101 protein-coding genes, 1 tRNA gene, 2 pseudogenes and 1 riboswitch (1 of these 105 only partly in view) are annotated in these 112,779 nt (G+C 71.9%); of the genes and pseudogenes, 53 read left to right on the top strand and 51 right to left on the bottom strand.

Translation table 11 applies throughout. The features are described from left to right. On the top strand, positions 1–901 hold the 3' portion of the coding sequence (locus tag AB9M23_RS16525; protein ID WP_372425668.1) for a histone deacetylase family protein. It extends 122 nt beyond the left edge of the window; 901 of the gene's 1,023 nt are visible here — the last part of the coding sequence; the start codon falls outside the window, past its left edge; the stop codon is at positions 899–901. A gap of 6 nt (positions 902–907) precedes the next feature. Here AB9M23_RS16525 and cutA read toward each other — a convergent pair whose 3' ends face one another. Then, positions 908–1,225: a divalent-cation tolerance protein CutA gene (cutA, locus tag AB9M23_RS16520; RefSeq protein ID WP_372425667.1), complete on the bottom strand. Its 318-nt coding sequence runs from the start codon at positions 1,223–1,225 to the stop codon at positions 908–910. A 56-nt stretch (positions 1,226–1,281) separates the two neighbouring features. Between cutA and AB9M23_RS16515 the strand changes: the two genes are divergently transcribed. Genes AB9M23_RS16515 through AB9M23_RS16505 form a run of 3 tightly spaced genes read left to right on the top strand, consistent with a single transcriptional unit; the run spans position 1,282 to position 3,139 of the window. Further along, positions 1,282–2,052 carry an NAD kinase gene (locus tag AB9M23_RS16515; protein WP_372425666.1) on the top strand — a complete coding sequence of 257 codons (771 nt, stop codon included), beginning with the start codon at positions 1,282–1,284 and terminating at the stop codon, positions 2,050–2,052. A 37-nt stretch (positions 2,053–2,089) separates the two neighbouring features. Next, positions 2,090–2,563 carry a response regulator gene (locus AB9M23_RS16510; protein WP_372425665.1) on the top strand — a complete coding sequence of 158 codons (474 nt, stop codon included), beginning with the start codon at positions 2,090–2,092 and terminating at the stop codon, positions 2,561–2,563. Positions 2,564–2,566: 3 nt separating this feature from the next. Continuing rightward, a complete protein-coding gene (locus AB9M23_RS16505; RefSeq protein WP_372425664.1) occupies positions 2,567–3,139 on the top strand; it encodes a hypothetical protein in 573 nt (190 codons plus the stop codon). Positions 3,140–3,189: 50 nt separating this feature from the next. On the opposite strand, the gene AB9M23_RS16500 is transcribed toward AB9M23_RS16505, so the two are convergent. Together AB9M23_RS16500 and AB9M23_RS16495 are read right to left on the bottom strand one after the other, a co-directional pair. Further along, entirely contained in the window at positions 3,190–5,280 is a 2,091-nt protein-coding gene (locus tag AB9M23_RS16500) for a LamG-like jellyroll fold domain-containing protein (RefSeq protein ID WP_372425663.1), read from the bottom strand. Next, positions 5,270–6,703, bottom strand: a complete 1,434-nt coding sequence (locus AB9M23_RS16495) for a glycoside hydrolase family 68 protein (protein ID WP_372425662.1) — start codon at positions 6,701–6,703, stop codon at positions 5,270–5,272. The genes AB9M23_RS16500 and AB9M23_RS16495 overlap by 11 nt, the downstream gene beginning before the upstream one ends. A 260-nt stretch (positions 6,704–6,963) precedes the next feature. On the opposite strand from AB9M23_RS16495, the gene AB9M23_RS16490 reads away from it, so the two are divergent. The 4 genes from AB9M23_RS16490 (at position 6,964) to AB9M23_RS16475 (ending at position 9,612) form a co-directional block, all read left to right on the top strand. Next, positions 6,964–7,641 (top strand): response regulator, encoded by a 678-nt coding sequence (locus tag AB9M23_RS16490; protein WP_372425661.1) that lies wholly within the window; start codon positions 6,964–6,966, stop codon positions 7,639–7,641. Next, positions 7,638–8,984 carry a sensor histidine kinase gene (locus AB9M23_RS16485; protein ID WP_372425660.1) on the top strand — a complete coding sequence of 449 codons (1,347 nt, stop codon included), beginning with the start codon at positions 7,638–7,640 and terminating at the stop codon, positions 8,982–8,984. The genes AB9M23_RS16490 and AB9M23_RS16485 overlap by 4 nt, the downstream gene beginning before the upstream one ends. Before the next feature lie 81 nt (positions 8,985–9,065). Further along, complete coding sequence (locus AB9M23_RS16480; RefSeq protein ID WP_372425659.1) at positions 9,066–9,203, top strand: hypothetical protein; 138 nt, start codon at positions 9,066–9,068, stop codon at positions 9,201–9,203. Between the two features lie 40 nt (positions 9,204–9,243). Then, the gene (locus tag AB9M23_RS16475) at positions 9,244–9,612 is read left to right on the top strand and encodes a NirD/YgiW/YdeI family stress tolerance protein (protein WP_372425658.1); all 369 of its coding nucleotides are present in this window, start codon (positions 9,244–9,246) and stop codon (positions 9,610–9,612) included. A 153-nt stretch (positions 9,613–9,765) separates the two neighbouring features. Here the strand turns inward: AB9M23_RS16475 and AB9M23_RS16470 are convergent, their stop codons facing one another. After that, entirely contained in the window at positions 9,766–10,698 is a 933-nt protein-coding gene (locus AB9M23_RS16470) for a ribose-phosphate pyrophosphokinase (RefSeq protein WP_372425657.1), read from the bottom strand. 306 nt (positions 10,699–11,004) lie between these two features. Between AB9M23_RS16470 and uvrC the strand changes: the two genes are divergently transcribed. The 5 genes from uvrC (at position 11,005) to AB9M23_RS16445 (ending at position 17,541) form a co-directional block, all read left to right on the top strand. Beyond that, on the top strand, positions 11,005–13,095 hold the full coding sequence (gene uvrC / locus AB9M23_RS16465) for an excinuclease ABC subunit UvrC (protein WP_372425656.1): 2,091 nt from the start codon (positions 11,005–11,007) through the stop codon (positions 13,093–13,095). A 99-nt stretch (positions 13,096–13,194) separates the two neighbouring features. Beyond that, positions 13,195–13,300, top strand: a riboswitch (TPP riboswitch). A 62-nt stretch (positions 13,301–13,362) separates the two neighbouring features. Further along, positions 13,363–14,403 (top strand): thiamine ABC transporter substrate binding subunit, encoded by a 1,041-nt coding sequence (gene thiB, locus AB9M23_RS16460; protein WP_372425655.1) that lies wholly within the window; start codon positions 13,363–13,365, stop codon positions 14,401–14,403. Then, positions 14,400–15,977, top strand: coding sequence for an ABC transporter permease family protein (locus tag AB9M23_RS16455; protein ID WP_372425654.1), 1,578 nt, complete (start codon positions 14,400–14,402; stop codon positions 15,975–15,977). Before thiB ends, AB9M23_RS16455 begins: the two co-directional genes overlap by 4 nt. After that, on the top strand, positions 15,971–16,687 hold the full coding sequence (locus tag AB9M23_RS16450) for a thiamine ABC transporter ATP-binding protein (RefSeq protein ID WP_372425653.1): 717 nt from the start codon (positions 15,971–15,973) through the stop codon (positions 16,685–16,687). Before AB9M23_RS16455 ends, AB9M23_RS16450 begins: the two co-directional genes overlap by 7 nt. Before the next feature lie 74 nt (positions 16,688–16,761). Then, the gene (locus tag AB9M23_RS16445; RefSeq protein ID WP_372425652.1) at positions 16,762–17,541 is read left to right on the top strand and encodes a TVP38/TMEM64 family protein; all 780 of its coding nucleotides are present in this window, start codon (positions 16,762–16,764) and stop codon (positions 17,539–17,541) included. Between the two features lie 299 nt (positions 17,542–17,840). On the opposite strand, the gene AB9M23_RS16440 is transcribed toward AB9M23_RS16445, so the two are convergent. Together AB9M23_RS16440 and dgcA are read right to left on the bottom strand one after the other, a co-directional pair. Continuing rightward, the gene (locus tag AB9M23_RS16440; protein ID WP_372425651.1) at positions 17,841–19,070 is read right to left on the bottom strand and encodes a phenylacetate--CoA ligase family protein; all 1,230 of its coding nucleotides are present in this window, start codon (positions 19,068–19,070) and stop codon (positions 17,841–17,843) included. Positions 19,071–19,321: 251 nt separating this feature from the next. Next, positions 19,322–20,308, bottom strand: coding sequence for an N-acetyl-D-Glu racemase DgcA (gene dgcA / locus AB9M23_RS16435; protein ID WP_372425674.1), 987 nt, complete (start codon positions 20,306–20,308; stop codon positions 19,322–19,324). Positions 20,309–20,412: 104 nt separating this feature from the next. Here dgcA and AB9M23_RS16430 point away from each other — a divergent pair, with 104 nt between their 5' ends. The 4 genes from AB9M23_RS16430 to AB9M23_RS16415 are packed head-to-tail and all read left to right on the top strand — an operon-like array spanning position 20,413 to position 25,022. Continuing rightward, complete coding sequence (locus tag AB9M23_RS16430; RefSeq protein ID WP_372425650.1) at positions 20,413–21,582, top strand: ABC transporter permease; 1,170 nt, start codon at positions 20,413–20,415, stop codon at positions 21,580–21,582. 4 nt (positions 21,583–21,586) lie between these two features. Further along, positions 21,587–22,399 (top strand): ABC transporter ATP-binding protein, encoded by an 813-nt coding sequence (locus tag AB9M23_RS16425; RefSeq protein WP_372425649.1) that lies wholly within the window; start codon positions 21,587–21,589, stop codon positions 22,397–22,399. A gap of 9 nt (positions 22,400–22,408) precedes the next feature. Continuing rightward, a complete protein-coding gene (locus AB9M23_RS16420; protein WP_372425648.1) occupies positions 22,409–24,349 on the top strand; it encodes an MlaD family protein in 1,941 nt (646 codons plus the stop codon). Positions 24,350–24,404: 55 nt separating this feature from the next. After that, positions 24,405–25,022, top strand: coding sequence for an ABC-type transport auxiliary lipoprotein family protein (locus AB9M23_RS16415; RefSeq protein ID WP_372425647.1), 618 nt, complete (start codon positions 24,405–24,407; stop codon positions 25,020–25,022). A 6-nt stretch (positions 25,023–25,028) separates the two neighbouring features. Here AB9M23_RS16415 and AB9M23_RS16410 read toward each other — a convergent pair whose 3' ends face one another. From AB9M23_RS16410 to AB9M23_RS16400, 3 genes are read right to left on the bottom strand one after another with little or no spacing between them, the layout of a single operon-like run. Then, a complete protein-coding gene (locus AB9M23_RS16410) occupies positions 25,029–26,468 on the bottom strand; it encodes an ATP-binding protein (protein ID WP_372425646.1) in 1,440 nt (479 codons plus the stop codon). Positions 26,469–26,473: 5 nt separating this feature from the next. Continuing rightward, positions 26,474–27,229, bottom strand: coding sequence for a response regulator (locus AB9M23_RS16405; protein WP_372425645.1), 756 nt, complete (start codon positions 27,227–27,229; stop codon positions 26,474–26,476). Beyond that, a complete protein-coding gene (locus AB9M23_RS16400; RefSeq protein ID WP_372425673.1) occupies positions 27,226–27,777 on the bottom strand; it encodes a MarR family winged helix-turn-helix transcriptional regulator in 552 nt (183 codons plus the stop codon). Before AB9M23_RS16400 ends, AB9M23_RS16405 begins: the two co-directional genes overlap by 4 nt. Before the next feature lie 271 nt (positions 27,778–28,048). Between AB9M23_RS16400 and AB9M23_RS16395 the strand changes: the two genes are divergently transcribed. The 3 genes from AB9M23_RS16395 to AB9M23_RS16385 all read left to right on the top strand — a co-directional run bounded on the left by AB9M23_RS16395 (position 28,049) and on the right by AB9M23_RS16385 (position 30,173). After that, positions 28,049–28,936 (top strand): branched-chain amino acid aminotransferase, encoded by an 888-nt coding sequence (locus AB9M23_RS16395; protein ID WP_372425644.1) that lies wholly within the window; start codon positions 28,049–28,051, stop codon positions 28,934–28,936. 419 nt (positions 28,937–29,355) lie between these two features. After that, positions 29,356–29,706, top strand: a complete 351-nt coding sequence (locus AB9M23_RS16390; protein ID WP_372425643.1) for a hypothetical protein — start codon at positions 29,356–29,358, stop codon at positions 29,704–29,706. Beyond that, positions 29,703–30,173 (top strand): ribonuclease toxin HepT-like protein, encoded by a 471-nt coding sequence (locus tag AB9M23_RS16385; RefSeq protein ID WP_372425642.1) that lies wholly within the window; start codon positions 29,703–29,705, stop codon positions 30,171–30,173. The genes AB9M23_RS16390 and AB9M23_RS16385 overlap by 4 nt, the downstream gene beginning before the upstream one ends. A gap of 5 nt (positions 30,174–30,178) precedes the next feature. On the opposite strand, the gene AB9M23_RS16380 is transcribed toward AB9M23_RS16385, so the two are convergent. After that, positions 30,179–30,784, bottom strand: a complete 606-nt coding sequence (locus tag AB9M23_RS16380; protein ID WP_372425641.1) for a flavin reductase family protein — start codon at positions 30,782–30,784, stop codon at positions 30,179–30,181. Between the two features lie 10 nt (positions 30,785–30,794). Next, a complete protein-coding gene (locus tag AB9M23_RS16375; protein WP_372425640.1) occupies positions 30,795–31,355 on the bottom strand; it encodes a nitroreductase family protein in 561 nt (186 codons plus the stop codon). A gap of 150 nt (positions 31,356–31,505) precedes the next feature. Here AB9M23_RS16375 and AB9M23_RS16370 point away from each other — a divergent pair, with 150 nt between their 5' ends. The 7 genes from AB9M23_RS16370 (at position 31,506) to AB9M23_RS16340 (ending at position 38,043) form a co-directional block, all read left to right on the top strand. Next, positions 31,506–32,423, top strand: a complete 918-nt coding sequence (locus tag AB9M23_RS16370) for an RgsD C-terminal domain-containing protein (protein WP_372425639.1) — start codon at positions 31,506–31,508, stop codon at positions 32,421–32,423. Positions 32,424–32,496: 73 nt separating this feature from the next. Then, entirely contained in the window at positions 32,497–33,348 is an 852-nt protein-coding gene (locus tag AB9M23_RS16365) for a rhomboid family intramembrane serine protease (protein WP_372425638.1), read from the top strand. 107 nt (positions 33,349–33,455) lie between these two features. Further along, entirely contained in the window at positions 33,456–33,884 is a 429-nt protein-coding gene (locus AB9M23_RS16360) for a CBS domain-containing protein (protein ID WP_372425637.1), read from the top strand. A gap of 232 nt (positions 33,885–34,116) precedes the next feature. Continuing rightward, positions 34,117–35,028 (top strand): RNA polymerase sigma factor RpoH, encoded by a 912-nt coding sequence (gene rpoH / locus AB9M23_RS16355; RefSeq protein WP_372425636.1) that lies wholly within the window; start codon positions 34,117–34,119, stop codon positions 35,026–35,028. Between the two features lie 110 nt (positions 35,029–35,138). Next, complete coding sequence (locus tag AB9M23_RS16350) at positions 35,139–37,019, top strand: hypothetical protein (RefSeq protein WP_372425635.1); 1,881 nt, start codon at positions 35,139–35,141, stop codon at positions 37,017–37,019. Between the two features lie 160 nt (positions 37,020–37,179). Next, the gene (locus AB9M23_RS16345; RefSeq protein ID WP_372425634.1) at positions 37,180–37,380 is read left to right on the top strand and encodes a hypothetical protein; all 201 of its coding nucleotides are present in this window, start codon (positions 37,180–37,182) and stop codon (positions 37,378–37,380) included. A 30-nt stretch (positions 37,381–37,410) separates the two neighbouring features. Beyond that, positions 37,411–38,043, top strand: a complete 633-nt coding sequence (locus tag AB9M23_RS16340; protein ID WP_372425633.1) for a class I SAM-dependent methyltransferase — start codon at positions 37,411–37,413, stop codon at positions 38,041–38,043. A 10-nt stretch (positions 38,044–38,053) separates the two neighbouring features. Here the strand turns inward: AB9M23_RS16340 and AB9M23_RS16335 are convergent, their stop codons facing one another. Further along, entirely contained in the window at positions 38,054–38,539 is a 486-nt protein-coding gene (locus AB9M23_RS16335) for a MarR family winged helix-turn-helix transcriptional regulator (protein ID WP_372425632.1), read from the bottom strand. A gap of 3 nt (positions 38,540–38,542) precedes the next feature. Further along, entirely contained in the window at positions 38,543–39,721 is a 1,179-nt protein-coding gene (locus AB9M23_RS16330) for an Acg family FMN-binding oxidoreductase (protein ID WP_372425631.1), read from the bottom strand. A 143-nt stretch (positions 39,722–39,864) separates the two neighbouring features. Between AB9M23_RS16330 and AB9M23_RS16325 the strand changes: the two genes are divergently transcribed. The 8 genes from AB9M23_RS16325 (at position 39,865) to pepN (ending at position 48,624) form a co-directional block, all read left to right on the top strand. After that, positions 39,865–41,166 carry an RluA family pseudouridine synthase gene (locus AB9M23_RS16325; RefSeq protein WP_372425630.1) on the top strand — a complete coding sequence of 434 codons (1,302 nt, stop codon included), beginning with the start codon at positions 39,865–39,867 and terminating at the stop codon, positions 41,164–41,166. Beyond that, positions 41,163–41,507, top strand: coding sequence for a hypothetical protein (locus AB9M23_RS16320; protein WP_372425629.1), 345 nt, complete (start codon positions 41,163–41,165; stop codon positions 41,505–41,507). The genes AB9M23_RS16325 and AB9M23_RS16320 overlap by 4 nt, the downstream gene beginning before the upstream one ends. Before the next feature lies 1 nt (position 41,508). After that, the gene (locus AB9M23_RS16315; RefSeq protein ID WP_372425628.1) at positions 41,509–42,177 is read left to right on the top strand and encodes an HAD-IA family hydrolase; all 669 of its coding nucleotides are present in this window, start codon (positions 41,509–41,511) and stop codon (positions 42,175–42,177) included. Between the two features lie 81 nt (positions 42,178–42,258). Then, positions 42,259–43,053 (top strand): ATP12 family chaperone protein, encoded by a 795-nt coding sequence (locus AB9M23_RS16310; RefSeq protein WP_372425627.1) that lies wholly within the window; start codon positions 42,259–42,261, stop codon positions 43,051–43,053. A 92-nt stretch (positions 43,054–43,145) separates the two neighbouring features. Next, positions 43,146–43,373, top strand: a complete 228-nt coding sequence (locus AB9M23_RS16305) for an AbrB/MazE/SpoVT family DNA-binding domain-containing protein (RefSeq protein WP_372425626.1) — start codon at positions 43,146–43,148, stop codon at positions 43,371–43,373. After that, positions 43,363–43,764, top strand: coding sequence for a PIN domain-containing protein (locus tag AB9M23_RS16300; protein WP_372425625.1), 402 nt, complete (start codon positions 43,363–43,365; stop codon positions 43,762–43,764). The genes AB9M23_RS16305 and AB9M23_RS16300 overlap by 11 nt, the downstream gene beginning before the upstream one ends. 378 nt (positions 43,765–44,142) lie before the next feature. Next, positions 44,143–45,675, top strand: coding sequence for an acyl-CoA carboxylase subunit beta (locus tag AB9M23_RS16295; RefSeq protein WP_372425624.1), 1,533 nt, complete (start codon positions 44,143–44,145; stop codon positions 45,673–45,675). Positions 45,676–45,984: 309 nt separating this feature from the next. Beyond that, the gene (gene pepN / locus AB9M23_RS16290; protein ID WP_372425623.1) at positions 45,985–48,624 is read left to right on the top strand and encodes an aminopeptidase N; all 2,640 of its coding nucleotides are present in this window, start codon (positions 45,985–45,987) and stop codon (positions 48,622–48,624) included. Between the two features lie 37 nt (positions 48,625–48,661). On the opposite strand, the gene AB9M23_RS16285 is transcribed toward pepN, so the two are convergent. From AB9M23_RS16285 to AB9M23_RS16245, 9 genes are all read right to left on the bottom strand, one after another. Beyond that, complete coding sequence (locus AB9M23_RS16285) at positions 48,662–50,347, bottom strand: PQQ-dependent sugar dehydrogenase (RefSeq protein WP_372425622.1); 1,686 nt, start codon at positions 50,345–50,347, stop codon at positions 48,662–48,664. A 165-nt stretch (positions 50,348–50,512) separates the two neighbouring features. Beyond that, a complete protein-coding gene (gene thiL / locus AB9M23_RS16280) occupies positions 50,513–51,526 on the bottom strand; it encodes a thiamine-phosphate kinase (RefSeq protein WP_372425621.1) in 1,014 nt (337 codons plus the stop codon). Between the two features lie 136 nt (positions 51,527–51,662). After that, complete coding sequence (locus tag AB9M23_RS16275; protein WP_372425620.1) at positions 51,663–52,169, bottom strand: GNAT family N-acetyltransferase; 507 nt, start codon at positions 52,167–52,169, stop codon at positions 51,663–51,665. Continuing rightward, positions 52,166–52,693: a GNAT family N-acetyltransferase gene (locus AB9M23_RS16270; RefSeq protein ID WP_372425619.1), complete on the bottom strand. Its 528-nt coding sequence runs from the start codon at positions 52,691–52,693 to the stop codon at positions 52,166–52,168. The genes AB9M23_RS16275 and AB9M23_RS16270 overlap by 4 nt, the downstream gene beginning before the upstream one ends. Next, on the bottom strand, positions 52,690–53,328 hold the full coding sequence (locus AB9M23_RS16265; RefSeq protein WP_372425618.1) for a methyltransferase family protein: 639 nt from the start codon (positions 53,326–53,328) through the stop codon (positions 52,690–52,692). The genes AB9M23_RS16270 and AB9M23_RS16265 overlap by 4 nt, the downstream gene beginning before the upstream one ends. 257 nt (positions 53,329–53,585) lie before the next feature. Next, a complete protein-coding gene (locus AB9M23_RS16260) occupies positions 53,586–54,377 on the bottom strand; it encodes an amino acid ABC transporter ATP-binding protein (protein WP_372425617.1) in 792 nt (263 codons plus the stop codon). An 18-nt stretch (positions 54,378–54,395) separates the two neighbouring features. Next, positions 54,396–55,547 carry an amino acid ABC transporter permease gene (locus tag AB9M23_RS16255; protein WP_372425616.1) on the bottom strand — a complete coding sequence of 384 codons (1,152 nt, stop codon included), beginning with the start codon at positions 55,545–55,547 and terminating at the stop codon, positions 54,396–54,398. A 10-nt stretch (positions 55,548–55,557) separates the two neighbouring features. After that, the gene (locus AB9M23_RS16250; RefSeq protein WP_372425615.1) at positions 55,558–56,757 is read right to left on the bottom strand and encodes an amino acid ABC transporter permease; all 1,200 of its coding nucleotides are present in this window, start codon (positions 56,755–56,757) and stop codon (positions 55,558–55,560) included. 154 nt (positions 56,758–56,911) lie between these two features. Then, the gene (locus AB9M23_RS16245; RefSeq protein WP_372425614.1) at positions 56,912–57,937 is read right to left on the bottom strand and encodes an amino acid ABC transporter substrate-binding protein; all 1,026 of its coding nucleotides are present in this window, start codon (positions 57,935–57,937) and stop codon (positions 56,912–56,914) included. Between the two features lie 316 nt (positions 57,938–58,253). Here AB9M23_RS16245 and metC point away from each other — a divergent pair, with 316 nt between their 5' ends. Next, positions 58,254–59,441, top strand: a complete 1,188-nt coding sequence (gene metC, locus AB9M23_RS16240) for a cystathionine beta-lyase (RefSeq protein ID WP_372425613.1) — start codon at positions 58,254–58,256, stop codon at positions 59,439–59,441. Between the two features lie 19 nt (positions 59,442–59,460). On the opposite strand, the gene AB9M23_RS16235 is transcribed toward metC, so the two are convergent. Continuing rightward, positions 59,461–60,069, bottom strand: coding sequence for a pyridoxamine 5'-phosphate oxidase family protein (locus AB9M23_RS16235; RefSeq protein WP_372425612.1), 609 nt, complete (start codon positions 60,067–60,069; stop codon positions 59,461–59,463). Between the two features lie 95 nt (positions 60,070–60,164). Beyond that, positions 60,165–61,199, bottom strand: a complete 1,035-nt coding sequence (locus tag AB9M23_RS16230) for a polysaccharide deacetylase family protein (RefSeq protein ID WP_372425611.1) — start codon at positions 61,197–61,199, stop codon at positions 60,165–60,167. Between the two features lie 92 nt (positions 61,200–61,291). Here AB9M23_RS16230 and AB9M23_RS16225 point away from each other — a divergent pair, with 92 nt between their 5' ends. Continuing rightward, complete coding sequence (locus AB9M23_RS16225) at positions 61,292–62,497, top strand: GNAT family N-acetyltransferase (protein WP_372425610.1); 1,206 nt, start codon at positions 61,292–61,294, stop codon at positions 62,495–62,497. Here AB9M23_RS16225 and AB9M23_RS16220 read toward each other — a convergent pair. Then, complete coding sequence (locus AB9M23_RS16220) at positions 62,481–64,691, bottom strand: GumC family protein (protein WP_372425609.1); 2,211 nt, start codon at positions 64,689–64,691, stop codon at positions 62,481–62,483. The genes AB9M23_RS16225 and AB9M23_RS16220 overlap by 17 nt on opposite strands. Positions 64,692–64,793: 102 nt before the next feature. Further along, positions 64,794–65,342: a flavodoxin domain-containing protein gene (locus AB9M23_RS16215; RefSeq protein ID WP_372425608.1), complete on the bottom strand. Its 549-nt coding sequence runs from the start codon at positions 65,340–65,342 to the stop codon at positions 64,794–64,796. 140 nt (positions 65,343–65,482) lie between these two features. Between AB9M23_RS16215 and AB9M23_RS16210 the strand changes: the two genes are divergently transcribed. Beyond that, complete coding sequence (locus AB9M23_RS16210) at positions 65,483–66,388, top strand: MurR/RpiR family transcriptional regulator (RefSeq protein WP_372425607.1); 906 nt, start codon at positions 65,483–65,485, stop codon at positions 66,386–66,388. A gap of 123 nt (positions 66,389–66,511) precedes the next feature. Continuing rightward, entirely contained in the window at positions 66,512–66,736 is a 225-nt protein-coding gene (locus tag AB9M23_RS16205) for a hypothetical protein (RefSeq protein WP_372425606.1), read from the top strand. Positions 66,737–66,751: 15 nt separating this feature from the next. Here the strand turns inward: AB9M23_RS16205 and AB9M23_RS16200 are convergent, their stop codons facing one another. Beyond that, positions 66,752–68,047: a lipopolysaccharide biosynthesis protein gene (locus AB9M23_RS16200; RefSeq protein WP_372425605.1), complete on the bottom strand. Its 1,296-nt coding sequence runs from the start codon at positions 68,045–68,047 to the stop codon at positions 66,752–66,754. A 172-nt stretch (positions 68,048–68,219) separates the two neighbouring features. Between AB9M23_RS16200 and AB9M23_RS16195 the strand changes: the two genes are divergently transcribed. Beyond that, positions 68,220–68,846, top strand: coding sequence for an exopolysaccharide biosynthesis protein (locus AB9M23_RS16195; protein WP_372425604.1), 627 nt, complete (start codon positions 68,220–68,222; stop codon positions 68,844–68,846). Between the two features lie 128 nt (positions 68,847–68,974). After that, positions 68,975–69,049: transfer RNA gene (locus AB9M23_RS16190), tRNA-Asn, on the top strand. Positions 69,050–69,054: 5 nt separating this feature from the next. Here AB9M23_RS16190 and AB9M23_RS16185 read toward each other — a convergent pair. Next, positions 69,055–69,283 (bottom strand): annotated as a pseudogene (locus AB9M23_RS16185) (hypothetical protein); the annotation flags it as partial. Between the two features lie 313 nt (positions 69,284–69,596). On the opposite strand from AB9M23_RS16185, the gene AB9M23_RS16180 reads away from it, so the two are divergent. The 6 genes from AB9M23_RS16180 (at position 69,597) to AB9M23_RS16155 (ending at position 78,833) form a co-directional block, all read left to right on the top strand. After that, positions 69,597–70,481: a tetratricopeptide repeat protein gene (locus AB9M23_RS16180; RefSeq protein WP_372425602.1), complete on the top strand. Its 885-nt coding sequence runs from the start codon at positions 69,597–69,599 to the stop codon at positions 70,479–70,481. A 34-nt stretch (positions 70,482–70,515) separates the two neighbouring features. Then, positions 70,516–73,848 carry a toll/interleukin-1 receptor domain-containing protein gene (locus AB9M23_RS16175; RefSeq protein ID WP_372425601.1) on the top strand — a complete coding sequence of 1,111 codons (3,333 nt, stop codon included), beginning with the start codon at positions 70,516–70,518 and terminating at the stop codon, positions 73,846–73,848. Between the two features lie 171 nt (positions 73,849–74,019). Further along, a complete protein-coding gene (locus AB9M23_RS16170) occupies positions 74,020–75,477 on the top strand; it encodes a cryptochrome/photolyase family protein (protein WP_372425600.1) in 1,458 nt (485 codons plus the stop codon). Beyond that, positions 75,474–76,826, top strand: a complete 1,353-nt coding sequence (locus tag AB9M23_RS16165) for an NAD(P)/FAD-dependent oxidoreductase (RefSeq protein WP_372425599.1) — start codon at positions 75,474–75,476, stop codon at positions 76,824–76,826. The genes AB9M23_RS16170 and AB9M23_RS16165 overlap by 4 nt, the downstream gene beginning before the upstream one ends. Further along, positions 76,823–77,572 (top strand): DUF1365 domain-containing protein, encoded by a 750-nt coding sequence (locus AB9M23_RS16160; RefSeq protein WP_372425598.1) that lies wholly within the window; start codon positions 76,823–76,825, stop codon positions 77,570–77,572. Before AB9M23_RS16165 ends, AB9M23_RS16160 begins: the two co-directional genes overlap by 4 nt. A gap of 16 nt (positions 77,573–77,588) precedes the next feature. Further along, a complete protein-coding gene (locus tag AB9M23_RS16155) occupies positions 77,589–78,833 on the top strand; it encodes a class I SAM-dependent methyltransferase (RefSeq protein WP_372425596.1) in 1,245 nt (414 codons plus the stop codon). A gap of 43 nt (positions 78,834–78,876) precedes the next feature. On the opposite strand, the gene truA is transcribed toward AB9M23_RS16155, so the two are convergent. From truA to gshB, 6 genes are all read right to left on the bottom strand, one after another. Next, entirely contained in the window at positions 78,877–79,653 is a 777-nt protein-coding gene (gene truA, locus AB9M23_RS16150) for a tRNA pseudouridine(38-40) synthase TruA (protein ID WP_372425595.1), read from the bottom strand. A 2-nt stretch (positions 79,654–79,655) separates the two neighbouring features. Continuing rightward, positions 79,656–80,600, bottom strand: coding sequence for a methionyl-tRNA formyltransferase (gene fmt, locus AB9M23_RS16145; protein WP_372425594.1), 945 nt, complete (start codon positions 80,598–80,600; stop codon positions 79,656–79,658). A gap of 4 nt (positions 80,601–80,604) precedes the next feature. After that, positions 80,605–81,165, bottom strand: coding sequence for a peptide deformylase (def, locus tag AB9M23_RS16140; RefSeq protein WP_372425593.1), 561 nt, complete (start codon positions 81,163–81,165; stop codon positions 80,605–80,607). A gap of 100 nt (positions 81,166–81,265) precedes the next feature. Next, entirely contained in the window at positions 81,266–82,504 is a 1,239-nt protein-coding gene (locus tag AB9M23_RS16135; RefSeq protein ID WP_372425592.1) for a type II toxin-antitoxin system HipA family toxin, read from the bottom strand. Then, the gene (locus tag AB9M23_RS16130; protein WP_372425591.1) at positions 82,501–82,815 is read right to left on the bottom strand and encodes a helix-turn-helix domain-containing protein; all 315 of its coding nucleotides are present in this window, start codon (positions 82,813–82,815) and stop codon (positions 82,501–82,503) included. The genes AB9M23_RS16135 and AB9M23_RS16130 overlap by 4 nt, the downstream gene beginning before the upstream one ends. Positions 82,816–83,056: 241 nt before the next feature. Beyond that, positions 83,057–84,001 (bottom strand): glutathione synthase, encoded by a 945-nt coding sequence (gshB, locus tag AB9M23_RS16125; RefSeq protein ID WP_372425590.1) that lies wholly within the window; start codon positions 83,999–84,001, stop codon positions 83,057–83,059. Positions 84,002–84,214: 213 nt separating this feature from the next. On the opposite strand from gshB, the gene AB9M23_RS16120 reads away from it, so the two are divergent. Together AB9M23_RS16120 and AB9M23_RS16115 are read left to right on the top strand one after the other, a co-directional pair. Beyond that, on the top strand, positions 84,215–84,721 hold the full coding sequence (locus tag AB9M23_RS16120) for a BA14K family protein (protein WP_372425589.1): 507 nt from the start codon (positions 84,215–84,217) through the stop codon (positions 84,719–84,721). A 127-nt stretch (positions 84,722–84,848) separates the two neighbouring features. Beyond that, positions 84,849–85,739, top strand: a complete 891-nt coding sequence (locus AB9M23_RS16115; protein WP_372425588.1) for a branched-chain amino acid aminotransferase — start codon at positions 84,849–84,851, stop codon at positions 85,737–85,739. 124 nt (positions 85,740–85,863) lie between these two features. Here AB9M23_RS16115 and AB9M23_RS16110 read toward each other — a convergent pair whose 3' ends face one another. The 3 genes from AB9M23_RS16110 to AB9M23_RS16100 form a co-directional block, all read right to left on the bottom strand. Continuing rightward, positions 85,864–86,904, bottom strand: coding sequence for a cysteine synthase A (locus AB9M23_RS16110; protein ID WP_372425587.1), 1,041 nt, complete (start codon positions 86,902–86,904; stop codon positions 85,864–85,866). Between the two features lie 127 nt (positions 86,905–87,031). After that, entirely contained in the window at positions 87,032–88,342 is a 1,311-nt protein-coding gene (locus AB9M23_RS16105) for an HWE histidine kinase domain-containing protein (RefSeq protein ID WP_372425586.1), read from the bottom strand. 163 nt (positions 88,343–88,505) lie between these two features. Continuing rightward, positions 88,506–89,876, bottom strand: a complete 1,371-nt coding sequence (locus AB9M23_RS16100) for a TadE/TadG family type IV pilus assembly protein (protein WP_372425585.1) — start codon at positions 89,874–89,876, stop codon at positions 88,506–88,508. Positions 89,877–90,146: 270 nt separating this feature from the next. Between AB9M23_RS16100 and AB9M23_RS16095 the strand changes: the two genes are divergently transcribed. After that, a complete protein-coding gene (locus AB9M23_RS16095) occupies positions 90,147–94,118 on the top strand; it encodes a sensor domain-containing protein (protein WP_372425584.1) in 3,972 nt (1,323 codons plus the stop codon). Positions 94,119–94,143: 25 nt separating this feature from the next. Here AB9M23_RS16095 and AB9M23_RS16090 read toward each other — a convergent pair whose 3' ends face one another. The 6 genes from AB9M23_RS16090 to AB9M23_RS16065 all read right to left on the bottom strand — a co-directional run bounded on the left by AB9M23_RS16090 (position 94,144) and on the right by AB9M23_RS16065 (position 101,469). Beyond that, positions 94,144–94,755, bottom strand: a complete 612-nt coding sequence (locus AB9M23_RS16090; RefSeq protein WP_372425583.1) for a hypothetical protein — start codon at positions 94,753–94,755, stop codon at positions 94,144–94,146. A 41-nt stretch (positions 94,756–94,796) separates the two neighbouring features. Beyond that, the gene (locus AB9M23_RS16085; RefSeq protein ID WP_372425582.1) at positions 94,797–95,408 is read right to left on the bottom strand and encodes a hypothetical protein; all 612 of its coding nucleotides are present in this window, start codon (positions 95,406–95,408) and stop codon (positions 94,797–94,799) included. A gap of 298 nt (positions 95,409–95,706) precedes the next feature. Beyond that, positions 95,707–97,254: an exopolyphosphatase gene (ppx, locus tag AB9M23_RS16080; protein WP_372425581.1), complete on the bottom strand. Its 1,548-nt coding sequence runs from the start codon at positions 97,252–97,254 to the stop codon at positions 95,707–95,709. Positions 97,255–97,299: 45 nt separating this feature from the next. Next, positions 97,300–99,567, bottom strand: coding sequence for an RNA degradosome polyphosphate kinase (locus AB9M23_RS16075; RefSeq protein ID WP_372425580.1), 2,268 nt, complete (start codon positions 99,565–99,567; stop codon positions 97,300–97,302). A gap of 56 nt (positions 99,568–99,623) precedes the next feature. After that, positions 99,624–100,373, bottom strand: a complete 750-nt coding sequence (locus AB9M23_RS16070; RefSeq protein ID WP_372425579.1) for an HdaA/DnaA family protein — start codon at positions 100,371–100,373, stop codon at positions 99,624–99,626. Next, positions 100,366–101,469, bottom strand: coding sequence for an AI-2E family transporter (locus AB9M23_RS16065; protein ID WP_372425578.1), 1,104 nt, complete (start codon positions 101,467–101,469; stop codon positions 100,366–100,368). Before AB9M23_RS16065 ends, AB9M23_RS16070 begins: the two co-directional genes overlap by 8 nt. A gap of 389 nt (positions 101,470–101,858) precedes the next feature. Here AB9M23_RS16065 and AB9M23_RS16060 point away from each other — a divergent pair, with 389 nt between their 5' ends. Continuing rightward, a complete protein-coding gene (locus tag AB9M23_RS16060; protein WP_372425577.1) occupies positions 101,859–102,800 on the top strand; it encodes an L-histidine N(alpha)-methyltransferase in 942 nt (313 codons plus the stop codon). Next, complete coding sequence (locus AB9M23_RS16055) at positions 102,797–104,047, top strand: MFS transporter (RefSeq protein WP_372425576.1); 1,251 nt, start codon at positions 102,797–102,799, stop codon at positions 104,045–104,047. Before AB9M23_RS16060 ends, AB9M23_RS16055 begins: the two co-directional genes overlap by 4 nt. A gap of 410 nt (positions 104,048–104,457) precedes the next feature. Here AB9M23_RS16055 and recA read toward each other — a convergent pair whose 3' ends face one another. From recA to flgB, 8 genes are all read right to left on the bottom strand, one after another. Next, positions 104,458–105,549: a recombinase RecA gene (gene recA / locus AB9M23_RS16050; protein WP_372425575.1), complete on the bottom strand. Its 1,092-nt coding sequence runs from the start codon at positions 105,547–105,549 to the stop codon at positions 104,458–104,460. 319 nt (positions 105,550–105,868) lie between these two features. Then, on the bottom strand, positions 105,869–108,400 hold the full coding sequence (cckA, locus tag AB9M23_RS16045) for a cell cycle histidine kinase CckA (RefSeq protein ID WP_372425574.1): 2,532 nt from the start codon (positions 108,398–108,400) through the stop codon (positions 105,869–105,871). 32 nt (positions 108,401–108,432) lie between these two features. Next, on the bottom strand, positions 108,433–109,500 hold the full coding sequence (gene flhB / locus AB9M23_RS16040) for a flagellar biosynthesis protein FlhB (RefSeq protein ID WP_372425573.1): 1,068 nt from the start codon (positions 109,498–109,500) through the stop codon (positions 108,433–108,435). 13 nt (positions 109,501–109,513) lie between these two features. After that, the gene (fliR, locus tag AB9M23_RS16035) at positions 109,514–110,275 is read right to left on the bottom strand and encodes a flagellar biosynthetic protein FliR (protein ID WP_372425672.1); all 762 of its coding nucleotides are present in this window, start codon (positions 110,273–110,275) and stop codon (positions 109,514–109,516) included. Positions 110,276–110,369: 94 nt separating this feature from the next. Continuing rightward, a complete protein-coding gene (locus AB9M23_RS16030; RefSeq protein WP_029029366.1) occupies positions 110,370–110,636 on the bottom strand; it encodes a flagellar biosynthetic protein FliQ in 267 nt (88 codons plus the stop codon). Between the two features lie 43 nt (positions 110,637–110,679). After that, positions 110,680–111,009, bottom strand: coding sequence for a flagellar hook-basal body complex protein FliE (gene fliE / locus AB9M23_RS16025; protein ID WP_372425572.1), 330 nt, complete (start codon positions 111,007–111,009; stop codon positions 110,680–110,682). A gap of 26 nt (positions 111,010–111,035) precedes the next feature. After that, positions 111,036–111,446 carry a flagellar basal body rod protein FlgC gene (flgC, locus tag AB9M23_RS16020; RefSeq protein ID WP_372425571.1) on the bottom strand — a complete coding sequence of 137 codons (411 nt, stop codon included), beginning with the start codon at positions 111,444–111,446 and terminating at the stop codon, positions 111,036–111,038. A 16-nt stretch (positions 111,447–111,462) separates the two neighbouring features. Then, positions 111,463–111,861 carry a flagellar basal body rod protein FlgB gene (gene flgB, locus AB9M23_RS16015; protein ID WP_372425570.1) on the bottom strand — a complete coding sequence of 133 codons (399 nt, stop codon included), beginning with the start codon at positions 111,859–111,861 and terminating at the stop codon, positions 111,463–111,465. 296 nt (positions 111,862–112,157) lie between these two features. Between flgB and AB9M23_RS16010 the strand changes: the two are divergent. After that, positions 112,158–112,779 (top strand): annotated as a pseudogene (locus AB9M23_RS16010) (hypothetical protein); the annotation flags it as partial.

Here is a 112,779-nt window from a genome sequence, read left to right as displayed (position 1 = left end):
CGCGCGCCACGACCTCTCGGCGCCCGCAGAGCACGGCGAGGCTCCGATCCTCGCGGTCCACGACGCCGGCTACATCCGCTTTCTCTCCGAAGCCTGGGATCGCCGCGCCGAGCTGCCCGGCAGCGTCGACGAGATCCTCTCCGGCCACTTCGCCCGGCCCCACATGAGCCGTCGGCCAGAGGGCCTGCTCGGGCTCGTCGGCTACTACACCGCCGACACCTCGACGCCGATTCGCGCCGGCACGTGGGATGCGGTGCGTGCCGGCGCCCAGGTCGCGGTCAGCGCCGCCGACGCGGCGCTCGCGGAGAGGCGGGCCTACGCGCTCTGCCGCCCGCCGGGCCACCACGCCTACGCCGACTCCGCCGGCGGCTTCTGCTTCCTCAACAACAGCGCCGTGGCCGCACAGCGCCTGCGCGAGACACATGCGCGCGTCGCGATCCTGGATATCGACGTCCACCACGGCAACGGGACCCAGGGCATTTTTTACACATGTGGTGATATCCTCACCGTGTCGATCCACGCCGACCCCGCGGACTACTTCCCCTATTATGCGGGCTACGCGGACGAGATCGGCGCGGGCGACGGAACGGGCTTCAACCGAAACCTGCCCCTCGCCCACGGCTCGGGAGACGCCCCCTGGCTCGCGGCGCTCGCCGAGGCGCTCGACGGCATCGCCCGCTTCGCGCCCGGCGCGCTGGTCGTTCCGCTCGGTCTCGACGCCTCGGAGGACGACCCGATCGGCGCGCTTCGCGTCACCACCGACGGCTTCGCCCGCGCCGCCGAGGCGATCGCCGCGGCGCGCCTGCCCACGGTCATCGTGCAGGAGGGGGGATACCTCTGCGAGGCGCTGCCGCGCAACCTCTCGGCCTTCCTCGACGCCTTCGACGCGGCCGCGGGCTGAGCCGCCTCAGAGCCCCGTCGCGCCCATCAGCCAGGCCGTGGTCGGCCCGTCCGCACCCACCGGGACCGCGAACACGACGGGCGTCTCGTAGGGATGGACCTCGCGGATCGTCGCGCCGACCGCCTCTTCCAGGCCGCGGCGGGTCTTCACCAGCCCGACGATCTCGGTCGCCTCCTCGATCGCGCCCTCCCAGGCGTAGACGCTGCGCATGCCCGGGATCAGGTTGACGCAGGCCGCGAGGCGGCGCTCGACGAGGGCACGCGCGACGGCGCGCGCCGCCGCCTCGTCGGGAAAGGTCGTGTAGACGAACAGCGGCTCATCCATGCTATGCCTCCTGGCGAACACCCGTGTCCCAGCCGTGCGATAGGTGCCGCATCCCGATGAGCCGTGACAAGACGATCGCCTTCGTCGCGAGCGAGCATCCCGAGGCGCAGGCCGCCGCCGAGCGGCTGCGCGCCCGCTATCGCAACGTGCCCGCGCGGGAGGCGGACGTGGTCGTCGCGCTCGGCGGCGACGGGCTGATGCTGCAGACGCTCCACCTGTTCATGGGCGTGGAGAAGCCGATCTACGGGATGAACCGCGGCTCGGTCGGGTTCCTGATGAACGACTACCGCGAGGACGCGCTGATGGAGCGCCTCGCCGCCGCCCAGCGCGCGGTGGTGCACCCGCTCCTGATGACCGCGCTCGACACGCAGGGGCGCACCCACACCGCGCGGGCGATCAACGAGGTCTCGATGCTGCGCCAGACGCACCAGGCCGCGAAGCTGATCATCGCGGTCGACGGCAAGGTGCGCATGCCCGAGCTGATCGCCGACGGCCTGCTGGTGGCGACGCCGGCGGGCTCGACCGCCTACAACTTCTCCACCGGCGGGCCGATCCTGCCGCTGAACGCCCCGCTCCTCGCGCTCACCCCGATCTCCGCCTTCCGTCCCCGGCGCTGGCGCGGGGCGCTGCTGCCGGACCACGCGCGGGTGACGATCGAGGTCAAGGAGGCGGAGCTGCGCCCCGTCGCGGCGGTCGCCGACCACACCGAGTTCCGCCGCGTCGTGCGCGTCGAGGCCTCCCTCGACCGCACGGTGGATCTCGTCATGCTGCACGATCCCGGCCACGGCCTCGACGAGCGCATCCTGCGCGAGCAGTTCGGGCCGTGAGCCGCTTCCCCGAGGCCCGAACGCCGAGAGCCCAGCGATGCGGATCGCCTTCGAGAACCTGAGCTTCGTCGTCGCCGAGGACGACCCGTTCTGGCGCCGGCTCGTCGTCGCCTGGCTCGAGGCCTGCGGCGCCCGCTCGGTACGCGACACGGCGGACGGCGCGCGGGCGCTGGCGCTGATGCGCGAGGCGCCCGCGGACGTCGTCGTCACCGACTGGGAGATGCCGGGCCTCGACGGCATCGCGCTGACGAAGGCGCTGCGCGATCGCGCGGCGAGCCCGAACGCCTTCGTGCCGATCCTGATGCTCACCGCCTACGGCGAGCGCGGGCGGGTGATGCGGGCCATGCGCGCCGGGGTGAACGGCTACCTCGTCAAGCCCGTGACGCCGCGGGCCTTCTACGAGCGCCTGCTCGCCGTCCTGGCCGACACCCGGCCCTTCGTGGCGACGCCGCACTACTTCGGGCCGGACCGCAGCCGCCCGCAGGCGCTCGTCCTGCCGCAGGAGGGGTGAGCCATGCGGATCATCCCCGCCCCGCCCAAGGCGGGCAGGCCCGCGCGGAAAACGTCGCCGAAGCCTTCGCCGAACGCCTCGGCCGAGCCGCGGCCCGGGGCGCCGCGCACGCGCCGCGAGACCGTGCCCGTCCCCACCGACCTGCGCGACCGGGCGCTCGCCTTCGACATGGGCTACGAGGAGGCGCTCGAGGCGTCCGTCGCCCGCGCCGAGGCGGCCGAGGCGCGTGTGCGCGCGCACGCGGGCGACGTCCTCGCGATGGAGGCCGCCCGCTGCGCCGGCGTCGCCGACGGCTTCGCGCCGGGAGACGCGGCCTGCCGCGCGCGCTGCCTGCGCGCCGCCCATCGCCTGCGCGGGACGGCGCTCGGCGTCGCGGCGCCGCAGGTCGCGCGCATGGCGGCGAGCCTCGCCCGGCTCCTGTCGGGCGCCGGCAACCGCACCCCCGCCGCCCTCGTCGCGGCCCACGTCGACGCCGTCCAGGCCGCGACGGACGGCAAGGCGAACGCGCATGCCGCCGAAACCCTGGCACGGGAGCTCGAGGCGGCGGTGGAGACGGTGCTCTCGCGCCTGCGCTGACGCGGCGGGCGGCTTCCCGGATCGGGCGTGGCGGAGCCGGTGCTGCCGCCTCACTGTCGACCCGAGAGCGTCAGCTCCCGGACGACCCCCTCCCCCGCGATCACGACCCGGCGCGCATCCCCGTCCTGCGGATAGACGAGGACCCCGAAGGGCCTGCCGCCGATCGTGCCGGAGACGGCGGCGCCGTCGACGACGATCGCGATCTCCACCACCTCCTCGGCCGGAATGGCGCCGGTGCGGGCGTCGTTCTGCGCCCACGGCGCGGTGGAGGCGCGGGTGCGGTCGAGCACCACGATCCCCTCGGCGGGTCGCAGGCGCAGGCGCGTGCGCTCCCCCGCCCCATCGTCCGCGCCGGGCGTGGCGAGGACGTCGATCGCAGCCTCGCCGCCGCGGGGAATCGCGAGCGTCGCGCGCAGGAGCACGGGCTCGTCGCTCGATCCGATCGTCTCGCCCTCGGCGGAGAGCGGTGCCCCCTCGATCGACGCGATCGGCTCCGGGAAGGCGTCGACGAGGGTCTCGGGGAGCGCCGCGCAGATCGCGCGGTCGTCGTCCGCGCAAGGCGAGAGCGTGTAGGGCAGCGACAGCGCGTGCACCCAGCCCGCCTCGCGCCGCGCCGGTTCCGGCCTCTGGCCGCCGTCCGGAATGACGCCGATGGCCACCGTGCGACCGGCGCCGTCGTCGGCGAGTGTCGGCGCGAGCATCGTGCCGAAGAGGCTGTAGTCGATCCCCTCCGGCCGCGCCGGCGTGAAGCGCACGCCGTCGAAATCGCCCATCCAGTAGAGCGTGCGCGCATGCGCGTCGCGGATCACGGGCGTGCCCATCAGCAGCCAGCGTCCGCCGAAGCGGCGCAGAACCGGCAGCTCCCAATATTGCCCCGGCATGGCAACGTCGCCGGTGTCGAATTCGCCGGCGAAGTCCCACGAGACGCTGTCCTGCGAGGTGAAGGCGAGGATCAGCGCGCGGCTGTCGTCGGGCAGGCCGGCCCCGACGAGGGCGAGCCAGCCGTCCGGCGTGCGGACGGGATAGGGATCGCGCATGTCCTGCCAGCCGGGCGGCGTGTCGTAGGCGATCGTGTCCTCGGTGCGCAGGAAGCCGCCGTCCGCCTGCAGCTCGGCGCGACCGAGGCCCGAGCGATGGCCGTCGACGCCGGTATAGAGGATCGCCGGGGGCTCGGTGTCGGGCACGAAGTTGCCGACCCAGACGCCGCGCCGGTCGAAGCCCGTGCTCGGGAGAAGCGCCGGCGGTCGCACCTCCCAGCGGGAGAGGTCGTCGGAGACGAGGTGCCCCCAGACGATGTGGTCCCAGAACGCCCCGTTCGGATTCGCCTGATGGTAGAGCCGCCAGACGTCGCCGTCGCGGATCAGCGCGTGCGGCTCGTTGGTCCAGCCGGCGGGCGGCATCGGGTGGACGCGCGGGCGCAGGGAGCGACCCGCGAACCAGGCGGGCGGGACGGAGACGTCCGCCGCGCGATCGGCCGGCGCGGCGCGCGGCGTCGGCGGGCCCGCCGCCCCCCGCGCCACGGCGATCTCGCCGAGAAGCCCGTTCCAGATCCCGTAGGGATGCACGTCGCGCGCGCCCGCGAACGGATCGCGACCGATCGAGACGCCCCCGGAAACCGCCTCGGGCGGGGTGCCCGGGCTCTCGGCCACGCGCTCCCCGTCGACGTAGAGCCGCGCGCCGTCGGCGTCGACGACGCCGGCGAGATGCACCCATCGGCCGAGCGGCAAGGCGTCGAAGCTCGCGGCGCGCAGGTCGCCGACCACGAATTCCGGCTGGCGCCACGGCCCCACCGCGAGCCGCAGCGCGGGTGCCCCGGGTTCCGTCGCGATCGAGACGACCGCGGCCGCCTCCACCGGCGGCGAGGCGAGCGCGACCCAGGCGGAGACGGTCAGGCCCTCGCGCGGCGCGACCGTCACCGGCGCGATGCTCTCGCCGTAGGTGGAATTGCCGTCGAAGCGCAGTGCCGCGACCGCGCCGTCGACGACGGGGACGAGCGGTCGATGGGGCGTGCGCGCGACGAGAGCGGGCCAGCCGTCCGGCGCCGCGAGCACGAGCCGCTCCCCTTCGAGCGGGAGGGCGGACGCGCCCCCCGCCGCGAGGACGGCCGCGAGAATCGCCGCCGCGACGCGCTCAGCGCGCATTGTTCGCTTCGCCGACGCTGACGATCTCGCCGTCGAAGCGCAGCCGGAACATCGGCCCCGGCGCACCGGCGAAGCTGCGCTCCTCGTTCGCGGGGTCGAGCTCGAAGCCCCAGGTCTCGTTGAGGTAGCTCATCACGTGCCCGTCCGGCAGGACGAGGAAGGAATAGACCTGCGCCGGGTCGATGCGCGGGTTCGCCGCGACGAGCCCGTGCTCGTTGATCGGCGTCCAGCGCCCCGTCAGTCGCCCGCTCTGCGAATGGAAGCCGTAGAGCCCGCGCGGGCCGTGAATGTCGGAGGCGAAGGTGAAGTCGTGGGTGGAGAAGAACAGGTAGGCCTGCCCGTCTCGGTAGACGACGTGCGGCCGCTCGAGCTGGGAGTTGACGTCCGTCGAGACGATCAGCGGCGGATCGAGCCGCCAATCGCCGTCGTCCTCGCGCGTCATCAGGCCCACGACGCCGTTGTACGGACCGGCGATGCCCGCGCCGTTCGCCGTGAACAGGACGTGCTCGCGCCCGGTGAGCGGATCGACCATGTATTCGGGGTCGCGGAAGCCGTAGACGGCGGAACTCGCGAGGTAGGTCTCCATCGTGTCGTACCAGAAACCGTCGGCCTCGCCGATGATGCGATGCTCGCCGAAGCCCGAGAAGGCGATGCCCTCGCCGCTCGCGGAGAGGGAGGCGGTCACCGAGGCGAGGCGCTGCTCGGCCAGCGGACGCCCCGCCGCCTCGTTGTGGATCGAGATCGGGCGCTCGGGATCGTCGTCGGCGAGGCTCTCCGCATCCGGACGGCCGACCGCCGTGTAGTAGAAGGTTATCTCGCGCGTGTCGGGGTCGTAGAAGGTCGAGCCCGCCCATTGCCGGGAGCCGAGCCCGTCCTCGCGCGTGAAGACGACGCCGCCCGGGCGCCATTCGCCGTCGCGGGTGTACCAGTAGCGCCAGGTCGAGAGCGTGTAGAAGTCCCGGCCCGTCTCCTCGATCTCGGCGAGCTCGGCGCTGAGCCCCACCATCACCACCCAGCCGTCGATCTCCGCGACGGCGCCGTCGGGCGTGCGCACGGGCCAGGCGTCCCACACGGTGACGCCCTCCTCGAAGGGCTCGCGATCGTGGATCATCAGGGGCAGCGTCACGGGCGTGTCCTGGTGGATCGCCTCGACGTCGGCCCGCGACCAGACGGACGCCATGTGGCCGGGAAAGCGGAAGGCGGCGGGGGTCTCGAGCCCACTCTGGTCCGGGCCCGCGTCGCTCGCCTGCGGCCGCTCCGCCCCCGCGGGCGCACTCGCCCCCTGTGCCTGCGCGAGGATCGTCCGCGTTCCGGCGGCGTCTGCGGGCGGGGATGCGATGGGCGGCGACGCCGAGGCGGCGGTCGCGGCGAGGACGATCGCCATGGCGGCGACGACGGTCGGAGGCCGGGTCGGATATCTCATGCGGTAGCTCCCTGATTGGGGGGTTGGCCGCTCTCGATCGACCGACGCGCGAGGCCACGTCGCAGGCGTATCCCGCGGGTCTCCTCGGACCGTTCCGGCGGCTAGGAAAACGGTCAACCGCGGGGCGCGAATTCCGTTCCCCACCGTATTCTCCGCCGGAGGGCGCGAGGTCGGTCAGGTTTCGGTCAGGAAGCCGCGCTATGGATTTCCGCCTCGCCGGGAGGCCGCTCCCGGCCGCCGGGCGCCGATCGGAGGACCCGATGCGCATTCTCCTCGTCGAGGACCACCCGCCTCTCGCGGAGGCCGTGGCGGACGCGCTGCGCCGCGCCGGATTCGCCGTGGACCACGCCCGCACCGCGGCGGACGCCCGTGCGCTCGCCGCCGCGGCGCCCTACGCGCTCGTCCTCCTCGACCTCGGGCTCCCGGACGGGGACGGCATCGCGCTCCTCCCCGCCCTGCGCGCCGGCGGGCGCGTGCCGGTCATCGTCCTCACCGCCCGCGATGCGCTCGGAGACCGGCTCGCGGGCCTCGACGGCGGCGCGGACGACTACGTCGTCAAGCCCGTCGAAATGCCCGAGCTCGTCGCCCGCTGCCGGGCCGTGCTGCGCCGGCCCGGCGATCGGTCCGACACCGTCCTGCGGGTCGGCCCCATCGCGCTCGACACGGTCGTGCGCAGCGTCCGGGTCGGCGGTGCACCCATCCAGCTCGGGCGCCGCGAGGCCGGCGTGCTGGAGCAGTTGATGAGGGCTCCCGGCCGCGTGGTCTCGCGTCGGACGCTCGAGGACGCGATCTACGCGCTCGACGACGACGTCACGCCCAACGCGCTCGAGGCCGCCGTCTCGCGGCTGCGCCGCGCGCTCGACGCCGCGGGCTGCCCCTTGCCGATCGTCACCGTGCGCGGCGTCGGCTGGCTGCTCGCGACGGAGATCGCGCGGTGACGGGGCCGGCGCCGCCGCTGGCGCGCATCCTCACCCGGCGCCTCGCCTGGATCGCGCTCGCCGCCCTCGCGATCAACGCGCTCGTCGTGGGCGTCTACTACGGCTCGGACCGGCAGGCGCTCGAGGAGGAGGCGATCGCGCGGGAGATGGCTCGGCTGGAGGCGGCGCTCTACGGCGCGCCGCCCCGGATCGACGCCTCGGCCCGCGAGATCTTCGTTCGGTACCCGGCGGCCTACGCGTTCGCCCTGGTCGACCGGACCGGCGCGGTTCTCGACGCCGAAAATCCCGCGCTCGTCCCGACCGAGGCCCTCGACACCGGCGCCTTCGCGGACGCCTGGGTCGCCCGCATCGCGCGCGACGGCGGCCGGACGGTCGTGGCGGCGCATGCGGTCGCCTCCGGAGATGGCCTTCGCCTCGTCCTCGTCTTGTCCGGCGACGACCCGGCGGGCCTCCTCAGGGGCGCGCTGCTCGCGGAATTCGTCCGCCACATCTGGCTGCCGATCGTCCCGGTCGTGCTCATCCTGATCGGCACGAACGCCATCCTCGTCCGCCGCGGGCTCGCGCCGGTGGCGGCTGCGGCGGCGTGGGCACGTGCCGTCCGGCCCGGATCGCCCGCGCCCCCTCCCCCACGCGAGCGGGTGCCCGCCGAGATCGCCGATCTCGTCGATGCGACGCAGCGCTCCCTCGATCGCCTCAACGCCGCGCTGGCCGCCGAGAAGCGCCGGGCCGCGGAGGCGGCGCACGCCCTGCGCACGCCGGTCGCCGTCCTCGTGGCGCGGCTCGACGCCCTGCCGCCCGGCGACACGGCGGATCGCCTGCGCGCCGATCTCTCGGCGCTCTCCCGCACCGTCCGCCAGGTCCTCGCCTCCGCCAGTGCCGACGCGCTCGCGATGGACGATGCCGCGACCGTCGATCTCGGCCCCGTCGCCGAGGCGGTGACGGCGAGCCTCGCCGCCTTCGCGCATGGGAAGGGCGTCGCGCTCACCCTGGAGCGCCCGGCCGAACCCGTCCTCGCCCCCGGCGATGCGGACGGGGTCGCGCTCGCGCTCTCGAACCTCGTCGAGAACGCCATCGTCCACGGCGGGCCGGGCGCCGTCGAGATCGTCGTCGGCCCGGGAACCGAGATCCGCGTGCGCGACCACGGCCCCGGCGTCCCGCCGGGTGCGCGCGCGAGCCTGTTCGAGCCGTTCTGGCGCGGCGAGAACGCGCCGCCGGGCGGCGCGGGTCTCGGCCTCGCCATCGTCGAGCGCCTCCAGCGCGCGCAGGGCGGGACGGTGGAGGTCGCATCCGCCGAGGGGGGCGGCGCGGCCTTCGTGCTGCGCTTTCGGTCCGCCGATCGGTGACGCCGTCAGGCTCCCGTCAGGAGAACTGCGTAGAACGGCCTCGTCGGGTCGCGCGGCGATCCACCGAACACGGAGAGAGCGATGAAGGAGATCCAGAAGATCGAAGTGCGGCGCGCGGGCGCCCGGCTCGCGGGCGACGTCGTGATCCGCGTGCCGAAGACCTGGCTCGCGGCCGGCGCGGTGGCGCTGGCCGTCCTCGTCCTCCTCGCCTTCGACTGAACCCGTCGCCGCCGCCGCCCCGCTCTCCAGGAGATCCGTCGTGAAGACCCTCGCCACCTTCGCCTTCGCCTTCGCCCTCGCCATCCCCCTCGCGGCGTCCCCGATCGCCGCCCAGCCCACCGAGGTCACGCCCACCGAGGTCACGCCCATCGCGGAGGCCCAGCGCGGCACGATGGTGACCGTGCGGGGCACGGTCGAGCGCATCACCGACGAGGACGAGTTCCGGCTCGCCGACGCGAGCGGCACGATCCGCGTCTACGTCGGACCGAACTGGGTGCCCGCGGACGTCGGCGAGGCGGTGACGGTGAGCGGTTTCGTCGACGACGGCCTCGGCCCGCGCGAGATCTACGCCCGCACCCTCACCCGCGCCGACGGGACGGTCGTCGCCTTCGAACGGCGGTACGACTGACCCCGGCGCAGGGCGCCGGCGGCGGCACGCCATCGTTCGTCCTGAGCGAACGAGACTCGCCGAACAATGGCGGGTGAAGTACGGCGTACGCTTCGCAGACTTGGCCATGGCGCGACTCTCCCGGCCGCAGCTTAGCCGCCCGGCGCCCCCGCCTCAATCGAACAGGCTCGACACCGAACTCTCGCTCGCGGTGCGGGCGATGGCCTCGCCCATCAGGGGGGCGATGGAGACGACGCGGATGTTGCGGGCGACCTTCACGGCCTCGGTCGGCTGGATGGAGTCCGTGATCACGAGTTCCTTGAGCTTGGAGTTCGCGATGCGCGACACCGCCCCGCCCGAGAGCACGCCGTGGGTGATGTAGGCGGAGACCTCGGTGGCGCCCTCGGCGAGGAGCGCGTCGGCGGCGTTGCACAGCGTGCCGCCGGAATCGATGATGTCGTCGATGAGGATGCACGAGCGCCCGCGCACCTCGCCGATGATGTTCATCACCTCGGACTCGCCCGGCCGGTCGCGGCGCTTGTCGACGATGGCGAGCGTCGTCTCGAGGCGCTTGGACAGCGCGCGGGCGCGCACCACGCCGCCGACGTCCGGCGAGACCACCATGCGCTCGCCGGCGGGCAGGCGCTCCTTGATGTCGCGGGTGATCACGGGGGCGGCGAAGAGGTTGTCGGTGGGGATGTCGAAGAAGCCCTGGATCTGCCCGGCGTGCAGATCGAGCGTCAGCACGCGGTCGGCGCCGGACTCGGTGATCAGGTTCGCGACGAGCTTGGCGGAGATCGGCGTGCGGCCGGCGGTACGCCGGTCCTGGCGGGCGTAGCCGAAATACGGGATCACCGCCGTGATGCGCTTGGCCGACGAGCGGCGGCAGGCGTCGATCAGGATCAGCAGCTCCATCAGGTGGTCGTTCGCCGGGAAGGACGTCGACTGCACGATGAACACGTCCTCGCCGCGCACGTTCTCCTGTAGCTCGACGAAGATCTCCATGTCCGCGAACCGCTTGACCAGGCAGCGCGCGAGCGGGACGTCGAGGTAGGCGGCGATCGCCTCGGCGAGCGGGCGGTTGGAGTTGCCGGCGACGAGCTTCATCGATCACGGAGCCTTCGTGCTTCGGTGGGCGCGGCGTAGCGGACTCGCGCGCGTGTCGCGAGGGGTCATATCGGGTAGGCCGCCATCGGGCAAGCAGTCGTGCCGCGCGCGTCCTCGTACGGTCGCAGCTCGACGAGTACGGGTTGCATCGAACGTCCTGCCAGGATGTTTGTCAATTCGGTGCGGCGCACAAAGTCTGGGCCGGCGCGCCGCCTCAATGAGCCCATTGCCGTTTGGACAGTCCGCTTCCGGCGCGGCATCGCCGCCCTTCCCCCTCGCACGCCGGTCGCATACATCTCGCCCACGATGATCGACGCCCCCGAATCCCCGCCGCCGACGACCGATCCCGACGCGCCGCTCCCGCCGGAAGCCGCGGACGCGCAGGGCACGCGTGCGGCCTTCGACTTCGAGGCGCCCGCCGAGCTGAAGGCCGGGATGTCCGTGATCCGGCGCTTCTGGGAGACCCTGCCCAACGCGCCGGGCGTCTACCGCATGATCGACGCCGCCGGCGAGGTGCTCTACGTCGGCAAGGCCAAGAACCTGAAGTCGCGGGTGGGCTCCTACGCGCGGGGCTACGCGCACTCGAACCGCATCGCCCGGATGATCGTCGACACGGCGGCGATGGAGTTCGTGACGACGGCGACCGAGACCGAGGCGCTGCTGCTCGAGACGAACCTGATCAAGCAGCTCAAGCCGCGCTACAACGTGCTCCTGCGGGACGACAAGTCCCTGCCCTACATCCTGCTCACCGAGGACGCCGCGCGCGCGCCGCAGCTCGTCAAGCATCGCGGGTCGAGGAACCGCAAGGGCGCCTATTTCGGGCCCTTCGCCTCGGTCTGGGCGGTCAACCGCACGATGACCGCGCTCCAGCGCGCCTTCCTGCTGCGTACCTGCACGGACAGCTACTACGACAACCGCACGCGCCCCTGCCTTCTCCACCAGATCAAGCGCTGCGCCGGCCCCTGCACGGGAGAGATCGGCAAGGAGGAGTACGCGGCCCTCGCCGGCGAGGCGCAGGCCTTCCTCGCCGGCCGCTCCAGCGCGGTGAAGGAGCGGCTCGCCGCCGACATGCAGGAGGCGGCCGAGGCGCTCGAGTTCGAGCGCGCGGCGCGCTACCGCGACCGCATAGCGGCGCTTTCCGCCATCCAGGGGTCGCAGGGGATCAACACCCAGTCGGTGGAGGAGGCGGACGTCGTCGCCATCGACGAGCAGGCCGGGGCCTATTGCGTCGAGGTGTTCTTCTTCCGCAACTGGCAGAACTGGGGCAACCGCGCCTACTTCCCCAAGGCCGACAAGGGCCTCGCGCCCCAGGAGGTGCTCGCCTCCTTCGTCTCGCTGTTCTACGCCGACAAGCCGCCGCCGCGCCTGGTGCTGCTCTCGCACGACATCGAGGAGCGCGACCTCGTCCAGAAGGCGCTGACGCTGAAGGCCGGCCACAAGGTGGAGGTGCACGCCCCCAAGCGCGGCGAGCGCCGCGCCATCGTCGAGGCGGCCCTGCGCAACGCCAAGGAGGCGCTCGGCCGGCGCCTCGCGGAGCGCTCCTCGCAGGCGAAGCTGCTCGACGTGCTCGCCCAGGCCTTCGGCCTGGCGCGCGCGCCCCGGCGGGTGGAAGTCTACGACAACTCGCACATCATGGGCACGAACGCGGTCGGTGCCATGATCGTCGCCGGCGTCGGCGGCTTCATGAAGCAGCACTACCGCACCTTCAACATCAAGTCGCAGGACCTCACCCCCGGGGACGACTTCGGCATGATGCAGGAGGTGCTCGGCCGGCGCTTCGCGCGGCTGGTGAAGGAGCATCCCGATCGCATTGTGCATGCCCGCGAGGCATCGGCGGACGAGCCGGAGGAGGCGCACGAGATCGAGGACGCGCCGATCGCGGGAGCCCCCGAGACGGAGAGCGAGGAGGAGGAGCTCGAGGCCGCGGCAGCGAACGACGAGGAGTTCCCCGCATGGCCCGACCTCGTGCTCATCGACGGCGGCGCGGGACAGGTCGCTGCCGCGCGCAAGGCGCTGGCCGAGATCGGCGTCGCCGACGTGGCCGTCGTCGGCATCGCCAAGGGCCGTGACCGTGACGCGGGGCGCGAGACCTTCTTCGTCGAGGGCAGGAACCCGTTCAAACTGCCGCCGCGCGACCCGGCGCTCTACTTCGTCCAGCGCCTGCGCGACGAGGCCCACCGCTTCGCCATCGGCACCCATCGCGCCAAGCGCAAGCGCACGATGGTGCAGAACCCGCTCGACGAGATCGCCGGCATCGGCCCCGCCCGCAAGCGCGCGCTCCTCCACCACTTCGGCACGGTGAAGGCCATCCAGCGCGCCGCGCTCGAGGACCTGATGAAGGCCCCCGGGGTCAACGCCGCGACGGCGAAGGCGGTCTACGACCACTTCCACGACTGACGGGCCGCTCCAGCCGCGTCGGGCGCCGCGGCCGGCCGCGCCGCCCGCGCGACGCCGTGCGGCCCCGCTTGCGCCGGGACGCGGGCGGGTCTACACCCGGCACGTCTCACGGGGTGCTCCGACGGAGCTGAGAGGCGCGAGTGCGCGCCAACCCGTCGAACCTGATCCGGGTCGTACCGGCGTAGGGATGAGCGACGGGCCGCGCGCTGCGGCCGCCTCCGCACATCGTCGCCCGTCCGCCCCGGCTCTCGCGAACCGGAGCCGCCGATGCACACGCCCCTACGCCCCTCGCCCGCCATGCGCCTCGCCCTCGGGCTCCCCGTCCTGGCGGCGGCCCTCGCCACGCCGCCGACGCCGGCCGCCGCGCAGGAGCGGCCGACGCTCACCGTCTACACCTACTCCTCCTTCGTCGGCCGCTACGGCCCGGGCGAGGCCATCGCCGAGCGCTTCGAGGCCGCCTGCGGCTGCGATCTCGAATGGGTCACCGCGGACGACGCGGGCTCGCTCCTCGGCCGGCTGCGGCTCGAGGGCGCCTCGACCCGGGCCGACGTCGTCCTCGGCCTCGACATGAACCTCGCCGCGCAGGCCCGCGCGCTCGACCTGTTCGCGCCCCACGGCATCGCGCCCGGCCCGCTCGACATGCCGGTCGCGTGGCAGGACGAGACCTTCCTGCCCTACGACTGGGGCCATCTCGCCTTCGTCTACGACACGACCCGCCTCGAGACCCCGCCGGAAAGCCTCGAGGCGCTCTTCACGGACCCGGAGGGCCCGAGCGTCGTCCTCCAGGACCCGCGCACCAGCGCGCCCGGCTTCGGGCTGCTGCTCTGGTCGAGCGCCGTCTTCGGCGAGGGGATGGCCGACGCCTGGGCCACGCTGACGCCACGGGTCGTGACCTTCACGACCGGATGGTCGGAGGCCTACGGGCTCTTCCTGGAGGGCGAGGCGGACATGGTGCTCTCCTACTCCACCTCGCCCGCCTACCACCGCTCGGTGGAGGACGAGACCCGCTACGAGGCCGCCCGCTTCGCGGAAGGACACTACCTCCACGTCGAGATCGCCGGCGCGACGCGCACGACCGACACGCCCGAGCTCGCCCGCGACTTCCTGCGCTTCATGCTCGACGACGGCTTCCAGAGCCTGATCCCGGAGGGCAACTGGATGTACCCGGCGCGCCTGCCGGAAGGCGGCCTGCCGGAGAGCTTCGCGGGGCTGATCGAGCCCGGCGAAGCCTTCCTGTTCGACTCCGATCGCGTCTCCGCCGAGCGCCGGGCGCTCATCGACGCCTGGCTCGAGGCGACGACGCGGTGAGGCGGGCCGCCGGGCTGCGTGCGCCGCATCCGGGCGCGCTCGTCGCGCTCGCGCTGGCGGGGCTCGCGGCGGCGGCGTTCGGCGCGTTGATCGGGGCGGCGCAGGACCGGCCGAGCGTGCTCGCGCTCGACGCCTACCTGCGCCGCATCCTCGTCTTCTCCCTCGGACAGGCCGCGCTCTCGACGGTGCTGTCGCTCGTCCTCGGCGCGGCGCTGGCACTGGCGCTGGCGCGGCGGCGCTTCCCGGGGCGGAGCCTCGCGCTGGCGGCGCTCGGGGCGGCGGCGGTGATGCCGGCGATCGTCGTCGTGTTCTCGGTCGTCGCGGTCTACGGACGCTCGGGCTGGCTCGCGGCGGGGATCGAGGCGGCGGGGCTCGCGCCGAGGCCGAACCCATTCGGCTGGCCGGGCATCCTCGTCGCCCACGTCTTCCTCAACGCCACGCTCGCCGCCCGCGTCTTCCTCGACGCGCTGTCGCGCGCACCCGCGGAGCACTGGCGGCTCGCCGCGATCCTCGGCTTCGGGCCGCGGGCGACCTTCGCGCATCTCGACTGGCCGATCCTGAAGCGCGAGGCGCCCGGCCTCGCGGGGCTCGTCTTCCTCCTGTGCTTCACCAGCTTCGCCATCGTGCTGACGCTCGGCGGCGGGCCGGGCAAGGCGACTCTCGAGGTGGCGATCTTCTCGGCGCTCAGGGTCGAGCTCGACTTCGCCCGCGCGGCGATGCTCGCCGGCCTCCAGCTGGCGATCTGCCTGTCGCTGACGCTCCTGCTGCACTGGGCGGTGACGCAGGCCCCCGTCGCGCCCACCGAGCGCCTGCCGATCGCGCGTCCGGACTGCGCTGACCCGCGCCTGCGCCTCCTCGACCTGGTCGTGCTGGCGCTCGGCGGCGCGCTCGTCCTGCCGCTGCTCGCGGCGACGCTGGAGGGCGCAGCCGCGCTGCCGCGGGTGCTCGACGGCGACCTCGCCCGCGCCGCGACGACGAGCGTGACGATCGCCCTCGTCTCCGCCGCCCTCGCCTGCGCCATGGCGATCGCGCTCGCGGGCGCGGCGCAGGCGGCACGGGAGCGCAGGCGCGGGCGGCTCGCGGCGGCATACGACGTGCTCCCGGCGCTGGTGCTGGCGATCCCGCCCTTCGCGCTGACGGCGGGGCTCTTCCTCCTGCTGCGCGGACGGGTCGGCGCCACGGAGGCCGGGTTCGTGCTGCTCCCCCTCGTCAACGCCATCGGCGCGCTGCCCTTCGCCTACCGCTTCCTCGCCCCGGCTCTCGCCACGAGCGCGGAGCGCCACGGGCGCCTCGCGGCTCTGCTCGGGCTCACGGGCCTGCGCCGCCTCGCCATCGTCGACTGGCCGGTGTTGCGCCGCCCTCTCGCCGGCGCCTTCGCCTTCGCGGCCGCCCTCTCCTTCGGCGATTTCGGCATCGTCGCGCTGTTCGGCGGGGCGGAACTGCGCACCCTGCCCTACCTCCTGTACGAGCGCCTGGGCGCCTATCGCCTCGACGAGGCGGCGGCGATCGGGCTCCTCCTCGTCGCGGCCGCCTTCGCGCTCTCCGCCTTCGCCACACGGATGGCCCGATGCTGACGATCGACGCCTGCCGCCTCGCCTGGCCGGACTTCGAGGCGGAGTATGCGCTCGAGGCCCCAGCGGGATCGATGCTCGCGATCGTCGGCCCCTCCGGCGGAGGCAAGACCACGCTGCTCAACACGATCGCCGGATTCGAGACGCCGGTCTCCGGGCGCCTCGCCTTCGACGGGCGCGACCTCCTGCCGCTTTCGCCGGCCGAGCGGCCGGTGGCGATGATGTTCCAGGACAACAACCTGTTCGCCCATCTCTCCGCCGCGCAGAACGTCGCGCTCGGCATCCGCCCGTCGCTGCGGCTCGCCGAGCCCGACCGCGCGCGGGTGGCGGAGGCGCTCGCGGCGGTCGATCTCTCGGGGCTCGAGGCGCGCCGGCCGGAGCAGCTCTCGGGCGGCCAGCGCCAGCGCGTGGCGCTGGCGCGCGCGCTCGTCTCGCGAAAGCCGCTCCTCCTGCTCGACGAGCCCTTCGGTGCCCTCGATCCAGGCCTGCGCCGCGAGATGATCGCCGTCGTCGACGCCCTGCGCCGTTCGCGCCGCATCACCGTGCTGATCACGATCCATACCCCCGAGGACGTGCTCGACCGGGCGGACTCCCTCGCCTTCGTGGCGCGCGGGCGCGTCCTCGTGCAGGATGCGCCCCGCGCCGCGCTCGATCCGGCGCGCGACCCGGCGATCGCCGCCTTCGTCGGTCACGGGGCGCCCGCGAAGTCGTGACCGGCCCGTGACCCGCCTACGCGTTACAAGCCCGGTGTCCGCGCGAAGGAGCGTCGACACCGGGAGAAGGCACCATGACCGCGATGCAGGACACCCAGGACGACATCACCGCCGGCACCGGCGCCGACCGCCCTGCGGGCAAGCCCTCCCGCGGCCCGCTTCGGCGCTTCGGGCCGCTCGTGGCGCTCGCCGCCGTGATCGGCGGCGCCTTCGCGCTGGGTCTGGACGAGTACGTCTCCTTCGAGGCCCTGCGGGCGAACTCCGAGCGGCTGCAGGCCTTCGTGGCGGACGGCTTCGTCCTCGCCGCGCTCGCCTACGTGGCGGTGTACGCGATCGTGGTGGCGGCCTCGCTGCCCGGCGGCGCGGTGCTGACGATGACCGGCGGCTTCCTGTTCGGCGTCTTCGCGGGCACCGCCTTCGCGGTCGTCGGCGCCACGATCGGCGCGACGGGCGTCTTCCTGATCGCCCGCACGGCGCTCGGCGACGCCCTGCGCGAGAAGGCGGGCGGCGCCATCGCCCGGATGGCGGAGGGTTTCCGCAAGGACGCGTTCAACTACCTGCTCTTCCTGCGGCTCGTGCCGGTCTTCCCCTTCTTCGTCGTCAACCTAGCCCCCGCCTTCCTGGGCGTGAGCCTGCGCACCTACGTCGTCGCGACGCTGATCGGCATCGTGCCCGGCGCCTTCGTCTTCGCGTCGGTGGGCGCGGGCTTCGAGAGCGTGATCGCCCAGGGCGGCGAACTCTCGGCCTCGGGCGTGCTGACGCCGGAGGTGATCACCGCCCTCGTCGGGCTAGCGGTGCTGGCGCTGATCCCGGTCGTGGTGCGGCGGTGGCGGGAGAGGAAGGCCGGCGGGTGAGGGCGGTGCGGTTCGACGCCCACCGGCCGAACGAGCGAGCCCGCCGGGAGGTCTCCCCCTCGGCGGGCTCTACGATGTCTCGCCGTGCTGAGCACCGAGGCGCTCGCGCATGAGGCCAATCGGGGTCCGAAGACCTCAGCGGGCAGCCCCGGCGAGGTGACAGCGCTGACAAAGAGACACTGGATCACCTCCTTTCGCTTGGTTTCGACGGGAACCAAGATAGGCGGCGAATCGCCGGGCGGGAAGGGGGCGCGCGGCTCTTTCCGCGCCCGAAGATCGGGCAGACGCCGCCGCTTTGGTCACCCGACCGGGCGCTCGTCGGCGATCACCTTGCCGTCGTCGGGCAGGCTGCCGGGGGCGACGAGGGCGACCTCGCCGCGCAGCTTGAGCACCGCACGCACGCTCTCCTCCAGCGCCTGCTTCAGCGCGGGCGTCGCCTGCGCCGCCTCGGCGTTGAGCGTCATCGCGTCGCTCTCGCCGGCGCGCCGCACCACGAGGCGGGCCTTGCCGACCTCCGGATGGCGCCGGGCGATCTCGGCGACCTGCTCGGGTCGCACGAACATGCCCTTGACCTTGGTCGTCTGGTCGGCGCGGCCCATCCAGCCCTTGATCCGCGAAGCCGTGCGCCCGCACGGGCTCGGCGCGAGGAGCGCGGCGGTGAGGTCGCCGAGCGCCAGGCGGATCACCGGATGGCGGGGCTCGAGCGTCGTCACCACGATCTCGCCGACCTCGCCCGGCGCGACCGGCAGGCCGTCGGGCCCGACGATCTCGAGGATCACGTCCTCGTTGACGACCATCCCCTCCCCGGCCGGCGTCTCGTAGGCGATGAAGCCGATGTCGGCGGTGGCGTAGGCCTGGCGTGCGACGACGCCGCGCGACGCGAGCTCCGCCTGCAGGGACTTCGGGAAGGCCGCGCCGGAGACGACCGCCTTCGTGATGGAGGAGGCGTCGCGACCCTTCTCGGCGGCGGCGTCGAGCAGGATCTTGAGGAAGTCCGGCGTGCCGGCATAGGCGACGGGGCGCAGGGTCTCGATCAGGTCGAGCTGCGCCTCGGTGTTGCCGGGGCCGGCGGGGATCACCGAGCAGCCGAGCGCGCGGGCGCCCGAATCCATGATGAAGCCGCCGGGCGTCAGGTGGTACGAGAAGGTGTTGAGCACGACGTCGCCCGGACGCAGCCCGATGGCGTGGAGCCCGCGGGCGGCACGCCAGGGGTCGGCACCCGCCCCTTCGGGCTCGTAGATCGGGCCGGGCGAGGTGAACAGGTGCGGCAGGCCGTGGGTGCCGTCGGGCAGGAAGCCGCCGAAGGGCGGGCTCTCCTTCTGCAGGCGCGGCAGGTCGGACTTGCGCAGCACGGGGAGCCGCGCGAGCGCCGCGCGGCCGGTCACGCCGGCGGGGTCGACGTGGCCGAGGTGCTTCTGCCAGCCCGGCGCGCGCAGCGCCGCTTCGATCACGCCGGGCAGCCGCGCGAACAGGTCGCCCTCGCGCGCGGCGGGATCGCGCGTGTCGCGCGCGTCGTAGAACTCGCTCATCGGGCGTCTCCTCGCGGTCCGTTGGTCGGTCGGCGCTCATAAGAGCCACGCCCGAGACGATCCGCAAGGCGCCGCTCCTCTTCTTCCTCCCCGGAGGGGAGGAGTCCGCGCGGAACGCGCGGGCGGTGGGGCCGTTCGATCATGCGAGCGAGCGGCATCGCCGCCCTCCCCACCCTCCGGCCTTCGGCCTCCGTCCTCCCCTGCGGGGAGGATCTGGACAAGCGGCCGTCGGAGACGTCGCAGACGCCCTCTCAGCCCCAGAGCGCGCGCTCCGGCGGGTGGACGAGCGAGCCGTCGAAGCGCAGCGCGTGCTCGCGGTCGCGCGCCAGCAGCAGGGGGCCGTCGAGGTCGACGAAGCGGGCGCGGGGCGCGAGCAGCATGGCCGGGGCCATGGCCAGCGAGGTCGCCAGCATGCAGCCGACGAAAACTCCCATGCCCCGCGCCTGCGCCGCCTCGGCGAGCGCCAGCGCCTCGGTGAGGCCGCCGGTCTTGTCGAGCTTGACGTTGACGAGGTCGTAGAGCCCGACGAGCCGCTCCAGGCTCGCCCGGTCGTGGGCGCTCTCGTCGGCGCACAGGGGCACCGGCCGGTCGATGCCGCGCAGCGCCTCGTCCTTCGAGGCGTGGAGCGGCTGCTCGACGAGGGCGAAGCCCGCGTCCGCGCACGCGGCCATCAGCGCGGGCAGCGCCTCGAGGCTCCAGCCCTCGTTGGCGTCGGCGATGAGGGTCGCGTCCGGCGCGCCGCGACGCACCGCGGCGATGCGCGCGGCGTCGCCGTCGGGCGCGCCGAGCTTGATCTTGAGGATCGGCCGCGCGGACGCCTTGGCGGCGGCCTCCTCCATCGCCTCGGGCCCGTCGAGCGAGATCGTGTAGGCCGTCGTCGCCGGACGCAGCCGGTCGACGCCCGCCGTGACGGCGGCGGGCACGCCCGAGCGCTTCGCGTCGAGGTCCCACAGCGCACAGTCGACGGCGTTGCGCGCCGCGCCGGCGGGCAGCGCGTCCTGCAGCGCCTCCCGGCTCATGCCGCCCTCGAGCGCCGCGCGGACCGACTCGATCTGCGCGACGACGCTCTCCACGCTCTCGCCGTAGCGGGCGTAGGGCACGCACTCGCCGCGACCGTTCGCCCCGCCCTCGGAGAGGGTGACGAGGACGACGACCGCCTCCGTGCGCGATCCGCGGGAGATGGTGAAACGGCCGGCGATGGGGAAGGCTTCGGCGGCGACGGTGAGGCTTCGGTACATCATGCCACAGGAATAGACCGGCCGGCCTCGACTCGGGAAGCCCGTACGCGCTATCACCCATGCACCATGCGTATTGGCGATCGACGGGTCGAGCCCACGTGTCCGTGACCGACGCGCCCCAGGCGACGGCTCCCGAGGAGGAGCGCCGGCCGGCTCCGCAGGCGGACGCCGCGACGGGCGCGCTCGCCCTCTCGGGGGACTGGACTGCGGGGTTCGGGTCCGCGCTGGAGCACGCCGCGCGCAGGCTCGTCGAGTCGGCCGAGGCCACGAGCACGGGCGGCGCGACGACCCTCGATCTATCGGGCATCACGCGCCTCGACACGGCGGGCGCGGTCGCGATCGAGCGGGCGCGCCGCGCCATCGCCGCGTCCGGCCGTGAAGCGCGCGTTCGCGGGGCGAGCGACCGGCACGAGGCGCTCCTGCGGGAGGTCTCCGGCGCCGCGCTCGAGCTTCCCGAGCGGGCGCGCACCTCGCCCTTCGTGGATTTCCTCGTCCAGGTGGGCAAGGTGATGACGGACGCGGGGCGCGACCTCGTCTCGGGCATCGTCTTCCTCGGCGAGGTGATGATGGCGCTGCTGCGCGTCGCGGCGAAGCCGTGGCGCTTCCGGGGCACGGCGCTCGTCAACCAGATCGACCTGATCGCCCTGCGCGGCCTGCCGATCATCCTGCTCATCTCCTTCGTGGTGGGCGCGATCATCGCCCAGCAGGGCATCTTCCAGCTGCGCCAGTTCGGGGCCGCGACCTTCGCCGTCGACCTCATCGGCATCCTGGTCCTGCGCGAGCTGGGCGTTCTCCTGTCGGCGATCATGGTCGCCGGCCGCTCGGGCTCGGCCTTCACCGCCGAGATCGGCGCGATGAAGATGCGCGAGGAGATCGACGCCCTGCGCGTGATGGGCCTCGACCCGATCGAGGTCCTCGTCGTGCCGCGGCTGCTCGGCCTCGTCATCGGCCTGCCGCTGCTCGCCTTCTGCGCCTCGATGTCGGCGATCCTCGGCGGCGGGCTCGTCGCGTGGGTCTACGGCGACGTCGCACCCGACGTCTTCATCGCCCGCCTGCGCGAGGCGATCAGCCTCTCGACCTTCCTGGTCGGCCTGATCAAGGCGCCGTTCATGGCGCTGATCATCGGGATCATCGCCTGCATCGAGGGACTCGCCGTCAAGGGCTCGGCGGAATCGCTCGGCCAGCACGTGACCGCGTCCGTGGTGAAGGCCATCTTCATGGTGATCGTTCTCGACGGCCTGTTCGCCATGTTCTTCGCCGCGCTGGACTTCTGAGGCCATGGACGAGCCGCGCCGCATCGACGACCTCGCCCCCCCGCCGGAAGGCCGCGAGCGCATCATCGGCGTGCGCGGGCTGGAGGTCGGCTTCGGCGACAAGACGATCTTCCGCGACCTGGACCTCGACGTCTTTCGGGGCGAGATCCTCGGCTTCGTCGGCGGCTCGGGCACCGGAAAGTCCGTGCTCACCCGCGCGATCCTCGGCCTCCTCCCCACCCGCGCCGGCTCGATCGAGATCTTCGGGCGCGACCGCGCGGGGCTCTCCGCACGCGAGCGCCAGGCGATGGAGACGCGCTGGGGCGTGCTCTTCCAGAACGGCGCGCTCTTCTCCGGGCTCACCGTCAAGCAGAACGTGCAGATGCCGATGCGCGAGCACCGGGACCTGTCGCAGGGGATGATGGACGATCTCGCCATGCTCAAGATCGAGATGGTCGGCCTCAAGCCGGACGCCGCCGACAAGTTTCCCGCGGAGCTCTCGGGGGGCATGATCAAGCGCGCGGCGCTGGCCCGGGCGCTCTCGCTCGACCCCGACATCGTCTTCCTCGACGAGCCGACCTCGGGTCTCGACCCGATCGGCGCCGCCGAATTCGACGAGCTGATCGCGACATTGCGCGACACGCTGGGACTGACCGTGTACATGGTCACCCACGACCTCGACAGCCTGTTCACGGTCTGCGACCGGATCGCGGCGCTCGCCGAGCAGCGCGTCATCGCGGAGGGGCCGATCGAGACCATGCTGGCCTCGGACCATCCGTGGCTGCGATCCTACTTCCACGGCAAGCGCGCGCGCGCGGTCGCATCCGAGAGCGCGTGAGGGACGATCATGGAAACGCGTGCCAACTACGCCATCATCGGGCTCTTCACCCTCCTCGTCGTCGCCGCGGCGTTCCTGTTCGTCTACTGGTTCGCGGTCAGCGAGAGCGCGGGGGCGCGGGCGCAGGTGCGGATCGTCTTCGAGGGCTCGGTGGCCGGTCTCTCGCGGGGCGCGCCGGTGAACTTCAACGGCATCCGGGTCGGCGAGGTGACGAACCTCGCGATCGCCCGGGACAATCCGGGCCGCGTCGTCGCCGACGTCACCGTCGACCCCTCCGTCCCGCTGCGCCGGGACACGCGCGCACGGCTGGAGTTCCAGGGACTCACGGGCATCGCGTCGGTCGCCCTGTCGGGAGGCAGCCCCGACGCGGTACCGCTGCTGCCGCACGACGAGCCCGGACCGCCCGTCATCGTCGCGGAGCCGTCCGACTTCCAGGACCTCATCGAGAGCGCCCGCAACATCGCCCGGCGCGCCTCGGACGTGTTCGATCGCTTCGACGCCCTCGTCTCGGAGAACGACGAGGCCGTCGCCGCGACGGTGCAGAACGTGGAGGCCTTCTCCCGCGCGCTGGCGGAGAACGCTCCGGCGATCGACCGCTTCCTGGAGCAGGTCGGCGAGGCGGCCGGGCGCATCGCGCCGCTGGCCGATTCCCTCGACGAGCTGTCGCGCAACGTCAACGACATCGTCGCCGCGATCGATTCCGAGAGCGTCGCGCGCTCGGTCGACAACGTGGAGACCTTCACGCAGACACTGGCCAATTCCGAGGCGCAGGTGGCGCAGGCCTTCGAGGACGCGGCCGCGCTCGTCTCGCGCCTCAACGAGACCGCCGCGAGCGTCGAGGCGACGGTGGCCGGCGTGCGTGACTTCGTCGCCGCGCTCGACGCGGAGGCGCTCGACGCGACCGTGGCCAACGTGCGCGACTTCTCGCAGACGCTGGCGGACAATCGGGAGGACGTCGCGGCCGTGATCGCCAACTCGCGCTCGCTGACGGAGACGCTGGAGGCGACCGCGCAGCGCCTCGACGGCACGGTGGGCCGCGTCGACGCCCTCGTCGCGGCGGTCGACCCGCAGACGGTCGGCGCCACGCTGGAGAACGCCCGCGCCTTCTCGCAGACCCTGGCGGACACGAGCGCGGACCTGACCGCCACCCTGGCGGACGCCCGCGAGATCGCCGCGGCGATCGACCCGGACGTCGTCCGGTCCACGCTCGGCAACGTCGAGGGCTTCTCCCGGACGCTCGCGGCCAATCGCGAGGCGGTGGAGCGGGTGATCGCCAACACCGAGAGCTTGACGCAGACGCTGGCGCAGACCTCGACGCGGCTCGACGGCGCCATCGACCGGGTGGAGACGCTCCTCGGGGCGGTGGATCCCGCCGCGGTCTCCGAGACGGTGGAGAACGCCCGCGCTTTCTCGCAGACCCTCGCCGACAACCGCGAGAACGTCACCCTCGCGCTCGAGGAGATCGGACGCATCGCGCAGGCGATCGATTCGGAGCGCATCGAGCGCGTCATCGCCAACGTCGAGAGCTTCTCGCGCACGCTCGACGAGAACTCCGACGACATCGACCTCGTCATCGCCAACGCCGTCTCGATCTCCGAGCAGCTCGAGGCCTCCGCCGGGCGCGTCGACCGCGTGCTCCAGGCGGCGGAGGACTTCCTCGGCACCGCCGCGGGCGACGAGGGCGAGGCGCTGTTCGACGAGATCCGCGACGCGGCGGCCGCGATCCGCATCCTCGCGGAGAATCTCGACGTGCGCACGCAGGCGCTCACGGACAACATCGGCAGCTTCACCGGCACCGGCATCCAGGAGGTGCGCGGGCTCGCCGAGGAGGGCCGGCGCGCGCTCCAGGACATCGGCCGAGCCGTGCGCTCCATCGAGCGCGACCCGTCGCAGGTGATCTTCGGCGGTGACGGCAGCGGGGGCGTACGCGAGTACCAGGGCCGGCGTTGACGCGGCGGCGGGGTTCGTATTCGGATGACGGTGGTTCTTCGGGGGGCGTGAGGCCATGAGCGAAACACGACACGGCGGACGAGGGCGCATCCTGGCCGCCGCGCTGGCGCTGGGGTCCGTCGCCGTCCTCGGCGGGTGCGCCTCCGCGCCCGCGCTCGTGACCTACGGGCTCGCGGCGCCGGTGGAGCGCGTGTCGGCGCCGATGCGGCTGCCGGGCCTCGTCCTCGTCGTCGAGCCCTCGGCGATCGAACTCTACTCCACCGAGCGGGTCGTCGTGCGCGAGCCCGACGGGGCGCTGTCCTACCTCCCCGGCGTGCAGTACGCCGACCAGCTCCCCGCCCTCGTCCAGACGCGCCTCGTCGAGACCTTCGAGAACGCGAGCCGGCACGGCGGCGTCGCCCGGCCGGGCGACCGCGTCACGCCCGACTGGCAGCTCAACTCCTCGATCCGCACCTTCTGGATCGACGTCGACACGCGCCAGGCCGTGGTCGAGATCGCCGTGCGCGCCGTCGCGGAGGCGAACGGGCGCGTCGGAGCCGCGCGGGTGTTCACGGCCCGCGTCCCGGTGGCGGCGATCGAGGGGCGCGCGGCGATGCAGGCCCTCGAGGCGGCGCTCGCCGAGGTCATGCTCGACATCGTGCGCTTCGCCGGCACGGGCGGGGGCAACGCCTGAGGCGCGTCAGCCGGGCAGCCGGACCACGGCGCGCAGCCCCCCCAACGGCGCGTCCTCCAGCGCGATGTCGCCGCCGTGCGCGCGGGCGATGTCGCGGGCGATGGGCAGGCCGAGCCCCGATCCGCCCTCGTCCTGGTTGCGCGCCTCGTCGAGCCGCACGAAGGGCTTGAACACTTCCTCGCGGAGCGCCTGCGGGATGCCGGGACCGTCGTCGTCCACCGTGATCGTCAGCCAGCGGCCCTCGTGCACGGCGCGCAACGCGATCGTGTCGCCGTGGCGCGCGGCGTTGGAGACGAGGTTCGTGAGCATGCGCCGGAACGCGTCCGGCCGCACGATGATGCGGGCGTCTCCCTCGATGGCGAGGGTGACCGGATGACCCTGGCGCCGCGCGTCGGAGACGACCTCCTCGAGCAATCCGGAGAGATCGACCTCCACCGCGCTCTCCCCGGCGTCGCCGCGGGCGAAGGCGAGGTAGCCCTCGAGCATGCGGGTCATCTCGTCGACGTCGCGGCGCAGGTCCTCGACGTCCGGCGCGTCCATGAGCGCGAGCGAGAGCTTGAAGCGGGTGAGGATGGTGCGCAGGTCGTGCGAGACGCCGTTGAGCATCGTCGTGCGCTGCTCGCGGGCGCGCTCGATGCGCCGCTTCATCTCGATGAAGGCGTGGCCCGCCTGGCGCACCTCGCGCGCGCCGCGGGGGCGGAAGTCGGTCTCGCGGCCCTTGCCGTAGCTCTCCGCCGCCTCCGCGAGCGTCAGGATCGGGCGGATCTGATTGCGCAGGAACAGGATGGCGATCGCCATCAGGACCAGCGACGAGCCGATCATCCACAAGAGGAAGATGTGCGAGTTCGAGGCGTAGGCCTGGCTGCGGCGCGCCACCACCCGCATGACGGCATTGTCGAGCTTGATGCGGATCTCGATGAGGTTCGAGCGCCCCAGCGTGTCGATCCAGAACGGCCGGCCGATCTGCCGGGCGATCTGCTCGGAGAGCGCGGCGTCGAGGATCGAGAAGAAGGGCTTGGGCCCCGGCGGCGGCAGGTCGACGCCCCGCTGGATCTCGACGTCGAGGCCGAGCCGCTGGGTGGCGATGCGCCGGAGCGTGCGGCCTTCCTCGTCCTGCGGGTAGGTCTCCCACACGTCGATGAGCGCCGCGATGTCGGCGGTGACGGCCGAGGAGAGGCGCATCGTCACCGTCTGCCAGTGCCGCTCCATGAAGACGTAGGCGATGATCGACTGGAGCAGCACGATCGGCACGATCACGATGATGAGCGAGCGGGCGTAGAGGCCCTTGGGCATCATGGAGCCCAGCCAGCGCGCGCCGCGCCCGTAGACGCGCCCCGAGGTACGGATCGGCGCGCCGACGGCGCCCAGCGTCCGGCGCAGGACCCCGGGCGGCGGGAGCGTCTGCCGGGGTGTCGTCTCCTTCGGGGCGGCACCGGCGCCGTCCATCGCGCTCACCGCTCCGCGACGAGCCGGTAGCCGACCCCGCGCACGGTCTGCAGGACGAGGGGGTTGGCCGGATCGACCTCGATCTTGCGGCGCAGGCGGTTGATCTGCACGTCGACGGTGCGCTCGTTGAGCGCCGCGCCGGCGCCCGAGAGGTCCTCGCGCGGGACGTTCTCGTTCACGCGCCCGCCGAGGATCGTCAGGATCTCGCGCTCGCGCTCGGTGAGCCGCACCGCCTCGTCGCCGCGCCTGAGGTCGCCGCGGTCGAGCCGGAAGACGAAGGGCCCGAAGCGGATCTCCTCGCCGGGCGCCGCCTCCCCCGCGGGGGCCGCCGGCGCGGCGCGCTTGAGGATGTTGCCGAGCCGCAGCACGAGCTCGCGCGGCTCGAAGGGCTTCGAAAGGTAGTCGTCCGCCCCGATCTCGAGGCCGGTGATGCGGTCCTGCGCGTCGGTGCGCGCGGTGAGCATGAGGATCGGCGTGTCGGAGGTCTCGCGCACGGCGCGCGCGTAGGCGAAGCCGGTCTCGCCGGGCATCATCACGTCGAGCACCAGCGCGTCGAAGACGAAGTGCTCGGATTTCGCCCGCGCCTCGGCGGCACTCGCCGCGGCGGTGACGCGAAAGCCGTTTTCGGCGAGGTACTTGGAGATGAGGTCGCGCAGCCGCCGGTCGTCGTCGACGACGAGCACGTGCGGGGCGTGGTCGGGAACCTCGATGCGGGCGTCCCCCGCGGCCGGCACGGTACCGACCCCCTGCGCGTCCGTCATGTCGCTCCTCCGGAACCGCCGTTTCCGCCAGCGTCCGGGCCGCCCTCCGGCCCGCCGACCCGGCGCGTCACGGCGGCGCGCCCGTCGGGATCGATCATGGCGATGAGGAAGTCCACCACCGCCGCGCGGCCCTCCGGCGGCGTGTCCGCGAGCGCACGGCCGACCCGGCCGGTCTGCAGCCGCGCGAGGCGCAGCGCCAGCGCGCCGCCGTCCCGCGTCGGGAAGAGCAGGCGCTGGCGGCGGTCGGTCGTCCCCGGGCGGGCCTCGACGAAGCCCTTCTCGATCAGCTCTTTCAGCACGCGGTTCAGGCTCTGCTTGGTGATCCGCAGAATCTCCAGGAGTTCGGCGATCGTGAGGCCGGGATTGCGCGAGACGAAATGCAGGACGCGGTGATGCGCCCTCCCGAAGCCGTAGTCGTCGAGGATGCGGTCGGGATCGGAGACGAAGTCCCGGTAGGCGAAGAAGAACAGCTCGATCAGGTCGTAGGCCGGCACGTCCGGATCGCCGCCGGCGGCCTCGCGGGCGTGGGCGCGCGCGGCATCGCGCACGCGCTCCGAGGCCGCGGTCTCGGAGGCCGCGGGATCTCGTGCATCGTCTGCCGTCCTGGCGGTCGCCTCGGTCACGTCGGAAAATTTCCTTCCCCGGTTATGTCAGCCTTGTTGACATATCTCAGGCGGATTGTTACTCGTCAAGCCGGAACGACGAAATGATCGATCGTTCTGGGCTCCATATGGGTAATCCCGTGTCGCTGCGGACACGGATCGCGACATGGAGCCGCCCCGCCGCGCAAAGGCCCGCATTTCAAGGAGAAGCGGTCTCATGTCCCCTCTGCCCTTCGATCAACGGGACGGCCTGATCTGGCTCGACGGCACCCTGGTGCCGTGGTCCGAGGCCAAGCTGCACGTGCTCTCTCACGGATTGCACTACGGCTCCTCCGTATTCGAGGGCGAGCGCGCCTACGGCGGCGTGATCTTCAAGTCGACCGAGCATTCGCAGCGCCTGCGTCGCTCGGCCGAGGTGCTCGACTTCGAGATTCCCTACTCGGTCGCCGAGATCGACGCGGCCAAGGAGCTCGTCCTCGCGAAGGCCGGCCTCGTCGACGCCTACCTCCGTCCCGTCGCGTGGCGCGGCTCGGAGATGATGGGCATCTCCGCGCAGGCGAACACGATCCATCTCGCCATCGCCGCCTGGGATTGGCCGAGCTACTTCAAGCCCGAGGAGCGCATGAAGGGCATCCGCCTCGACATGGCGCAGTACCGCCGGCCCGATCCGGCGACGGCGCCCTGCCACTCCAAGGCGGCGGGCCTCTACATGATCTGCACGATCTCCAAGCACGCCGCCGAGCGCAAGGGCTACGCAGACGCGCTGATGCTCGACTGGCAGGGGCGCGTGGCTGAGTGCACCGGCGCCAACGTGTTCTTCACCCGCGACGGCGCGATCCACACGCCCATCGCCGACTGCTTCCTCGACGGGATCACCCGGCGCACGGTGATCGACCTCGCCAAGCGGCGCGGCTTCGAGGTGATCGAGCGCCGGATCCTGCCCGACGAGCTCTCGACCTTCAACGAGTGCTTCATCACCGGCACGGCCGCCGAGGTGACCCCCGTCTCCGAGATCGGCCCCCACCGCTTCACGCCGGGCAACATCACGATGACGCTGATGGAAGACTACATGTCCGAGGTCCGCCCCCGCGCCAAGGCGGCGTGAGGGGAAAGTCCCGGTTCTCTCGGGCTGCCGCTCCGCCCGCGTTCGGAGCGCAGCGGCAGTCCACCGCCGAGAAGCCTCGCGCTGTCCAGCCCTGCAAGGGTTCTCCTTCCCTGTAGGGGAAGGTGTCTCGCCGCGTAGCGGCGAGACGGATGGGGCGCGCGAAGCGCGTTCGGCGCAGCCGAAATGCGACAGCGGCAGCTGAAAACGCCGTTTCCGCTTCGCGGAACGTGTCGCTGCGCGCCGCGCCCCATCCGTCACCGGCTTCGCCGACGACACCTTCCCCTACACGGAAGGAGAACCGCCGCCCCCTCGGTGCGCAAGCGCGTGCCGAGGGTGAGAGGCACGCGGATCTGCGAGCCTCCCTGCTCGAGGCGATGGCGAGCGTTCCCAATCGGGTGCCGGCACTGTATCCTCGCACCATGACCGACGCCGCCGTCCCCTCCGTCGTCCTCACCCTCCCCGAGCGCAAGGCGCGCGAGGCGGGGCGCCGGGCGGCCGCGGTCGCGGCGGTGTCTGCGCGGCTCGCCGCCTACGCCCGCGCCCATGGCGGGCGCTACCTCGTCTACGGCTCGGCCGCGCGCCGGGCCATGCGCCACGACAGCGATCTCGACGTCCTCGTCGACTTCCCCGCCGCGCTCCACGCCGAGGCCTGGCGCTTCGCCGAGGACGCCTGCGCGCGGGCGCGGCTGCCGGCCGACATCCGCCCGCTGGCCTGGTGCACCGAGCGCTTCCGCGCGCATGTCTCGGCCGATTGGGTGGAGCTCGCATGAGCGACGCGCGCTGGATCGAGATCGACGCCGACGTCGCCTCCGCCCTGACGCATTTCGGCCGTGCGGTCGAGATCTTCGAGGCGGGCGGCCTCGACGGGGACGATCTCGAGGCCTACAAGAGCCGCATGGCGCTTCTCCAGGCGATGCAGGCCGGCCATACCTCGCTGGAGGCGGCGCTGGAGCGCATCCTCGTCCTAATCGGCGAGGAGAAGCCGGTCTCGTCGGACAGCTATCACGCCGACCTCGTCAGGCGCGCCTCCACGGCGATTCCGGGCGCGCGCCCGCCGATCCTCGTCGGGCCGCTCGCCCGGGCGGTCGACGAGACGCGTCGGTTCCGGCACGTCGCGCGCAAAGCCTACGATGGCTTCGAGGTGCCACGGGCCGAGCCGGCGGTCGCGGCGGCACGCGTCGTGCGCGACGCGCTCGCGGGCGCGATCGCCGCCTTCCGCCGTGCCCTCGACGGCTGACCGCCTCAGCCGCCCGCGGGTCGCGTCAGCGAGAACCGCGTCTCGGCGGTCGCCACGAAGTAGTCGCGATAGCCGGCCCGCGCGATCGGCTTCATGGCGGCCGTGTCGAGCAGCCCGTCCACGAGGAAGCGGTCGTCGATGTGCACGCCCACCACCTGGCCGATCGCCATCGTGTAGCGCGTCCCGCCGTCGAGCGCGGTGAGGGGCACGACCTGCAGGAGCTTGCACTCGAGCGCGACGGGGCTCTCCGCCACCCGCGGCGGCGCCACGAGGCGCGAGGGCGCGGGCGTGAGGCCGGCATGGCCGAACTCGCTCTCGCCGCGCGCAAGCGGCGCGGAGGTCGCGTTCATCGCCTCGCGCAGGTCCCAGGTCGCGAGCGAGCAGACGAACTCCCCGGTCTCGCGCACGAAGGCGAGCGCGTCCTTCTCCCCGTCCGAGGAGAATGCGACCATGTGCGGCCGGTCGGAGACGGCGTTGAAGAAGGAGTAGGGCGCGAGGTTGACCCGCCCCTGCCCGTCGACCGCGCTGATCCAGCCGATCGGGCGCGGCGCGACGATCGCCTTGAACGGGTCGTGCGGGAGCGGGTGGCCGGCGGCGGTCTCGTAGAACATCGCCGCGCCCTCACAGCCGGGTGACGATGTCGGCGAGCTCCGGCCGCGGCCGGTCCGCCATCACCGTCGCCGGCGTGCCGATGTGCACGAAGCCGGCGATGCGCTCGTGCGGCGCGAGGCCGAGCACGTCGAGGACCCTCCGGTCGAAGGCGACCCACTCCGTGATCCAGGTGGCGCCGAAGCCGTGCGCCTTCGCGGCGAGCAGAAGGTTCTGGCAGGCGGCGCCGGCCGACAGGATCTGCTCCCATTCCGGGATCTTCGGGTGGGGCGCGGCGCGCGAGACCACGGCGACGCAGATCGGGGCGCGCACGAGGCGTCCGCGCTCGAAGGCCCGCTCCTCCTCGCCCGCCTCGGGCCTGTCGGCGAGGAAGGCGGCCTCGATCGTCTCGCCGATCCGCGCGCCGGCGGCGCGGTCGATCACCAGGAAGCGCCAGGGGGCGAGGCGGCCGTGATCGGGCACGCGCGCGGCGATGCGCAGCATGTCGTCGAGGGTCTCGGCGTCGGGACCGGGCTCGCCGAGCTGCTTCGTCGGGCTCGAGCGGCGGGTGCGAAGGGCGTCGAGAAGGGTCATGTCGTCCATCGTCTGTCCACAATCGATGCCGATCGGTATAAGCACTTCCGGGCACGGGCGCGAGCCGCGCGCGTGCATGGGTCCCCTCGCCCGCCGCACACGTCGTCCACCAGCCCCTTTCCGATGGCCCACCGCAGATCACGAGCCCCGATGCCGCTCCCGTGCCGGATGCCTCCGAGGCCCGCCCGTCCCGCGATCCGCGCCGGGCCGGCGGCGCTGCTCCTCCTCGCGCTCGCGGCGCTCTCGCCCGCCGCGCTCTCGCCCGCCCGGGCGCAGGGCGGCTCGTCGGAGGCGATCGACGCGCTGCCCGTCCTGCCGCAGGCGGGCGAACTCGCGCTCGCCGCCTTCCACGCCGAGACCGGCGAGCCGATCCTGGAAGGGCTGATCTGGCGCGTGTTCGAGCTGCGCGAGGGTGCACCGATCCTCGTCGCGCGCGAGGAGGCGGCGACGCCGCGGGTGTCGCTGCCGCCGGCGAACTACATGGTCCACGTCTCCTGGGGCTTCGCCTCCGCCATGCGCCAGGTGACGATGCACTGGGGCGACGTGGTCGAGCGCCTCGTCATCAGCGCGGGCGGCCTGCAGGTGCGCGGCGTCGTCGGCGACCGGCCGATCCCCGGCAACGACCTCACCTACGCCGTCTACCTGCCGATCGGGGACGACGCCGAGGGGCGGCTCGTCGTCGCGGAGGCGCGGCCCTCCGACGTCGTCCGCCTGCCCGAGGGCGCGTACCACGTCGTCTCCACCTACGGCGACGCCAACGCCTCGATGCGCGCCGACCTCTCGGTCGCGGCGGGAGAGGTGACGATCGCCACCTTGAACCACCGCGCGGCGCGGGTGACCCTCAAGCTCGTCGCCGACGAGGGCGGCGAGGCCTTCGCCGGCACCGCCTTCTCGGTGCTGACGCCCGGCGGCGACGTGGTGCGCGAGGCGATCGGCGCCTTCCCCTCGGTGGTGCTGGCGGAGGGCGACTACGTGCTGATCGCCCGCCACGAGGGGCGCGTCTTCACCCGCGAGTTCCGTGTCGAGAGCGGGCTCGACCGCGACATCGAGGTCCTGGCGGACGGGTGAGGCACCCCTCGTCCGCCCTTGCGTCGCGGGCCTCTTCGCCGCACTGAGGGACGCCCGCCCCCCCGGAGAGAGCATGCAGCCGGACCGCTTCGAGACCACCCCGCCCCCGGCCCCGCCCCCGGAAGGCCCTCCCCGCAAGCCCCCGCGCGAGCCGGCCTTCAACCTGCCGGGCGTCGTCGTCGCGTGCATCGGGCTGATCGTCGCGATCCATGCCATCGTGGGACTGATGGGGCTGGAGGGCCGCTTCGGCATCCTCGTCTATTTCGGCTTCGTGCCGGCGCTGTGGACGACGTGGCTCGACGCGGACGCCACGAGCGAGATCGCGCGGCGCATCCTGGAGGGCGACCCGATCGCCATGCAGCGCGACATGGGGTTCGCGCGCATCGTCATGCAGGAGGGCTCGGGCGGCGTCTGGACGGCGCTCACCTACGCCTTCCTGCACGGGTCGTGGATGCACGTCGGCCTGAACGCGGTCTGGCTCGCCGCCTTCGGGACGCCGATCGCGCGGCGGCTCGGCCCCGAGCGCTTCCTCTGGCTCGCGGCGCTCGCCGCGATCGCGGGGGCGCTGATGCACTGGGCGACGCACGCCTACGACGTCACGCCGATGATCGGCGCGTCCGCGGTCGTCTCGGGCATGATGGCGGCGTCCGCGCGCTTCGCGTTCACGCCGCGGGGCTTCGGCTGGCTGCCGCCGCACCTCGCCCCGCGGCTCGGGCTCGGCGAGATGCTGCGCAACCGCACCGCCATGCTGTTCATCGGCGTGTGGCTCGCGATCAACCTCGTCTTCGGCGTCGCGGCGGTGCCGCTCGGCCTCGCCGACGGCGGCGGCATCGCCTGGGAGGCGCACGTCGGCGGCTTCCTCGCGGGGCTCCTCCTGTTTCCCTGGTTCGATCCGTCGCCGCGGCCGCCGCGCGACCTCGCTTGAAAAAGCCGCCGTCGTCTTCCATCCTGGCGTGCCGTCGCCGGGCGGAGCGGCCGGGAAGAGCCGCGCGCGGCGACACGAGGCGCGACACGAGTTTCGTGGAGGAAACGATGACGGTCAGGCAGGTTCTCGCCGAGAAGGGCGAAGGCGTCGTGACGCTCTCGCCCGATTGCAGCCTCGCGGAGGCGGCGCGTCTGCTGTCGGAGAGGCGCATCGGCGCGGTCGTCGTCAGCGGCGCCGACGGGCGGGTCGACGGCATCCTCTCGGAGCGCGACATCGTGCGCGCGGTCGCGCGGGAGGGCGCCGGCGCGCTCGAGGCGCGGGTGGCGCAGTGGATGACCCGCGAGGTCGTGACCTGCGCCCGCGAGGTGGCGATCGACGACCTCATGCAGACGATGACGCAAGGAAAGTTCCGCCACGTCCCCGTCGTCGAGGAGGGCCGCCTCGTCGGCATCGTCTCGATCGGCGACGTGGTGAAGCGGCGCGTCGCCGCGATCGAGGCGGAGGCGCGGATGCTCAAGGAGTACATCGCCGGCTGACGTGCCGGGCGGGCACGGGACCCACGCCCCGCCGGGCCGCGGCCGAGCGCCGCCCCGCAATTCGCCGCGAACCGGCGAACCATTCTTCACGCGTGCGTTACCCTGTGTGGGGTCGGGTCCGCCCCGACCTTCAAAACGCTCGATTCGCGTCCTATATTCCGGTGAAGGCGCGGTCGTCCCGAGGAGGCCGCGCAGTGGTCCGCCCGTCGCGGGGACCGAAGGAGGAGAAGACATGGCCGGCGCGCTACCCGTACTCGCCAACGAAGGCGGTCTGTCCCGCTACCTGGACGAGATCCGCAAGTTCCCGATGCTCGATCCGGCCGAGGAGTTCATGCTCGCCAAGCGCTGGCGCGAGCATGGCGATTCCGAGGCCGCCCACAAGCTCGTCACCTCCCATCTGCGCCTCGTGGCGAAGATCGCCATGGGCTACCGCGGCTACGGCCTGCCGATCTCCGAGGTCGTCTCGGAGGGCAACGTCGGCCTGATGCAGGCCATCAAGCGATTCGAGCCCGACAAGGGGTTCCGTCTGGCCACCTACGCGATGTGGTGGATCAAGGCGGCGATTCAAGAATACATCCTGCGCTCGTGGTCCCTCGTGAAGATGGGCACGACCGCGAACCAGAAGAAGCTCTTCTTCAACCTGCGCAAGGCCAAGAGCCGAATCTCGGCGCTGGACGAGGGCGACCTGCGCCCCGACCAGGTCAAGGAGATCGCCACCCGGCTGGGCGTGACCGAGCAGGACGTCGTCGATATGAACCGCCGGCTCGGCGGCGACGCGTCGCTCAACGCGCCCCTGCGCGAGGAGGGCGAGGGCGAGTGGCAGGACTGGCTCGTCGACGGCGCCGCCTCGCAGGAGACGATCCTCGCCGCCGAGGAGGAGGGCCAGAACCGCCTCGCCGCGCTGCGCGAGGCGCTGGGCGTCCTCAACGAGCGCGAGCGCCGGATCTTCGAGGCGCGGCGCCTCTCCGACGACCCGATCACGCTGGAGGACCTCTCCACCGAGTTCGGCGTCTCCCGCGAGCGCGTCCGCCAGATCGAAGTGCGCGCCTTCGAGAAGGTGCAGGACGCGGTGAAGAAGAACATCGCCGCGATCGAGGCCGCGCCGGGACGGCCGCGGGAGCTGACGGACATGCGGGCGGGGTGATTGGTGCGTGAGGTAGCGTCTCCACCCCGCATCAACAAATGTTCAGGGCTGTTGCGTCGAAGGGGTGCCCACGCTAGGCTCTCGCAATCATAGGCGGGGGCGAAACACCGATGTCCGACCTCACGCTCCGGCGCGCGCTGGAGTCGCTTTTTCCTTGCGAGGAATGTGCAGCGGGCTCGAGCGCGTACTTCGCCTTTCCCAAGCGCAACGGAGAAGCCGCCGAGCCATACGTCACGCCGCCCGCCTATCCCCCGGACATCTTTGCCGCAGCAGCCTATCTGATCGAGCTTAGCGGCGCTTATCACCACATCCGCACGCGCCCGCGGGCGCGCGCCAGCGTGCGCGAGGTGGTCTTCTCCGCCGAGGATATCCAACGGTGTCGCGAGACGGCGGAGGCGATCCGCGGCTTCACGCCGCGCGAGCATTGGTCGGCGGACGATCCGACGAAGTTCGCCGCTTGGTCCTCGTCCACTGCGGTGGGGCGGCTCTACGATCTCTGGGAGACGGTATTTGCGACGCACGGCACGGCGGCGGTCTTCACGCCGAGCCCCTCTCACGGAATGCCGCCCGCGTGGTGGCATCCCACGATTCAGCTGCTGGTCATCGCGGACGAGGCATTCTGCGACGTCGGCTACGAGATGCCCGGCGGGGAGCCGAAGTCCTGGCCGGACCTCTGCTTCGGCATCCAGGCGGCGGATGCGACTGGCTATGACAACGATGGGAAGCGGCTGTGGCGCAAGCCGTTGAAATCCCTCTCGGCAGCCTCGCCGGACCTCGTCGCCGTTCTGCCCAAAGCTCGGACCGCGGCGGTCGGCTGCACGTTGCGCTCGCTCAGCAGCAATCTCGCGCTTCTCCCGGGGCGGGGCATCGCTCGCGGGAACTGGACGCCGCATGTCCTCGAGCGCACGCCTTCGGCGGACAGGCACATGAACCTGTTGCTGGTGCCCTTTCCGTTCTCCGTCGCGGCGACCGATTTCCGGCACGGCGAAGGGTTCAACGTCGACGGCAACCGTTCGGGCTATTTCGACCTACACCAAAGCTGGCTGCGCGCGGAGCGAGAGCATCCCGAAGAGCCCACCATAACCGGCCTCGTCCACGAGCTCGTCGAGCGAGCGAAGCGTGACTGCGATGAGATCCACGGCATCGTGCTCCCGGAGATGGCACTCGATCACGCTCATCAGGAAGCGCTCGCATCCCACATCAGGGAAAAGCTGCCCGGCATCGAATTCCTCGTAACGGGGCTGTCGCAGGCGCGTGGGCACGACGGAAGCCTTCGCCAGGGCAATTTCGTCGCGGTCAACCTGTTCTGCCATGCCGACGGGAGGGCGCAGCGCATCCTGACCCGTCGCGAGAAGCACCACCGGTGGCGGCTGGACGACCAGCAGGTGCGCGCGTACGGACTCGAGGGCGTGCTGAGTCCGTCCTACTCCTGGTGGGAGAACATCGACCTGCTCAGCCGCCGGGTCGACTTCGCGGTCGTTCGCCGCAAGACGGTGCTGTCGGCGATGATCTGCGAGGATCTAGCGCGCGTCGACCCGTGCCAGGAGCTGCTTCGCGCCGTGGGACCGAACATCGTGATCGCGCTCCTGATGGACGCACCGCAGTTGCGCACGCGATGGCCGGCTCGGTATGCGACCGTGCTGGCGGAGGATCCCGGCAGCTCCGTCCTGACGCTCACGTCACGCGCCTTGATGTCGCGCCAGCACCGCCTCGCGCTGCAGCCGGGTGCGGACGACAAGCGTATCGTCGCGCTGTGGCGAGACGATACCGGCGTTCCCCAGGAGATCGCATGCCCGATCCATGCACAGGCGATCCGTCTGTCGCTGTTCTCCAGTCCCGCGACCGATTCGACCCTCGACGGACGGGAGAATCGATCGGCGGTGACATGGCGCCACGCCTCTCACCAAGCGATCGCGCTCCCACCCGAGCGGCTGGCGAACTACAGCGACGTGCTCGGCATTGACGATCGTGCCCTGCGGGAGCGGACCTGATGCCGTACATGGATGCAACACAGACGGAAATGATGGCCGCGGCGGCGCACTTCGGCCGTGCCGGCGTGTTTGCATCAACGCCGCACATGTTTATATGCGAAGGCTGGGCGAACGGTTCCTCAACCAGATCCGAGGACCATACGGTCCGTAGCGAAGGCGGTTGCACATGCTGATCGTATCGGAAGATCTCGCGAAGAGCCTCGACGAGCGACGGAAGGCGATCCACGGATCCGAGGCCTTCGCGCGAGCGCGCACGATGCCGGGCTTTTCCGCGCTCGCCGAGACACGCTGGCGGCCTGACCCTTCCCCCGCCGAGCCTGCGGCGAAGGCGCCGGCACCCGCCAAGCAGAAGAGCGGCTGATCGGGCGTCGGCCCGCTCGGGACGGCAGGATTGAAGCGAAGCCGCAGCGAGCACCGAAGCCGAGAGCCGCCATGGGAGCGCGTCTATTCCGAGAAGGGCGAGGACGCGCTGAGCTGGTTCGAGCCGCGAGCGGAGACGTCCCTCGCGATCCTGGACGGAGCGGGGGTCGCGCCCGCGGCCGTCGTCGACATCGGCGCTGGCACCTCGCGCTTCGTCGAGGCGCTGCTCGAACGGAGCATCCCGGAGATCACCCTCCTCGACCTCTCCGAGACCGCGCTCGCGCGCACCCGGACGCGGCTCGGGCCCGACGCGGCGGGGGTGCGCTTCGTCGCCGCCGACGTCACCACCTGGTCGCCCGGCGGGACGTTCGACCTCTGGCACGACCGTGCCGCTTTCCATTTCCTCGTCGATCCGGACGGGCGCGCGGCCTATCTGGCGCGTCTCGCCACGGCCCTTCGGCCCGGCGGCCATGCGCTGATCGCCACCTTCGCCGCCGACGGCCCCGAGCGCTGCAGCGGACTGCCGGTTGCGCGCTACGACCCGCAGGACCTCGCCGTGACGCTCGGTCCGGGATACGCCCTACGCGAGGCGCGGCGGATCGTGCATCGCACCCCGTGGGGGAGCGAGCAGCGCTTCCAGGTCAGCTTGTTCCAGAGGGTGTGATCGGGCACTCTCAGCCCCGGTCCCGCTCCGCGTCGAGGTTCGCGCGCAGCCGCGCCAACAGCGGCATGGCGGCCTCGACGTCCTGCGCGGCGATGCCGTCGGCGATGCTCGAGAGCCGCGGCGTCAGCGCGGCGATCGCCGCCTCGCGGGCGGCACGGCCGGCGTCGGTGATGAAGACCACCTTGGCACGCGCGTCCTGCGGGTCGGGCTCGATCGTCACCAAGCCGGCACGCTCCAGGTGCTGGAGCGTGTTCGTCATCGTGCTCTTCGTCACCTGGAAGGCGCGGGCGAGGCGCAGGGGGCTCGACGGGCGGCCGAGCCGGACGAAGTGGTTCAGCACCACGAACTGGGGCAGGGTGAGATCGCCGGGCATCACCCGCTCGAACAGCCGCGAGGCGAGCTGGTCGATGATGCCGATCTCGTTGAGCAGGCGGAAGACGAGGGGATCGCCCGCCGCGCCGCGCGGCGCCTCGCGTTCGCTCCCCTCCCCCGCCATGTCTCACCCCTCCCGGATCGCCGTCTCCGCGGGCCAGCGCGGGCTCGGCGGAACCTCGGGACCATAGCCGAGCCGGCCGAGCATCTGAAGCGTCTCGCCCGGCGCGGCACCGAGCGCCGTGCGCATGCGCGCGGCGTGGTCCGCCATCTCGGGGAATTCCTGAAGCGCCTGGCTCAGCGGATGCATGCCGAGCCCGAGCCGGGCGGCCGCGAGGTTGAGACGCATCCAGTCCCGGCCCGCCGCGATCTGGTCGGCCCGCGTGTTGCCGGGCGTCGCGGTCCACAGGAAGGCGGGGGACGCCTCGATGGGCGCGAGGGAGTAGGCCGTCATCTGCTGCATGATCGGGCCCTGCACCCCCGACCGCAGCTCCGCGGTGGCGTTCGCGCGGGTGAGGATGCCCCGGGCCGCGAGATCCTCGATCATCGGCCCGGTGAGGTCGATCCCGTCCGGCGAGGCGTCGACTTCGGCCCGACCGATGCGTAGGAGGTCGATGCTCTCCTGCGCGGTGACGGCGTGCTCCATCTCGAGGCGCATGGCGGAGAGCGCGATGGCGCGGATCGCGGCCACCTCGGCGGCGCCCGTCGCGGTGGCGACGCGCCCGCCATGGGTGGCGGCGGCGGCGAGCTTCGCGAGCGCATCCGCGGGAATCGCCCGATCCATGGCGTAGGGCGCCTTGTTCGAGCGCCGGTCGAGGATGGCCGCGAACAGCGGATCGGGGGTGCCCGCGCCCGGGACGAAGCGCACCCGCGCGACCGGGCGCGCATCGAGGCGCGGCGCGGGCTCGCCCTCGGGGAAGAGCGCGACCTCCGCGCCGTGGCCCTGCTCGACCGCGGCGAGGACGAGCGTCTCGAGGAAGGCGCCGAGGCCGATCGTCACCTGCCGGTCGAACGGGTCGGTATGCGGCAGCCGGCGCTCGAGATCGCAGTAGAGCGTGAGCACGTCGTCGCCGTCGAGCGCCACGCGCCAGGGCTGGCGATTGTGCGGGCTCGGCGCCAGCACCCCCCAGGACAGCGCCCGGCGGCGCGGCTCGGTCTCGCCCGTCCCGGCGGCGAACCACGGCGCGAGGGCCGAGGGCGTTCCGGGAGGGACGGCGGCGTGGGCCAGACGGGCGCGACCGAGATCGGCGGCGAGGATCGCGGTTCCACCCAGGAGGGCGAGGAAGCGGCGGCGGTCGAGGGACATGAACGGACTCCTTTGGTTCGATGTCGAATTATCTAGTACGACGTCGAACGAAATGCAAGCCGGACGGCATCGCCGGACCGCACGCGTCGTACGCCCTCCGATCCCGTTTGCCGCCGCCGCGCCGCGGTGCTAGAGCCTCGCGCATGACGCAGACGAGATCCCCCCGCGGCGGTCCCCGCCCGACTTCGCGCAAGCTCGCCCGGCAGGACGCCGGCGCGCGCAAGGACGCGCGACCTCGGGCCGGCAAGGGCGGCGCGGGGGCCGGCAAGGCCTCGAAGCCCTCTTCCACGACCAAGACGCCCACGACCAAGACGACCACGAGCAAGACCCGCAAGCCGACGGCCGGGCCCGGCGCCGCGAAGGCGTCCGCCACCCCGCGCCCCGGCGCGCCCGCTCCCTCCGCCGCCCTCCCGCCCAAGCGCGTCCAGCGCGCCGCCGCGGCGGCGACCCTCGCGACCGGCATCCAGACGCTCGTGATCGAGCCGGACGAGCAGGACATGCGGCTCGATCGGTTCCTGTCCGCGCGCTTCCCCCAGCTCGCCTTCACCCACATCCAGCGCATCATCCGCACCGGCCAGCTGCGGGTGGACGGCAAGCGCATGAAGCCCAACGACCGGCTCGCCGCCGGCCAGAGCGTGCGCGTGCCGCCGCTCAAGATGGAGGAGCAGCGCCCGCGCTCGCCCACGCGCAACGAGAGCGACGCCGCCTTCCTGCAGTCGATCACGCTCTACGAGGACAAGGACGTCCTGGTGCTCAACAAGCCCGCCGGCCTCGCCTCGCAGGGCGGTTCGGGCACGACGCGCCACGTCGACGGGCTGCTCGAGGCGCTGCGCGACGAGAAGGGCGAGAAGCCGCGCCTCGTCCACCGCCTCGACAAGGAGACCGCCGGCTGTCTCGTCGTGGCGAAGTCGCGCTTCGCCGCGAGCGTGCTCGCCAAGAGCTTCCGCTCGCGGGTGACGCGCAAGGTCTACTGGGCCATCGTCGCCGGCGTGCCGAAGACGCGCCAGGGCCGCGTGTCGACCTACCTCGCCAAGGAGATGCTGCCCGACGGCGACAGCCGCATGCGCGTCGCCCAGCACGGGGACGACGGCGCCGAGCACGCGCTGACCTACTACGCGGTCATCGAGCAATCGGCACAGAAGCTCGCCTGGGTCTCGCTCAAGCCGGTGACCGGGCGCACGCACCAGCTGCGCGTCCACATGGCCTCCGTCGGCCATCCGATCATCGGCGACCCGAAATACTTCAACGTCGAGAACTGGGAGCTGCCCGGCGGCATCCAGAGCCGGCTCCACCTGCTGGCGCGGCGGATCGTGATCCCGCATCCGCGCACCGGCAAGCCCATCGACGTCACCGCGCCGCTGCCGCCGCACATGCAGCAGACCTTCAACCTCCTGGGCCTCGAGACGGACGCCTACGATCCGATCGTCGAGGCCCCGGAGGAGTGAGCGAGACGACCCCGAACCGGCCGGACGGGCCGAAAGGAAAGACGACGATGTTCACCCTCGAGATCGGCGGCCGCGCGGTCGCCATCACCGACGCCACCCCCGAGGCGGAAGCCCGCGAGCTGCTCGAGAGCCTCGCCGACGAGATGATCGAGCTCGAGAGCGAGGGCAAGCAGATCTGGGACGGCGAGAGCAAGCTCCACGTCCGCCCCGCCACCGAGGACGAGATCGACGCCTTCGACGAGGCCGAGATGGACGAGGAGCCCGAGGAGGACGACGAGCCGATCGTCATGTTCCTCATCCCCGTCGACGGCCTCGAGGAGGACGACGAGGACGAGGACTGACATGTCCCGCCAGCGCCTCGTCATCCTGGACGTCGACGGCACGCTCGTCGACAGCCAGGCCATCATCGTCGAGGCGCAGGCGCGCACCTTCCGCGCCCACGGGCTCGCGCCGCCCACGCGCGAGCGCTCGCTCTCGATCGTCGGACTGTCGCTGCCCGAAGCCTTCCGCGTCCTCGTCGGCGAGGAGGGGCCGTGGGCGGCGATGGCACAGACATACCGCGAGATGTTCTTCGCCCTGCGGGCGGACGCCACGCTCGAGGAGCCGCTCTATCCCGGCGTGCGCCGGACGCTCGAGGCGCTGTCGCGCCGCGAGGACCTCGCGATCGGCATCGCCACCGGCAAGAGCCGGCGCGGCGTCACCCACCTCGTCGCCCGCGAGGGCTGGGAGGGCCTGTTCGCCACGATCCAGACCGCCGACGACGCGCCCTCCAAGCCCCATCCCGGCATGATCCTCCAGGCGCTCGCGGAGACCGGCGTCGCGGCGGCGGACGCCGCCATGGTGGGCGATTCCACCTTCGACATGGAGATGGCGCGCGCCGCCGGCATCCACGCGATCGGCGTGTCTTACGGCTTCCACGGGGTTGGGGCGCTGCGCGACCGCGGCGCGCAGGTCATCGTCGACCGCTTTCCCGACATCGTGCCCACGCTCGACGGGATCTGGCGCGCGTGAGCCGCCGGCTTGCGCCGGGCGCGCAGGGGCTTATGTGAGCTGAACGTCCCGAAGGCCCTTCCCCTACCCGCGAGGAGCGGCATGCCCGACGATTTCTGGCGCGATCTCGCCCCCGAGCCCGGGGAGACGCGGCGCGACCCGCGCGAGGCGGCCCGCGCCGCGATGATGCCCGAGCTGCCGCGGCGCTTCTACGCGCGGGCGACGGCCGAGCCGTATCCCGACGGCGGCTTCGCGCTCCACCTCGACGGGCGCCCGGCCAAGACGCCGGGCAAGCGCCCTCTCGTTGCGCCCTCCCGCGGCGCGGGCGCCGCGCTCGCCGCCGAATGGCAGGCGCAGGGCGAGCGCATCGACCCGACCGCGATGCCGCTCACGCGCCTCGTCAACGTCGCCATCGACGCGGTCGGCGCGGCGATGGAGCCTGTGGCCGAGGAGATCGTGAAGTACGCCGGCTCGGACCTCGTCTGCTACCGCGCGGGCGATCCCGAGGCCCTCGTCGTGGCGCAGGCGCAGGCCTGGGACCCGGTCCTCGCCTACGCCCGCGAGCGATACGGCGCGCGCTTCGTGCTGGCGCAGGGCGTGATGTTCGTCGAGCAGCCGTGCGAGTCGCTCGCCGCCGTGGCGCGCCGCGTCTCCCGCGAGACCTCCCCCTTCGCGCTCGCGGCGCTGAGCGTGACGACGACGCTGACCGGCTCCGCCCTGATCGCGCTCGCGACGGCCGACGGCGCGCTCGCGCCGGACGACGCCTGGCGGGCGGCGCATGCGGACGAGCTCTACCAGGAGCGCGTCTGGGGCGCCGACGCCATCGCGACGGAGCGCCGGGCGGCGCGGCGGCGGGAGTTCGACGCGGCGGTGCTGCTCTATCGGGAGGCGGGGTGAGGCGGCGGTCACGGCATGCGATCCTGCTCGCTTGCGGCGGCGAATGAGCTGATATACATTCCCACATGGATATCCAAACGCTGGAGGCTGTCATGCAGGTCGCGAAGTGGGGCAATTCCCTGGCGATCCGGCTGCCTGCCGACCTCGTCCGGAAGCTCGGACTGAAGGAGGGCGACAGGGTCGAGCTTCGCGCGGACGACACGGAGCTCGTCGTGAAGCGCACGGCGCGACCCGAGGAAGTGTTGGAGTCACTCCGTCGCTTTCGCGGACGTCTGCCCGCGGACCAGCGCCTGAGCCGCGACGACGCGAATGCGCGGTGAGTTCCTCGATTCGAACATAGTGCTTTATCTGCTCGACGGCGGCCCCAAGGCGGCAATCGCCGAGCAGCTGCTCGCAGGCGGTCCGACCATCAGCGTCCAGGTCCTGAACGAGGTCCTCGTGAACTGCATCCGGAAAGCGGGGATGTCGTGGGACGAGGCGGGCACGTTCTTGAACGGTGTGAGACAGGTCTGCGGCGTAGTGGGCCTTTCCGAGCAAACCCACGACGCCGGGCGTGCGCTGGGGGTGCGCTACGGATTCTCGGTCTACGACTCGATGATCGTCGCCTCTGCGCTCATCGCGGGCTGTGACATCCTCTACTCCGAAGACATGCAGGATGGGCTGGCGGTCGAAGGTGTGCTTCGGATCGTGAACCCGTTCGTCGCCGCTTGATGCCAGGCGGACTACGAGCGGCTCCTCCTGCGCTCTAAAGACGATCAGCTTCGGGTACGCTCTCGAGCGTCCGCGCGTGCGCCTGAAAACCACGGCGAACGGGTCAGGCTGCGCCGCCGCATCCTCGATGTCGGTGACCGGCCGCCCTGCGTCCGTTCGTTCGACTTACTCCGTCTCAGAGGAAGAGACGACGGTGGATTCTTTCGCACGCGCGCCCGCGTTCGGCGGCTTAGACATTTCCGCCCCCTCCATGCATCCCGCCTCTCGCGCTAGCACGAGCCCGCCGCTCTGTCCTCCCCTCCCCCTTTCTTCCCATTCCCCCCCTCGCCCCCCGCATGCTAAGCCGCATCCACACGGCATCCGGAAGACGAGGCGTCGATGAAGGACATCCTGGAGAGGCTCGAGGACGCGCGGGCTCAGGCGCGGCTGGGCGGCGGCGAACGGCGCATCCGGGCTCAGCACGAGCGCGGCAAGCTGACCGCGCGCGAGCGCATCGCGCTGCTTCTCGACGAGGGGTCCTTCGAGGAGTTCGACATGTACGTGCAGCATCGCTGCGCGGACTTCGGCATGCAGGACAACAAGGTTCCGGGCGACGGCGTGATCACCGGATACGGCACGATCAACGGCCGCGCCGTCTTCGTCTTCTCCAAGGACTTCACCGTCTTCGGCGGGTCGCTGTCGGAGGCGCACGCCCAGAAGATGATCAAGATCCAGGACATGGCGCTCAAGATGCGCGCCCCGATCATCGGCCTGTTCGACGCCGGCGGCGCGCGCATCCAGGAGGGCGTGGCGGCGCTCGCGGGCTATGGCGAGGTGTTCGCGCGCAACGTCAAGGCGTCGGGCGTCATCCCGCAGATCTCCGTCATCATGGGGCCCTGCGCCGGCGGCGACGTCTACTCGCCGGCGATGACGGACTTCATCTTCATGGTGCGCGACACGAGCTACATGTTCGTCACCGGACCGGACGTGGTGAAGACCGTCACCAACGAGACCGTCACCTCCGAGGAGCTCGGCGGCGCCTCCGTGCACACGACGAAGTCGTCGGTGGCCGACGGCGCCTTCGACAACGACGTCGAGGCGCTCCTCCAGATCCGCCGCCTCGTCGACTTCCTGCCCGCCAACAACGTGGACGGGCCGCCGGAGTGGGAGAGCTTCGACGACGCCGAGCGCATCGAGCACTCCCTCGACACGCTGGTGCCGGACAACCCCAACAAGCCCTACGACATGAAGGAGCTGATCCTGAAGGTCGTGGACGAAGGGGATTTCTACGAGTTGCAGGAGAGCTACGCCAAGAACATCGTCACCGGCTTCGGGCGCATCGAGGGCCGCACGGTCGGCATCGTGGCGAACCAGCCGATGGTGCTCGCCGGCGTGCTCGACTCGGACGCCTCGCGCAAGGCGGCGCGCTTCGTGCGCTTCTGCGACGCCTTCTCGATCCCGCTCGTCACGTTCGTGGACGTGCCGGGCTTCCTGCCGGGGACGGCGCAGGAATACGGCGGCCTGATCAAGCACGGCGCGAAGCTGCTCTTCGCCTTCACCCAGGCCACCGTGCCGATGGTCACCGTCATCACCCGCAAGGCCTACGGCGGCGCCTACGTCGTCATGGCATCGAAGCACATCGGCGGCGACGTGAACTACGCCTGGCCCTCGGCACAGATCGCGGTGATGGGCGCCAAGGGCGCGGTGGAGATCATCTTCCGCCAGGACGCGGACGACCCCGAGAAGCTCGCGGCCCGCACCAAGGAATACGAGGACCGCTTCATGAGCCCCTTCGCGGCGGCCGAGCGCGGCTACGTCGACGAGGTGATCATGCCCCACTCGACCCGCCGACGGATCTCGCGGGCGCTGGCCATGCTCCGCTCCAAGGAGGTGGACGAGCCGTGGCGGAAGCACGACAATCTGCCGCTGTGAGGACCATCGCAGCGTGAGAAGGCTGCCGGTGGCGTCCGTGGACACGCGCGCTGCCGCGCCCGCTGAGCAATCCCTCGCGGTTCTGGGCCCCGGGCTCGGCTATCGCGACCCGCGGTGACAGAGATGTGATCCGGGATTGCGCAGCAAGTCCGGGACCAAGAACCACAGGTGCCCGTCGAGCGGCGTGCAACGCCGCGGCGCGAGACGCCTCCATCGGCGTTTCGTGGACGCGCGCGCACCCAGCTCGCAGCATTGCGATCGCCCCCCCACGAGGGCTACAACGGAGGCCTTCCAGACACGAGGCCCCCGATGCGCACCGAGACACCCCAGACCGTGAAGCTCGCAGAGTACCGACCGAGCGACTTCCTGATCCCGCGGGTCGCCCTCGACATCGCCCTCGATCCGCACGCCACGCGGGTGCGGGCCACGCTGGAGATCGAGCCGAACCCGCTCGGGCGTGCCGACGTGCCGCTCGCGCTGGACGGCGACGACCTCGTGCCCGTCGCGATCAGCCTCGACGGCGCGCCGCTCGACCCGCAGGCCTTCTCGGCGAATGCCGACGGGCTCGTGATCCACGAGCCGCCGCGCCGGCCCTTCACGCTCACGATCGAGACCCGTCTCGACCCGACCGCCAACACCAAGCTGATGGGCCTCTACCGCTCGCGCGGGGTCTACTGCACGCAGTGCGAGCCCGAGGGCTTCCGGCGGATCACCTACTTCCTCGACCGGCCGGACGTGCTCTCGGTCTACGAGACGCGCATCGAGGCGGACGCGGCGCAGGCGCCGACGCTGCTCGGCAACGGCAACCTCGTCGCGAGCGGCCCCGTCGGCGACGGCACGCGGCACTACGCCCTGTGGCGCGATCCGCACCCGAAGCCGACCTACCTGTTCGCGCTCGTCGGCGGAACGCTCGCGAAGATCGCGAAGCCCTTCACCACGATGAGCGGGCGCACGGTCGAGATCGCCGTCCACGTCGAGCCCGGCAAGGAGGGCCGCGCCGGCTACGCGCTCGACGCGCTCGAGCGCTCGATGCGCTGGGACGAGCAGGTCTTCGGCCGGGAGTACGATCTCGACGTGTTCAATATCGTCGCCGTGTCCGATTTCAACATGGGGGCGATGGAGAACAAAGGGCTGAACATCTTCAACGACAAGTACGTGCTCGCCTCCCCCGAGACCGCTACGGACACGGACTACGCCAACATCGAAGCGATCGTCGCGCACGAATACTTCCACAACTGGACCGGCAACCGCATCACCTGCCGGGACTGGTTCCAGCTCTGCCTGAAGGAGGGGCTCACGGTCTATCGCGACCAGGAGTTCTCCTCCGACATGCGCTCCCGGCCCGTCCACCGGATCGCCGAGGTCCGGGCGCTGCGCCTGCGGCAGTTCGCCGAGGACGCGGGTCCCCTCGCCCACCCGGTGCGGCCGAGCGAGTATCGCGAGATCAACAATTTCTACACGGCCACCGTCTACGAGAAGGGCGCGGAGGTCATCCGCATGCTCCGCACGCTCCTCGGCGAGGAGGCCTTCGCCGCGGGCATGGACCTCTTCTTCGCGCGCTGCGACAACACCGCCGCGACGGTGGAGGACTTCCTCGCCTGCTTCGCCGAGGCCAGCGGGCGCGACCTCGCGCATTTCGCCCTGTGGTACGCGCAGGCCGGCACGCCACGGCTCGCGGTGACCGGGCACTGGGACGAGGCGGCGAAGACCTACCGGCTCGACTTCGCCCAGTCGATCCCGGCGACGCCCGGCCAGCCGACGAAGCGCCCCGCGCTGATCCCGATCCGGCTCGGCCTCGTCGCCGAGGACGGGCGCGAGATCCCGGCGACGTCGCCGCGCCTGCGCGAGGACGGCGTCTTCGTGCTCGACGAGGCCGCCGACAGCCTCGTGCTCGAGAACGTCGCCGTGCGCCCGGTCCCGAGCGTGCTGCGAGGCTTCTCGGCGCCGGTGCGGGTCTCCCGCGATCTCTGCGAGGCGGACCTGCTCACGCTCCTGCGCCACGACCCGGACCCGTTCAATCGCTGGCAATCCGCCCAGACCGTGGCGATCCGCCTCCTCACCCGCGCGGCGGTGGACGGCACGCTCGCCGAGGAGGCGGTGCGGGCCTACGCCGACGCGCTCGCCGCCTTCCTCGACGCCGAGGGCGAGGGAGACCCGGCCTTCGCAGCCCTCGTGCTCGCCCTGCCCGGTGAGCCGGACGTCGCGCAGGACATCGGCTCGGACGTCGACCCGGACGCGATCCACGCCGCCCGCGAGCGCATGCGCGCGCTCGTCGGCACGGCCCTCGCCCCGCGGCTGACGGCGCTGCGCGAGCGGCTCGCCTCGCGCGCGCCCTACGGGCCGGACGCCGCGAGCGCCGGGCGCCGAGCGCTGCGCAACGGGGCGCTCGACCTGATCGCCGCCGCCGACCCCGCCGCCGGCATCGCCGCGGCGGCGGCGCAGTACGAGGCGGCCGACAACATGACCGATCGCCTCGCCGCGCTCGGCGTCGCCGCCCACACGCCGCCCACGCCGGAGCGCGAGGCGCTCCTCGCCGACTTCCGCGGGCGCTTCGACGGCGAGCCCCTAGTGCTCGACAAGTGGTTCGCGCTCCAGGCCACGATGGCGCAGGCCGACACGCTGGCGCGGGTCGAGGGGCTGATCGCGGATCCGGCCTTCTCGCTGTCGAATCCCAATCGCGTCGGTGCCCTCATCGGCGCCTTCGCCCTCTCGAACCCGACGCAGTTCCACCGCCCGGACGGCGCCGGCTACGCCTTCGTCGCCGACAAGGTGACGGCGCTCGACGCGACGAACCCGCAGACCGCCGCGCGCGTGCTCACCGCCTTCAACACCTGGCGCACGATGGAGCCCGGCCGTCGCGCCAAGGCCGAGGCGACGCTGCGCACGATCGCCGACCGACCGGGCCTCTCGCGGGACGTCTCCGACATCGTCGGGCGGATGCTGGGGTGAGGGACGCCGGGACGGGGCGCCGAGCGAAGGGCTCGGCTCAGCGGCTCGCGGGAAGAGCCCGCGTCTGGGCGCCCGCGACGCCGAGGGCGCGCAGCGCCTCGATGGTGCGGACGACCTCGCGCTCCGGCAGCCTGTGCCCCGGCACCATCGTGCCCGGGGCGAACGCGTCGGGATCCGACAGAAAGCGCCCGAGGCTCTCCTCGTCCCAGACACCATCGAGGCGCGACAGGGCCGCCGAGTAGCCGACGCCGTCCCCGGACGCGATCGGCGCGCCGTAGACCACGTCGAGGCGCGGCAGCCCCGCCTTCGAATGGCACACGAGGCAACGGTTCTGCACCAGCGCGCTCACGGAGGGCGGCGCGAGGCCGTCGGGCGCGTCCGGGCCGTCCGCGTCGCGCGGGAGCAGCATCCCGACGAGCCCCGAATCCGTCAGGAGGTAGATCCGGCCGTGGCCGACCTCCAGGTAGCGGATGCGCTCGCCGATCTCGATCCGCTCCGTGTACAGCACCCGCCCCTCCGTCAGCCGGATGCGCACGAGCGCGCGCCCGACGAGCGAGCCGGCCAGATAGTCGCCCTCCCATCGCGGCGTCACGCCCTCGACGACCTTGAGGTTGGAGATGCCGATCGACGGGACCCAGGCGTGGAGGGGTGCGCGAAAGCGCTCGTGGCGCCCCTGGCTGTCGTTGAAGGGCCAGGTCCGCGCGTCCACCCAGTCCGGGCCGTAGTCGACCCCGAGGGTCTCGAGCGGCCAGCCGTAGTTGGCGCCGCGCTCGACGAGGTTGAGCTCGTCGCCCCCGCGGGGGCCGTGCTCGACGGAGAGGACGTAGCCCTTCGGCGACGCGACGATGCCCTGCGGGTTTCGGTGCCCGATGGAGACCGTCTCGACCGACCAGTCCGCCGGGTCGAGGCGCAGGATCTTGCCGTAGCTCGACCGCGGATCCTGGGAATGCAGCGGCAGCTTGCCGCCCACCCCGTCGTATTCGTGGTCTCCCATCGTCAGGAGCACGCCGCCGTCGGCCTTCCGCGCCAGCCGCCCGCCCGCCTGGTGGGAGGAGAGCGCGTTGCGGGTCTCGTGCTCGAAGAACGGCAGGCAGGGATCGGACTCGAACACGACGCGCCACGCGCCGTCCGCGTGCTCCGCGTCCAGGAGGGCGGAGGGGCCCGCGGGCGCCGGGTGCGCGGCGAGCCGGCTCGTGACGCAGCGCCGATCGGGGTGGAAGTACGAGTAGGAGACGAGCAGCTCCCTGCCGCGCGGGGTCGCGACCACCTCCAGATCATTGTAGCGCAGATTGTCCTTTCGGATGCGGCTGCCGCCCGGCGTCCGGTCGGGAAGCAGGTCCCGGTTGATCGGCGGCAGGCGCAGAGCGGTCCTCTGCAGGACACCGGTTTCCGGTTCGAGCAGAAGCAGCGCTCCGTCGGCGGGCCGGGCCACGAGCACGGCGTCGTCGAAGACCGCCATGCCGCCGCCCTCCTGCGGCAGCCTCACGTCCGGATTGACCCAGACGAGGTCGAAGTTCTGCAGCGTCGTCTCCAGCCGGCGGGCGTGCACGTCGGACGCGAAGTTCCGCGGCGAGGACGGGAGGAGCGCCTCGCGCGCGCCCTGGAAGGCGTCGTAGACGGCGTGCCGCGTTTCCCTGTAGGCGCCGACGCCGAAACCGCCGACGAAGGACGCGCCGACGAGGCTGGCGAGGGAGAGAGCGACGAGCGTCCGCTTGCGCCTCATTCGGAGCTCCGCGACGGTGCGGCGCGTCTCCGCGACGAGCACCGCAGGACGAGGAGCCTACCGGCCCGTGCGGATGTGTCAATCGATCGAGACGGCTGCCACAGGGGCCCGGGCGCCGTGGCTCGACCATGTCCGAGAGGATGCCCGGCTCCGGCGGCAGCCCGCTCAGAAATGGCTGTACGAGCCGCGGGCATAGCGCGTCTCGGTGCCCGCGTCGCGGAAGACGGGGAGCGCGTCCCCGACGACGATGCTGCCGATGGCGGCGGCGCGCACGCCCGCGCGCTCGGCGGCGTCGAGGAAGGGCGCGAGCGCCGCGTCGGGGACGGTGCAGAGAATCTCGTAGTCGTCCCCGCCGGTGACGATCGTGTCGATCAGCGTCGGATCGACCGCGAGCGCGGCGCGGGCTGCGTCCGAGAGCGGCAGGAGGGCGAGGTCGACCTCGGCGCTCGCGCCGGAGACCCGGCACATCTTGGCGAGATCCCCCGCGAGGCCGTCGGACACGTCCATCGCCGCGCGGGCGTGGGCGCGCAGCGCCTCGACGACGCCCAGGCGCGGGCGCGGGTGCAGGTAGCGGTCGGTCAGGAAGACGCGCCCGTCCACGCCGAGCGCCTCCGTCCAGGCGGCGCCCGGTGCGGTGCGCAGGAGGAGGCCGAGCGCCGCGTCGCCGATCGTGCCGGTGACGACGATCCGGTCCCCCGGCCTCGCCGCGAAGCGGTGCACCATGGCCCCGCGCGGCGTCTCGCCGAAGGCGGTGACCGAGAGTGCCAGCGGACCCGGCGTCTTCACCGTGTCGCCGCCGAGGAGCGGGCAGCGATAGGCGTCCGCGGCGTCCTTCAGGCCGGCTGCGAACTGCTCGAGCCACTTCGGCGAGACGTCCCGCGGCAGCGCGGCCGAGAGCAGGAAGCCGCGCGGAAAGGCGCCCTTCGCGGCGAGATCCGAGACGTTGACGCCGAGCGCCTTGCGCCCGATCGCGCCCGGTGGATCGTCGGGGAAGAAGTGGACGCCCGCGACCAGCGTATCGACGGTGACGACGAGCTCCGTCCCCTCGGCCGGCACGATCCGCGCCGCGTCGTCCCGCAGCCCGAACGCCCCCTCCCCCGCCAGCGGGCGGAAGTAGCGCGCGATCAGGTCGTCCTCGGTGAGACGCGCGTCGTCCTCGTCGCGCGGGGGATCTGCCATGGGCGGGGAACCTCGCAGGGAAGACTCGCCGGTTCGGTCGTCGTTCGACATATGCGCGATCCCCACGCTGCCGGCAAGCGCCCTGCGCGTGCCGGGCGGCTACGCCATCGGCGCTCGCCGGAGCGTCGGCCGCGGCTCAGGCACCCGCCGTAGCGAAGGCGTCGCGGTGCGACAGCGTGCCGGCGGGCATCGCGCCCTCGAGCGCGTGCGCGAGCACGTATCGCGCCGGGACGCCGGGCATCGCGAGACCGGGATCGGCCTGGAAGCCGAAGCGGCCGTAATAGGCGGGATCCCCCACGAGGACGACGCCGCGAGCGCCGGCGGCGCGCACCCGCGCCAACCCCTCGCGCACGAGCGCCGCGCCGATCCCGCGGCCCTGGCGATCCGGCCGCACGGCGATCGGGCCGAGCGCCAGCCAGCCGACGTCGCGGCCGTCGACGCGCACCGCCGAGAAGGCGACGTGCCCGACGACGGCGCCGTCCTCCTCGGCGACGAGGGAGAGCGTCAGCGCGCCGGCGTCCCGCAGCCCGGAGACGATGGCGGCCTCCGTCCCGCTGGCGTGGGGCGCGCGCGCGAAGGCGTCCGTGGTGATCGTGCCGATCGGCTCGACGTCGGCGGAGGTCTCGGGGCGGATGGTGATCATGTGGCGTCTCCGGCCGCGGGCGCGCGCGACTTCCACAGCGTCTCGCGGGTCGCCATGTCGAGGAACCCGGCGTGGCGCGCGAGCACCGCGGCGAGGCCCGGGCCGATCCGATGCTCCGGCAGCGGGACGTAGCCGAGGCGCCGGAACCAAGGCCCGTTCCAGGGCGGCTCGCGGAAGGTGGCGAGGCTCGTCCCGCCGAGCCTCTGCGCGGACGCGCGGGCCTCCGCCTGTGCCATCAGCGCGCGGCCGACGCCGCGCCCGCCGGCCTCCGGCGCGACCGCGATGCCGACGATGTAGAGGAGGCCGTCGAGCGGCTCGAGCAGGACGTAGCCGAGGGGCGTGCCGTCGACGGCGTCCGCGACGACGGTCTCTCCGCGGTCGAAGCGCTCGGGGGCCATCGCGGGCATGCCGGCGACCCAGGCGAGGGCGCCGCCGTGAACGGCGTAGCGCCGGCGCGAGGCGTGCTCGAGGGCGACGAGGCGGGCGACGTCGCCGTCCGCCGGAGGCCGCAGGCGAATGCTCACCCGCGCACCTTCCGGCGGAACGGACCCGGCACCGCGAAGGCGGGGACGCGCCCGGCATAGTCCCGCCACGCGGCGCCGAAGCGCGCATCGAGCGCGCGATCCTCGACGTACGCCTGGACGCGCAGCACCGACAGCCCGACGAGGAGGCTCACCAGCGAGAACACGCTCGGCAGCGCCAGGAAGAAGCCGATCTGCCCGAGCGCCACGGCGACGAAGAGCGGATGGCGCATGGCCGCGAAGGGCCCGCCGGTGATCAGCCGGCGCGGCCCCTCCTCGCTCACGCCCGACATCCAGTCCTCCGACATGTAGGAGTGGGTGTAGACGACGAGCGCCAGCGAGGCGACGAGGAAGACGAGGCCGCTCGCCACGACGGCGGGGGTGTAGAGCGGATCGAATCGCCCGAGCGCCGCGTCGAGCCCGGGATAGGGCACGCGCACGACGCATACGCCCCAGATCGCCAGCCGAAAGCCGTTGAACAGGCGCCGCCCGACGCGCTGGGCCGAGCCGGGCGAGCCGCGGTGCTCGTGCGAGCGCCCGGTGCGCGCGCGCAGGGCGAAGAGCTTCGCCGTGTAGAACACCGCGATGAAGGTGAAGTAGCAGGCGAGCGCCGCCCGCCCGAAATCGAGCACGTCCACGTGAGCGACCTTTTCCCGCGACCGAGCCCCCACCGGCGAACGGCCGGTTTCGACCCGTGGTGCGTCGCGTCTGTCGCACCGGAGCCGTACGCTTCCCGCGCGCTCACGGGGGCGGCTCTGTCGGCTCGCTCTCACCGGCGCGAACCGAAGTACAACACGATCCGGGGGAATTGGGAACCCTCGCCCGTGCGACGCCGACGGCGGGCGTGCGTGCGTGCCGCCCGCCGTCGGTCCGCGAAAAGCGCGGCCGGACCGCCTCAGTGCAGGATCTGGCCGAGGAAGAGCTTCGTGCGCTCGTGCTGCGGATTGGAGAAGAAGGCCTCCGGCTCGTTCATCTCCACGATCTGGCCGTAGTCCATGAAGATCACCCGGTCCGCCACCTGGCGGGCGAAGCCCATCTCGTGGGTGACGACCATCATGGTCATGCCCTCCTCGGCGAGAGACACCATCGTGTCCAGCACCTCCTTGACCATTTCCGGGTCGAGCGCGGAGGTGGGCTCGTCGAAGAGCATGATCTGCGGGTTCATGCACAGCGAGCGGGCGATGGCCACGCGCTGCTGCTGGCCGCCGGAGAGCTGCCCGGGATACTTGTGGGCCTGCTCGGGGATCTTGACGCGGGTGAGATACTTCATCGCGATCTCTTCCGCGTCCTTCTTGGGCATCTTCTTCACCCAGATCGGCGCCAGCGTGCAGTTCTCCAGGATCGTCAGGTGCGGGAACAGGTTGAAGTGCTGGAACACCATGCCGACGTCTCGGCGGATCTCGTCGATCCGCTTGAGGTCGTTCGTCAGCTCCGTCCCGTCGACGATGATGTTCCCCTTCTGGTGCTCCTCCAGCCGATTGATGCAGCGGATCATCGTGGACTTGCCCGACCCGGACGGGCCGCAGACCACGATGCGCTCGCCGCGCATGACGCGCAGGTTGATGTCGCGCAGCACGTGGAACTCGCCGAACCACTTGTGGACGCCGATCATCTCCACGGCGACCTCGGTGCGGGAGGCCTGGCTCTGCGCCGTCTGCGGCTTCTCCAGGCTCGTCGTGTCAGCCATCGCTCGATCCCCTCTCGATCAACGTTTCTCGCTGGCCGCGAGCCGGCGCTCGACGGATTGGGAGTACCAGGACATTCCCCAGCAGCACAGGAAGTAGAAGATTCCGGCGAAGGCGTAGCCGGAATAGTTCACCGACGGCGCGGCCCAGACCGGATCGAGCCGCGAGGATTCGATCGTGCGGATCAGGTCGAAGATGCCGACGATCGACACCAGTGTCGTGTCCTTGAACAGGCCGATGAAGGTGTTGACGATTCCCGGGATGACGATGCGCAGGGCCTGGGGGAGGATGATGAAGTACATCATCTTCGGGTAGGACAGGCCGAGCGACATCGCCCCCTCGTACTGGCCCTTCGGGATCGCCTGCAGGCCGCCGCGCACCACCTCGGCCATGTAGGCGGAGGCGAAGAAGGCGACGCCGATCAGCGGCCGGACCAGGCGGTCCACGGTGATGCCCTGCGACAGGAACAACGGCAGCATGGTGTTGGCCATGAACAGCACGGTGATCAGCGGCACGCCGCGGGTGAACTCGATGACGATCACGCACACGAGCCGCACGATCGGCAGCCGGGATCGTCGCCCGAGCGCGAGCAGCACGCCCACCGGCAGCGAGATCACGATGCCCACCGCCGAGACCACGATGGTGACGAGGATGCCGCCCCAGACGCCCGTCGGCACGTTGCGCAGGCCGATCGCGGGGAAGCCCGCCAGCAGCCAGTAGGAGACGATGGGCACGACCAGGAAGAAGTAGATCGCGCCGAGCCCGCGCCGCGGCGCGTCGAGCCACAGCATCCAGACGATGCCGACGGCGAGCACGAGGAAGAACAGGTTCGGGCGCCAGCGCAGGTCGATCGGATACGAGCCGTAGAGGAAGTAGTTGATCCGGTCGATCACGAAGGCCCAGCAGGCCCCGACCTCGCGCCCGGTCGTGTCCTCGCGGCAGGCGCTGCCGTCCTCGCCGGTCCAGACCGCCTCGAAGAACAGGTAGTCGAGAATCGGCGGGATCAGCCAGAGCAGGAACCACGCCATCAACACGGTCACGACCGTGTTGATGGGCCCGGAGAACAGGTTCTCCTTCATCCACGCGACGGGTCCCGCGACGGAGCGCGGCGGTGGCAGCGCCTCCACGGAGGCGGTGCGGACGAAGCTGCGCTGAGGGGTCATGACGGTCATGGCGCCCTCCTCAGCGTTCGACCAGCGCTATGCGCTGATTGTATATGTTCATGAAGAACGATGTGACCAGCGAGATCGTCAAGTAGACGATCATCGTGATCGCGACGACCTCCACCGCCTGGCCGGTCTGGTTCAGCACCGTGCCCATGAACACCTGCACGAGATCGGGATAGCCGATCGCGACCGCGAGCGAGGAGTTCTTGGTCAGGTTGAGGTACTGGCTCGTCAGCGGCGGCACGATCACCCGCATGGCCTGCGGGATGACCACGAAGCGCATCGTCTGCCCGGGCTTGAGGCCGAGCGACGAGGCGGCTTCGGTCTGGCCGCGCGAGACCGCGAGGATGCCCGCGCGCACCACCTCGGCGATGAACGCGCCGGTGTAGATCGCGAGCCCGAGCACGAGCGCGACGAACTCGGGGAAGAGCTGCGAGCCGCCGGTGAGGTTGAAGCGACCCTGCACCGGCACGTCGAACGTGATCGGCGTGCCGCCGGTGAGCGTCAAGAGCAGCCAGGCGAGGACGGGGAAACCGACGACGAGACCGAGGGTCGTGAGCCCGATCGGGAACTGCTCGCCGGTCGCCGCCTGGCGTGCCTTCGCCCAGCGCCTCACCAGGAACGACCCGACGATGCCCACGACGAAGGCGACGAGGATGAGCACGGCGCGACCGTCGAACACGGCCGCCGGCAGCGAGAGGCCGCGGACGCTCAGATAGAAGCCCGGCGCGAGCTGGATCGCGTCGCGCGCCGCCGGCAACGACGAGAGCACCGCGTTGTACCAGAACAGCAGCTGGAGCAGGAGCGGCAGGTTGCGGATGATCTCGACGTAGGCCGAGGCGACCTTGGCGAGGATGAAGTTCTTCGACAGGCGCGCGATTCCCGCCGCGAAGCCGATGATCGTGGCGAGCACGATGCCGATGGCGGCGACGAGAAGGGTGTTGAGCAGCCCCACGATCAGGGCGTCGCCGTAGGTCGAGGCGGCGGCGGAATACTCGATGAAGGTCTGGTTGATGTCGAATCCCGCGGGCTGCTGGAGGAAGCCGAAGCCCGACGCGATGCGCGCGGCCCGCAGATTCTCGATCGCGTTGCTGACGGCCTCGTAGGCCATCCATCCGATCAGCAGGACCAGGACGCCCTGGAAGAAGAAGCCGCGGACCCTCGGATCATAGATCAACGAGGCTCGCGGCGGCGCTTGCTCGACCACGCTCGCCAACTTGTCACCCTCCACAAGCCGGCGCCCCCGCGCCGGTCGATGTCATCGCGCCGAAGGGCTCTCTCGCCCGTGGCCGTTCCCCTGGGTCGGCTCGTTCTCGGCGGATGCAAGAAGAGCGCCGCACCCCGGGAGGTGCGGCGCTCGGACGCGATCCTCAGCGGATCGGATGGCCGTACTGGAGGCCGCCGTCGGTGTAGAGCGCGTTCAGGCCGCGGCTGAGGCCGACGGGCGAGCCCTCGCCGATGTTGCGCTCGAACACTTCGCCGTAGTTGCCCACCGCGCTGATGGCGTTGAAGGCCCAATCGTTGCTCAGGCCGATCATCTCGCCGAAGTTGCCCTCGACGCCGAGGATGCGACGGATCACCGGAGCCTCCGAGGTCTCACGCAGCTCCGCCGCGTTCGCCGCGGTGATGCCGTACTCCTCGGCCTCGAGCAGGGCGTAGTGCAGCCAGCGCACGATGTCGCCCCAGTTGTTGTCGCCGTGACGGATCACCGGCCCGAGCGGCTCCTTGGAGATGATCTCCGGCAGGATGACGTGGTCGCCGGGGGTCGGCGCACGCAGGCGCTCGGCGGCGAGCGCCGAGGCGTCGGTCGTGAACGCGTCGCAGCGGCCGCTGAGATAGGCCTCGACGGCCTCGACCGACTGGGCGAACGTGACGGGCTCGTAGTCCAGGTTGTTGCGGCGGAAGAAGTCCGCAAGGTTGAGCTCCGTCGTCGTGCCCTGCTGCACGCAGACCGAGGCCCCGCCGAGCTCGAGCGCCGAGGTGACGCCCAGCGCGGCGTTCACCATGAAGCCCTGGCCGTCGTAGTAGTTGATCGTCGGGAAGTCGAGGCCGAGCGAAGTGTCACGCGACATCGTCGAGGTCGAGTTGCGGAAGAGCAGGTCGACCTCGCCCGCCTGGAGCGCGGTGAAGCGGTCCTTGGCCGAGAGCGGGATGAAGGAGACCGCGTTCGGATCGTTGAAGATCGCCGCCGCGAGCGCGCGGCAGTACTCGACGTCGAACCCGGTCCAGTTGCCCTGGGCGTCCGGCACGCCGAAACCGGTGAGGCCGGTGTTGGAGCCGCAGATCACCTCTCCGCGATCACGCACCTGCTGGAGCGTCTCCTGCGCGGCGGCCACGCCCGTGAAGGCGACGCCGGCGGCCAGGCCGAAGGCGATTGTGGTAAGCGCTTTCTTCATGCTTCTCGTTCTCCCAAGGAAGGTTCGTGCGCCGACCCGTCGAGCAAGTCAGCCCCTCTGATGGCGCGATCCGCCCTGCTGCGTTCGCAGGTCGGTGCCCCGGGCACTTCTCTGGCGCCGTCGACCTCGTGCGTCAATGCCGATGTCGACTTCGCCCGATTGCCGATCGCCCGCGGCTCGCGACACGCCCGCATCTCAGGCCAGGGTTCGAACGCGGTCAAGTGCCCATGAGCATGCGAGCGGAGCCGAAACGGGTATTTTTTCACGGCGCGCGAGATGCTAAGCAACGGTTGCCCGCGCGGTATGCAAGTCGAGGATGCAAATGACGGAAGAAGATGCACGGTCGAGCTGGAGAGACGCCACCCGGCTGGTTCACGCGGGACGCGACCCGTCCACCCAACACGGCTTCGTGAATACGCCGATCTACCGCGGCTCCACCGTGCTCTTTCCCACGATGGACGATCTCCTCAACCGGCGCGGACGCTACGTCTACGGCACGCGGGGGACGCCGACGACGGAGGCGCTGGAGACCGCGTGGACGGAGCTGTCCGGCGCCGCCGGAACGGCGCTCGCCCCCTCGGGGCTGGGCGCTATCTCGCTCGCCCTGCTCAGCCTGGTACGAGCCGGGGATCACCTGCTCGTCACCGACAACGTCTACTGGCCCACGCGCGCCTTCTGCGAGGAGATGCTCGCCGGGCTCGGCGTCGAGACGACCTACTTCGAGCCGATGATCGGCGAGGGCATCACCGCGCTGATCCGCCCGAACACGAAGGTGCTCTTCCTGGAGACGCCGGGCTCGCTGACGCTCGAGGTGCAGGACGTTCCCACGATGGCCGCCGTCGCCCGCGAGAAGGGCGTGAGCGTCGTCATCGACAACACCTGGGCGACGCCCCTCCTCTACCCGCCGCACGCCCGCGGGGCGGATCTCGCGATCGAGGCGGGCACGAAGTACCTCTCCGGCGGCTCCGACCTCCTGCTCGGCATGGTCTCGGCCAACGCCGAGCACTGGCCGCGCCTGCGCAAGACGTTCGACCTGTTCTCGAACTGCGCCGGCCCGGAGGACGTCTTCCTCGCCCTGCGCGGCATGCGCAGCATGAGCCTGAGGCTGAAGGAGGCGGAGCGCCAGGGGCTGGCGATGGCGCGATGGCTCGCCGCGCGTCCGGAGGTCCGCCGCGTGCTGCACCCGGCGATGCCGGACCATACCGGGCACGAGATCTGGAAGCGCGACTTCCACGGCGCCTCGGGCCTGTTCTCGGTCGAGCTCGAGCCGGTCTCGACGCCCGCGCTCGCGGCGATGCTCGACGGCCTGAGGCTGTTCGGCATGGGCTTCTCGTGGGCGGGTTTCGAGAGCCTCGTCATCCCCTTCGACCCGAACAAGACCCGCACCGCCACCCGCTACGCGCACGATGGCCCGCTCCTGCGCTTCTCGATCGGCCTCGAGGACGTCGCCGACCTGCAGGAGGACCTCGACGCGGGCTTCGCGCGGATGCGGGCGGCGGGGTGAACGGAGGCGGCCGTGACCCTCACGGGACGAGCCAGACCGCCTCCCCGAGCCCGTCCGCGCGCAGCGTGAAGCGCGCGCGCCGGTGGCCCGCGTGCGCGAGCCAGAGGGTCTCGATCGTGTGCACGTGCATCTCGACCGCGCGAAAATGCGCCCGCCCGGCGAGGATCTCGTCCTCGTTCTCCGGCAGGCGGAACGCGTCGGGCGCCACGATCCTGCCGCCGGGCGCGGGCCGCGTCGCGTAGCAGGCGCGGCTCGCCATCCGCGAGGCACGCCACGCCTCATCGGCGGGGCCATCGTCGGCGTGCAGCGCGGCCGTACCCTCGACGCGGATCTGGAGCTTTCCGGACGGATCGTAGCCGTGCAGCGCGATGCGGTCGTCGCGGGCGAGCTCGGCGACCTTGTCGGCACGCCCGTCCGTGTGGAAGCGCAGCCGCGCGCGTGCCGGGTCGACGGCCCGCAGCACCACCGTGCGCAGCCGCGGCCGCCCGTCGAGGCCGATCGTCGCGACCGTCGGCGCGTGGAAGGGCGAGCGGCGATCCTGCACGCCGCGCGCCAGCTGGCGCCAGGCGTGTGCGCGCATCTCGTCGAGGTCGGTCGCGAAGGCGGGCGGCTCGCGCGGGTCGCTCATCGGAGGCCTTCGGCTCTCGGGCGGGTATCGGCACGAAGGTATGGCGAATTCCCCGGAGGTCGAGCCTCCAATCCCGGGGTACCGAGGCGCTGCGATCACGCGGCGACCACGCGGCGCCCCCGGTTCCAGGCGAGCAGCGGCAGGCCCGACAGAAGGGCGCGCAGCGCACCCGCGCTCTGGTGGAGGCCGTTGACGGACACCCGCGGCAGCGCGTGCAGATGCGCGCCGTGCTCGGCGAAGAGGTGGCCGGGCCGGGTCGTCACCGCGGTCTCGAACCCGGCCTCGCGGGCCAGCGCGAACTCCCGCGCGCCGGCGGAGCCCGGGTCGCCTACCGGATAGGCCAGGTGGCGGATCTCCAGCCCCGTCGCCTCCGCGAGCGCGGCGCGGCCCTCGACGATCTCGCGGCGCGCCGTCTCGCCGTCGAGCTTGGCGAGCATCGGGTGGGTGAGCGTGTGGGCGCCGAGCGTCACGCGCGGGTCGCGGGCGAGCGCGGCGATCTCGTCGAGCGTGAGGCAGGCCGCGGCGGCGAGCGCGTCGACGTCGACGCCGGCCTCCTCGGCGAGGCGGCGCGTGGCCGCGCGCAGGGCATCCTCCGGGCCGGCGCGCAGGCGCCAGTAGAGCGTCTCGAAGGCGCGCGTCTTCTCGGCGTCTGTCGTGGCCGGCAGGTCGACCCCGTCGTGGCGCACGCGCGGCGAGCGGCGCACGGCCTCCTCCAGCTCGCGCCACCACAGGCGCCCGCGCCCGAGCGCGAAGTCGCGGGTGACGAACAGCGTCCACGGCGCGCCGCGGGCGGCCAGGATCGGGGCGGCGTGGTCGCGGTTGTCGCGATAGCCGTCGTCGAAGGTGAGCACGCAGAAGGGCCGCTCGGGCTCGGGTCCGGCGAGGCGGGCGGGGACCTCGCCGAGCGGCACGATGTCGAAGCCGAGCGCATCGAGCGTGTCGAGCACGGTCCCCAGGAACGCGGGCGTGATCTCCAGGAGACGGTTGGGCGCGAACCCCGCGGGCGGCGGCGGGCGCACGTGGTGGAAGGTCAGGATCACGCCGCGCCCGCGGGCGAAGCGCGCCCAAACGTGCGCCCGCACGAGGTCGCTGCCGTGGAGACCGGCGCTGATGATCGCCCGCTTGAGCATCGGCCGGCTCCCTTAGGTCGCGCTTAACGCCCCCTGCATACAGTCGCGACGTTATCGATCGGTGCATCGAAGGCCCGAAAGGCGAGATCCGCGTGACGTCGGCCACGAAATACGCCGCCCTCGACGGGCCGGGCGCAACGGCGAGGCGCGCCGCGGGCGCGCCCGAGGCGACGCTCGTCCTCCACGAGGGGCTGGAGGCCGCGCGCGCCGACTGGGCGCGGCTCGAGGCGAGCGGCACCGCCTCGCCCTATCAGGCCTTCGCCTGGCAGGACGCCTTCGCCCGCCACGCGCTCGCGCCGGGCGCGCGGGTGCGCGTGGCCGTCCTGCACGAGGCCGGCACGGGCCGCCCGATCTTCCTCCTGCCGCTCGCCGTCGGACGCCGCGGACCGGTGACGATCGCGACGGCGCTCGGCGGCAAGCACGCGAACTTCCATCTGCCCCTCGCCTGCCCGCGGGCGGGCCCGCCCCTCGCGTCGGACGCCCTGCACCGGCAGCTCGTCGCGATCGGACGGGGGATCGGCGCGGACGCCTTCGCCTTCGCCAACCTGCCGCGCACCTGGGCCGGCGAGCCGAACCCGCTCGCCCTGCCCGGCGCCCGGCGCGCCGCGAGCGACGCCTACTGGAGCGCCTTCGCCGACCGCGCGGCGGACGGCCCGGCGGCCCCTCTGAGCGGGGAGACCCGCAAGAAGCTGCGCAAGAAGGAGCGCGGGCTCGCGGCGCTCGGCGAGGTGAGCGTGTCGCGCGCGACGACCCGCGCGGAGGCCGACCGCACCCTCGACGCCTTCCTCGCCTTCAAGACCCGGCGCATGCGCGCGCAGGGCCTGCCCGACCCGTTCGAAGAGCCCGCGACGCGCGCCTTCCTGCGCGCGGCCTGCGATCCGGAAGTGGACGGCGGCCCGGCGATCGCGCTCTGGCGGCTCGCCGTCGGCGAGCGCATCGTCGCGACCTTCGGCGCCGCCTGCGACGGCGTGCGCGCGAGCGGCATGTTCATCGCCTTCGACGAGGCCCCCGAGATCGCCCGCGCGACACCCGGCGACCTCCTGCTGCTCGCCGTCGTCGAGGCGCTGCGCACCGAAGGCTACGAGAGCTTCGATCTCGGCGTCGGGGAGGCCCGCTACAAGGGCCATTTCTGCGACCGCACCGAGGAGATGCTGGAGCTGACGCTGCCCGTCACCCTCGCCGGCCGCGCCTGGGCGGTCCAGGCACGGCTCGCAGGGCGCCTGAAGCGCTGGGCCAAGGCCTCGCCGCGGATCATGGCAGCGCTCGCGGGAGCGCGTCGCCTCATGCGGCGCGGGTGATCTCCTCGCCCGCCGGCGCGAGCGCCACGACCACCTCCGGCGCGCCCGCGTCCTTCGCCGCCTCGTAGAGCGAGACGAGCCGCTCGTCCTCCGGCCCGGTGCGCGCGGCGATGACGACCGCGTCGGCGCGCGGCGCCAGCGCCGCGAGTGCGCCGGGCGCGTGGGCGTCGGAGAGCACGAGGAGCGTCGCGCCGTAGGTCTCGGCGAAGGCGGCGAGCGCGATCTCGAGCCCCTCCTCCTCCTCCGGCGCCAGCGGGTCGACCACGCCCGTTCCCGCACCGACGCGGTGGGGACGGCCGGCGCCGAGGCGATCGATCGCCTCGAAGAAGGACGCCTCGCCCGCCACGAGATCCGAGAAGCCGGGCCTTCCCTCCGGCGCGCCCTCCCGCGACGGCGCGCCGGGCGTCGCGGCGACCTCGACGAGGAGCGCGGGCGCCCCGGAGCCGAGCGCCTCGCCGAGCCGCTCGGCCAGCATCGCCGGGAGCGCCCCGGAGTCGAGCGCCGTCACGAGGATGCGGCGGCTGCCGTCGGCGGTGGCGACGCGCCCGAGCCTCGCGGCGAGCGCCGCGATGTCGAACCCTTCCGCGTCCGCCCGGGCGGGCACGGCGGGCCGCTCGCGACCGCCTCCCCCACCGCCGGGCGGCGGCGACGGCTCGGGCGGAGACGGCTCGGGCGGCGCCGGCTCCGCGCGCGTCGGCGCGGCCACGGACACCTCCGTGGCGGGGTCGAGCGCACGGGGCGCCGCGGCGGGCGCCGGTCGGAACACGTCGAACACGATCGCCTTCATCACCACCGCGCCCGCGACCACCGTGAGCGCGACGACGGTGAACAGGAACACGACCGGCCCCTTGCGCGGCCAGATCGGCGCCTGCGGCTCGGCGGCACGCGAGACGATGCGCGCATCCGGCAGGGCCGCCTCCTCCGAATCGCGGGCGAGTGCGTCGCGGTAGCGGGCGAGGAAGACCTCGAGCTGCTCGCGCTCCGCGCGGGCCTCGCGCTCGAGGGCGCGCAGCTGCACGCCGTTCTCGTTGGCCCGCGAGGCGACCTGCATCTGCTGGCCCAGCGCGGCGGTGAGCGTGTCGACCCGCGCGGAGGCGAGGCGGGCCTCGTTCTCGAGCGTGCGCACGATGCGCTCGGCGGCGCCACGGATCTGGCCGTCGAGATCGGCGAGCTGCGCCTGCAGCGCGAGGATGCGCGGGTGCCGGTCGAGCAGCGTGCGGCCCTCCGCGGCGATCTGCGCGCGAAGCGCCACCCGCTGCCCGATGAGGCTGCGGATCAGCTCGTCGGCGGCGACGTCGGGGATTTCGAAGGCGCGTCCGGCGTCGATCAGCTCGCGGATGAGGCTCGCGCGCGCCTGCGCGTCCGCCAGCGTCGAGCGCGCCGTGCCGAGCTGGGTCGAGAGGTCGCCGAGCTGCTGGGAGGTGAGCGTCGCGTTGTCGCCGCCGACGAGGAGCCCCGTGCCGCTGCGGAAGGCCTCCACCCGCGCCTCGGCCTCTCGCACCTGCTCGCGCAGCCGGTCGATGTTCTGCGACAGCCAGGTCGTCGCCATCCGCGCCGCGTCGATCTTCGCGGCCTCCAGCGTCTCGAGGTAGACCTCGGCGATGACGTTGGCGCCGCGTGCGGCGAACTCCGGGTCGCTCGCCTGGAACTCGACGGCGATCACCCGCGAGCGGCCGACCGAGTACACCAGCAGGCGATCGTAGTAGGTGTCGAGCACGCGATCGATCGCCGCGGCGTCGTCGTCCGCGTCTCCGCCCGCGCCGAGGCCGACGAGCGAGGCGAGGCGCGCCAGCGGGTTCATGGGCCGCATCCGCGGGTCGAACTCGGGATTGCCGACGAGGCCGAGCCGGCGCGCCGCCTCCGCGGCGACCTCCCGCGAGCGGATCACCGCCACCTGGCTCGCCACCGCCTGCTCGTCGATGATCTGGCCCGTCGGGTCGCCACCCGTCTGCTCGACGGGGCGGGTGAAGGCGTTGTCGCGGCTCTCGAGCAGGATCTGCGACTGGCCCTGGTAGAGCGGCGTCGCCACCAGCACGTAGGCGAGGCTCGCCACGAAGGCCACGAGGCCCACGCCGGCGACGAGGCGCAGGTTCGCCCTGAGCGCGAGCACGATCTCGTAGAGGTTGATCATGTCCCCGCGCGGGTCGGCCGCGGGGGCGCGGCCCTCCGCTCCCCGCGTCTCGGCGCTCGTCATCGGCATCGCTCGCACACTCCACCGCCTCCGCGCGCGCCGGTGCGCCCGTGCGCCGCGCCGCGGGATCGGCGCCGATTAGGCGATGTTAAGGTTGAGGACCGGTTAAGACGCCGCCGCGGCTCCCGGCTGCGCGACCTCGTCGACGAAGGCGTCGAGCGCGTCCCAGTCCGTGTATTCCGTGTCCGCGTGGGGATCGACGCTCTCGCCGCGCCGGTAGGCGATGAAGCGCATCGCCCAGCTCTTCAGGAAGTCGTAGCGCGTGAAGCGGAAGGCGCCGGCGGCGTGATGCAGCCGCTCGGCGCTCCAGCCGGTCTCCGAGCGGAAGGTCTCGATGCAGCGCGCGAGGCCGGCCCAGTCGCCTGGATCGTCGCCGGCCGCCGACAGCGACACGGAGACGAAGGCGCTCTCCCCGGCGTTCAGCGCCGCCGCGTGCCGGCGTGCGAAGTCGACGAGCGCCGCCTGGTAGCGCCCCTCGTGCAGCGAACCCGCGAGGATCGAGAGGTCGAAGGCCGCCGGGTCGGTGTCCGGCCCCGCCCGCGTCGCGTCGACGAGGGTCGGCGCGTGGCCGCTCGCGGAGAGCCGCGCGGCGATGCGCTCCGCGATCTTGCGCGTCTGCCCCTCGGTGGTGGCGTAGACGACGAGAACCCGCATGGCGTTGCCTCCAGGCGTTTTCGACATGAGATTGGCGTCCTAGCGGGCACCGCACATCCGGACGAACACGAAGCACGCGGACGTCGCGGCTCGACGTTTCAGCACTTGAAACGCCTGTTTCAACCGGCTAGGCCGGAGCCATGCACGACACCCCGCTCGCCGAACGCATCCTCGAGCGCTTCGATCGCCTGCCGCCGCAGCTCCAGGCCGCGGCGCGATTCGTGCTCGAGAACCCGCGCGAGGTGGCGCTGCTCTCCACCCGCGAGCAGGCCCGCCGCGCCGGCGTGTCGCCGGCGGCGCTGACCCGGCTCGCGCAGCGGCTCGATCTCGACGGCTACGATGCGCTGCGGCGCCTCCACGCGCAGGCGCTGCGCGCCGAGCCCGGCGGCTTCGCCGGCCGCGCGGAGGCGCTCGTCGCGGGGCGCGAGAGCGCCGACGACGCGACCTTCCTCGCGGGCTTCGTCGCGGCCATGGGCGAGGACGTCGGCCAGCTCGGCGCGACCCGCACGGCGGCCGCCCTGGTGCGCGCCGCGGACGCGATCGCCGGTGCGCGACGCGTCCATTTCCTCGGCCTGCGCGCGAGTTTCGCCGTCGCCTATGCGGGCGCCTACGTGATGGGGATCGCCGGCGTCCGCGCCGAGCTCGTCGACGCGCCCGGCGGCACCGGCATCGACCGGCTGCGCGACCTGGGGCCGCAGGACGCGCTCCTCGCCGTCTCGGTGCGACCCTATGCCCGGGACGTCCGCCGGGCGCTCGCCTTCGCGCGCGAGCGCGGCACGACGACGCTGGCGATCACCGACGACCCGATCTCGCCGGTGGCGCGGCTCGCGGACGTGGTGGTGCCGGTTCGCATCGATACGCCCTCCTTCTTCCACGCGATGACACCCGCCTTCGCCGCGATGGAGGGACTCGCCGCCCTCGTCGCCCGCCGGCGCGGCGGCGAGGCGCCCGCGGCGGCGCGCCGGGCGGAGGCGCATCTCGCAGCCTTCGGTGCCTACGAGCCCGCCGAGCAGGCACGGGTTGCCGAGGATCGGCGACCCCGGTAAGTCTTCGTTAACCGCCGAGCCGCTTCTTCGATGGGGCGGGCGCGTCGGCGTCGTCGTTCAAGCGCGGTTCAGGCGCGAACGGCCACGCTCACGGGCATCGTAGTTCGCGTCGGAGATCTCCCCATGTCCACTCAGCCGCTCACGGGCGACCGCGCCTCGTCCGAGCCCACCGGCCGCAGCCGCCTGGGCGCCCTCGCGCGGGGCCTCGGGCTCGCGCTCGCGCCGATGCTGCTGTTCCTGTCGATCCCGGTGGGGCTCTCCGGAGGCTTCGTGCTCGCGTGGGTGCTCCTGGTGGCGAGCCTCGTGCTGATCACGCTCGACGCGGCGCTCTTCGGCGCGCAGCGCTGACGCTGCGCGCGCCGCTCACCGCAGCGCGGCGCGCAGCACGACGGCGAGCGCGACCGCCTCGAAGACCATCGTCAGCGCGAGCGCGCTCGCCGCGCCGAGGACGCCGTAGGCGGGCGCGAGGGTGAAGGCGAGCGCCGTCGCGACCACCGCGGTCACGACGTAGACGACGGCGCAGGCGCGCTCGGCGCCGATCATGTTCAGCACCCGCTCGGCCGGCCCGACCGCCGCGAGCACCACCGCGCCCGCGGCGACGATCGCCATCGCGGGCCGGGCGGCGACGAAAGCCTCCCCGAACAGGCCGAGGACGAATTCCCCGAGCCCCACGAGCACGAGGGCGAGGGCGAGCGAGGGCACGAACGTCGCGAGGCAGGCGCGCAGGACGTAGCGCCGCAGCGCGAGCCGGTCCCCGGCCACGTGGAGCGCGCTCACCCGGTGCGCCACGGCGTTGGCGATGGCGTAAGAGACGAACTGAACGAGCGCGAGGCTCTTCACCGCGGCGAAGTAGATCCCGGTCTCCTCCGCCGGGCGCGTCAGCGCGAGCGCGAGCACGTCGACGCTGCTCGCGACGAGCGCGCCGATGTCGCCCACCACGATCGGCGAGACGATCGCGAGCCAGGTCCGCGGGTGGTATCGGGATGCGCCGGCGGGCACCGTCCGCGCCAGGCGCGGGGCGAGCACGAGCGTCTGCAGCCCGAGCGCCAGCGCCGCGGCGGCGAGCATCGCGAGCATCACGCCGCGCGCGTCGAGCCCCATGCCGAGCGCGGCTGCGGCGAGGACGAAGCCGAGCGCCAGCACCGGCCGCAGCAGGAAGGTCGGCCCGAGCGCCAGGATCGGCCAGTCGAAGGACTTCGCCACGCCTTCCTGCGCCAGCAGCGCGGCGACGAAGGGCAGCATGACGAAGGCGAGCGCCAGAACCTGGTCGTGCGCGACCGTCAGCACCACGCCCACCGAGCCGACGGCACCGCCGACGAGGATCGGCAGGACGCGCGCCGCTTGGACGAAGCCGCGCAGGGCGGCGTCGTCGCCCTCGACGCGATAGCGCGCGACGAAGCGCTGCGCCGCCGTGTCGAGGCCGAGGACGGCGACCGCCACCACGATGCCGAGTACCGTGATGGCCCCCGCCACCTCGCCGTAGGCCTCCTCTCCGACGAGCCGCGCGAGCACGATCTGCGTGAGGAAGGCGAGCGCCGCGGCGCCGACGCGGATGGCGAACGCCCACAGCGCGAAGCCGCCTCCGGCCGCGCCGATGCGCCGCCCCGCGCCGCGCGCGTTCGCCGAGAACCGCCCGATGATGCCGACCGCGCCCGTCATGGGCTCGGTCTGTAGGCCATCGCCCTTCAGATCCGGTTACCGGCGCGCGGGCGGCGATGGACAGCGCGGCCGCATGCGGCTAGGAGCGCGTGGACGCGGCCCCGCGTCCCATCCGACAGGACGGCCCCGCGCGCGCCCCACGGCGCGACCGCCGGGCGAGCGAGCGCGAAGCATGACCGACGAGACCGGAGCCCCCCACACGTCCGCGCAGCACGAGCCCGCCTCCGCGGTCCTCGCCCGGATCGGCGAGGAGGCGCCGGGCGAGCGCATCCCGCTCGGCACGCTCGTCGACGCGCTGGGCGAGCGCACCTTCGGGCTCGTCATGCTGGTGCTCGCGCTGCCCTGCGCGATCCCCTTCCTGTACGGCGTGCCGCAGATCGTCTCCGTGCCGATGGTCTTCGTCGCCGCCCAGCTGGTGATCGGCCGCCGGGCGCTGTGGCTGCCGCACGGCCTGCGCGCGCGGGCCTTCTCCAAGGCGGACTATTCCGGGATGATCGCCCGCGCGCGTCCCTGGCTCCTGCGATTCGAGCACCTCGCCCGCCCGCGGCTCACCTTCCTCGCGAGCGGCCCCTCCGAGCGCCTCGTCGGCCTCGCCATGCTCGTCGCCTCCCTCTCGATCGCCGTGCCGCTGCCGCTGACCAACACCGTGCCGGGCATCGGCGTCGCCATCATCGCGGTGGGGCTGATCGAGCGTGACGGGCTCCTGGTGCTCGCCGGCGCGGCGGTGGCGCTCGTCTGGATCGGCTTCCTCGTCTTCGCCGGCGCCACCGTCGTCGACGTGCTGCTCGGCCTGCTCTGAGTGCCCGGCGCCGCCACGCCCGCGGCCGATGTTTCGTCGGCGGCGGGGGATTTCGGGGCTTGCGTCCGCCCGGCGACGCCGATATATCCCCCACACCGACGGGCGGCCTTCCGCCCGTGCCATGGTATTCCGGCGTGGCGCAGCGGTAGCGCAGCGGACTGTTAATCCGTTGGTCGTAGGTTCGAATCCTACCGCCGGAGCCATTTTCTCAACTGTCCAGCCCTGAGAGATGGGTGACATCTCGTTCCGATGACATGGGTGACAACCTCGTGCCGAACGGGTTGTCGAGAGGCTGAAGCGTTCGCTGCTCGAGGTCGACGTAGCCGAGATCGTAGCGCATGAAGCTGACGAGCCAGATGCCGTCGTCGACCTCCTCGATCCCGATTCGCTGTGCGGCGAGCATTCAGGCAGAGCTGGCCGCATGCGGTGACGATGCTCGTCATCGGGATGCGCGCGTCTCCGGCCAAGCGACCTGCGAGGAGCGCCCGCTTCTCGCACGCCCACTGGTGCCTCTCCCGATCGATGCGGACTGGCATGCACGCCAAGCGCGGTCCGAGGCGATGAGATCGGCTCGCTTCTACGTGTGCATCGATCTCCCCCCGTTCGCGACCGGGCGTTCGACCACGTCCTCAGCCGCACCAGTCGCAACGTAGGCACGCGGGTTGACAACCAATGATAAATTGATCAGAATTTTCAACAGTTCGAATTTGTGACGCGGTGAGTTCTTCGGCCAGGGGAGCGCGCGACGAAATGCTCAAACAATCGTTGCAGATGAGTCTCGCTTTTCTCCTGCTTGCCGCATCCGCGCAGCTTTCTAGTGCGCAACTCGAACTTATAAGAGGCGAGGATCGAGCGACGAATGTCGAAGCCGCGAAGCTGATCGGCGAAGGCGACGCGTTTCAGCAGGCGGACGATCATCAGAAGGCTCAGGCGGCCTTCGACGCGGCCGTGCGTCTACGGAGAGCCTTGCTCGAGCGATACCCTGCAGTTTCCGAGTTTCAGTGGGGCCTCGCGGTCGCGATCACACGTCGCGCCATCCTTAATCTGGAGTTCGACAACAACGAGGCGGCCGACGGACAGCTGATCGAGGCGGTAGGATTGCTGCGAACCGCGCTCGACGCGTCGTCGCCGACGGATCGATTGGTGCGTGATTATCGGCAGAGCTTCGACATCGCGCGGAGCTACAGGGCTCGGATCCTCGCGCAACGCGGCGATGAAGCGGGCGCGTTCGCCCTCTACGAAGCAATTCTCGAAAGCCAGCTGGAGCTGCTGGACGCCGAACCGGAGAACGCGCGTCGGCCCGCCAATCTCGCCATCACGCTCTATCAGATGGGTGAGCTGAAGATGGCGGAGGAAGCGTTCGAGCTTTCACACACGCTGTTCTCTCGTGCGAACACATACTTCGAACTCGCGGTCGAAATGTCGGCGGCTACCGGCGACGCAGGCATGTCGACCCGAGCCGGAGCGGGTTACTTCATGGCAGGTCAGATCAGCTGGAAGCTCGGACGTGGAGACCGGGCCTGGACGGAATTCGAGCGTGCCTTGGAACACTTCACCGTGGCTCTGGCTGCGCGGCCTGAAGATCCGCTCGCGAACGACCTGCAGCAACGCACGAACGCATGGCTCGGGCGCTGATCGCCCCTGCGCCGAGAACGGGAGAGCGTATGGCATGCTCACAACGAACGCCGCTCCGGCGAAAAGCGGTCGGGCGAACGCCATCGCAGACCCAGGCGCGCGCGCCAAGCGCTACGCTGGATTCATCAGCTACAGCCAACGCGACAAGGCCATGGCGAAGCGGCTCCATCGCGCTCTCGAGCGCTTTTCGGCGCCAGCGAACGGCCGTTACGGAAAGGCGCGCCGCCTCGGACGCTTCTTCCGCGACGACGAAGAGCTGGGCGCGAGTTCCAGCCTCGGAACTGCGCTGGAAGGCGCGCTCGACGACGCCGAATGGCTGATCGTCGTATGCTCGCCGCATGCCGCGCACTCGAGATGGGTAGATGCGGAGGTTCGGCGTTTCAAATCTCGCGACGGAAAGAAGGTCTTCGCGGTGATCGTGGATGGCCAGCCGAACAGCGGTAGCGCGGAAACCGAGTGCTTCTGCCCTGCGCTGCGGTACCGGGTGGCTCCGGAAGGTTCGCTGCTCGACGAGCCGGATGAGCCCCTTGCACCCGATCTCAGAACGGACGGGCTGGCGAAACTGACGACGCGCGTCGCCTCGGGTTTGCTCGACGTCCCCTTCGACACCCTATGGCAGCGTTCGCGCCGTGCCACGAGGATGCGAACGCTTCGAAATGTCGGGCTCGCTCTGGCCGGCTCGGTCGCGGTCGGTGTCGCGATGACGCCAATCCTGCAGGCACGCCATATGGAACAGTCCGAGGCCTTGATCGCGGCATCACGAGAAGCACTGGCGAGCGGCTATCATGGATCGGCACTTCGGCTCGCCGCACACGCGGTGCGGGGCTGGCTCTTCTTCGACGCCCCTCCGGAAGCCAACAGCAACCTCCTTGCCGTCGCCGAGGCGAACCGTCTGGTGATGTCGTTCGAAGACGGCGCCGGCGCGCCGGCGCCGCCGATTTCAGAGTTGATCGTCTCTCCCGACGACCGCTTCGTGGTCGTCGTCTCTCCTGCCCGCCACAGCGCCTTCGATGGGCGCCGGTCCGACCCGACGCTGACCGTGTGGGAATTCAAGTCCGGTGCCCGGCTCGCCTCGCATCGACTGATCGATGCGACGGGGGACGCCGGAAACCGCGTAGGCGAGCCGACGATCCGGACGTTCGGTATGCTCTCCACCGGGTCGATCGCAGCGGTCGCCATGGCGAACGGCTGCATCATGACAGTGGAGCTGTCGAGCCCCGAACGCCTGGAGACGCGCTGTACCGAGCAGGCGTTCGAGGCCGCGGCGATACTGCCGCATCGTGACGAGCTGGTCTTCACGAACTCTTCGGGCAGCGGTCGCGGCTCCGTTCAAGGGGACTGGGCGCGACGATCGCTCGACCTTCCGCAGGCGCTCGATGCGTTCCAGCCCAGCGTGAGCGGATCCTTGCTGGCGTTCTCGGGTGAGGGGACGTTGGGCGTCTACGACCTCGAAGTAGACCGCATCATCGCCTTGGAGAAAGACCGCGAGCCGGTCACTGCCATGCGGATTTCCCGCGACGGGCAGCTGGCCGCGTTCGGGCTTCGAGACGGCTCCTTCGCGCTCGTCGATCTCGCAACGGGCGAGGAGATGGCGCCCATCCGTATGATGCAATCCGATATCTCAGATCCGAACGGTGAAACAGCGGCTGTCGCGCTCGCGTTCGCGCCTGGCGGCGAACGGCTCCTCGTCGGCTCAATGGATGGGCGCATCCGTGTTTGGGATCTCGAGCGCATGGTGCTCGTCGAGGTCCTGAATTCTCACGAGCCGCCGCGAAGCGTCCGCATCTCGCCCGACACGCGAGGGGGCCTCTTCGCGATCACGGCCCTCGACTTCAGCGCCGACGGCCGGCGGTTCCTGTCCGCTTCCGCCCACGGCGGCCTGCGAATCTGGTCCGCCAATACCTTGGAGCTGATTGCCGAGCTCAAGGCCCATGAAGACCGCGATCAGCATCCATTCCTGGATGACGGCGGCGCGAGCACAGCCGCATTCGACGGCTCAGGTATGTTCGCGGTCTCCGCGGGCGAGGATGGCAGGCTCTTCCTCTGGGACGCGATGTTCGAGAGCTGGCGACAGCACAGGGCCTGGCACCTCTCGCTCGACGATCACGACGCGTTGGTCCGGCATGCCGCTTTCAGCCCCGACGGAAGCGCGCTCGCCCTGCTGGACACGCGCGGAGAGCTGCGCATCTACCGCCGGAATGACCTGACATCCTTCGAATCCTTCACGTCTGCGGAGGGGATATTGGCGACGCTGGCATGGTCTCCGGACGGGCAGGTTCTGGCGCTTGGAGATACCGATGGCGAGGTCGCCCTCTTCTCGACGCGCGAGTTCGCGAAAGTCCGGGATCTGTCGTTGCCGCCCGAGCTGCATCGGGCGAGCCCGCTGGTCACGCGAATCGATGCGGCCGAGAGCGACGAACTCGCGCGCCAAATGGAAACGACGACCCTGTCGTTCGGCCACCTCGCCGATGGGCCGACCAAATCGGTCGGCTACAAGGCCGAGAGCGTCCGCTCTGTCGAATTCACCGCGACGGGCAAGCAGGTCGTCGTAGGTTACTACTCGGGAGTCGTCGCGATCTACGATGCGGCGTCGGGGGAGGTCCTGACCGACTTCGTCCCCACCACACCAGCTGCGCCCTGGTTGTTCGATGTCGCGGTCGATCCGCGAACCTCGGCCGTCGCCTGGGGGGGAGCGCTGGCCGGGGGCGTTTGGCATCCAGTGTTCGCGGAACCTCTCTACCGGCTCGAGGACGACGCATCCAACGCTTCCATCGGGACGCTTGCCCTGAGCTTCGATCCCGAGGGCCGGTACCTGGCTAGCGCTCACACCGACGCGACGGTGAGGCTTTGGGATGCGCGAACGGGGGAGTCGCTCAGGATACTTCGCGGGCATACCGGTCCGGTGTTCGAGCTGGCGTTCAGCGCCGACGGCAAGCGCCTGACGACGAGCGCACTCGATTACCATGCGCGAATTTGGGACGTCGCAACGGGACAGGAGCTTCTGGCGCTAAACCATGTGCACTTTGGCGGCGGCATCGACTTCGATCCGCGCGGCCGGTGGATCCTGAACGGAACTCACGAGGGTGAGGTTCGGCTCTGGGAGGTCGAGACGATTTCCTGGCGCGATAATGCCGAGCTGCTGGATTACGTGTGCGATGGCTTCGAGGCGGACTACGCCTTCGCCGCAGCCCAGCCGACCGCGAGAAAGGCTTCGCTCGAGACGTTCGACGAGCCGAGCGTCAACGATTTGCGGTTCTACTCCGGCACCTCGGCGACGACACTATCCGCGTGCCTGCGACTGGACCCGGTTCACCGCCTGCTGACCCGCTCGCGCGAGTGGTTGCGGGCTTGGAGGCGACCGGCGTGAGGGAGCCTGTGGCCCGTGAGGTGCGCAGTTCGCCATCAATCGGGTCGATGCAACGGCTGTTCGAACAACGGATGCAAATTGCTGCGGCCGGAAGTCGCGCGCCTCGGGCGGTTCAATCGCACGCCGAAGCTTCGTACAAGGGCGCGACGGCGACCGTCGAGGGAGGATCGTTTGGCCGGGCCTGCGCTCGTGTGGTTTCGCGAGGATTTCCGCGTCGCGGACAATCCCGCCCTGACGCACGCCGTCGAGACCGGCGCGCCGGTCCTGTGCGTCTATCTCCACGACGAGGAGAGCCCGGAGGTCCGCCCGCTCGGCGGCGCGGCGCGCTGGTTCCTGCACGGCTCGCTCGCGGCGCTGGCGCGGTCGCTCGCCGAGCGCGGGGGCGAGCTCCTGATCCTGCGCGGGGCGGCGCGCGAGGCGATCCCGCGGATCGCGCGCGAGACCGGCGCCGCCCACGTCGTCTGGAACCGGCGCTACGGCGCCGAGCGGGAGGTCGACGCCGACGTCAAGGCGACGCTCAAGGCGGCAGGCCACGGGGCGAGGAGCTGCAAGGCGCGGGTGCTCTACGAGCCGGGCGAGGTGACGACGAAGACCGGCGGGCTCTACAGGGTGTTCACGCCCTACCGCAACGCCACGCTCCTCCTCGACCCGCCCCCGCCCCCCTTGCCGGCGCCGGCGCGAATCGACGAGGGCGCATGGCCGGCCGCCCTGCGCGCCCAGGCGCTCGACCTCGCCGATCTCGGCCTCGAGCCGACGGCACCGGACTGGGCGGGCGGGCTGCGCGAGAGCTGGACGCGCGGGGAGCCGGGCGCGCAGGCGCGGCTCGCGGCCTTCCTCGACGGGCCGCTCGCCGGCTACGCCGGCACGCGCAACCGCCCGGACCTCGAGACCACCTCGATGCTCTCCGCGCACCTGCGCTTCGGCGAGATCTCGCCGCGCCAGGTCGTGCACGCCGCGCTGCACGCGCGCGACGCGGGGCGCATCCCGCCCGAGGACTACGACATGCTGCGCTCCGAGCTCGGCTGGCGGGACTTCTCCCACCAGCTCCTGTTCGCCCAGCCCGACATCGCCCGCACCAACATGATGCGCGGCTTCGACGCCTTTCCCTGGCGCACGGACGAGGCCGCGCTCGCGGCCTGGCGGCGCGGGCGCACCGGCTACCCGCTCGTCGACGCCGGCATGCGCCAGCTCTGGGCGACGGGATTCATGCACAACCGCGTGCGGATGGTCGTCGGCTCCTTCCTCGTCAAGCACCTGCTCGTCGACTGGCGCCACGGCGAGGCCTGGTTCTGGGACACGCTCTGCGACGCCGATCCCGCCAACAACGCCGCCTCCTGGCAATGGGTGGCGGGCTCGGGTGCGGACGCCGCGCCCTACTACCGGATCTTCAATCCCGTGGCGCAGGGGGAGAAGTTCGACCCCGCCGGCGACTACGTCCGGCGCTTCGTGCCCGAGCTCGCGAAGCTGCCCGCACCCGTGATTCACCGCCCCTGGGAAGCGCCGCGCAACGTGCTAGAGAAGGCCGGCGTCCGGCTCGGAGAGACCTACCCGCTCCCGATCGTGGCGCACGAGGAGGGCCGGCGCCGCGCGCTCGACGCGCTGGCGCAGATGAAGAAGACGGCGGCGTGACGCGAATTCCTGGTGACGGCAGCGGAGCGGGCGCCAAGCGCATCGCGGTGGTGGGATCTGGCATCGCCGGCAACGGCGCCGCCTGGGCGCTCTCCGTCGCCTCCGCGCACGAGGTCACGGTCTACGAGGGCGCGACACGGGCCGGCGGCCACGCGCAGACCGTCGACATCGACTACGACGGCGCGCCGATCTCGGTGGACATCGGGTTCATCGTCTACAACGAGCCGAACTATCCCAATCTCACCCGCCTGCTCGAGCGGCTGCGCGTCGAGACGCAGGTCGCCGACATGAGCTTCTCGGTCTCGCGCTTCGACGAGACCCGCGGCATCGAGCTCGCCTGGACCTCCCGCGCCGCCGCGGTGCTCGGCGGCATCCTGCCGCCGGGGGCGCGCATCCCCCTGCCCTCTCCCGTGCATCTGCGGGTCGCGCGCGATATCCTGCGCTTCAACCGGCGCGGGACGGCCGACCTCGAGGCGGGACGGCTCGAGGGCCTGACGTTGGGCGACTACCTCGCCCGCGAGCGCTACTCGCAGCGCTTCCGCGAGGACTACGTCGTCGCCATGGGCTCGGCGATCTGGTCCGTGCCGCCGGGCGACATCCTCGCCTTCCCCGCGGCGACCTTCCTCGCCTTCTTCGCCAACCACCGCCTGCTGCGGATGGACCGGCCGACCTGGCGCACGGTCAGCGGCGGAAGCCGCGCCTACGTGCGCCGCCTGACGGCCCCCTTCGCCGACCGGATGCGGCTCGGCGCGCCCGTGACGCGCGTCTCGCGCGAGCCGCAGGGCGTACGGGTCGCGACCGCCGACGGCGGCTCGACGCTCTACGACGACGTCGTGCTCGCCTGCCACGGCGACCAGGCGCTGGCGCTCCTCGCCGACCCGACGCCCGCCGAGCGCGCGATGCTCGGCGCGATCCGCTACCGCGACAACGCCGTGTGGCTCCACCGGGACGAGAGCCTGATGCCGCCCGGCCGCGCGGGCTGGGCCGCCTGGAACGTCCTGAAGCGCGACCGCGACGAGGTCTGCGTCACCTACTGGATGAACGCCCTCCAGGGGATCGACCCGGCGCGCCCGCTCTTCGTCTCGCTCAACCCGCCACGCCCGCCGCGGGAGGGCAGCGTGTTCGCGCGCACGGACTACGCGCACCCGCAGTTCGACCGGGCGGCGATCGCCGCGCAGGCCGCGCTCGCCGGCCTGCAGGGGCGCGACCGGATCTGGTTCTGCGGGGCCTGGACGAAGTACGGCTTCCACGAGGACGGCCTGCATTCGGGGCTCGCAGTCGCAGAAGCGCTCGGCGCCGCGGCGCCCTGGCGCGTGAGACCACGCGCCTTCGGGGATGCGGCGGCGTGAGCGGGGGCGACGACGGTGCCGGGGCGCCGGCCTGCCTCTACGTCGGCGACGTGATGCACGCGCGCCTGCGGCCGCGGGCGCACCGCTTCCGCTACCGCGTGCTGGCGCTGTGGATCGACCTCGACCGGCTCGACGAGGCCCGCCGGCTCTCGCCGCTGTTCTCCGTCGGGCGCGCGAACCTCGTCGCCTTCGAGCCGAACGACCACGGCGCGCGGGGCGCACGGCCGCTGGCGGAGTGGGCGCGCGCGACCTTCGCGGCGCGCGGGGTCGCGGCCGAGCGGGTGCGGCTCCTCGCCTACCCGCGCATCCTCGGCTTCGCCTTCAACCCGATCACGCTCTACTACGGCTTCTCCGGCGACGGCGGCCACGTCGGCACGATCGCGGAGGTGCGCAACACCTTCGGCGAGCGCCACGTCTACGTCCTGCCCGCCGGCGCGAGCCGGCCGCAGGCCGGGAAGGCGCTGCACGTCTCCCCGTTCCTGACCATGGACCACGTCTACCGCTTCGGCCTCGAGCCGCCGGGCGCGACGGCGCGCGTGTCGATCGTCGAGCACGACGCCGACGGGCCGGTCCTCACCGCCGTCTTCGCCGGGCGGCGGCGCGCGCTCGCCACGGCGAGCCTCGCCGCGGCGCTCGCCCGCACGCCGCTGATGACGGCGAAGGTCGTCGCCGCCATCCACTGGGAGGCGCTGCGGCTTTGGGCGAAGGGCGTGCCGGTCGTCCCGCGTCCGCGCCGCGCGCGCTGATCCCGGACGTCGCCGCATGTCTTCCCCCGAAGCTGCCTCCACCGTGCAGGTCACGCGCGAGAGCTTCGCGCGGGCGACGCGCCGGCTGCCGTTCCTGCTGCGCCGGATGCTCGCCATCGCGCTGCGAATGGAGACCGGCCGGCTGACGATCGTCGTCCCCGACGGGCGGACCCTCGCCTTCGGCGGGACGCGTCCCGGGCCGGAGGCGGCGATGGCGATCCGCGATGCCCGCCTCGCCCGGCGCGTGCTGCTCGCGGGCGAGATCGGCTTCGGGGAGGCCTATCGCGACGGCCTCTTCGACACGCCCGACCTCGGCGCGCTGCTGACGCTCCTCGCCGCGAACCGGCCCGAGCGCGGGCGCATCGTCGAGGATCCCGCGCCCCTGAGGCTGCTCAGGCGGCTGCACGAGGCGACGCGGCGCAACACCCGCGCGGGCGCGCGTCGCAACGTCGCCGAGCACTACGATCTCGGAGAGGCGTTCTACGCCGCCTGGCTCGACGCGGGCATGACCTATTCGAGCGCGATCTTCGCGACGGGTACCGAGACGCTGGAGGCGGCGCAGGCGCACAAGCACCGCCTGCTCGCGCGAGCGACGGGCATCGGCCCCGGCGACCGCGTGCTCGAGATCGGCTGCGGCTTCGGCTCCTTCGCGCTGTGGGCGGCGCGCGAGATCGGCTGCCGCGTCACGGCGCTGACGATCTCGCGCGCCCAGCACGACCGGGCGGCCCGTGCCGTCGCCGAGGCGGGGCTCGGCGAGCGCATCGACCTGCGCTTCGAGGATTATCGCGACGTGCGCGGGACCTACGACCGGATCGTCTCGATCGAGATGTTCGAGGCGGTGGGCGAGGCCTACTGGGACGCGTTCTACGAGGCGATGAAGGCACGCCTGCGCCCCGGCGGACGGGCGGGATTGCAGCTGATCACGATCCGCGACGATCGCTACGAGGCCTACCGCAGGCGGGTCGACTTCATCCGTCGGCACGTCTTCCCCGGCGGCATGCTGCCGTCCGACGCGATCGTCGCGGGACTCTCCGAGCGCCACGGCCTGCCGATCGTCGCCGACGCCTCCTACGCCGCCGACTACGCCCGCACGCTGCGGGACTGGCGCGGCCGTTTCGCGGCCGCCCGGCCACGGATCGAAGGCCTCGGATTCGACGCCCGCTTCCAGCGGCTGTGGACCTACTACCTCGCCTATTGCGAGGTGGGCTTCGCGACCCGCAACACCGACGTCCGCCAGGTCGTCCTCGAGAAGCCGCCCTGACCGCCGGCTCCCGCCCGATCGGGGCAGGTCCCGCGGCCCGACCCTAGGGGAGGGAACCGCCCGGCGGCGCATCCGCGCCCGCGGCGTAGTCGACGCCCACGAAGTAGAGCCCGTGCGGCGGGGCGAGCGCGCCGCAGCGGGTGCGGTCGCGGGCCGCGAGCGCGGCCGCGACGTCGGCGACGGACCAGCGGCCGATGCCGGCGAGCACGATCGTGCCGACCATCGAGCGGACCTGGTTGTGGAGGAAGGAGCGCGAGGCGGCGTGCACCCGCACCTCATCCCCCACCCGCTCGATCGCGAGGCGCTCGAGCGTCTTCACCGGGCTCCTCGCCTGGCACTGGCTCGCGCGGAAGGTGGTGAAGTCGTGGTGGCCGACGAGCACGTCCGCCGCCGCCTGCATCGTCGCCACGTCGATCGCCTGGCGCACATGCCAGACGCGGGTGCGGTCGAAGGTGGGCGGGGCCATGCGGTTGAGGATGCGGTACGTGTAGTGCCGCCGCACCGCCGAGAGCCGGGCGTGGAACGCCTCCGTGACGGGCGCGGCGGAGACCACCGCCACGAGGTCGTCGCGCATGTGGGCGTTCGCCGCGTCGCGGATCGTGTCGGTGCGAAACGCGCGCTCGAGATCGACGTGGACCACCTGGTGCGTGGCGTGGACGCCGGTGTCCGTGCGCCCGGCGCAGTGGAGCCGCACGGGATGCCCGCAGAAGCCGGCGATGGCGCGCTCGACCACGTCCTGCACGGAGCGGGCGTTCTCCTGGTACTGCCAGCCCGAGTAGGGCGTGCCGTCGTACTCGACCACGAGCTTGTAGCGGGGCATCCTCAGATGCCGCCGAGCCGCGCGCCGGGCTCGAGCCGCGCACCGCGCAGCCAGTCGGCGGCGCTCATCGCGGCCTTGCCCTGCCGCTGGACCGTGACGAGCCGCACCGCGCGCTCGGCGCAGGCGACGACGCCGTCCCCGTTGAGCAGGGTGCCCGGCGTGCCCTCGGCGACATCCTCGACGAGCGCCGTCTGCAGCACCTTCACGCGCTCCGGCCCGCGGCCGAGATCGGCCATGAAGAAGGCACCGGGGAAGGGCGAGAGGCCACGCACCTGGTCGTGCACCCGCCGCGCCGGCAGCGTCCAGGCGATCTCGGCGTCGCCGTTGGTGATCTTGGCGGCGTAGGTGACGCCCGCGTCGGGCTGCGGCGTGAAGGCGAGGGAGCCGCGCGAGAGGGCGGCGAGCGCGCGCGCCATCAGGTCCGCACCGAGCACCGCAAGGCGGTCGTGCAGCTCGCCGGCGGACATGTCCGGGCCGATGGCGACCTTCTCGACCATGGCGACGGGCCCGGTGTCGAGCCCCGCCTCCATGCGCATCACCGCCACGCCGGTCTCCGCGTCGCCAGCCATGATCGCCCGCTGGATCGGCGCCGCGCCGCGCCAGCGCGGCAGCAGCGAGGCGTGCAGGTTGAGGCAGCCGATGTCGGGCGCGTCGAGGATCGCCTGGGGCAGGATCATGCCGTAGGCGACGACCACCGCCACGCCCGCCCCGTGCGAGCGGAAGACCTCGGCGGCCTCCTCGGTGCGCAGCGATCTCGGCGTGAAGACCGGTATGCCGAAGCCGTCGGCCATCTTCTGGACCGGCGAGGGGCGCTCGGCCATGCCGCGGCCGGCCGGTGCGGGCGCGCGGGTGTAGCAGGCGACGACCTCGTGGCCCTGGCCGAGGATCTCGGAGAGGGTGGGCACCGCGAAGTCGGGCGTACCCATGAAGACGACGCGCAGGCTCATCGCGTCAGGCCGTCTCGGATTCGCGCTTGGCCGCCTTGGCGAACCTCTTCACCACGCGGTCGCGCTTGAGCCGGGAGAGGTGGTCGATGAACAGCTTGCCGTCGAGGTGGTCGATCTCGTGCTGGATGCAGGTGGCGAGCAGCCCGTCCGCCTCGCGCTCGACCGTCGCGCCGTCGAGATCCGTCCAGCGCACGCGGATGCGCACCGGGCGCTCGACCTCCTCGACGTAGTCGGGAATCGAGAGGCAGCCCTCCTCGTAGAGGCGCGTCTCCTCCGAGCGCCACAGGATCTCGGGGTTGACGAGGACCTGCGGGTCCGCCTCGTACTTGGGGACCTCCTCCCCCTCCTCGTCGAGTTCGGTCTCGCCTTCGATCTCGCGGCCGAGATCGACGACGACGAGGCGCTTGGGGATGCCGATCTGGATCGCCGCGAGCCCGATGCCGCGCGCGGCGTACATCGCCTCGAGCATCTCCCGCGCGAGCGCCTTCACGTCCTCGTCGACGACGGGGACGGGCTCGGAGACGAGGCGCAGGCGCGGGTCTGGCAGCTTGACGATCTTGCTCACGGGGCGGGCTCGGGCGTGCGGCTTCGCGAAGAAAGCGGGATGCGATCGAGATAAGCGCCGGATCGGCGCGGGTCAACGGCGCGGGGCCTCGGCCGCGCGTTCAGTCCCAGCGCCGGGCGGCCTCGATCCCCGCGCCGATCCGGCGCGCCAGTGCGGGCGGGACGTCGTGCTCGGCGGCGAGCCGCGGCCAGCCCGCGAGTGCCGCGTCGACCGCGTCCACGATCGCGTCGCGCCGGCGCGGCTTGAGCCCCGCAACCTCCGCCAGGCGCGCGAAGGCCGCCCGCCCCGGCCGACGCCCCTCCCCCGCGATCGACGTCGAATGCTCGCCGCCGGGTCCCGCCGAGAAGGTCACGTCATAGGCTGGGGCCAAGCGCCACGCCCCGACCGCGTCCATCAGGAAGGCGTGGTTGCGCACGTGATCGTCGCGGTTCAGCGCACGGGCGTTGAAGACCGCTCGCCGGAAGACCTCCTCCACGTCCTGCGCGCTGCGGGTGACGACCCTCGCGAGCTTGACGAGATCGAGATAGTCGATGGCGCCGTGCACCATGCCGGTATCGAGCAGCCCCGCGACGGTGGCCATGTGCAGGCGCGCGTCGCCCGCGCGATCGAAGCGATCGGCGGCGAAGAAGCACTCGCGGGCGCCGGCGAGGGCCAGCATCGGCGTCGTCCGGATCCCGGCCGCCCGCATGGCGGCACCATAGGCGATTTCCGCCTCGACCGACCCCTTCGGATCGCTCGAGCCGCGCCCCTTGACGAGGACATGACGCCACCCAGCCGCGGGCGCCCCGCGATGATCGCGAAGGCGCTCGTTCCCCTCGTCGATCAGCGCGACGAGCTTGGGCCGGGCGCCCTGGCTGCCGCCGGCGAGCGTGCGCAGGCGCGCGAGCTCCTCGACCGCGGCGGCGTCCTCGACACGGGGGATGACCTCCTCGAACCAGGTGAGATCGATCGCCTCGCGCGGCTCGGCCGCGAACTCCGGCTCGTAGGTCAGCGCCCCCATCCCGTGGCGGCCGACATGGGCGAGGCGCGCGAGATCGCCGATCTCGGCGGGATCGACGCCGCGCTCCGCCATCTCACGGTCGAGCAGGAGGCGGCCCCAGCCGTCGGGGAGGCTGTCCTCGAAGAGCCCGGGGAGGCTCGCCCGCCGGTGCGGTTCGGGGCGCAGCAGCGTGTCGTAGGCCCGCGCCCGCAGCGGCGCGACGGGGAGCGGTGCGGCGGCGAATGCCTCGTCCCACTCGAAGGCGATCGTGCGCCGCTGCGGATCGCGGCCGAGCCGTCCCATGCGCCGCGGCGGCGTGCCGCCGCCGAAGTCGAGATGGACGGCGAGCCGCTCGATCATGGCGCGCGCCGCCGAGCCGCCCGCACGCGCCGCCTCTCGGGCCTCGCCAGATCGTCGAGCCGGCGCGGCTCGGGGAGCGGGAAGAGCGCGGCGAAGCCGTCGAGGGCGTCGAGCGCCTCGGCGACCGCGAGCACCGTGGCGAGGCTCGCGGTCTCGCCGGCCTCGAAGCGCCTGAGCGTGGCGATCGGCACGCCCGATCGGGCGCTGATCTCCTCCTGCGTGAGATCGAGCGCGAGCCGCCGCGCCTTCGCGGCTGCCGTGACCCGCGCCTGCATCTCGGGTGCCGTGAGAAAGCTGTCCAGATCGATCATATCTGATTTCTTGAAACTCGAATGAGCCAACACGATATCATTTTCGATATTTAGTGACAACGCCGCTAGGCCACCCGCAACGCCGATGGCGAGCGCACTGGCAGGACCTCCCCGGAGGGGAGGAGTCCGCGCGGAGCGCGGGCGGTGGGGCCGTTCGCCCGTGCGCGCGTGCCGGCCCGCCGTCCGCCCCACCCTCCGGCCTTCGGCCGTCGTCCTCCCCTGCGGGGAGGAGTCGTCGCTTTCAGCCGCGCTTCGCCTCGATCGCGTCCCACACGTCGACCGCCACGTCCGGGCCTCCGAGCTTCCTCACGGCGCGCACGCCGGTGGGCGAGGTGACGTTGATCTCCGTGAGAAGCCCGTCGATGACGTCGATGCCCACCAGGATCAGGCCCATGCGCTTAAGGTGCGGGCGAAGCGTCTCGCAGATCTCCCGCTCCCTGTCGGTGAGCGAGGTCGCCACCGCCCCTCCCCCGCGCACCATGTTCGAGCGGATGTCGCCGGCCGCCGGCACGCGGTTGACGGCGCCGCGCGCCTCGCCGTCGACGAGGAGGATGCGCTTGTCGCCCTCGGTGATGCGGGGCAGGAACTTCTGGATCACCCAGGGCTCGCGGAAGGTGACCGAGAACAGGTCGAACAGCGACCCGAAGTTCGGGTCGTCTGGCGTCAAGCGCACGACCGCCGCGCCGCCGTGGCCGTGGAGCGGTTTCATCACCACGGCGCCGTGCTCGTGGCGGAAGTCCTCGATCTCCTCCTTGTCGCGGGAGATGAGCGTCGGCGGCATCAGGTGCGGGAACTCGGTGACGAAGATCTTCTCCGGCGCATTGCGCACATGGAACGGGTCGTTGACGACGAGCACCTTCGGGTGCACCCGCTCGAGCAGGTGCGAGGCGGTGATGTAGGCGAGGTCGAAGGGCGGGTCCTGGCGCATCAGCACCACGTCGACCGCGTCCTCGAGCGCGATGCGTCGCGGCTCGCCGAGCGTCGCGTGCGCGCCCTCGACGTCCTGCACCGAGAGATCCCGCACCCGCGCCACGACGCGCCCGTCGCGCATCGAGAGCCTGTCGGGCGTGAAGTAGACGAGCGCATGCCCGCGCCGCTGCGCCTCGAGCAGGAGGGCGAAGGTGGTGTCGCCGGCGATACGGATGTGCTCGATGGGGTCCATCTGGACGGCGACGGTGAGGGGCATGTGGGTTCGTCCTCGTCTCGGGAGGGCGGGACCATAGCGGCGGCGCGGGCGGACGGGAAGCGCGCGGGGTGCGCACCCGTCCCGGAACGCACGCACCTCGCGGAAGGTTGAAGCTGCGGGATTGGGCGCGCGGCCCATACCTGCTATCCTTCTGCTCACGACGCGCGCGGCCGGCGGGGGCGAGGGGCGCGCCGACAACGAGGCGTCACGATCATGCGAAATCTGCTCCCCACCCTCCTCGCCGCGGCCACGCTCGCGCTCGCCGGGCTCGGGCTCGCGGGCCCCGCCGCCGCCGACGGGCGCGGCCCGTACCACGCCGGCCCCGGCTACGGCGGCGGCCACCCGGGCATCTCCTTCCACGTCGAGTCCCGTCGCGCACCGGTCTACTACGACCGCCGGCGCCACTACGACGGCTACGTCTACGAGCACCGGCCGATCCGTCCGCGTACGGTGTATCGCTACCGCTACCCACGCGACACGTACCCGCCGGTCTACCGGCACGACCCGGGCGCGGCTGTGGCGGCCGGTATCATCGGGCTCGCCACGGGGGCGATCCTCGGGCAGGCCCTCGCCGCGCCCCCTCCCGTGGTGCGGGCGCCGCGGGTGCGGACCGATGCCCACGCGATCGCCTATTGCGCGCGCAAGTACCGCTCCTTCGACCCCGGCACGTTCACGTTCCTGGGATACGACGGCCGCCGGCACTACTGCCGCATTCCCTGATCGGATCACGCCGATTGACGGGTGCCATCACCACTCGTCATCGGTCCGGGGTGCTTTTCCGAATTGACGCGGGCGGCCCGACGGGGTTCGATCGGGACAGCATCACTGACCGATCCCGCACGCACGCATGATTCTGGAGGCGGCCTTGGCGACCTTCTCGCGCACCTGGACCTGGTTCGACGGCGACTGGCACGAGGGCAACCCCGGCATCATGGGGCCCCGCAGCCACGCCTCCTGGCTCGCCTCGATGGTCTTCGACGGCGCGCGCGTGTTCGAGGGCGTGGCCCCCGATCTCGCGCGCCACGCGGCGCGGGTGAACGAGTCCGCCCGCAAGATCGGGCTCAACCCGACGATGAGCGCGGACGCGATCGTCGGCCTCACCCACGACGGCGTGAAGCGCTTCGACGGGAACGTCGCACTCTACGTGAAGCCGATGTACTGGGGCGAGGGCGAGGGCGCCTCGACGATCCTGCCGGACCCCGACGACATCGGCTTCTGCCTGTGCCTGTTCGAGGCGCCGCTGCCGCCCGCCGGCGCGGGCGCACGCATCACCAGGAGCCGCTTCCGCCGCCCCTCGCTGGAGACGATGCCCACCGACGCCAAGGCCGGCTGCCTCTACCCCAACAACGCCCGGGCGCTCCGCGAGGCGCGCGAACGCGGCTTCGACAACGCGCTCGTGCTCGACATGCTCGGCAACGTCGCCGAGACCGCGACGTCGAACATCTTCATGGTGCGCGGCGGCGAGGTGCTCACCCCGGTGCCCAACGGCACGTTCCTGAACGGCATTACCCGCCAGCGGGCGATCGACCTGCTCGGTCATTCCGGCGCGATCGTGCGCGAGTGTGCGCTCACCTACGAGGACTTCCTCGGCGCCGACGAGATCTTCATGTCGGGCAACTACTCCAAGATCACGCCGGTCGTGAAGATCGACGACCGCGAGCTCCAGCCCGGCCCCGTCGCCCGGCGCGCCCGCGAGCTCTACTGGGAGTTCGCCCACGACACCGCGAAGGCGGCGTGAAGCCGGCGGCGGCGAAGCGGCCGCTCGTCCCCACGCCGCGCCCCGCAACGACCTGCGGCACCTCGGAGGCAGGCACCCGGGCCCGCACGCTGGACGACCGGCGCGGCGATCGCGGCGGTGCGGCTCAGTCTTCGACGGGCACCAACCCCGGGTCGATCGCGGTCTCGCGCTCGAGCCAGGCGGGGACCGGCAGGCCCTTGCTGCGCAGGAACGCGGGGTCGAAGAGCTTCGACTGGTAGCGGGTGCCGTAGTCGCACAGGATCGTCACGATCGTGTGGCCCGGCCCGAGGTGCTTCGCCATGCGCATCGCGCCGGCGATGTTGATGCCCGACGAGCCGCCGAGCACGAGACCCTCCTGCTCGATCAGGTCGAACACGATCGGGATCGCCTCCTCGTCGGGGATCTGGAAGGCGACGTCGACGGGCGCGCCCTCCAGGTTGGCGGTGATGCGTCCCTGGCCGATGCCCTCGGTGATCGAGGAGCCGGACGAGGCGAGCTCGCCCGTCGTGTAGTACGCGTAGAGCGCCGCGCCCATCGGGTCGGCGAGGCCGATGGCGACCGTGCGGTCGCGCTCCTTCAGCGCCATGCCGACGCCGGCGAGCGTCCCGCCGCTGCCGACCGCGCAGACGAAGGCGTCGATCTCGCCGCCGGTCTGCTCCCAGATCTCCGGGCCCGTCGTGCGGTAGTGGCCCATGCGGTTGGCGACGTTGTCGAACTGGTTGGCCCAGATCGCCCCGTTGGGCTCCTCCCGCGCCAGCCGCTCGGCGAGGCGTCCGGAGACCTTCACGTAGTTGTTCGGGTTCCTGTAGGGGACGGCGGGGACCTCGACGAGTTCGGCGCCGACGAGCCGCAGCATGTCCTTCTTCTCGCGGCTCTGCGTCTCGGGAATGACGATCACGGTACGGTAGCCGAGCGCGTTGCCGACGAGCGCGAGGCCGATGCCGGTGTTGCCGGCGGTCCCCTCCACGATCACCCCGCCCGGGCGCAGGAGGCCCTTCTCCTCGGCGTCGCGTATGATGGCGAGCGCCGCGCGATCCTTGACCGACTGGCCCGGGTTCATGAACTCGGCCTTGCCGAGTATCTCGCAGCCAGTCGCCTTCGACGGCCCCTCCAGCCGGATGAGCGGCGTGTTGCCGATGGCGTCGATGATGCCGGTCGCGATCATTCCGTCCTCGTCTCGATACCGCCCGCCGGTTCCGTCCGCGGGGCCCCGCATGCGTGTACGTTCGCGGTGATAGCGCATTTCACGGCACCGCACGAGAAACATTTCAAATCCCGCGAACGGGAGAGGTTTACGCGGGTGTCACCCCCCCGGCGAGCACCCGCTCGGCGGGCAGCTCCAGCCGGTAGGACAGGCCCTCCGGCGCCCAGCGCGTCTCGACCCGCGCGCCGAGGAAGCGCTCGGGCATGCGCTGGGTCACGGTCGTGCCGAAGCCGCTGTGGGTCGGCGGCGTCGTCGGCGGGCCGCCCTCCTCGCTCCAGGTGAGCACGATCGTCGCCCCCTCGTGCCGGCAGGCGACGCGCACGAACCCGTTCTCGTCGCTCAGCGCGCCGTGCTTGGCGGCGTTGGTCGACAGCTCGTGGACGACCATCGACAGCACCTCCGCCGCGCGGCCCTCGAGGGTGAGGCCGCAGCCGACGATCAGGTTCGGCCGGCGCCGCTCGCGGAAGGGCTCCAGCGCGCGCGCGACGATCTCGTCGATGTCGGAGGTCCGCCAGCCGGATTCGGCGAGGCGCGTCTGCGCTTCCTCCAGCGAGGCGAGGCGGCTCTCGACGGCGCGCTTGTAGGGCGCGGCGTCCGGATGGCTGCGGATCGAGAGGTTGAGGATCGTGCCCACCATGGTGAACAGGTTCTTGATGCGGTGGCGCATCTCGCCGATCACCAGCCGGTCGCGCTCCTCGCGCTGCCGATCCGCCTCGGCGCGCCGGCGCTCGGTGATGTCGCCGACGACGCCCACGACGTGCGCCGCCGCACCGCGTTGCACGAGCCGCCCGCGCAGCGCCACGACGCGCTCCGCACCGGCGCGCACGCGCACTTCCGCGTCGAGCGACCCACCGCCGGCGGCGTCGCGTAGCGCGTCGGCGAGGTGGCGCGCATCCTCCGGCACGAGCCGCGCCTCGACGTCCGCACAGGACAGCGGGCCGTCCCCCGGCAGGTCGAGCGCCTCGCGGGCGCGCCGGTCGGCGACGATCGTTCGCGTCGCCATCGCGACGTCGAAGGAGCCGAGCCGGCCCGCCTCCAGTGCGAGCGCGAAGCCGACCGCGCTCTCTTCGAGCCCGTCGCACCGGCAACCGACGTCTCCGGGAACGGGCGTCGTCTCGATGCGCCGGACCAGGCAGGCCTCGGCGTTCGCGAGCGGGCGGGCCTCGAGCCGGAAGTCGCGGCGCGCCGCGCCCTCCCCCGCCGAATACGCCCCGCTCGCCCTCGGCGCGCCCGCGTCGAGCGCGGCGCGCAGGCGTGCCACGAGGCCGGCCGTGCCGGGGCCTTCGAGGCAGGGCGCCCGGCGCCAGGCGGCGTTCGCATGGCGGATCGAGCCGTCGGCATCGACGAGCGCGGCCGGCTCGTCGGAGGCGTCCAGCAGGTCCTGCGCGCGCACGCTCATGGCGGTCAGCCGAACTCCGTCCGGTCCTGTGCGGAACGCACGTGATGCATACGAAAGGCGGCATCATTCGGACTCCGGCCGGCCCTCTTGTCAAGCGCGCTCGCCGCGCGGGAGCCATCCCGCACTTCGCTCGGGTTGTCGCGATCGCGCCGGCCGCCGCGGGTCAGCGCACGAGGCGCACGCTCCCCGCGCCGCGGCCGATGTCCTCGAGCGCGGTGGTGATGCTCGTCGACTCGTCGATGAGGAAGTAGTCCTGCGCGGAGGACGCGCAGGCCCGCGCGTACTTGCCGAAGTGGTCGTTGCCGTCGATCTGCAGCATGACGATGCGGATGCCGGCGTCCTTCATGCGCCTGCACAGGTCGACGAGATGCTCAAAGCCGTTGGGCGTGCCGTTGTTGTGGCCGTAGCTCCTCTGGAACCCGCCGTCCTCGGGGAGGACCTCCCGGTCGTAGCCTGTGGTGTGCCCGTCGGTGAAGAAAAGGACGATCTTCGCCCGCTCGCCGTAGGCGGAGGGATAGCGCTCGATCCCCCACTCGCCCTGCCAGCGCGGCGACAGCAGCCGCCAGCCCCAGGCGAGACCGACGTCGAAGCGGCCGGTGCCTTCGTTCCGCAGCGCCCGGAGCGCGGTCTCCATGGCCGCGATGTCGCGCGTCGGGGCGAGGAGCGGGTCGTCGGGACACGAGGGCGGGCTGCCGCCCCCGCCGTACGCGCGCGTTCCGATGTGCCTCGCCGGCAGGTTGTCGCGGATCGTCGCGAGGAACCCACGCCGGGAGGGCGGTGCGTCGTCGAGCGCGTCGGGGAAGGTGCGGGCGTCGCCGTCGAGATCCACGCCATCGATCCGCACCGGGCGCGGCTCGACGCAGCCCTCCCAGCTCGTATCGGGCATCGTGCCCGTGAGCCAGTCGTGCTCGCCCTGGACGCGGTCGATCACGCCCGACAGGTTGACCCGGTCGCCGGTGGGGACGAGCGAGACGAACAGATCCGCGTCGGAGTCGATGCCGCGCAGCCGCTCCAGCGTATAGCCCAGCGTGCCCGTGGCCGCCGCCCAGGAATTGCCGAAGTTCATCGAGTTGGTCACGTCGAAGACGACGGCGATCTCGGTCGGGCGCCCGGCGACGTCGCGCGCGGCGGCGGCGGTGACGTCCACCCCGCGCGCGCCGCCCAGGAACCCGGAGAAGGCGCCGTCGCGCTCGGCCCCGACGTAGACCGCGTGCATGCCGCCCGTCTCGGAATGATCGACGTCGGTGACGCGGAAGCGGCCGTCCGCGCGCAGGTTGGCCATGACGACCTCTTCGGCCAGCGCGTCGAGGTCGGCCGCGTCGTCCGCGCTCGCCGCCGCGAGCGCCGCGGCGTCTGCGGCTCGCTGGAGCGCGGAACGGTCCGCCCCGAGCTGCGAGTAGTCGACCGCGACGCCCACGATCCCGATCAGAGGCACGAGAACGAGGCCGAGCGCGACGGCGACCGCGCCGTTCGAATCCGCGGTAAAGCGCGCGCGGAGGCGCGCGATTCGGTCCGGACGAAAGATGGTGCGCATGTACGAACCCCGCTGGGAAATCTCTGGATTGCGCAACCCTGGGGAACGGACTTGAATAAATGCTGAAAAGAATCGGCGAGCGCTCTCGGGAGCACGCTCTGGCGGCGGCCGGCCGAGCGCCCGCATGGCGACTTGGTTGAAGCAACCTCCAGATTCAGGCATTCGCGCATCCTCACCTTTGTTAGTGGTGAGAACCTTTGGTTTACTGATTTTCGGCAGCATCACCGTGACACGTCGCGCATTTCGATGTCCTTCAGCGAGAGTGCTCCGGTGACCGATCCTCGACATGGCTGCGATCCCGATGCGCTGCGCCGCGCCATCGGCCGCCTCGTGCGCCTCGCGCGCACGGTGGCGCGTGCGAGCGGGGCGAGCGTGGTGGATGCCGATGGACGCGTCCTCGCCGTCGACGGAGCGACGCCCGGCACGCGGGCCGACGAGATCGCGTGCGATCCGCAGGGCGGCGGGGTGCGCCTGCGCCTCGCGATCGGCGATCTCGACCCGGCTTCGGCCGATCCCGCCCTGCGCGCACAGCTCGTCGAGATCGCCGCCTGCATCGCCGCCGTCGTGGACGAGGCCCTGGCGACGGCACGGGAGCGCGCCGGCTTCGAGGCCTGGCGCACGCGGCTGACCGCCGCGCTCGACTGCCTGCCGCACCCGTTCTGGGTGATGGACCGAGAGGGCCGCTACGAGCTCCAGAACCGCCTCGACCGGGAGGCCTTCGGCCATCTCGTCGGCCGCTCGCCGCTGGAGACCGGGCTCGACCCCGCCATGGCGCAGGAGTGGCAGGGCTGGCACCGCCACACGCTGGCGGGCGAGACCGTGCACTTCTCGATGCTGAAGTCGCGCGACGACGGCCGGCGCGTCGCCTCCGAGACGACGATGGCGCCGATCGTCGTCGACGGTGCCGTCCAGGGCCTCGTCGGCATCTGCCTCGACCAGACCGACCGGATGGAGGCCGAGCGAGCGCTGCGCGAGAGCGAGCAGCGGCTGCGCGACTTCCTGGCGACGAGCTCGGACTGGCTCTGGGAGACGGACGCCGAGCACCGCTTCAGCATGATGCGCGACGAGGGCGGCAAGTCGGGTCTCGACATGCTGCGCGTCGTCGGCATGACGCGCTGGGAGCTCGCCGGCACCACGCCCGAGGAGGACCCGTTCTGGCGCGCCCACAAGGCGGATCTCGACGCGCGCCGCCCGATCCGCCAGCTCGTCTACCGCCGCGCCCGCGCCGACGGCACGCCGGGCTACACGGAGGTGAACGGGGACCCCGTCTTCGACGAGGACGGCGGCTTCCTCGGCTATCGCGGCACGGCGCGGGAGGTGACGGAGCGCGAGAGCGCCCGCGAGCGCCTCAAGCGGCTGACGCTGATCGCCGAGCTCACCAAGAACGCGGTCATCCTCGGCCGACCCGACGGCACGATCGAATGGGTGAACCCCGCATTCGAGGCACTCACGGGCTATGCGCGCGAGGAGGCGATCGGCCGACGCGTGGCACCGCTCCTCGAATGCGATGCGACCGACCCGGCCACCTCCGCCGCGATCGGCCGGGCCATCGCGGAATGCCGGGGCATCCGCGTCCAGATCCTCAATCGCGCCAAGTCGGGACGGGAGTACTGGGTCGACGCCGACATCCAGCCGATCCGTGCGGAGGACGGCCGGCTCGAGGGATTCATCGGGATCCAGACGGACATCAGCGATGCGATCGAAAGCCGCCGTCGGCTGGAGAGCGTGATCGAGAACGTCGCCTGCGGCATCGTCATCCAGGACGAGAGCGGTGCGGTGATCGACTGCAACAAGGAGGCCGAGCGGCTGCTCGGCCTCGACGGCGACGTGATGCTCGGGCGCACCTCGGACGACCCGCGCTGGCGCGCCATCCGCGAGGACGGCTCGGATCTGCCGGGGGCCGAGCATCCGCCGATGATCGCGCTCGCACGCGGCACCAGCGTGCGCGACGTCGTCATGGGCATCGAGCGCCCCGACGGCACCCGGTGCTGGCTCAAGGTGAACGCGCGCGTGCTCGATGCGACCGGCACCGCGGGTCGGACGGTCATCTCGAGCTTCGCCGACGTCACCGCCGAACGCGAGCACCGTGCGCGCCTGATGCAGGCGCACGAGGAGACGATGCGCGCGCTCGCCGAACTCGGCACCTACAAGGCCGCGCTCGACCAGCACTCGATCGTCGCCGTGACCGACCGGGCCGGGCGGATCACCTGGGTCAACGACCTGTTCTGCGCGATCAGCGGCTACACGCGCGAGGAGCTGCTGGGGCGCACGCATCGGATCGTGAACTCGGCCACCCACGAGCCGGGCTTCTTCCGCGACCTCTGGCGCACGGTCTCCGCCGGTCGTTCCTGGCGCGGCGAGATCTGCAACCGGGCGAAATGCGGCGGGCTCTACTGGGTCGACACGACCATCGTGCCGATGCGCGACGGCGAGGGCCGAATCGAGAGCTTCGTCTCGATCCGCTACGACATCACCGAGCGCAAGCGCGCCGAGGCGGCGGCCGCCGCCGAGATGGAGAAGCGCGCCGCCGCCGAGGGCCTGCTGCGCGACGTGCTCGACACGATTCCCGACGCGGTCGCCGCCTACGACGCCGACGACCGGCTCGTCCTGTTCAACCAGGCCTACAAGGACTTCTACGCCGCGTCCGCGCCGGCGATCACGCTCGGGGCGCGCTTCGAGGACATCCTGCGCTACGGCGTCGCGCACGGCCAGTACGCGGACGCCGGCGACACGCCCCAGGCCCGCGAGGCCTGGCTCGACCGCCGCATCGAGATGCACCGCGAGCACCCCACCGATCGCGTCATCCAGCATCTCGGCGACGGGCGGTGGCTGCAGGTCTGCGAGCGCCGCTCCGCCTCCGGCCATACGGTCGGCGTGCGCAGCGACATCACCAGCCTCAAGCAGGCGGAGGCCGCGATCAAGCGCCACGCGGAGCAGGACGCGCTGACCGGGCTCGCCAATCGCGCGGTCGTCACCCAGAGACTGCGCGACGTGCTCGACGGCCGGCGCGCGACGGACGGGATGGGCGCGGTCGTGCTGCTCGATCTCGACCACTTCAAGGACATCAACGACACGCTCGGTCACGACGCCGGCGACACGCTGCTGCGCGAGGTCGCACGCCGGCTCTCCGGCGCGGTCCGCGCGAGCGACGTCGTGGCCCGGCTCGGCGGCGACGAGTTCGCCGTTCTCCTGCCGGGGCTGCGCGACGCGGCCGACGCGCACCGCGTTGTCGCGGCGATCCACGACAGCCTGCGCGAGGAGATCGGCATCGCCGGGCGACGCTTCCGGCCGAGCGCCTCGATCGGCGTGACGCTCTATCCGCAGGACGGCGAGACGTCCGCGGACCTGCTCAAGAACGCCGGCATCGCGCTCTACCAGGCCAAGGCGAAGGGGCGCGGCACCTGGTGCTTCTTCGACCCGGCGCTGCTCAGCCGGCTCGAGCGCCGCCAGGAGATCTCGCACGCGCTGCGCGAGGCGATCGCGGGCTGCGCGCTCGAGATCGCGCTCCAGCCGCAGGCGCGCACGCGCGACGGCACGCATACCGGATTCGAGGCGCTGGTGCGCTGGCGGCGGGACGGCGAGATGGTCTCCCCGGCGGAGTTCGTGCAGGTGGCGGAGGAGACCGGGCTCATCCAGCCGCTCGGCCGCATCGTGCTCGACAAGGCGCTCGGCGCAGTGCGCGAGCTCGTGGACCGCGGGCTCGAGCCCGGGCAGGTCGCCGTCAACGTCGCCGCCGCCCAGCTCAAGGACGAGGGCTTCGTCGCCGAGGTCGCCCGCAATCTGGCGCGCTGGGGCCTGCCGCCGACGCGGCTCGAGGTCGAGGTGACCGAGAACGTCCTCCTCGATCGCGCCAGCGACAAGGTGGCCGAGACCCTGCGCGGGCTCCACGCGCTCGGCGTGACGATCGCGCTCGACGACTTCGGCACCGGCTACGCCTCCCTCGCCCACCTCAAGCGCTTCCCCGTCGACCGGCTGAAGATCGACCAGTCCTTCGTGCGCGACATCGGCACCGATCCGGAGGACGCCGCGATCGCCCGCACGATCGTCAACCTGGCGCACTCGCTGGGCATGGACGTCGTGGCGGAGGGCATCGAGACCCGCGCCCAGCTCGAGTTCCTGCGCCTGCACGGCTGCGACATCGCGCAGGGCTGGTTCATCGGCCGCCCCCTGCTCGGGATCGATGCGGTGGCGCGCTTCCTCGAGACGTGCGTGCCCGTCGCGAGGCGCGCCGCAGGTGTGTGAACGAGCCGGGCCCGCGCGTCTAGCCTCACAGGAAAAAAGGTGTGGTGCAGGGTTCGCCGTTCGGTCCGGCGATCACGTTGCTTCCCCGCCGGCCACCCCCGTAGGTCTCGTGGATGTACAAGGCTATCTCGGAGCCGACCAGAAAGCCCAGAGACGCCCCTGACCAGCCGCCGATCAGGCCGCCGACCGCGGCGCCGATCAGCCCCCCGATCAGCTTCCAGAGTTTCTTGTCCTTGTCCCCGTCGTTCGACATCGTCTGTGTCTGCGCCGTCTCGTTCTTCAGCGCCCGCAGGAAGGGGGAGGGGGCGGTGATGCCTGCGATGGCTTCGATCGCCTCGAGCGCACGCCCCTCGTCTCGGCGCGCGTAGGCGTGGCCCAGGCGCCGGAGGTGATCGGCTTCCGAGGCCGAGGCGACTCCGCGTCGGACGAGGCAATCGCAGATCTCGGTGAACTTCGCCTCGAAGCTCTCCGGCGTCAGCGAGAGGAGCTGCGCCACCGACGTCGCGATCAGGCGACGCGTTCCGAGGTCCGAGACGTCGTCGGGCGAGACGCTCGGCTCCGGGGGCTTTCCAAAGCGTTTCGAAACATCATCGTGAATATTGCCATAGTATTCGAGTTTTTCCGGGCGCTCAAACATCGGTTCCCTCTCCTCTGGAACAGCCGTCGATCGGAAAGGTTTCAGAGCCACACGGGCTGTGTACAGGGCTCGCCGTTCGGTCTGGCCATGACGTTGCTTCCCGATGGCCCGCCACCCGTGCGGTCGTAGATGACCCCGGCCAGCTCGTATCCGATCTTGAAGCCGAGAGCCGCGCCGTACCAGCCGCCGCCGAGGGCGGCGCCGATCCAGAGACCGATATAGCCTCCCACCAACTGCCAGAACCTCCTGGGATGGCGTTCCCGCCGTTCGGCCTGCGCCTCCGGCAACGTTTCCTGCACCTTCTTCAGGAGCGCCGACCCGTCGGAGTGGCGTCCGATCTCGTCCAGAACCGCGCCCGCCTCCGACTCGTCCCGTCGCGCATAGGCATGGCCCAAACGCCGGAAGAGCGAGGCTTCGGTCTCGGAGGCATGCCCGCCTTTCACGGCGCAGTCGCAGACCTCGTCGAATTTCGCAATGAAGCTCGCCGGCGTCAGCGAGAGGGCCTGAGCGACGCTCGTCGCGACCATGTCGCGGGTCCGCGCGTCCGGAACACCGTCGGACGCACGCTGCTGTTCCGCGATCTTCGCCGCGTCGGGCAGCAGGTTACCGTATATGTCGCCGTAGTATTCGAGATTCTTCGGGCGTTCGGCCATCGTCTTCGTCTCCCGATCCATAGAACGAAGGTTGCGGCGCCCCTCGCGGGACCAAATGCGCGCCTCGGCTGCAGGCTACGCCACCTACGGTATAATTGGTCAACGATTTCTTTACAATTGTCAACCGCACTGCGCCAGCCGCATGTCTACGGCGTCGTGCGAGCGCCGGGGCTCGCCCATGGAACGACGGCGTCGGGGATGTCGAGGCGCGCGATCGCCTCGCAGCGGACGTGCGGGCGCGCCGGCACGCCGCCGTCGTTCGCTCCGCGGGGGCACGGCCGTGACGCGCGAGGTCGTCTCACCCCACCTGGATCTTCGGCTCGCGCTCCAGCACCCGCCCGAGTTGCTTGAGCCGTCCGACCAGCCGCTCGCCGACGAGGTCACCCATGTCCTCGGGCAGGTTGAGGACGATGCGCGGGCCCTTCGCGCCGCCGCGCGCGATCAGCGCCGTCTTCGGCAGCACGCCCTCCATCGCGACGGAGACCGGATAGGCCACGCGGAAGGCGCCTCCGAGGATGCGCGCGAGCCCGATCAGCCGCGGGGTCGCGAGGCCCTTGAGCTGCGCGCTCGCCTTCTCCAGCGACAGGCCCTCGTGGCGGAAGTAGTTCGACAGCGCGAGATAGGCGCGGCCGGGATGGTCGATGCCGACGAAGGCGCCGTTGGCGATGATGTTGAGGCTCTGCTCGCCGCGATAGTCCGGATGCGCCCGCCAGCCGATGTCGGCGAGCAGGCAGGCGGCGTGGCGCAGGCGCCGTTCCTGCGGCGTCTCGTCGAGCTCCAGCGTCTCGAACAGCGTGTCCGTCCACGAGACCAGCTCGACGCCGTGCCCGGGCGAGCGGGCGCGCAGGACGTTGAAGTCCGCCGCCGCCGTGATCAGCGGGTCGCGGGCCTTGAGATCGTCGTCGAGCCGCTCGAACAGGATGCCTTCGCGCACGCCCAGCGCCGAGACGGCGATGCTCGCGGGCCGCCCGAGCTTGATGATCTCCTCGAGCACGATGGCGCCGTAGGCGAGCAGCGGCCGGCGCGCGTCCGAGACCGCGTCGATCTCCTTGAGCGCGGTGGCGGGCGTGCGCTCCACCATCTCGAGGAAGGCGAGCCCGTCGGCGGGATCGATGCGGTAGTCGTGCATGACGCGCAAGGGGTAGCCGCGCTCGGCCATGTGCAGGCGCGCGAGGTTGCGCCAGGTGCCGCCGACCGCGTAGAAGGTGCGGCCCTTGAGCCGCGCGAGCTGCGGCGCCCGCGGCAGCGCCTCGCGCACGAGACGGCGCGCCTTCTTGGGGCTGTCGTCGGAGAGATCCTGCAGCGTCAGCCCGCCGAGCGGCAGCGTCACGCCCTGCCCAGCCTCGAGACCCGCCACGTCGACGAGTTCGAGGGAGCCGCCGCCGAGGTCGCCGACGATCCCGTCCGCTTCGTGGAAGCCCGAGATCACGCCCAGGGACGACAGCTCCGCCTCGCGGGCGCCCGAGAGCAGCTCGATCGGCCGCCCGACGATCTCCTCGGCCCGCGACAGGAAGTCCGGCCCGTTCTGCGCGTCGCGCGCCGCCGCGGTGGCGAGGACGAGGATTTCGCCGACCCGGATCGTCTCGCACAGGACCTTGAAGCGGGCGAGCGCCCTGAGCGCGCGCGCCACCGCCTCGTCCTCGAGCCGCCCGGTCGAGACCACGTGCCGGCCGAGCCCGCACAGGACCTTCTCGTTGTAGATCGGCATCGGAGCGCGGGTGAGGCCCTCGTAGACGACGAGACGCACCGAGTTCGAGCCGATGTCGATGATCGCGATCGGCCGCCCGACCTTGAGGCGGCCGGGCGCGGTGTCGCGCGGGTTGGTCTTGTCGCTCGTCGTGTCCAACGATCTCGCCCCTGTCCGCCGGAGCCCCCCGGGTGGGATGATGCTCTAGCTCCTCGCCCGCCGGCGCCGCGACAGCTCCCGCGGGCTCGACGTCTTCAGCGACTTTCCACGACCCGAGAGGCTCGGGTTCGTCATGAAGAACTTGTGCGCGTTGAAAGGTTCCTCGTCCGCGTCCGGAACGATGCGCTCGCTCGACCCGTCGGGCAGGACGCGCCAGCTCTGCTGGTTGTCGAGCAGGTTCGCGAGCATGATCTGATCGAGCACCTGCTGGTGCACGGTCGGGTTCGTGATCGGCAGGAGCGCCTCGACGCGCCGGTCGAGGTTGCGCTGCATCAGGTCCGCGGACGAGATGTAGACGTGCGCCTTGGCGTGCGGCAGACCGTGGCCGTTGCCGAAGGCGTAGATGCGCGAGTGCTCGAGGAAGCGCCCGACGATGGACTTCACGCGGATGGTCTCGGACAGGCCCGGGATGCCGGGCCTGAGGCAGCAGATCCCGCGCACGACGCAATCCACCTGCACGCCGGCGGCGGAGGCGTCGTAGAGCGCGTCGATGATCTGCGCGTCGACGAGCGCGTTGCACTTGAGCCAGATCGCCGCCGGCCGCCCCGCCGTCGCGTGGGCGATCTCCTCCTCGATGTGCTGGAGGAGCCGCTTCTTCGCCGTCACCGGCGAGACCGCCATGCGCTCGAGTTCGGCGGGCTCGGCGTAGCCGGTGATGTAGTTGAAGATTCGCGAGACGTCGCGGGCGATCACCGGGTCCGCGGTGAAGTACGACAGGTCGGTGTAGATGCGCGCCGTGATCGGGTGATAGTTGCCCGTGCCCACGTGGCAATAGGTCACGAGGTTTCCCCCCTCGCGCCGCACCACCATCGACAGCTTGGCGTGGGTCTTGAGCTCGATGAAGCCGAACACGACCTGGGCCGAGGCCCGCTCGAGGTCGCGTGCCCAGCGGATGTTGGCTTCTTCGTCGAAGCGCGCCTTGAGCTCGACGAGCGCGGTCACGGACTTGCCGGCCTCCGCCGCCTCCGCGAGGGCCGCCACGATGGGCGATTGCGAGGAGGTGCGGTACAGCGTCTGCTTGATGGCCACCACGTTGGGATCCCGCGCGGCCTGTTCCAGGAAGCCGACGACGGCGTCGAAGCTCTCGTAGGGGTGGTGGACGACGATGTCCTTCTCGCGGATCGCGGCGAAGGCGTCCCCGCCCTTCTCGCGGATGCGCTCGGGGAAGCGCGGCGCATACGGCTTGAACTTCAGCTCCGGCCGCTCGAGCCCGACGATCTGCGAGAGGTCGTTCACGGCGAGCATGCCGTCGACCTTGAAGACCTCGTCGGGGGCGACGTCGAGCTCGTCGGAGACGAACTGGGCGAGATCATCGGACATCGAGGCCTCGATCTCGAGACGGATCACGCTGCCGCGCCGGCGCTGCTTGAGCGCCGTCTCGAAGACACGCACGAGATCCTCCGCCTCCTCCTCGATCTCGAGGTCGCTGTCGCGGATCACCCGGAAGCACCCCTGGCCGATTCGCTCGTAGCCCGGGAAGAGCCGCGAGGCGTGCATCTCGATCGCCTGCTCGAGCGCCACGAAGCGCAGGCCGGCCCCGCCGTCCGGCAGCTTGATGAAGCGGTCGATCTTGAGCGGCAGGCGGATGAGCGCGTTGAGCAGCCGCCCGTCGCTGCGGCGGCGCAGCTTGAGCGCGATCGTCATGCCCAGGTTGGGGATGAACGGGAAGGGGTGCGCCGGGTCGATGGCGAGCGGGGTGAGGATCGGGAAGACGTGGTGGAGGAAGTGGTCCTCGAGCCAGGCGCGCTCGGCCCCGTCGAGGTCCCCCTCCCCGACGATGGCGATGCCCTCCTCGAGCAGCTCCGGTGCCAGGGCCCGCCACCGGGCCTGCTGGTCGCTGGCCAGCGTCGAGACCGCCTGCGCGATCCGCGCGAGCTGCTCGGAGGGGGTGAGCCCGTCCTGGCTCACCGCGGAGACGTTGGAACGCACCTGCCCTTTCAGGCCGGCGACGCGCACCATGAAGAACTCGTCCAGGTTGTTGGCCGAGATCGACAGGAAGCGCAGCCGCTCCAGCAGCGGATGATTGGGGTTCTGCGCCTCCTCCAGGACCCGCCGGTTGAACTGCAGCCACGAGAGCTCGCGGTTGACGAACCGATGCGGCGTGCCGCGCAGGTCGGCGCCCTCCGGCGCCTCGCCCTTCTGCACCGCGGGCGGGTTCTCCACCTCGGCGATCGCCTGAACTTCCTCGCGGGTGATGTTGGCGCGCAAGATTCTCTCCCCGTCGTCGCATCGGCGCCCCCACTCGAACGCCATCGATGTGACGGGGTGATGATAGAGGCAAGGCCGGGCGGGCGGAAGGGCGCGGCCGGTCAGGCCCGACCTCGATCGGGCCCCGCCTCGACCGCGGCGCCGCCGGCGTCCTGCGCCCCCTCCTCTCCGGTCAGCCGCGCGAGGTACTGCGCCGCCATCGGCCGCGTGATTCGCCGCTTGGCCGAGAGCGCCTCGGCATCGAGCGCCGCCACCGCCTCGCCCGCCGCGGCGAGCGAGCGCTCGAGGCGCAGGGCGAGGAAGTCCACGACGCTCGTGTCGACGACGAGCTGGCGATCGAGGAAGAGCTTGACCAGCACGGCCTTGAGCAGCCCGTCGTCCGGCGCCGCGAGCCGCGCGACCGGCGCGAGCCGCAGCCGCGAGAGGAGGTCCCGGGTGGCGATGCCCCAGGCCTCCGGCGGGCTCGCCGCCGTGATCAGGACGCAGCCACCGCGCTCGCGCACCCGGTTCAGCAGGTGGAACAGAGCCGGCTCGTCGAGCGGGCCGGCGTCCGCGTCCTCGAGCAGGATCGCGCCCGCGGCCGCGAGCCGCGGCACGTCCTCCTCGCGCACGAGGCGCGCGGCGATGCGCACGGGGCCGGCGCGGGCGGCCCAGATCGCGCCGAGATGCGTCTTGCCGGAGCCGCGCGGCCCCTCGAGACGCAGCACCGGGTCGCTCCAGCGCGGCCAGGCCTCGATCGCCGCGTAGGCCGCCTCGTTCGAGGGGCCGACGAGGAAGTCCTCCTCGGCGTGGCTCGGTGCCCCGGCGAGGTCGAGGGGGAGCTGGCGCATGCGCCCGCCCGGCTCAGCCATCCCCGTCCTCCGCCGGGCGCTGCGGCCCGCGCCCGAGCGCCGGATCGTAGAACGGGCTCTCCAGGTAGCGGCCGATCGCGAAGCGGGTGAGCACGCCCACCATCGCCGCGAGCGGGACGGCGAGCAGCAGGCCCACGAAGCCGAACAGCGAGCCGAAGGCGAACAGAGCGAACATCAGCCAGACCGGGTGGATGCCCACCGCCCCGCCGAGCAGCTTCGGCGAGAGGAAGTTGCCCTCCACGAACTGGCCGAACAGGAAGATCGAGAGCGTCGCGACGATCCAGATCCAGTCCGGCCAGAACTGGACGATGGCGACGCCCACCGAAAGGAGCAGCCCCGTGATCGAGCCGACGTAGGGGATGACCGACAGGAGCCCGGCCACGAGCCCGATCAGCGCCCCGAAATTCAGCCCTATCGCCATCAGCGCGAGCGCGTAGAAGCCGCCGAGGATGACGCAGAGCGTCGCCTGCCCGCGCACGAAGCGCGAGAGCACGTCGTCGATGTCGCCCGCCAGCCGCCGGATGGTGGCGCGGTTGCGCAGCGGGAGCCAGCCGTCGACGGTGGTGACCATCCGGTCCCAGTCGACGAGCAGGTAGAAGGCGATGATGGGTGTGAGTACGAGGAGCGAGAAGACCGAGATCACCGTCTGCCCGCTCGCCAGCAGCGTACCGAGGACGGTGCCGAGGTAGCCCGCCCCGCGCGAGACGATGTCCCCGATGTTGCGCTGGAGCTCCTCGCCCGAGATCTCGACGCCGAGATAGTCGAGCAGCGGCGCGCCGCGCTCGACGAGCAGGCTCTGCAGGCGCGTCACGTAGGCCGGGAGGGTCTCGAGGAACGCGGTCGTCTCGCGGGCGACGAGCGGCAGGATCAGCACCAGCACGAGCACGAACACGAGCACGAAGGCGAGCAGGATCAGGAGCGTGGCCGCGAGCCGCCCGAGCCCGAGCCGCTCCAGCCGGTCCGCCACGGGATCGAGCAGGTAGGCGAGCGCCAGCGCCGCCACGAAGGGCAGCAGGATGTCGGAGAACAGCCACAGGAAGAACGCCGTGGCGACGAACGCGGCGAGCCAGAACCCGGCCTGCTTCTGGATGGTCATCGATCACGCCCCGAAGAGCGCCGGCCCACGCGGGCCGGCGGCGCACGCACAGGGCTACGCCGTGGCGCTTCGGGAGGCAAGACAGCGCGCCGCGGGACACGCGTGCGCCGCGCTTCTGACCTAGCGTCAAGATGGAAAAAGCCCTTGCAACACAGCTTTTGGTTACCTACAAGAACCACGGCAATCTCGAAGCGGAGCGACGAACGGCCATGGACTCGACGACCTCGCACGCCCAGACCCGCCAAGCCTCTTCCTCTTCCTCTTCCTCTTCCTCTTCCTCTTCCTCTTCCTCTTCCCCTCCCGCACCCGCTCCGTCGGCCGCGGACGACCTCGAGCAGCGCGCCTGCCGCTCGCTCGCCTGGTACCTCGGCGTCGACGAGGACCGCATCGTGACGCGGGCGAACAGCCGCAAGTACGCGCCGCAGTCCGGCGACCGCGCCGAGCGCTCGCGCCTCGCGGAGATCTTCGGCCTGATGCGCCGGCTGAACGAGGCGGCGATCGGCGACCCGACGATCGGCGCGACCTCGCACGATCCCGTCGGCCTGCGCGATCTCCTCACGATGGCGGCGCTCGAGGTCTCGCACGCGGCGGGCGGGCAGCGCTATCATTGGGTCGAGCTCGGGCCCGAGCCGACGAAGACCTGCCACATGCTGGAGCGCCTCGCCCGGCTCGGCGTCGCGCCGGCGAGCTACACCGCCGTCGACATCAACCCGGAATCCGCCGAGACGATGCGCGCCGGCGTCTCACGCATCCTGCCGGACGCGCTGGTGCGGCCGCTGACGGTCGACTACGACACGATCGGCGCCGCCGATCTCGCGCTCGACGCGGCGCCGATGGTGATCACCCATCTCGGCTTCCAGGAGGGCAACGACACGCCGGCGAACACGCGCGCGCGGCTGATGCGGCTCACCCGGCCGGGCGACCTCGTCCTCTCGGAGATGCAGGTCGTCGCGGACGGCGCGCTCGGCGGCATCGGCGCCTTCTACGCGCTCCCCGAGATGCGGCGCTTCTCCGAACTGACGGCGCGCTCGGTGACGCGGGCGACGCTCGCGGACTACGCGCATTTCGTCGTGCCGGTCGATCTCGCCGAGTCGCCGCCGGTGCTGGCGGCCGTGTGCGCGCACGAAGTCGACCGGGACGCACGCGGGCGCGCGGACCGCACGCAGGCGGACGAAGCGCCGCTCCCGGCCTGGGTGCTGACCAACGTGTGCATCAAGCTCTCCGACCGGCAATTCCGACGGATCCGCGAGGAGGGCGGGCATTTCGAGGTGCTCTGGCAGGGCCTCACCGGCGACCGCACGATCGCGATCCAGCTCTCTCGGCGGCTGTGAGCGGGACGAGCGGGCGGCGGGGAGACGCCGAGGGAGACGCAAGGAAAGACGCGAAGCGGGGCGACGGGGCGCTGTCGCCCCTCGCGCTCGTTCCCGCCGGCATCGCCATCGTCGGCGCGACCTACGGCCTCGCGCGCTACACCTACGGCCTGTTCGTGCCGCAGATCGGCGCGGCGTTCGCGCTAGACGCCTTCGCGCTCGGCCTGATCGCCAGCGGCTCCTATGCGGCCTACCTGCTCGCGACGCTGTTCGGCTCGACGGTGTCGGCGACGCTGGGGCCGCGCCCGCCGGTCGTCCTCGGCGGGCTCGCGGCGGCGGCCGGCATGGCGCTGATCGGGCTCGCGCCGAACGTCTGGGTCCTGGCCGCGGGCGTCGTGCTCGCGGGGGCGAGCCCCGGGCTCGCCTATCCGCCGATGTCGGACGCGGTCATGCGCCTCGTCGCGGAGCGCCACCAGAACCGCGCCTACGCCTGGATCAATTCCGGCACGAGCTTCGGCGTCATGCTGTCGGGTCCCGTCGCGATTCTGGCGGGGGTGCAGTGGCGCACGGCCTGGCTCGTCTTCGCCGCATTGGCGCTCGCCGCGACGATCTGGAACGCGTTCCTCCTGCCCGGCCGCGGGAGCGCGGGGCCGGCGGCGGGCGCGGCGGCGCGGCCGCCGCGGCTGACGCGGGCGTTCCTGATGCGCCGGGAGGCGCGCCCGCTCTTCGCCGGCGCGTTCGCCTTCGGGCTCGTGACCTCGGTGTTCTGGACCTTCGCCGTCGAACTCGTCGTCGCGCGCGGCGGCCTCGCGCCCGACGCGGGACGCGTGTTCTGGATCCTGATCGGCGTCGCGGGGGTCGCCGGCGGCCTCGCCGGGGATCTCGTGCGCCGCTTCGGGCTCTCGACGGTGCTCGCCGCCGGCACGGTGGCGATCGCGCTCGTGACCGCCATCCTCGCGGCAGCGCCCGGCAGCGCGCCCCTCGTGCTCGCGGGCGGCGCCCTCTACGGGGCGGCCTTCATCCTGGTGACGGGTCTCTACGGCATCTGGAGCGTCAACGTCTTCAACGACCGGCCCTCGGCGGGCTTCGGGGCGACGTTCTTCCTGATCTCGGCCGGCCAGCTGGTCGGGCCGGCGCTCGCCGGGGCGGCGGCGGACGAGGTCGGCCTTCCCGCCGCCTTCTTCGCCGCGGCCGCGCTCGGCCTCGCCGTCGCCGTGCTGCGCCCGACGCACGACGTCCGCGCCATGGCACGAGACGCGCCGCGATGATCGGCGGGAAGCACCGCAGTTCCCGCTCCGCGCAGCCCTCGACCGGCACCGAGCCACCCCGAGCCCCGCGGGATCGGGCCTGCATGGCGGCCGGAGACGGCCCGGGGCCGCGACACCGAGACGAGCGAAGCGGATACGAGCGAAGCCGGCGGGCGGCACCGTGCCGCATCGCCGCCTCGCCGCATCACCGCCTCGCCGCATCACCGCCTCGGGGATGCGCGAGCCTCGGGCTGCGTCACGCCGCGCATGGCGGCGCGGTCCCACCCCGAACTCGCCCACCCCGAACTCGCCCACCCCGAACTCGCCCACCCCGAACTCGCGGATCGCCCGACCCGGTCCGAGGCTCGCTCGTCGCGCGCCGGGCGAGCGCCGAGCCGGGGGACCTCGCCCCCGCGAGAGCGGGTGGCGCGTCAGGCCTCGCCTTCGTCCAGGTCGTCGGCGGTGGGCGTCGCCTCGTCGAGGATGCGGTCGGCCAGCACGCCCGAATTCTGGCGGATGGCGTCCTCGATGCGCTTGGCGACGTCTGGATTGTCCTTGAGGAAGGTCTTGGCGTTCTCGCGCCCCTGGCCCAGCCGCTGGCTGTCGTAGGAGAACCAGGCGCCGGACTTCTCGACGATGCCGCCCTTCACCCCGAGGTCGAGCAGTTCGCCGACCTTGGAGATGCCCTCGCCGTACATGATGTCGAACTCGACCTGCTTGAACGGCGGGGCGACCTTGTTCTTGACGACCTTGACGCGCACCTGGTTGCCGATCGCCTCGTCGCGGTCCTTCAGCGTCGAGACCCGACGGATGTCGAGGCGCACCGAGGCGTAGAACTTCAGCGCGTTGCCGCCCGTCGTCGTCTCCGGCGAGCCGTACATGACGCCGATCTTCATGCGGATCTGGTTGATGAAGATCACCATCGTCTTCGAGCGCGAGATCGAGCCGGTGAGCTTGCGCAGCGCTTGCGACATCAGGCGCGCCTGCAGGCCCGGCTGCACCTCGCCCATCTCGCCCTCGATCTCGGCGCGCGGGGTGAGCGCCGCCACGGAATCGACCACGAGCACGTCCACCGCACCCGAGCGCACCAGCGTGTCCGTGATCTCGAGCGCCTGCTCGCCGGTGTCCGGCTGGGAGATCAGCAGGTCGTCGAGCTGCACGCCGAGCTTGCGGGCGTAGACCGGATCGAGCGCGTGCTCGGCGTCGACGAAGGCGCACACGCCGCCCTTCTTCTGCGCCTCCGCGATGGTGTGGAGCGCGAGCGTCGTCTTGCCGGAGCTCTCCGGCCCGTAGATCTCGACGATGCGCCCACGCGGCAGCCCGCCGACGCCGAGCGCGACGTCGAGCCCGAGCGAGCCCGTCGACACCGTCTCGATCTCGACGAGCGGCTGGTTCTTGCCCATCCGCATGATCGAGCCCTTGCCGAACGCACGCTCGATCTGCGAGAGCGCCGCGTCGAGCGCCTTCGTCTTGTCCTTGTCCATGGGGGAGCCTTCCACCAGCCTCAGCGAGGTCTGAGCCATTTCGCGAATCCCTTATTGCACGGGGTGGAGACGAATCTCAACGCGGCGTCGACCTCCGCAATGTACGCGCTTCGTTCTCTTACGCAAGAGCTAAAACGAAAAGGGAACGGAAAATTCCCGGCGCCGCCGCCGCGCCCGTCGCGCAAGGGTTTGCGGCGCGCCCGCCGGAGACCGCGCGAGACCGCGCGAGCCCGCGGCCGGGTCCACCCGGCGCGGCCGACGCGGGTCGTCGCGATCCGCCGCCCGCGGCGGCGTCCACAGGAAAGGTCCGCGCGAGCCCGGCAGCGCGCACCGCCCACGGCGGGCCGCCGCCGCTCCGTCACCGCCCCATCGTCTCCTTCACCGTCTCCACCAGCTGCTTCAGGGTGAAGGGCTTGGGCAGGAAGGCGAAGTCCTCGCCCTCCGGCAGGTTCTTCTTGAAGGCGTCCTCGGCGTAGCCGGAGACGAACACGACCTTGAGGTCGGGATGCGTCTTGCGCAGCTCGCGCAGGAGCGAGGGCCCGTCCATCTCCGGCATCACCACGTCCGAGACGACGAGGTCGACCGGCGCTTCGGACCTCGCGATCGCCTCGAGCGCCTCGACGCCGGAGGCGGCCTCGAGCACGGTGTAGCCGCGGGCCTTGAGCGCGCGGGAGTTCACCGCCCGCACGGGGTCCTCGTCCTCGACGAGGAGCACGACGCCGTGGCCGGTGAGGTCGGCGTTGGGCCTCGCGAGGGGGCCGAGCCGTGCCGCCGCCACCTCGGCGGAGGTCTGCACGTGGCGCGGCAGGTAGACCTTGAAGGAGGCGCCTTCGCCCGGCGTCGAATCGACGTAGACGAAGCCATTGGACTGCTTGACGATGCCGAACACGGTCGAGAGGCCGAGCCCGGTGCCCTTGCCGATCTCCTTCGTGGTGAAGAACGGCTCGAAGATCTTGTCCATCACCTCGGGCGGGATGCCGGTGCCGGTGTCGGCGACCTCGACGAGCACGTAGTCCGCCGCCGGCATGCCGGGGCGCTCGAGGCGGGCGGCCTCCTCGGCGTGCACGTTCGCGGTGCGGATCGTCAGGCGCCCGCCGTCGGGCATCGCGTCGCGGGCGTTCACCGCGAGGTTGATGACGACCTGCTCGAGCTGGTGCACGTCCGCCTGGATCGGCCACAGGTCGCGCCCGTGGCGCAGATCGAGCTCGACGCGCTCGCCGAGCAGGCGCTTCAGGAGCATCGTCAGGTCGGACATGGTCTCGCCGAGGTCGAGCACCTCGGGGCGCAGCGTCTGGCGCCGCGAGAAGGCGAGCAGCTGGCGCACCAGGCTCGCGGCCCGGTTGGCGTTCTGCTTGATCTGCATGATGTCCTGGAAGGCCGGGTCGGTCGGCCTGTGGTTGGCCAGCAGCAGGTCGGAATAGCCGATGATCGCCTGGAGCACGTTGTTGAAGTCGTGCGCCACGCCGCCTGCGAGCTGGCCCACGGCCTGCATCTTCTGGGCCTGGGCGAACTGCGTCTCGAGCTGGCGCTGCTCGGTCGTCTCGAGCGCGTAGACGATGGCGACCTCGCCCTCCCCGTCCGTCTCGTTGACGGGGCTCGTCCAGATCCGCGCCGAGCGCTCGCCGGGACCGACGATGCCGACCTCGACGGGCTCGGCCGCGCGCGCACTCTCGGCGGCGGCGAGCGCGCCGGCGAGCGACTCGTGGTCGCGCTCCAGCACCCGCTGGACGAGGCGCGGCTCCTCGCCGCCGGGCTCGGCGCGCGGCATCGTGCCGAACAGCCGCACGAACGGGGCGTTGGCGCGCAGGATGCGCCCCTCGCGCCCGAGCGTGGCGATGGCGATCGGCGTATTGTTGAAGAAGCGCGCGAAGCGCACCTCCGCGGCGCGCTGGGCGTCCGCGGACCCCTCCTCGCCCGCCGAGCGGTTGATCACGAGCGTGCGCGAGGCGCCGCGCTCGCCCTCCATGCCGAAGGCGACGCGGTGGTAGAGCCGTGCGGGCAGCGCCTGGCCGGCGCGGCGCGTCATGTCGATGTCGAAGATCTCGGTGCGCACCTCGCCCGGCGCGCCCTCCACCGAGGCGAGCAGGGTCGCCGCGTCGGGGGGCACCATGTCCTCGAGCGCCAGCCCGCCGGAGCCGACCTTGGCGAGGTCGTGGTCGAGCCAGGCGGCGAGCGTGGCGTTCATGTAGGCGACCGAGCCGTCCGGCTCGACGGAGAAGAAGCCCGCCGGCGCATGGTCGAGATAGTCGATGGCGTGCTGGAGTTCCTGGAAGACGTTCTCGTGGCGCTCGCGCTCGTGCGTCACGTCGGCGATCGACCAGAGCACCGCGGGCTTGCCGCCCGGGCGCGGCAGCGGGCGCACGCGCACGCGATACCAGCCGTGGTCACCGCGCCCGCCGAGCGCCGGCGAGAGGCGGATCTCCTCGGCGAGCGCGCGCTCCTCGCGCGCGGCCTGGGCGAGGCGGTAGATCGCCTCCGAGACCTCCGGCGCGCCGAGGAAGAGGCGCTCGACGGTCTTGATCTCGGAGAGTTCGGTGGCGCCCGCGAAGGAGAGATAGGCCTCGTTGGCGTAGGCGACGCGCCCGTCCCCCTCGACCACGACGAGCCCCTCCGACGAGGAATCCGCCATCGCCTTGGTCAGGTCGTTGCGCGTGCCCTGCGCCGAGAAGCCGAAGGCGCCGATGGCGTAGGCCGTGATGAAGAACACGCCGGCCATGGCGAGCAGCGCGAGCAGCGCCGTGATCAGCGGCTGGGCCTGCTCGCTCGTGACGAAGGAGAGGCCGAAGAAGGCACCCGGCAGCACGAGCGCGAGGACGACGAGGAGCCAGATCTTGCCCGGCGTCTCGCTGCGCTCGATCGCCCGCTGCGGCTTGTCGCTCGTGTGAGCCATGTGCGTGTCGCCTGTTCTCGTCGCTCGAGCGGTTATGCCCGACGCCGCCTGAGCCGCAAGACGTAACCGATGACCTCGGCGACGGCGGAGTAGTGTTCCACCGGGATCTCCCGGTCGATCTCGACGGTCGCGTGCAGCGCACGGGCGAGCGGAGGGTTCTCGACGATGGGCACGTCGTGCTCGCGGGCCTTCTCGCGGATGCGCAGCGCCAGCGCGTCGACCCCCTTGGCGACGCAGATCGGCGCCGGCATGCCCTTCTCGTACTTCAGCGCGACGGCGTAGTGCGTCGGGTTGGTGACGATCACGGTGGCCCGAGGCACCGCCGTCATCATCCGCTGGCGGGCGCGCTCCATGCGGATCTGGCGCCGGCGCGCCTTCATCTCGGGCGAGCCTTCGGACTGCTTGAACTCCTCCTTCACCTCGCGCCGCGTCATGCGCTGGCGCTTGAGCCAGGAGAAGCGCTGGTAGAGGAAATCCCCCACCGCGACGAAGAAGAACAGCGCCAGCACGCTGCCGAGCAGCTTCACCGAGAGATCGCGCACCTCGAGGAAGAGCAGCGTCGGGTCCTCCTGCACCAGCGTGTCGACGCGCGCGCGCTCGCCCCACAGGATGACGGCCACGAGCGTGCCGATGATCGCGAGCTTGAGCAGGCCCTTGGCGAAGTTGACGAGCGCCTCCATGCCGAAGACGCGCTTGAAGCCGGATACGGGGCTGATGCGATCGAGCTTGGGCGTCAGCGGCTCGACGGTCCACAGCAGGCGATGCTGCATGCCGCCGCCGGCGAGTCCGGCGACGATGAAGATCGCGAAGGGCGCCGCCAGCGCGATCAGCACGGTGACGATGGCGTCGCGCATCACGGCGAGGTGGCCGGCGCCGTCCGTGACCTGATGCGCGTTGGCGAGGAAGCCCGTCACGCCGTTCGCGATGCGCTCGGCGCTGAAGCCGGAGACGAGCAGCGCCGCGAGGGTGAAGCCACCGAGCACGAAGAAGGTCGTGATCTCCTGGCTCTTGGCGACGTCGCCCTTCTGGATCGCCTGCTCGAGCTTTCGCGGGGTCGGCTCTTCCGTGCGATCGTCGTTCTCGGTGTCCTGGTCCGCCATGGCGCCCTCCCCTCTAGAGGCCGGAGATGGTGGACAGGAAGGCGCGCAGGTTCTCGAGGAACACGCTCATCATCACGCCGACCACGATGGCGAGCACGATGAAGCCGCCGAGGATCGTCGCCGGCAGCGCCAGGAAGAAGACCTGGAGCTGCGGCATCAGGCGCGAGAGGATGCCGAGCCCCAGGTTGAACAGGATGGCGAAGACGATGAACGGCGCGGAGATCTGCACCGCGAGCGCGAAGCCGCGCCCCACCGCCTCGATGCCGAGCCGCGCGACGTCGCCGCTCTCCGGCAGGCCGCCGGGCGGGAGCATGTCGTAGCTCGCCCGCACGGCGGCGATGGCCAGGTGATGGAGGTCGGTGACGAAGATCAGCGTGATGGCGAGCAGCGTCAGGAAGTTGGCGATCGCGGTCTGCTGCCCTCCCGCGGAGGGATCGACCGTCATGGCGAAGCCGAGCCCCATCTGCTGGGCGATGATGGTGCCCGCGGTCTGGAGCGCGCCCACGACCATGCGCACGGCGAGCCCCAGCACGAGGCCCACCAGGATCTCCCCGAACAGGAGCGAGAGCGTCGCCGGTCCGGCGATGCCGCCCGCGGGCTCCACGAGCGGGCGCACGGCGGGATAGACCACGATGGTGAGCAGCACCGCGAAGGCGAGGCGCACGCGCGGCGAGATCAGCTGCTCGCCGAGCCCCGGCAGCAGCATCACGAGGGTGCCCACCCGCGCGAAGGCGAGGAGGAAGGTGGTCGCGACGGCGGGCGAGACGAGCTCCATGGGCCGGTACGATACGAGATTCGCGGGCCGCGCGCGCGGCTCGTGCGCGACCGCCGCGACCGTCGCGGCCGTCGCGATCGCGACCGCGGCCACCTCACCCGCCCGCCACGATGCGCTCGGCGACCCGGGACATGTAGCCCGCGAGCGCGTCGCTCATGAGGGGGAGCATGATCAGCAGCGAGACGAAGACCGCGATGATCTTGGGCACGAAGACGAGGGTCTGCTCCTGGAGCTGGGTGAGCGCCTGGAGGAGCGAGATCGCCACGCCCACGGCGAGCGCGACCAGCATCACCGGCGCCCCGACCTTGAAGAAGGTCATGATGCCGTCGCGGGCGATGTCGAGGATGGCCATGCCGGTCATGGTGGTACGCTTTCCGCGGGTGGTCGTGGTGCCGTCGCCGCCGTCAGATCGGCATGCGCATGATCTCTTCGTAGGCCTGGATGACGCGGTCGCGCACGGCGACGAGCGTGTTGAGTGCGGCCTCGCTCTCGGCCACCGCGGTGACGACGTCGACGACGTCCGCGCGGCCGGCGGCGGCGGCGCTCGCCTGCGCCTCCGCGGCGCGGCCCGCCTCGGCGACGGAGCCGATCGCGCCCTGGACGAGGGCGGCGAAGTCCGGGCGCTCGGCACCGGCGGCACCGCCGATGCGCCCCGCGGCACCGCCCTGCCCCAGACCCGGCGAGAGCCCCTGGATCGAGGCGTAGGCGTTGGCGGCGAACATGTTCGTGGCCATGATGCGTTACCTCGTGGTTCGGCGGTTCAGGCGCGCAGGATCTCGATGGTGCGCGAGAGCATGCGGCGGGTGGCGTTGACGAGGTTGAGGTTCGCCTCGTAGCTGCGCTGGGCCTCGCGCATGTCCATGCTCTCGACGAGCGAGGAGACGTTGGGCAGCTTCACCTGCCCGTCCGCGTCCGCGGCCGGGTGGCCGGGGTCGAAGCGGGTGCGGAACTCGCTCTGGTCCTCGCGCACGCGCCCCAGCGTCACCGTGCGCACGCCCAGCTCGCGATCGAGCTTCTCGACGAAGGTCGGAATGCGCCGGCGGTACGGATCGGCGCCGGGCGTGGCGGCGGTCGAATCCGAGTTGGCGATGTTCTCGGCGATGACGCGCATGCGTCCGGACTGGGCCTTGAGGCCCGAGGCCGCCACAGCGATCGTCTTGAGGAAGTCCATTCGCGCGCTCCTTCACTCAGCGCCGGCCGATGGCCGTGCGCAGCATCGCCAGATTCTTCTCGTAGAGGGACGCGGCGAGCTGGTAGTCGGACTGGTTCTGCGCGACCTTCAGCATCTCCTCCTCCAGGCTCACGGCGTTGCCGGACGGGCGCACCTCGAAGCGCGCGCCGTCGATCTGCGCGGGGGCACGGGGATCGGCCGTGCCGGCCAGGTGCAGCGGGCTCGTGCGCGCCGGGGCGAGCGCCGTGGAGACGCCGCGCCCGTCGCGGCCGAAGCGCGGCTCCGCCACGTCGCGGGGCGCGAAGCCCGGCGTGTCGGCGTTCGCGACGTTCTCGGCGAGCAGCTTCTGGCGCGCCTGATGCCAGTGCATGCGCGTCTTGAGCATCTCGAGGAGAGGCAGGCCGGTGGCGGTCACGGGAGTCGCTCCGGGTGCGTCGCCGCGGCGAAGGCCGCGGGCTCGGGTGTCGGTCGGGGAGGCGCTCTCGCGAATCCGGCCCCGCCTTGGGCAAAATTTGCCGGCATGTTGGTTAACGGCGCGTTAATGGTCTGCCACCGTCTGGTGGTTTCGTGTTAACCGCGCGACGTTTATGGTGCATGACGCGCTCCCGGGCGCGGAACAACTCGCGCGCCCGTCGAGGCCGCCGGACGGGACCTCGCGCCCGGTCGGCGACGCGACGGGACGCCGTTCAGTAGAGAGCGCGACGACCTGCCATGCTCGGCTTCGAGAACACCTCAATCGTCCAGTACCTGATCGCCTTCGCCGTGGTGATGGGGCTCCTCGCCCTGTTCGCGTGGCTGGCGCCGCGGCTCTTGGGCCGGCGGGTGAGCGGCCAGGGCCTCGCCTCCGGCCGCTCCAAGCAGCCGCGCCTCGGCATCGTCGACGTCTACGACCTCGACCGGCAGCGCCAGCTCGTGCTCCTGCGCCGCGACGGCGTCGAGCACCTGCTGCTGATCGGCGGGCCCAACGACGTCGTCGTGGAGAGCGGCATCGGCCGCGCCCCGCCACGGCCGGCGCAGCGCCCCGGCGGCGCGCAGGCGCCCATGCCCGGCCAGGCGCAGATGCCCGGCCAGGCGCCCGGTGCGGCGCCGATGCCGCAGGCCGCTCCGGCGCCCGCCGCGATCGCGCCCGAGCCGGCACCGGTCGCCGCGCCGCCAGCGCTGCCCGCCGCGCCGAGCTACGCGCCGTCCGTCGAGGAGGCGCGCCACCCGGGCGCCGGCGTCTCCAACGCGGCCGTCGCGGCGCGCGCACCCGAGATCGTGGCGCCGGAGACCGTGGCGCCCGTGCCCGTCGCGGTCGAGCCCTTCTCGCCCGCCGCGCCCGCGTCGACGACGC

The sequence above is a fragment of the Salinarimonas chemoclinalis genome, assembly GCF_041514305.1.
Lineage (GTDB): Bacteria > Pseudomonadota > Alphaproteobacteria > Rhizobiales > Beijerinckiaceae > Salinarimonas > Salinarimonas chemoclinalis.
Note: the sequence above shows the minus strand (reverse complement) of the source record. Positions and strands in the feature narration are given on the sequence as shown.

Bases quoted from the DNA above. Each gene is read 5' to 3' on its own strand.
- cutA (WP_372425667.1), bottom strand. From the start codon at position 1,225: ATGGATGAGCCGCTGTTCGTCTACACGACCTTTCCCGACGAGGCGGCG.
- AB9M23_RS16515 (WP_372425666.1), top strand. From the start codon at position 1,282: ATGAGCCGTGACAAGACGATCGCCTTCGTCGCGAGCGAGCATCCCGAG.
- AB9M23_RS16510 (WP_372425665.1), top strand. From the start codon at position 2,090: ATGCGGATCGCCTTCGAGAACCTGAGCTTCGTCGTCGCCGAGGACGAC.
- AB9M23_RS16505 (WP_372425664.1), top strand. From the start codon at position 2,567: ATGCGGATCATCCCCGCCCCGCCCAAGGCGGGCAGGCCCGCGCGGAAA.
- AB9M23_RS16500 (WP_372425663.1), bottom strand. From the start codon at position 5,280: ATGCGCGCTGAGCGCGTCGCGGCGGCGATTCTCGCGGCCGTCCTCGCG.
- AB9M23_RS16495 (WP_372425662.1), bottom strand. From the start codon at position 6,703: ATGAGATATCCGACCCGGCCTCCGACCGTCGTCGCCGCCATGGCGATC.
- AB9M23_RS16490 (WP_372425661.1), top strand. From the start codon at position 6,964: ATGCGCATTCTCCTCGTCGAGGACCACCCGCCTCTCGCGGAGGCCGTG.
- AB9M23_RS16480 (WP_372425659.1), top strand. From the start codon at position 9,066: ATGAAGGAGATCCAGAAGATCGAAGTGCGGCGCGCGGGCGCCCGGCTC.
- AB9M23_RS16470 (WP_372425657.1), bottom strand. From the start codon at position 10,698: ATGAAGCTCGTCGCCGGCAACTCCAACCGCCCGCTCGCCGAGGCGATC.
- uvrC (WP_372425656.1), top strand. From the start codon at position 11,005: ATGATCGACGCCCCCGAATCCCCGCCGCCGACGACCGATCCCGACGCG.
- thiB (WP_372425655.1), top strand. From the start codon at position 13,363: ATGCACACGCCCCTACGCCCCTCGCCCGCCATGCGCCTCGCCCTCGGG.
- AB9M23_RS16450 (WP_372425653.1), top strand. From the start codon at position 15,971: ATGCTGACGATCGACGCCTGCCGCCTCGCCTGGCCGGACTTCGAGGCG.
- AB9M23_RS16445 (WP_372425652.1), top strand. From the start codon at position 16,762: ATGACCGCGATGCAGGACACCCAGGACGACATCACCGCCGGCACCGGC.
- AB9M23_RS16440 (WP_372425651.1), bottom strand. From the start codon at position 19,070: ATGAGCGAGTTCTACGACGCGCGCGACACGCGCGATCCCGCCGCGCGC.
- dgcA (WP_372425674.1), bottom strand. From the start codon at position 20,308: ATGTACCGAAGCCTCACCGTCGCCGCCGAAGCCTTCCCCATCGCCGGC.
- AB9M23_RS16425 (WP_372425649.1), top strand. From the start codon at position 21,587: ATGGACGAGCCGCGCCGCATCGACGACCTCGCCCCCCCGCCGGAAGGC.
- AB9M23_RS16420 (WP_372425648.1), top strand. From the start codon at position 22,409: ATGGAAACGCGTGCCAACTACGCCATCATCGGGCTCTTCACCCTCCTC.
- AB9M23_RS16415 (WP_372425647.1), top strand. From the start codon at position 24,405: ATGAGCGAAACACGACACGGCGGACGAGGGCGCATCCTGGCCGCCGCG.
- AB9M23_RS16410 (WP_372425646.1), bottom strand. From the start codon at position 26,468: ATGGACGGCGCCGGTGCCGCCCCGAAGGAGACGACACCCCGGCAGACG.
- AB9M23_RS16405 (WP_372425645.1), bottom strand. From the start codon at position 27,229: ATGACGGACGCGCAGGGGGTCGGTACCGTGCCGGCCGCGGGGGACGCC.
- AB9M23_RS16395 (WP_372425644.1), top strand. From the start codon at position 28,049: ATGTCCCCTCTGCCCTTCGATCAACGGGACGGCCTGATCTGGCTCGAC.
- AB9M23_RS16390 (WP_372425643.1), top strand. From the start codon at position 29,356: ATGACCGACGCCGCCGTCCCCTCCGTCGTCCTCACCCTCCCCGAGCGC.
- AB9M23_RS16385 (WP_372425642.1), top strand. From the start codon at position 29,703: ATGAGCGACGCGCGCTGGATCGAGATCGACGCCGACGTCGCCTCCGCC.
- AB9M23_RS16380 (WP_372425641.1), bottom strand. From the start codon at position 30,784: ATGTTCTACGAGACCGCCGCCGGCCACCCGCTCCCGCACGACCCGTTC.
- AB9M23_RS16375 (WP_372425640.1), bottom strand. From the start codon at position 31,355: ATGACCCTTCTCGACGCCCTTCGCACCCGCCGCTCGAGCCCGACGAAG.
- AB9M23_RS16370 (WP_372425639.1), top strand. From the start codon at position 31,506: ATGCCGCTCCCGTGCCGGATGCCTCCGAGGCCCGCCCGTCCCGCGATC.
- AB9M23_RS16365 (WP_372425638.1), top strand. From the start codon at position 32,497: ATGCAGCCGGACCGCTTCGAGACCACCCCGCCCCCGGCCCCGCCCCCG.
- AB9M23_RS16360 (WP_372425637.1), top strand. From the start codon at position 33,456: ATGACGGTCAGGCAGGTTCTCGCCGAGAAGGGCGAAGGCGTCGTGACG.
- rpoH (WP_372425636.1), top strand. From the start codon at position 34,117: ATGGCCGGCGCGCTACCCGTACTCGCCAACGAAGGCGGTCTGTCCCGC.
- AB9M23_RS16350 (WP_372425635.1), top strand. From the start codon at position 35,139: ATGTCCGACCTCACGCTCCGGCGCGCGCTGGAGTCGCTTTTTCCTTGC.
- AB9M23_RS16335 (WP_372425632.1), bottom strand. From the start codon at position 38,539: ATGGCGGGGGAGGGGAGCGAACGCGAGGCGCCGCGCGGCGCGGCGGGC.
- AB9M23_RS16330 (WP_372425631.1), bottom strand. From the start codon at position 39,721: ATGTCCCTCGACCGCCGCCGCTTCCTCGCCCTCCTGGGTGGAACCGCG.
- AB9M23_RS16325 (WP_372425630.1), top strand. From the start codon at position 39,865: ATGACGCAGACGAGATCCCCCCGCGGCGGTCCCCGCCCGACTTCGCGC.
- AB9M23_RS16315 (WP_372425628.1), top strand. From the start codon at position 41,509: ATGTCCCGCCAGCGCCTCGTCATCCTGGACGTCGACGGCACGCTCGTC.
- AB9M23_RS16310 (WP_372425627.1), top strand. From the start codon at position 42,259: ATGCCCGACGATTTCTGGCGCGATCTCGCCCCCGAGCCCGGGGAGACG.
- AB9M23_RS16305 (WP_372425626.1), top strand. From the start codon at position 43,146: ATGCAGGTCGCGAAGTGGGGCAATTCCCTGGCGATCCGGCTGCCTGCC.
- AB9M23_RS16300 (WP_372425625.1), top strand. From the start codon at position 43,363: ATGCGCGGTGAGTTCCTCGATTCGAACATAGTGCTTTATCTGCTCGAC.
- AB9M23_RS16295 (WP_372425624.1), top strand. From the start codon at position 44,143: ATGAAGGACATCCTGGAGAGGCTCGAGGACGCGCGGGCTCAGGCGCGG.
- pepN (WP_372425623.1), top strand. From the start codon at position 45,985: ATGCGCACCGAGACACCCCAGACCGTGAAGCTCGCAGAGTACCGACCG.
- AB9M23_RS16285 (WP_372425622.1), bottom strand. From the start codon at position 50,347: ATGAGGCGCAAGCGGACGCTCGTCGCTCTCTCCCTCGCCAGCCTCGTC.
- thiL (WP_372425621.1), bottom strand. From the start codon at position 51,526: ATGGCAGATCCCCCGCGCGACGAGGACGACGCGCGTCTCACCGAGGAC.
- AB9M23_RS16275 (WP_372425620.1), bottom strand. From the start codon at position 52,169: ATGATCACCATCCGCCCCGAGACCTCCGCCGACGTCGAGCCGATCGGC.
- AB9M23_RS16260 (WP_372425617.1), bottom strand. From the start codon at position 54,377: ATGGCTGACACGACGAGCCTGGAGAAGCCGCAGACGGCGCAGAGCCAG.
- AB9M23_RS16255 (WP_372425616.1), bottom strand. From the start codon at position 55,547: ATGACCGTCATGACCCCTCAGCGCAGCTTCGTCCGCACCGCCTCCGTG.
- AB9M23_RS16245 (WP_372425614.1), bottom strand. From the start codon at position 57,937: ATGAAGAAAGCGCTTACCACAATCGCCTTCGGCCTGGCCGCCGGCGTC.
- metC (WP_372425613.1), top strand. From the start codon at position 58,254: ATGCAAATGACGGAAGAAGATGCACGGTCGAGCTGGAGAGACGCCACC.
- AB9M23_RS16235 (WP_372425612.1), bottom strand. From the start codon at position 60,069: ATGAGCGACCCGCGCGAGCCGCCCGCCTTCGCGACCGACCTCGACGAG.
- AB9M23_RS16230 (WP_372425611.1), bottom strand. From the start codon at position 61,199: ATGCTCAAGCGGGCGATCATCAGCGCCGGTCTCCACGGCAGCGACCTC.
- AB9M23_RS16220 (WP_372425609.1), bottom strand. From the start codon at position 64,691: ATGACGAGCGCCGAGACGCGGGGAGCGGAGGGCCGCGCCCCCGCGGCC.
- AB9M23_RS16215 (WP_372425608.1), bottom strand. From the start codon at position 65,342: ATGCGGGTTCTCGTCGTCTACGCCACCACCGAGGGGCAGACGCGCAAG.
- AB9M23_RS16210 (WP_372425607.1), top strand. From the start codon at position 65,483: ATGCACGACACCCCGCTCGCCGAACGCATCCTCGAGCGCTTCGATCGC.
- AB9M23_RS16205 (WP_372425606.1), top strand. From the start codon at position 66,512: ATGTCCACTCAGCCGCTCACGGGCGACCGCGCCTCGTCCGAGCCCACC.
- AB9M23_RS16200 (WP_372425605.1), bottom strand. From the start codon at position 68,047: ATGACGGGCGCGGTCGGCATCATCGGGCGGTTCTCGGCGAACGCGCGC.
- AB9M23_RS16195 (WP_372425604.1), top strand. From the start codon at position 68,220: ATGACCGACGAGACCGGAGCCCCCCACACGTCCGCGCAGCACGAGCCC.
- AB9M23_RS16180 (WP_372425602.1), top strand. From the start codon at position 69,597: ATGCTCAAACAATCGTTGCAGATGAGTCTCGCTTTTCTCCTGCTTGCC.
- AB9M23_RS16175 (WP_372425601.1), top strand. From the start codon at position 70,516: ATGCTCACAACGAACGCCGCTCCGGCGAAAAGCGGTCGGGCGAACGCC.
- AB9M23_RS16155 (WP_372425596.1), top strand. From the start codon at position 77,589: ATGTCTTCCCCCGAAGCTGCCTCCACCGTGCAGGTCACGCGCGAGAGC.
- truA (WP_372425595.1), bottom strand. From the start codon at position 79,653: ATGCCCCGCTACAAGCTCGTGGTCGAGTACGACGGCACGCCCTACTCG.
- fmt (WP_372425594.1), bottom strand. From the start codon at position 80,600: ATGAGCCTGCGCGTCGTCTTCATGGGTACGCCCGACTTCGCGGTGCCC.
- AB9M23_RS16135 (WP_372425592.1), bottom strand. From the start codon at position 82,504: ATGATCGAGCGGCTCGCCGTCCATCTCGACTTCGGCGGCGGCACGCCG.
- AB9M23_RS16130 (WP_372425591.1), bottom strand. From the start codon at position 82,815: ATGATCGATCTGGACAGCTTTCTCACGGCACCCGAGATGCAGGCGCGG.
- gshB (WP_372425590.1), bottom strand. From the start codon at position 84,001: ATGCCCCTCACCGTCGCCGTCCAGATGGACCCCATCGAGCACATCCGT.
- AB9M23_RS16120 (WP_372425589.1), top strand. From the start codon at position 84,215: ATGCGAAATCTGCTCCCCACCCTCCTCGCCGCGGCCACGCTCGCGCTC.
- AB9M23_RS16115 (WP_372425588.1), top strand. From the start codon at position 84,849: ATGATTCTGGAGGCGGCCTTGGCGACCTTCTCGCGCACCTGGACCTGG.
- AB9M23_RS16110 (WP_372425587.1), bottom strand. From the start codon at position 86,904: ATGATCGCGACCGGCATCATCGACGCCATCGGCAACACGCCGCTCATC.
- AB9M23_RS16105 (WP_372425586.1), bottom strand. From the start codon at position 88,342: ATGAGCGTGCGCGCGCAGGACCTGCTGGACGCCTCCGACGAGCCGGCC.
- AB9M23_RS16100 (WP_372425585.1), bottom strand. From the start codon at position 89,876: ATGCGCACCATCTTTCGTCCGGACCGAATCGCGCGCCTCCGCGCGCGC.
- AB9M23_RS16090 (WP_372425583.1), bottom strand. From the start codon at position 94,755: ATGTTTGAGCGCCCGGAAAAACTCGAATACTATGGCAATATTCACGAT.
- AB9M23_RS16085 (WP_372425582.1), bottom strand. From the start codon at position 95,408: ATGGCCGAACGCCCGAAGAATCTCGAATACTACGGCGACATATACGGT.
- AB9M23_RS16075 (WP_372425580.1), bottom strand. From the start codon at position 99,567: ATGGCGTTCGAGTGGGGGCGCCGATGCGACGACGGGGAGAGAATCTTG.
- AB9M23_RS16070 (WP_372425579.1), bottom strand. From the start codon at position 100,373: ATGGCTGAGCCGGGCGGGCGCATGCGCCAGCTCCCCCTCGACCTCGCC.
- AB9M23_RS16065 (WP_372425578.1), bottom strand. From the start codon at position 101,469: ATGACCATCCAGAAGCAGGCCGGGTTCTGGCTCGCCGCGTTCGTCGCC.
- recA (WP_372425575.1), bottom strand. From the start codon at position 105,549: ATGGCTCAGACCTCGCTGAGGCTGGTGGAAGGCTCCCCCATGGACAAG.
- cckA (WP_372425574.1), bottom strand. From the start codon at position 108,400: ATGGCTCACACGAGCGACAAGCCGCAGCGGGCGATCGAGCGCAGCGAG.
- flhB (WP_372425573.1), bottom strand. From the start codon at position 109,500: ATGGCGGACCAGGACACCGAGAACGACGATCGCACGGAAGAGCCGACC.
- fliR (WP_372425672.1), bottom strand. From the start codon at position 110,275: ATGGAGCTCGTCTCGCCCGCCGTCGCGACCACCTTCCTCCTCGCCTTC.
- AB9M23_RS16030 (WP_029029366.1), bottom strand. From the start codon at position 110,636: ATGACCGGCATGGCCATCCTCGACATCGCCCGCGACGGCATCATGACC.
- fliE (WP_372425572.1), bottom strand. From the start codon at position 111,009: ATGGCCACGAACATGTTCGCCGCCAACGCCTACGCCTCGATCCAGGGG.
- flgC (WP_372425571.1), bottom strand. From the start codon at position 111,446: ATGGACTTCCTCAAGACGATCGCTGTGGCGGCCTCGGGCCTCAAGGCC.